The following is a 104,773-nucleotide window of genomic DNA, read 5'->3' as shown; positions in this document are numbered from 1 at the left end:
AGGAAGGCAACCCGGGGAACTGAAACATCTAAGTACCCGGAGGAAGAGAAAGCAAATGCGATTTCCTGAGTAGCGGCGAGCGAAACGGAAACAGCCCAAACCAGAAGGCTTGCCTTCTGGGGTTGTAGGACACTCCACACGGAGTTACAAAGAAACAAGGTAAATGAAGCGGTCTGGAAAGGCCAGCCGAAGAAGGTAACAGCCCTGTAGTTGAAACCTTGTTTCCTCCGGAGTGTATCCTGAGTACGGCGGAACACGTGAAATTCCGTCGGAATCCGGGAGGACCATCTCCCAAGGCTAAATACTACCTAGTGACCGATAGTGAACCAGTACCGTGAGGGAAAGGTGAAAAGCACCCCGGAAGGGGAGTGAAAGAGAACCTGAAACCGTGTGCTTACAAGTAGTCGGAGCGCGTTAATGCGTGACGGCGTGCCTTTTGTAGAATGAACCGGCGAGTTACGATCCCATGCAAGGTTAAGTGGAAGACACGGAGCCATAGCGAAAGCGAGTCTGAACAGGGCGATTATAGTATGTGGTCGTAGACCCGAAACCGTGTGATCTACCCATGTCCAGGGTGAAGGTAAGGTAACACTTACTGGAGGCCCGAACCCACGCACGTTGAAAAGTGCGGGGATGAGGTGTGGGTAGCGGTGAAATGCCAATCGAACACGGAGATAGCTGGTTCTCTCCGAAATAGCTTTAGGGCTAGCCTCAAGTATTCGAGTCTTGGAGGTAGAGCACTGATTGGACTAGGGGCCCTCATCGGGTTACCGAATTCAGTCAAACTCCGAATGCCAATGACTTAGACTTGGGAGTCAGACTGCGGGTGATAAGGTTCGTAGTCGAGAGGGAAACAGCCCAGACCGCCAGCTAAGGTCCCAAAGTATACGTTAAGTGGAAAAGGATGTGGAGTTGCCCAGACAACCAGGATGTTGGCTTAGAAGCAGCCACCATTTAAAGAGTGCGTAATAGCTCACTGGTCGAGTGACTCTGCGCCGAAAATGTACCGGGGCTAAACGTATCACCGAAGCTGCGGATTGTACCGTAGGTACAATGGTAGGAGAGCGTTCTAAGTGCAGTGAAGTCAGATCGTAAGAACTGGTGGAGCGCTTAGAAGTGAGAATGCCGGTATGAGTAGCGAAAGACAAGTGAGAATCTTGTCCACCGAAAGCCTAAGGTTTCCTGAGGAAGGCTCGTCCGCTCAGGGTTAGTCGGGACCTAAGCCGAGGCCGAAAGGCGTAGGCGATGGATAACAGGTTGATATTCCTGTACCACCTTTCATCTGTTTGAGCAATGGGGTGACGCAGTAGGATAAGGAAAGCGTGCGACTGGAAGTGCACGTCTAAGCAGTGAGAGTGGTGTGTAGGCAAATCCGCACACCGTGAAGCTCAAGCTGTGATGGGGAGGTCAAATGCGACCGAAGTTCCTGATTTCACACTGCCAAGAAAAGCCTCTAGTTAGGGTGAAGGTGCCCGTACCGTAAACCGACACAGGTAGGCGAGGAGAGAATCCTAAGGTGAGCGGGATAACTCTCGTTAAGGAACTCGGCAAAATGACCCCGTAACTTCGGGAGAAGGGGTGCTCGTTCATAGTAATGGATGAGCCGCAGTGAAAAGGCCCAAGCGACTGTTTATCAAAAACACAGGTCTCTGCGAAGCCGTAAGGCGAAGTATAGGGGCTGACACCTGCCCGGTGCTGGAAGGTTAAGGGGATGGGTTAGCACTTCGGTGCGAAGCTTTGAACCGAAGCCCCAGTAAACGGCGGCCGTAACTATAACGGTCCTAAGGTAGCGAAATTCCTTGTCGGGTAAGTTCCGACCCGCACGAAAGGTGCAACGACTTGGGCACTGTCTCAACGAGAGACCCGGTGAAATTATACTATGCGTGAAGATGCGCATTACCCGCGACAGGACGGAAAGACCCCGTGGAGCTTTACTGCAACCTGATATTGAATGTTGGTACAGCTTGTACAGGATAGGTGGGAGCCTTGGATGCGTGAGCGCTAGCTTACGTGGAGGCATCGGTGGGATACCACCCTGGCTGTACGGACATTCTAACCCTGGACCGTAATCCGGTTCGGAGACAGTGTCAGGTGGGCAGTTTGACTGGGGCGGTCGCCTCCTAAAGAGTAACGGAGGCGCCCAAAGGTTCCCTCAGAATGGTTGGAAATCATTCGTAGAGTGTAAAGGCAGAAGGGAGCTTGACTGCGAGACCTACAAGTCGAGCAGGGACGAAAGTCGGGCTTAGTGATCCGGCGGTGCCGTATGGAAGGGCCGTCGCTCAACGGATAAAAGCTACCCCGGGGATAACAGGCTTATCTCCCCCAAGAGTCCACATCGACGGGGAGGTTTGGCACCTCGATGTCGGCTCATCGCATCCTGGGGCTGTAGTCGGTCCCAAGGGTTGGGCTGTTCGCCCATTAAAGCGGTACGCGAGCTGGGTTCAGAACGTCGTGAGACAGTTCGGTCCCTATCCGTCGTGGGCGTTGGAAATTTGAGAGGAGCTGTCCTTAGTACGAGAGGACCGGGATGGACACACCGCTGGTGTACCAGTTGTTCCGCCAGGGGCATAGCTGGGTAGCTACGTGTGGAAGGGATAAGTGCTGAAAGCATCTAAGCATGAAGCCCCCCTCAAGATGAGATTTCCCATCATTTTAAATGAGTAAGATTCCTCAGAGACGATGAGGTAGATAGGTCCGAGGTGGAAGCATGGTGACATGTGCAGCTGACGGATACTAATCAATCGAGGACTTAACTAAATTTTTAAATCATGCTGATTCTTAATCTTATCTAGTTTTGAAGGTGTTATTTCAAAAAACACTTGATTTTTTATAAAAACAAGATATAATATTTCTTGTCACTGAATTTTTAAGCAAGCTGGTCTAGTGGTGATGGCGAAGAGGTCACACCTGTTCCCATTCCGAACACAGAAGTTAAGCTCTTCAGCGCCGATGGTAGTTGGGGTGTTTCCCCTGCGAGAGTAGGACATCGCTAGGCTAGTAAGTTATCACTCCAGCTCAGTGTGGTATGGTATTATTATTATTCCACCGTAGCTCAGTGGTAGAGCAATCGGCTGTTAACCGATCGGTCGTAGGTTCGAATCCTACCGGTGGAGCCATTGGAGAGCTGTCCGAGTGGTCGAAGGAGCACGATTGGAAATCGTGTAGGCTGCTACAGCGGTCTCGAGGGTTCGAATCCCTCGCTCTCCGCCATTATCTTACTTATATTGGCCCGTTGGTCAAGTGGTTAAGACACCGCCCTTTCACGGCGGTAACACGGGTTCGAATCCCGTACGGGTCACCACTATTTCTTACATGGTTTAATGAAATTCCCAGGAGGATTAGCTCAGCTGGGAGAGCACCTGCCTTACAAGCAGGGGGTCGGCGGTTCGAGCCCGTCATCCTCCACCATATTTAACTTCATATAGCATTGGCTAAAAGTAGCTTAATGTATTATCGCGGGGTGGAGCAGTCTGGTAGCTCGTCGGGCTCATAACCCGAAGGTCGCAGGTTCAAATCCTGCCCCCGCAACCAAAATTATTACCGCACTACGTTGAACTACTCCGTAGGAAGGTAATATAAGAAGTGCTTTAGTGCAACCAAAATTATTTGGTCCGGTAGTTCAGTTGGTTAGAATGCCTGCCTGTCACGCAGGAGGTCGCGGGTTCGAGTCCCGTCCGGACCGCCATTTACAATTACATACTTAATATGAGAGAAAGTTTGATCATATTACATAGTGGCTCGGTAGCTCAGTCGGTAGAGCAACGGACTGAAAATCCGTGTGTCGGCGGTTCGATTCCGTCCCGAGCCACCATTTTTGCCGGTCTAGCTCAATTGGTAGAGCAACTGACTTGTAATCAGTAGGTTGGGGGTTCAAGTCCTCTGGCCGGCACCATTGCTTTTTATGGAGGGGTAGCGAAGTGGCTAAACGCGGCGGACTGTAAATCCGCTCCCTCAGGGTTCGGCGGTTCGAATCCGTCCCCCTCCACCATCTAAATATTGTAGTAGGGGTATAGTTTAATGGTAAAACGAAGGTCTCCAAAACCTTTGATGTGGGTTCGATTCCTACTACCCCTGCCATTTTCTATTTAAAGAAAATTTTATGGCGGTTGTGGCGAAGGGGTTAACGCACCGGATTGTGGCTCCGGCACTCGTGGGTTCGATTCCCATCAATCGCCCTTCTCTTATTGGGCCATAGCCAAGCGGTAAGGCAACGGGTTTTGGTCTCGTGATGCCTAGGTTCGAATCCTAGTGGCCCAGCCAATTATCGCGGAAGTAGTTCAGTGGTAGAACACCACCTTGCCAAGGTGGGGGTCGCGGGTTCGAATCCCGTCTTCCGCTCCAGAATATAATATTAGTAAGAACGGCGCCATAGCCAAGTGGTAAGGCAGAGGTCTGCAAAACCTTTATCACCGGTTCGAATCCGGTTGGCGCCTCCATGATTATTTGCCGGTGTGGCGGAATTGGCAGACGCGCACGACTCAAAATCGTGTTCCGTGAGGAGTGTCGGTTCGAACCCGACCACCGGTATTTCAAAGACTAAAGAATCCTATTAAATCAATGCTTAGAGCAATTTTCTGAGTATTGATTTTTTTTACTTTATTGGAATAAAGTGAATTGCTAATCGTGTGGACAACAACATTCGGTTTTTAGTGCCTAAATATACTTCTTAAAGGAGATAACAGAATTATGGCACCAAGAAAAAAACGGATTGTAACAGAGGACCCAGAAGAAAAAACAGTAAAAGAATTATATGATGACTTTCAGCTTGAAAACAAAATAAAAAATTTATCGGAGATGACAATAAGGTTTTACGATCAAAATTTAATTCATTTATTTAGATACTTTAAAGATGAAAGTATTGAGTTAGTTAAGGACATAGATAAAAAGGTCGTTGAGCATTACATCATTTTCCTCGGTAATAAGGAATTAAAAGATAATACAATTAATACTTATTTAAGAGCAGCAAGGTCATTCCTTTATTTTGGAATGAGAGAACATTATATTGATAAGTTCGATATCCAGTTAATTAAAGCAAATAAGCAGCAAAAAGAACCATATACTGAGGAAGAAATTAAAAAATTAATTAAGAAGCCTAACTTGCGTAGCTGTGGTTTTATTGAGCATCGCAGTTGGGTAATGGTTAATTATTTACTAGAAACAGGGAATCGATTAAATACAATATTGAACCTATACGTAAGGGATATTGATCTTGAAAACGGTATGGTAATACTAAATACAACTAAAAATCGAAAAGCACAATTCAATCCCATTAGTGAAAATCTTGTTAAGATATTAACTGAATATATCCGAATGTATGATCTAAAAGAAAATGAATATCTTTTCATAAATGAATATGGGGAGCAATTAACCAGGAACTCTGTTCAACATGCTATAGCACGTTATAACAAAAAAAGAGGAGTAGAAAAAACATCTATTCATGCTTTTAGGCATACCTTTGCAAAACACTATGTTACTAGTGGTGGTGACGCTTTTAAGCTACAGCGATTACTAGGTCACTCGTCTTTAGATGTAACATTAAATTATGTTAATTTGTATGGTAAGGATTTAAAGGAAGGCTTTGACAAACATAGTATTTTAGCTTGTTTTACAGAGAAGCCAAGAAAGAATAGAGGTAAAAGGAATTTATAATATTAAGAAGGACTTGGATTAGACCAAGTCCTTTAATTTACCATTTTATAAAAAAATATTTTAATTATTAGACTATTATTGGGTATATTTTGATAATAAATAATTAAATTGTATTTTTACATTTATATTGAAGGTATTTAAAACATGCACAACAAATTAATATACATAGTTAGTTCTTATTATATTGAGATATATTTTGAAAAGAAATAGTGGGAGGGATATATTCACTCATGTCCAATAGTGATATTGAAAAAATACAAAGTATACATCTAAGTGCCATGGATAAAAAATGGAGAGATCAATTAGATAATGGTTGGTTAGGGCTACCTATCGGTTTGGAAGGTATTGATGATGTATTTTGGGCTAGGAATTATTATTTTTTAGCTTTTAAATATTATGTTCCAAGAGCAATTATGGATTTAGAAAAGCTGCTTACAACTTACTCAGAACTTTTAGATGAAATGAGAAAAAAGGGGGTACTACCAGTTAATAAATATGTCTGGAATCTACTAGAGATACACTTGTATTTTAAAAAACATAGCTCTTTAATTACTAGGAGTTTTCTGGACGATTTATCAACATGGTGTTTAAAATATAATTTTGATTTAGAAAAAGAAAAATGGATAATAGACGAAATACCAAAGGTTCTATCAAGTTGGCTTAAAAATAGCGAACATAGAGCAAACAAAACTTTTATGTATAAGGCAAATTATGGGTTTGATAAGATAGAGATAGAATCGAAAATTTATAATGAATTCAAACTAGAAACTGCATTTACGCCCAAACTACCGATTACCCACTATACGTTAGAACAATATCTAGATTTGGCCACTAAGCATTATAAAATGGTAATAGGTAAGATGATGAATAATGGATATAAAATCGTAAGAAACAAAATTAATTTTGAACATTTTATTTGGTTAGTATTATACAAAAATAAGAAGTACAGTTATAAAGATGTTGCGTATGCATGTAATGTTGCTCTTAATGAGAATAGTGCAGCCAATATTATTGGTAGGCCAATAAAGAAATTATCAAAAACAACGGGATTAATAATAAATAAAGCTTCCAGAGGAAGACCAAGTAACACATAATATAATTTTAGAATTGGACACTTTCAAAGTTGTTGAAAGTGTCCTTTTTATTATTTTTAATGAGAATTATTATGTTTATAGGAGGTGATTTTAGTATGAAAAAACTACTCAATCCAGAGCAAGTTGCAAACGTATTAGGTATACCAATTCAAAGGTTTTATTATCTAGCACGTGAAGAGTTAATTCCTGTTGTTCGAATAGGTAAATTGATTCGAGTTGATGAAGATGAGCTTAAAAAGTGGATCATGGAAGGAGGTAAGCGAGTTGGAGAATTTCCAAAGAAAAAATAATGAGGAATTGTATTATGCATATTTGAAATTAAATCTAAAATTCGACGAATTAATTGCAAAAGGTAGAGCCATTGATTTTAGAAATGAGAGTAAGGAAAATAAGTACGATAAGATAATAAAGGCACATAATGAAGCTTACATTGAGAAATCATTACTAAATTCGAAAATTTCGACGGTGTTTCGAAATTACGTGACATGAAAAAACATTGATTTATCAGTTATTTCAACTAGAAAATTCGAAAATTCGAAAATTCGAACGTTGAAATAACATAATTAAGATAGAAAGGAGATACGTGTGAAATATAACCTTGATGACATTAAACGTACCTTAAACATTTGTACTCTTGAACACCAGGTATATGAATTACGTCTATTTAGTGTAAAAGGTAAAGGAACGATCTCCGGATATTTTGACAATATGGACAAGCTTGCAGAAGTTTGTGCCTATTGGAGTGGAAAATGTCCTGGTGTATATATCACGTTAAATCCTGTTAACCCTGCTTTACTAGGAAGGGCTAACAACAAGATTATACATTTTGCAAAAAGTACAACTAATGATAATGAAATATTATCTCTTGAGTGGTTATATATCGACATTGACCCAGTACGTCCATCCGGAATTAGTTCTAGCAATGAAGAAAAAGAAATGGCATACACGAGAGCAAGACAAGTTTACAAGTATCTTAAAGATATTGGTTTCCCAGATTGCATTGTTGCAGATAGTGGAAATGGTTATCACCTTAAATACAGAATTAAGTTACCAAATGATACCGAATCAAGACAATTACTAAATAGGTTCCTTAGTGCTTTAGATTTGAAATTTAGTAATGAAGCGGTCGAAATAGATACTACAACCTCTAACCCTTCAAGGATATCTAAAGTATACGGCACTATGTCTTGTAAGGGAGATCACACAAAAGAAAGACCCCATCGCTTAAATAAAATTTTACATGTGCCTGAAGAGTTTATAGGTGTAGATAGGGAGCTTATAGAATCAGTCGCTAACCTATTACCTCGACAAGCTCCACACAAGTATGAATCTAGCCATAAAGCTTCATATACAATTAATGATGTAGGAGAATGGCTAAATCAAAAAGGAATCAAGGTAAAGTCAGTAGGGCAATGGCAAGGTGGTAGGAAGTACTTGCTTGATCAGTGTGTTTGGGACCCTTCTCACACGGATAATTCAGCTATTGTTGTCCAGTTTCCAGATGGAAAGATTATCGCTATGTGTCAGCATAATTCATGTAAAGGTAAGGGATTTAAGGACTTTAGAGACACTGTAGAACCAGGTTGGAGAGAACATGCAAGGAAATCTATTAACCTACCTGATGACAGTGAAGAAGCAACGTTTGTGTATAGTTATCCAGAACCATTAGAAGAATATGCTTTCCATGGTCTAGCGGGTGACATAGTTAAGGCAATTGAACCACACACTGAAGGTGATATAGCTGCTTTATTAGTAAACTTCCTTACCTTATTTGGAAATATTATTGGGAACCAAGCACATAAGCTTGTAGAAGCAAATGAGCACCCTGGACGGCTATTTGCAGTACTAGTTGGAGATTCATCTGTTGGGCGTAAAGGAACGTCATGGGGGCACATAAAACGCCTATTTGAAATGGCTGATATGGGATACGTGAAGAATAACGTCAAATCCGGTTTATCAAGTGGAGAAGGGCTTGTTTATCACGTTCGTGATCCAATTTATAAATACAAGGAAAAGACAAAAGAAGATGGTGAAGTAATTGGTGAAGAAGTCCTTGAAGATGAAGGTGTGAAAGATAAGCGTTTGTTAGTAGTTGAATCAGAATTTGCTTCTATATTGAAGGTAGCTAAACGAGAAGGTAATACTATAACAGAAGTCATTCGGCAAATGTGGGACAACGGTTCCGTACAAACATTAACAAAGAACAGCCCGGTCAAAACAACAAATGCTCATGTAAGTATTTTAGGTCATATAACAAAACATGAGCTTACCAAAAACTTAAAAAGTACAGAAATGGCTAATGGATTTGCAAATAGATTTCTTTTTATATGTACCAGAAGATCGAAGCTATTAGCTTTTGGCGGTAATATTGAACAAGTAGATTTTAGTCCATTGATAATCCAATTAAATGAAGCGATTTCCTTTGGAAGAACTGTAGGAAGAATTGAATTTGATGATGAATCAAAAAAAATATGGGTTAATGTATATGAACCTCTAACATCACCCAATAACATATCACCTTTAATTAATAATATCATAAGCAGAATGGCACCTCAAGTACTACGAATAGCACTAATCTACGCAATTTTGGATTGTTCAACTAAGATAAAACAACCTCATTTAATGGCAGCACTTTCCATAGCTAAATACAGCATAGCTTCGTGTGAATACATTTTCGGTAATAATGTTGACGAAAGCATAAGTGACAAAGTATATCGACATATCAAACAACATAGAAAAGAAGGTTTAACACGTTCCGAGCTTTATGACTTGTTTGGTAGAAAGGTAAAAAGCGAAGAATTAAATCCAGCCCTCGCTTCTCTAATAGAAAAGGGGGTGGTGTATGAACATAAAGAGGGTAAGAAGAAAACCTATTACCCTGTTAAGTAGCGAATTTTCGAATTTGCGAATTTAGTAGGTTAGTAGTTATAGCACCAGGGGTTCACCATGATTTACAAATTCGAACCCCTTGCGAATTTTTCGAATTTAGAGGTGATAGAATTGAACCTCATTGAGCTTGCATTACAAGGGGTAGAACAAAATGAGTCACAAAGAAAACCTAAGCCTTTGGTAAAAAGTAAAGGTAACCAATCTAATGTTTCTAAGGGAGGGTTAAGCTTCGGAAATGAAAAGGATAACTTAGCCTATCAATCAGGTTGGCTGGTTGGCTTATCAGGAGAAATATATGAAATACCAATCAGCCGTTTCACATCATTGTATATTTTTAAAAACGATGAAGATAGATTTGATGTTGTCCGTTTAAAATGGAAAAAAGAGGGGACTTCCCCATTTCTGGAAATATACCGAGCTGAAAATGTACATTTTGAAAAAGCATTAGATATAGGAAACAATTATTTGCAGTGGATTAAATCCAATAAACGATGAAAGGATGAAAATAATGCCAGAAATTTATGCAGAATATTTATTTAATAAACATCAAGAACAAGATTATGAAAAGAAGAAAAGGTACCGTAATTTGATTCAAGAAGATCCAAGAGCCTTGATTACTCTATTTTACATGGAAAAAATTCACGAACAAGAGGACGATCAATCATTATTAGGGATGTATGGGCCACCTCGGGACTCAGCAAAAGAGATTTTTGATTTTTATAAGGAGAATATGAAATGTGGGTATAGCCTTAAGGAATATGAATTATATAGCAATGACCACCCAAACTATGATATAGAAATTGATAGAATATATCAGTTGTGGAAGTCACAAATAAAAGGTGACGAGGCTTTAGATGAAAAGATAGAAATGTTAGAGAAATGCTTTATGTATATTCAACACAATGATAATAGCTTCTTGGATGATAAAAGAATTCGAATAAATTTCAGAAATAGTAAGAGGGCTGAAATTGTGCAGCTTAATTACCCATTAATGAAAGAAGCTGAAATTTTGGCAAAAGAAAGAGATGCTTATGAGGAAAAGTATTTTAAAGAAGACCCTAAGGCTTTAATTACACTATTTATTATGGATATGTTATATAGTGAGAAAATTATGTTTCCGTCACCATATCCACATATTAGCCTAGCTGGACCACCATATAAATCAGTTGAAGAGATAGAGGTATTCTATGAAACTCATAAAAAGAACGGTGGCACAAATTTCGATGATGAAATTGAACAAATTTACGCATTATGGAAATCAAGACTATCCGACCATGAGACTTATAAAAGTGGGGGGCAATTAGATCTTTTATGGTCGATTGAAGAAGTTCTATTTCCTAAACCACCTATGATAGAAGACAACCCATTTTAAGTAAAGGTGATGATGTTTATGGATGATTTAACACCTAAACAAGAAGTTTTTGTCTTTGAATATTTGAAAGATTTCAATGCTACACAAGCGGCTATTCGTGCAGGGTATAGGGAAAATTCTGCACGTATAACAGCTTCAAGGTTGCTATCAAATGCTAACATCCGGGAGGAAATTAATGAACAACGTAAGAAAATGGCAGAGGAACTACGGCACTTGTTCCTGTATGACGCAATCGTAGCTCGACAAGTGATGGTTGATGTACTTAATGACCCTGAAGCTTCGAATCGAGATAAAATAACGGCAGCGAAAGATCTACTGGATAGAGCTGGTTTTGCACCTATTGATAAAAAGGAATTGAGTGGTCCTGATAAAAGACCTATCGAAATAGTGTTCACACCAACAGAACAAAGTAACGAATAAGAAAAGCCTTCCGATTAGGGAAGGCTTTTTATTATTTTCACTTTGAACGTATTCATAAAAAAAACCAGAGGCTCCACTAAAAATATTTATTTAAAATTGATAGGAGCAAACTACTATTTAACTTTTTTCGACAAATTTTATTATTTAGAAGGAGATAATATCAATCTTATTGTATTAAAGTTATATTATGTAAAAATTTTCACTGGAGGTATATTGATGAATAATCGTTTAAGGTGTCCCATTTGTAAAATGCATTATAAAGCAACTGATAGGGTTGTTCTTGATATTTTAAATACAGTTATTCACCAAAGATGCTATAACTCAAGCTCTTTAGAAATACTAGACAAAGGTACATATAAGTATATTTTAGATAAGTACTCTTTTCTTAATGGAGTAAGTGTTGCAGAGGTACAGAGTCCAGTAGGTAATGTTATTCCTTTTCCAAATAGAAATAATTAAAAATTAATAAGAAGTGTAGTGGCATTATTGCTACTTCAGGAAAGCTCATCAAAACTGATGGGCTTTCCTGAAGTTCCATTTCATCAAGGGTTTCATCTATCTATCTATCTATCTATCTATCTATCTCCTTTGGCAGCGGTATTTAAAATCATTCAGCATGTTTTCCAACTAAACACTTTAAAAAAGTCACTACTTGTTCATCTTTTATATTAATGTTCTCTACGTTTTGTAAGTCAATAGCAATCGTTTTGAAAGTCTTATCTACTAAATCTAATACTGGTCCTTCTTCATTACAGACTTTTATCCAATCAAGATCAATACTATTTTGACTTGAATAAGCAATCCATTCGTCGTTAAGTTGATACGCTTTTTTATAAATAGTGTATCTACCACCCTTAACATCATCTTGGGCAATAAAAGTTACAGTAACTTCTTTCATTTTTCTACTCTCCTTTTTTCGATGGATTTACCTATTATATAGTAATATTTCGCTAATGGTAGTGGTTACACTTCAATGCATAATTTTCTATATTTCCTCTTGTTATTTTAAATGTAAGGGTTATAATAACAGTAAAAGTTTAGATACAACATTTAACGTAGAGAAAGTGTTGTATCTGTTAAGGGGATGTTTTTACTGAGTAATTTAATAACCGTATCAGAAGCAGCAGAGAAGTATGCTAAACATGAAGAAACGATACGTCGCTGGATAAGAGAAGAAAGATTAATTCCTGTCAAACGTGCTTCAAAAGGCATGTATTTAGTGAACGAGGATGAAGTTGAGTATCTGGTTAGAAATGAATCTAAGCGTTCCGATAACTTAATTCTAAGTCAACTTTTAAGTATGAATATTGCTTCATCAAATGCTTATAAGATATCGGTAGGGGATAAATTTACATATAAAGAGTTTACGGAAGTCATTAATAATCGTGGCGTTAAAGGGATTCGCTATCGTACAGGAGATCCAAATGTTTCAATAATAACTACTATTAGTGGAAAACATGACAATCCATATGAAGATCGTTTTATTAATGACACACTATATTACACTGGTGAAGGAAGAAATGGTGACCAAGAATTAAAGTTTGGTAATTTACGATTATATGAATGTCAAATTGAAAAGACACCCGTACATGTTTTCCAAAAAGTAAAAGACAATCATTATATGTTCTTAGGCATGTTTCGAGTGATGGACTATCATATTGAATCACAGCCAGATGATAATGGAAAGATTAGAAGTGTATATACATTTGAAATGAAACCCATTATCAATGAAAAATATGATGATTACAAGGATTCGTTTAAAAGGATAAAAGGTAGATTTAATGAGCAATCCCTAATTGATGAAGTTATGAATATCCAGGGCGATCTCCAAAAAGTAAAAATAAGTAATACGAATATTACCAAGCGATATAACAGAAGTAGAAAATTAGTTGAGAATCTAAAGAAGTTATATCTCTATGAGTGCCAATTGTGTGATCCTAGCAACCCTATACCAAAAATAGAAATGCAGAATGGCAAGAAATATGTTGAAGTACATCACATTGAAGGCTTTAGTGAAGTGTTAAATAAAACTTCTGAGGAACAAGACAGTGGAGACTTTGTTGTAGATCACGTTAGCAATGTTGTCGTTGTTTGTCCTCAGCACCATAAAATGTTTCATCACTATAAATCTCCATTTAGGTACATTAATGAGAAAAATGCATTTGTTTCAGAGGATGGTTCGAAAGTGCTACAGCTTTATCATAAACATGAATGGCATAATATTGGTGGAAGGAATTAGGCTATATGATATTAAAAAAAAAGAAACTAAAGGGAGAAAATTTTGTAGATCTTACTGTATGTAAGGATTGTAATAAAAAATTAAAAAGAAAACGGCATAAGTTGCATAATGATAATAATTTATTTATAGGGTATAGATGCTCAAAATGCTATAAAAAGTATTCTAATATTGTATTAGCTTTTGCAAAATCAGCTAGAAACCCAGATTTGGAAGGTTTTAAGGAATATTGTCGTAAGCATAATGAACAAAAGGATAGAGTATAAAGGAGATGACTGATTATAAGTAAAGAAAACAGTAGAGAAGAGAATATAAAAATCGAGTTTGGCAAATTTAAGTTTGAACTTAATGGTGATGTTGTAAGAGATAATGGTAAAATATTTGCTTATGGTGCAGCAGCATGTGGTGTAATTGTCGTTGCAGGAATAACATATGGAACGGTTTATGCATTAACTATAAATGGGGACGTAGCTAAACAGCTGTCAAGGACTATTGTAAGCTCCATAACAAAAGCTTAAATTACGGATATTGTATAATTTTTTAGGAAGGGGAACTATTCGTGGATATGGATTTTACAGATTTAATTAGAAGGGATTTAATAAAACAAGGTTTTAAGGATAGAGAACTAGATTGTGAGGTTAAACGAATACAGGCTAAAGTACCTGAAGCCATGAAAAGAATGTTTGAAGATTACTCAAAGGATATGGTTCAGGTTAAAGGTAATTTAGATGAATGGTTAGACGATATAATAGAACGCGATGAGCGTTCAAATCGTATACGAGAATCATACAATAAAGCTGTTAATCAGAATGAAGAGGCACTAAGAAAGTTTGGCAATAACCCTGACGAAAAAAGTAGATGATTAGTTATAGGTCTAGTGTTTATAAAAAATTTTAAAACATGCGGGAATTAAGATACTTAATTGTCTTCATCAATAGGGTAACAACGTTAGCAGATTTTATTAATGAATTATATGAAAATATTATAGGAGAGCATAAAATGAAAAAGAAAATGAACTATTTAATCTTAGTTATAGTGACTATATTTTTGGTTGGTTGTACCAGCGTAAAAGTTACACCTAAAACAGTTGAGCAAACCAATCCACCAGAAGTCACAACGGTTGAGCCAAATACAAAAGAAGAACAAAAAGAGGAAGAACCTACCTCTCCGGTTGTGGAAGATCCGATCGTAGAGGATCCTGTTACGGAAGAACCAGTTGTTAAGGAACCACCTAAACAATCAAATGATGAACGATTTCCAGGATACGAACTGATTGAAGTCGATGGTGGTGATTTGTCTGGTTATCGTGAACCTAATGTTGTCGTTGACATTGGTTATGGGGACCGTGAATATTGGGCATTTACGAATGAACACGGCCAACTGGTACGTGTAATTGCTGACGAAATCATTCTTCAAGATGACGAGAATGAACCAGTACTATCATCTGGCAGGTATTATTCTGATGAAGCAAAGGTACCCGGAGTGGAAAGCGACAGTTTAGATGAAGGTCATGTGATTGCCGATTCTCTCGGTGGGGTATCGAATGCTTATAATATTACACCACAAGATAGTACACTGAACCGTCATGGTGATCAAGCGTATATGGAAAAAGTAATTCGTGATGCCGGTGGAGCTACGAATTTTGAAGCCATTATCACCTATCCTGATACGAAAACGCAGATTCCTTCAAGTTATCAATATTCCTACACTATAATGGGTAACGAAATTGTTGATACATTTGACAATGTGAACCCTGATGAAGTAAACGAATCCCAAGGTTTAACCGAAAATAATCCTTCGGAGCCAACAAGTCCAACCACAAACGGTGATATTTCTAGTGTTGATACAAATGGTAATGGAAAAGTTACGATTAAAGAAGCAAAAGCAGCAGGTTTCAGTATGCCGATAACGAGCGACCATTGGTTGTATCCATATATGGACGATCGTGATGGTGATGGTATGGTAGGTGAGTAAGACCCAGTACTTTGTGGCCAAATCAAAGAGCGAATAAACTTGGTTTTAATTTAATAAAGCGACTACCGATTAGGCAGTCGCTTTAATTTTTAATTGGTTTTTTGATTTAATAAATGGCAGGGAATTTTTTAACTAAAAGGAGGTATAAAGAAATGATTACAGAAGAAAGTTTTGAAAATTTAATTGGAAAATCAATTAGGGAAGCTATTGATAAAGATATGTTATCAGTGGATGAACTAACTTGGATACGACATGTTTTAGAAGATAACGAACCTAATGAAATCTCACCTTTATATTTTCACATAATAAAAACTAAGCAAGACTGGCTTAATAATAAAGACAAGGTTAAGAAAGAATTAGACAAATTAAGAGGGGCAATGTTAAAAGTTACACCACAAGAGTTACTTAAACTGAAAAATAAGAGTGAAAGAGAGCGTCAGTCGATAAAAAATTTTTCTGGTATTTATATCATACATAATTATGTACAAGACAAATATTATATTGGTCAAGCAGAAAAAGTATTTGATAGGGCCTATATGCACTTTGTTTTAAATTCAGGAAATATTGGAGTATACGAGGATTTTAACTTAGGAGATGATTTTTGTATAAGTTTAATACCTTTGGAAAATACAAGATTTTCATCCTTAAATGAATTAGAAGGCTATGCAATAATTGCTTATAACTCATTATTTCCGAATGGATATAATAAGGTGATCGGTAATATATTGGACAAGCCCATTTTCAAAAACAGCGAATATGCAATAGCTGCTGATTTATTGCTTAGTAGGATAATAAAAACAAAGGGCAAAGATTTTTTATTAACCTTAACAAATGGACGAAAGAGAATGGTTTACACAAGTAAATTATTCTCGGAGCTTGGGTTACCACTTAATCTAAATTTCCACAAAGGATTTCGTACAATGATTAAAGAATATAAAAACAATAACAATAAAAGTAAGAGATAGTCTAACACAAATTTCTTTAATTCGAAGGGGGTTTGTTGTAATAAACCTATAAAGCGACTAACCATTTGTGTAGTCGCAAGGATTTTTTTACTAAATTTTCAATTTCGCATATATAGTAGAACGAGGAACACCTGTCATTTTCACTATGTCGTTTACACTAAGGCCATTTTGTTCTCGTTCTGCATAGAGCTTTATAGCTTTCCGAATGTCTTTTTCGTCTTTCCCCTTACGTCCCATATGCTTTCCTTGCTTCTTCGCTCTTTCCCTTCCTTCTCTAGTACGTTCATTAATTAAATCACGTTCAAACTCAGCGATTGCACCTAACAAGGTAAACATTAGCTTTCCGGCTGGTGTAGTGAAATCAATCTGCTCTTTAATAAACACCAAACCTATATTACGGTCCTGTAGCTCTCTAGCGATTTTATGTAAATCAAATGTGCTACGAGCTAGGCGATCAATCTTATATACGACTAACTTATCCCCTGGTCGTAAATAGTTCAACGCCTTTTCTAATTCAATTCTATCGGATTTTGCCCCACTTTGTTTTTCCATGAAAATCTTCTCGCATCCATATTCCTCAAGCTTTTCTTTCTGTAATTCTAAGTCTTGTCCAATGGTACTTACTCTAGCATATCCAATAATAGCCATGATGTTATCTCCTTTGTTGTCATCTAAAAGTCTTATAACTTCTGTACATTCAATTCTAGACTAACTTTTAGACGGAATCAACAACAATAATAAAAACAATTTAGTTTTAGAAGAGATGTGTCTAGAAGTTGTAAGTTTAAGACATAAAGTTTAAGAATTAATTACAAAAGGAGCTAATTATTTGGTAGGATAATACTATATAGTTAAAATTTACTATAAAGGTTAAGTTTTACATAATAATTTTTTAAATAGAGGGGGATGAGTTTGAATAAATTTATTCATGGATTATCGCTAGAACAACAACAACCTTTATTACGATCAAGTAGAAATGCATCTATCTTAGCGGCAGCAGGATCAGGTAAAACCCGTACTTTAGTTCAAATGCTTATTTCGGATTTAATTGAAGGCATACCTGCTTCGGAGATAGTTGCTTTTACATTCACGGAAAAGGCAGCTGAAGAATTATTAATTAGAGTACATAATATTGTGAGTGAAGTAGCCCCAGAAATAGACCTTACTGGGATTTACATTGGTACTATCCATGGTTGGTGTTTACAATACCTTTCAAATCAGAGCACATTTTATAACTTTTCCCCTATAGATGAGCTACACTTAAAAACTTTGGTGAGTAGACTTTATGATGAACTAAATCTAGCTGAAATATATGGAAAGGTATATCCGTTTGGAGTAGAAGATTATATATCTGATCTCGAAGTTTTCTATAACGAAAACCTGACTTTGAATGAATTACCATCAAATATAAAAAATAGTATTGCTAGATTTGTAAATATTGTGCAGAAAAACAAAATGATGACTTTCGGAGATATGATTAGATATTCCACAAACTTGTTAAAAGAGCATGGTCCTATAGGTAAATTGAAGTCGCTTTATGTAGATGAATATCAAGATGTAAATCCAGCTCAGGTAGAATTAATAAAATTAATGGCACCTGACTTAGCAAATATAATTGTTGTAGGTGATGATTTACAATCAATTTACAACTGGAGAGGGAGCGATGTTGAAAGAATTTTAAATTTCCCAAAGGAATTTAATGATGTTACAGTTCATCGCTTAACTAGTAATTACCGGTCTAGACCAGAAATTGTTCGTTTAGCAAATGCTGTTGCGGAAAACATTGCTTTAAGAGATAGAGAAAAAATAATGATTCCTGGGAGAGAAGAAGTAGATTGTGATGAGGTAAATTGGTTAAGCCTTTCTTCTGAATCAGAGCAAGTTGACACTGTTGTAGAAATTTTGATGGAACATTACAGAAATGGTGTACCTTGGAATAAAATGGCCATTCTTTTAAGATCGGTAACAGGTGCAGGCGTACCATTTATGGAAACATTAAGATCACATGGGATACCAGTTTATTGTCCAGTGTTAAGTCGAAGTACACAATTTATTAATGAATTTTTATTACCTATATTTAACTGGCTTCGTAAAGAGCATGTTGAACCGAGAAATGAGATTGAGGAAAAACAAATAGAAGGGGAAGCGCTTGCTCTCTGGAACAGTGTTTCAATATGGTTGGATATCGAAGAAGCAGAAGATGTCTTTTGGGATAGCCTAAATGACTGGTTAGATGCGATAGAGAATCTATCAAATGCAACTTACGATGTAAGAGGAATGTTATATGATTTTTTAGACAAGTGCGGAATTGGGCTTAAGCAAGATGATCCAGAACTATTAGCGGCACTTGGAATCGCAACACAAATTATTAGAAGTGTAGAGGAAATACATAGGAGAAGAATACCTGGTAGTCCCAGACGAACCCCTAGAGGAGTAATTTCTGAGATTTATTATGCTTTAATCCGGAATCAAGAAGATTTCGGTGAAAGTCTGCCTATTAAAGAAAATATAAATGGTGTTCTTATTTCAACTGTCCATCAATCAAAGGGACTTGAATGGCCAATAGTCTTAATACCAATGTTATCATCCAAAAGGTTCCCATTATCCCCACGTGGTCATGGTACAAGTTTTCCTGATGAAATAGCAGGAAGATATGGAACTACTACAGAGGATGAAAGAAGGCTTTTTTATGTTGCTGTTACACGAGCAAAAGAACGTCTCTACTTATTGGATCCAAACAATAGAACAGAGAAAAAACGATCGATCTTTTTGAAAGAGTTGGCAAAAAAGGGGCTAATCACTAAAAAGAATTCAATTAAAGAAATAGATAAAACTATTTGGGCAATAGCACCTGAAGATTTATCGGAGGAGGAGACTTCTCCAATAATGATTGGATTATCTGATTTATTACTCCATTTAGAATGTGGTTTCCAATTTGGAGTGCGTCGTGTTGCTGGTGTTCAACCTGCTGTTGGCGATGAGCTTGGTTTCGGTAAAGGATTGCATGAGCTAATACAGAGACGTCTTGAGGACAATAGAGAATGGTCGTTGGAGGAAATTAAGCGGCAAGTGGACCTGTATGTTCATCTTCCTTATGTGACTGAGGAGAGAGAGCAAAAACATAAGAGGGCAATAATTAAGAGAATACAATTCCTCCAAAGTATAGGTGCTTTAAAGAGTAATGTTGAATCAGAAGTTAAAATAGAGTTGCCTTTAGAAAAAGGAGTGATATATGGAATTATCGATAGTATCGAGTTGGAAAATGAAGATTCATACAGAATAAGAGATTGGAAATCAAATATTCATGAGCATTTACTCCCGAGATATGAGAGACAGCTTCAATTCTATAATTACGTATTAGAGCGTATGGGTAAAAAAGTGAAAAATACAGACATTGTAAATGTTGGGGAATCATTCAAACAACAGAAATTGATCTCACAAGAAGTGAATGTAAATAAGGATGAAATTGATGATTTAATTAGTGACTTGGACCAATCAATGCGAAAGATATCAGAGGGGTATTTTATGCCAAATCCAAGTAAAAAATCATGCGCTGCTTGTGACTTAATCAAAATATGTTTGGAAAGGTGGAAAGATGATGCAAATGATTAGTAATCAGAGTCAAATTTGGGAATTAAAGCCTGAATTAGAGGATTTACAGAGAGGAGCCGACTATGCTTCGATAACGTTACCATGGACATTTAATAGAATGATGTTAAATACAGGCTCAAAAGGTCAGCAATCAAGGGCTTTAAACATAGCAAAAGGTATTACAGCACAGGAAATGCTAAGTAGGGCATTTAGAGAGAAAGGGTTAGAAGTAGAACTTGAACGGAAAAGTCATAGAGCGGACGATTTGTTTGATTTTCGGGTCGATATATATGGAGAGAAAAAAAAGTTAGATCTTAAAACTGTAAATTATTTTTCTGATTATAACTCTTTAGGAAGAGCTCCGCTTACTCCACAGTTAATTATAGATAATGCTGATTATCCAGGACCTGATTGGAGAACATTTTTTCCAATGTTAGTTCCTCATACACAAATTGAACAAGGTAAGGAAGGCTATTGTTTTGCTATCGCTAGCAGCATAGATTTTAGAAACAATATTGAAAAAAACAGGGAAGACTATATCCTTACTGCATTTCCATTTGGCCCTGCTTTGCCTTTCCTTTGCTCTAAAAAATTGTGTCTTGAGAGAGAAGAATCAGGAAAGGGGTTCTATATCAGCATTGTATATAAAGGAGAATCGTTATTTGTTGAAGATATAGAATTTACTGTTATCGGTGAATGGATGGATGAAGTCCATAGAATCCCAGTACAATTAGAGAATGGGGTCGAGATTGAAGTTGGACCATTCTCATGTGTTTCTTCTTTTCAGGTAACCAAGAATTCTTATGATAGTTGGTCTGATGGGGAAATTTATATCGATGTTTCTATGAATAATTTTAAAAAAAGAGTATTAAATTCTGCTAGACGGAATATTAACACTCCTCCAAAAGAAAGTCTAGTAATAAAAAGAGATGACTTCTGTAATCTGATGCTCCCTTCTGATTATACACTTTATGTTGTAGGATGGACGACTAAGGATGAATTTATAGAAAATACAAAGAAGTATACAGGTTGGGTTTGGCCGAAAGATTCGATAAATAAATTTGAAAATCAACTGTGGGCACAGATAACAGAAAAAGATATGCAACATTTGAGTCGAGCAGGGTTTAAAGACTGTATTGAAAGAATGCCATCCAAAATAAATGCAGGTTGGTTAAAAACGAATGGTCGTGGTGGGGGAGCCTGTTGTTATTATTATCCTAACATTGGGATGAATGGGGGAGTTAAAGAAACAAATTTATATGTATTACCTAAAGATTTATATTCTATGGATTCACTTTTAGACTAGGGGGATAAAAATGGTTACAGTAAATGATTTTGTTCCGATAAGAGTAACTACTAGTATGCAAGATGCAGCTATTGAATATGCTGGAAGATCACTGAACTATACTTATAATCGTATGAATTATTCACAAGCAAGACAAAGGTTAAGAAGGATTGCCGTAGGAATTATTATGGAAAAAGCATTTGAAACGTATTTAATAAATTCTGGCATTCCATTTACAACACAAGGACGAACACATTGGAGGAATCCAGATGTAGCGGAATTTTATATAAATAATAGAATAGTTGATATAAAAGGATATCATGTATATCCGAATCAAAATAGAAATTTTCCGCATTGGTTCCTTAACGTAGAAGGTTTAGTTCCTTATGGTCAACTAAAAAAAATAAATGGGCCGGATACTTTTGTTCAAGCCTTTCTTGTTTCACCATATGCAAACAATTCTAACCAGAAGAGATTTATAGTTACTCTACCTAAAAATTGGACAGATAGATGGAAGAATGTTAGTAATGTAGGGATTCAAACACAACCTGGAAACTTCCAAGGAATAACTTTGACTATGCATGGTGAAGATGCTAACATTGTAGGGACTAATGCAAATGACTTATCAGAGTCATTCATTTTAGGTAACGGACAAAAACAATACTTAAGCACCAATGTATTTTCATCACTTCAATATTTAAATACAGATGCACGACCCACTCATGATATAATTCTAAGTGTAAATGGATTAAAACATGTTGTTAAATGTGACCATTGGTTTGATATGTGGTTAGAAAAACCAGAAGTTACTTTTGCTTCTTGGGGAGACAGGTCGACATATTTAAGCGGAACATATCTACCAGATGGTACTATTACGCAGGTGTATACAAATGGTACTAGGACTAAAAATATGTCTGTTATCGTAAATGCTCTAAATCCAATCAGAGAACTATAAGATTATTTAAAATAGGAGGAAGTTATGGCTAAACTTGTAGAAGCTATCAAAGAAAATAAATCGAAGAGAAGTGGTCCTCCTAATAGAATGAACGATCTTAATTATAGTACCTGGATGAAGTTTCAAAAAAGCTTTTTTAGGTTTGAAAGTATTCAAACATTAATTGAAGAATATGTTCACTTTTTTACGAAGGCTACATGGCCAGAGGGGGACCACTCTAATACTTTAATCATTGGATTTGATCAATTTAATGTTTCAGAAATACAGGCTCCAAGAAATTTAGTTCACTACAATAATGTTTCTGAAATGTCAGAAGTGCTTGATGCTCTAAAAAAAGAGAGTGAAAAATTAAATTACTATGACCTTGTCTTAATTGATATGTTTAATTGTTTAATAGATATGAAAGATCTGGAAATTTTCTTAGATGAATACTCAGATGAAGTTTTTACTATAATGAAAAATATTCTAAAACCAGAAAGATATTGTTCTATTTTTGTGAATATGGAAGGGATAGGAGGAGGAGGTTTTCCAATCCCGTGGGCTGTTGCGAAGGCTAGCAGAAGTTACTTACGCCTTCGAGATGAGAAGGTGGGACTTAGAGAACTAGAAAATACTATATTTTACTGCCTTATAATGCAACAAAAAGAAGATGAGGATCAAGGACATAAAATTAATACTAAAAATATTAAAATATGTAATGATACAGCAGTTCCGGGATGGACAATACCTACAGCTCCACCTAGAAAAAAGAACGAAATTTTACACCCTGCAAAGTATCCTGAAACATTAGTAAAAGAATTTATAGAATTATTTACTGAACAGGGTGACAACGTTCTAGACCCTATGGTGGGTACAGGGAGTACAGTTGTAGCATCTATTGAAACAGAGCGTAATGGGTATGGTATAGAATTAAATAAAAAATATGCTGATATTGCTCTTAAACGAGTTGAAGAAAAATATGAACCAACTTTGTTTGAAGAGTATCTCCCACAAGTTGAAGGAATAATTATTAATGGTGATGCAAGCAATTTAAATGAAATAGATGAACTTAAGGGCCAACTTTTCAATTACTGTATCACTAGCCCTCCATATTGGTCAATGTTATCAAATAAAGGTAGTGAAAACCAAAGAAAACGTCGTAAACAAAAGCTTGATATTGTTTACTCAGAAGATGAAAATGATTTAGGTAATATTAGTAATTATGAGGATTTTCTTAATAAGCTTGTAGAAATTTATAATAATATTAGTGAGTATTTGGTAGAAGGTTCATATATGACTATCGTAGTAAAAAATATAAAGCGTGATCATATTGTTTATCCATTCGCATGGGACTTAGTATCTGAATTATGTGGGACTGATGGAAAATATAGTTATGCAGGGACTACATTATGGTGTCAAGACAACATTGGTTTAAAACCTTTTGCGGTTGGTACTCATTGGGTAAGTAATACTCTTCATAATTATTGTCTTCATTTAAAGAAAAGATAAATAATTAATTATATTGCTCCCTCCTAACAACAGAAATAGGAGGGTTTATTTCTTATGAGCAGCATTTGTGAAAAGCTTTAGATGCTTCATATTGAACTTATATCTACCAAGTTTACCTTATTGTGGAGCTTTAATTCTGTATTTTTATAGTATGTTATAATATAAAAATAACTTTAATTATAGATTAAGAGGAGGAATACACCATGCGCAATGCTATCAATTCCCCTTTTAGGTATGCTGGTGGAAAGTATTATGCTCGCAAATTGATTTTAGAACATATACTTCCTCACAACTATTATATAGAACCATTTGTGGGTGGGGGTTCAATCTTTTTCGCAAAAGAGAAGGTTCAAAATAGTTGGTTGAATGATCTAGATGAGGACTTAATTAATACTTATATTCATATAAGAGATTACCCAGAGGAATTAATTAATTTTTTAAAAGGTAAGCCTGCATTGAAAGAATTACATGCATATTATAAAAATGATTACGTCCCACAAAGTGATTTAGAACGTGCTGGAAGATGGTATTACCTAAATAGAACATCATTCTCCGGTATTATGAATAAACAAAATTGTTACTGGGGGTATGATGATAAATATAGTAAGAGGCCTGAAAACTGGCCAAAAGCAATAAGAAGTGCTTCGGAAAAGCTTCAGGGTGTAAAAATTACTAAATTGGATTTTGAAGAAGTTATATCGAATGTGCCAGATAACTCATTTCTGTTTATTGATCCACCATACTATAATGCTGATCAAGAAAAATTTTATACTTGTGGTTTTAATAAAATAGATCACTTAAGATTAGAAAAGGTATTAAGAAAACATAGTGGGAGAATTAAGTTTTTACTTACTTATGATAATACTTCTGAAGTAAAAGAATTATATCATTGGTGTTATGAGCCATTAGAGCGTGAATGGAACTATAAAATAAATAGGACAGACAATCAAAAAAAGTGTGTAGGAAAAGAAACCACCGTAATAACCAAGGGTAAAAGGTATAAAGGTAAGGAAATTTTTATAACTAATTTTGAAACTTTTGATGAATTAGCTATAAATAATAATTAATTAATAAAAGGAAAAATAAGCGGTGATTATTTCATCGCTTATTTTTCTTAAACAGTGGAGAAGAATTAGTTAGAAATTTTATCTCGTGCAAACTTACTTAAAATTGTCGAACTTGGATGGTTTGACAATGATACAAGTTTATTAACTAGTGCAATAGGAATTAAACCATTTTCATACATATCACATTTTAGTAACTCAATATTTTGTAATATTGTTTTTGCATTTTTAAAGTCCCCAAAATTCGGATTCAAAACTACATCTGATCTTTCTGTAGGTAATGTAATTACATATACTCTTCCATCTATAGCTTTAAAAATTAATTTAGAACTATAATAAGAAGTTGAGCCGTAAGGTTTAGCATCATTTGCTTTTCCTGGTGTTATGTATTTATATATATAATCATTATCTAAAAGTAATGCTTCTCTTTCTCCTAACTTATTAGAAATTTCGTGTGCGTGTTCTACAAAAAGTCCACTTTTTTCTAGACCAGCTAAATTAAGTGCATAATTTTTGTGAAGATAGTTAATGAGAGTTCTCATAGGTTTATGGAGATTAGCTGTTTGTCCAAAAAAAGCTAATGGACCGTCTTTTAAGAATAAAGTTTCTTCTAATAAAGAGTTTTTAATCTTGAGCATTATACGTATTAGGTGAATAAGTATAAACTGTTCTAAAAGTGATGTTAAATAACCCAAAATTCCAGAGGCACCTAACTCATTATCAATTGCTTCGTGTAATCTAAAAACATCTGTTAGAAATATTTTTGATTTACATTCATCATTTGGGCAAATATACGTATAATTATAATCCATTTTGCTTTTTTCAAGTTTAATATTTCTATGTCCACATTTTGGACAACTTGCTAAACTCCAGGCGTCTTTTTGCTCACTATTATACTCTTCAAAGATAAACCACTTTAATGTTTTTATAAATCTATCATTTTTATCATTAAATGGTTCATTTACAAAAAAGTCATATAGACTTTTTCTAACTGAATCTATCAAGTCTAATTCTGTTTCAAGCGTTATATTCTTAGTAGGTAATGTGAATTTAAACCGCTGTATATTCTTCAGCTTAGATATGTCTTGTGGGTCAATAAATGACTTATTGGATATTTCATTTAAGTCTTCTGTATTAAAAATAAGTGCTCCAAATTGAAAAAAACTTATTGTAGAAGATGGGAACTCGGTTTTTACTTTTAACTCTGTATATCCCCCATCAATAGCAACTATATTTTTTATTTTGTTTTCTTCAGGCATTTGTAATTTAATTAATTTATGTTTACTTAAGCTAATATCCTTTGCGCCTTTAGGAAGGCTACAACCTTCTAAAAAACTTTTTACAGATAATTCGTTAATTATATTACTATGAGATGTTTTACTAGCGTATTCATTTGGTCTTCTACCTGCTCGACTCATATAACCCATTATTCATACTCCTTAGAGGCACTGAATCTATCAATTTGCACAGGTACTACAAATGGATTAGAGTATGTTTTCATCCTTATAAAGCCTTTGTCACTTTCTGAACTGAATTTTAATAAACTATCAGTAAAATCCCTAAAATCATAATACTTCCTTAATTCTTTTAACTCATCTTCATTATTTAAATGTGCTATAAACCAATTTTGTGTATTTTTTAATATATTTGTGCTTATTGAACTAACTTCTTGTGTAGCATAAATCATACCAAGATTCAATTTTGCACCTTCTTTTGCAATACGGTTATATATTTGACTTAAGTCTTTATCATCCTTTTTTGGGAATAGATTGTGAGCTTCTTCATAGTAGAATTGCACAAAATTATTAGGTTTGTTATCAATAAATCTGTTCATCGAGTCTGAAAAAATATTTTTACAAATTCTTTCAGAATATAGATTTTGAATATGAGGATCCCCCTGAGATAAATCAATTATTACAATTTTTCCATTTCTTAATGACTCTGTTATTTCTACTTGAAATGGCTTATCGACAGTATCAGTATGTAGTTTTCTAATGTTGTTTAATTTTCTATAACCACTAATCGTTGGAGCTTTTCCAGGAGTCTTTGTCCTAGTCAGAAATATTAATAAAGCTTTCAAATCTTCATCGGCCCATTCATGCCCTTTTTCTTTTTTATAGTTTGTAAAGTAGTCATCATTATAATTGTCCCAAATTGTTGAGAACCAATTAGATGCGTCTTCTAAAGAAATACCTCTGTCTGGATTTATCTTCCCATCTTTTTGAACCATTTTATTTAAAGCATCATTACCTTTAAATTTTATTTTGTGATTTTTTGGTGGTTTGAACCCAGCTCTATATAAACAACATAGGTAAGCAGCTTTTTTTCTTTCATATCTAGTAACTGCACTAAAATCTGATTTATCGTCTGGTTCATTAAGATCAACAGCCTTAAAGCTATTTACATAGTCACTACTATCAGTATCAAGATGCGAAATAACTAATTCAAATCCAGGTAATATATCTTGATAGAAATTTACTTTCATAACTTTAAAATTAGGTTTATTTAAGACACTGTATCTTACGACTTTTTCTTTATACAACTCAAAAATTGCTGTACCTTCATCTTGCATATTTGCATTGGCATATTCACCATTTATATCAAAAATTAACTGGCCTGCAGGATATTTAGGACTTCCATCTTCGCAAAAAGGATCAAGTACGTTATCCCCTTCCTCTAGGGATTCTTCTAATTTATAAGGTGCATAATTACTAATTTCAACAGTTGCCTGAATAATCTTTTTAACTGTATTAGATTTTCCTGTTCGGGTCATTCCAAACAATGCAGTTCTTTTTCCGAGAAAGTCTTTAGGTGTAACATATACAGCAGCATCTTCTAAATTTTCCTGAAATCTCGAGCTAGAACTAAAACGCACCTTGCCGATTTTTACATCAGATGCCCCACCAGGGACGCTATTGCCATCGCGAATATTAGCTATTACTTCTAAAACATTTTTACTAGGCTTATAAATACTATAGTTATGTGAACTATAAAAATTTTCTAAATCGGCACCAAATTTTATATTACCTAGATTATCTTTATAAAAAGTACCTAGTATACTACATTCAATTCCAGAAAAACTAAACTCATATCTAGTAAAATCGTCTAATTGTGTATCTTTTCCACTTGTTTTTAAGTTGTCCTTATAATACTCGATCATAGAACTAATTACATCGTTATCGGTCGGTAATTTTGTTGGTTTTAACACGCGTAATAGAATGGCTTCCTGAACATCAGGTTCATTTTCATAAAATGCTAACAAGAATGTACCTTGTGGTATGCCGTTAACTCGTTGTTTCCAGGAATCGGCGACTAGCAGAAATGCTTTATCATAATCTAGATAGAAAGGTCTCCCAACAAAATACTCAGATTTCTTTGCTTCTTTAAAAATATCAACGTTAGCAATATTCTTAATTGTATTCTCTATGCTTACCATCGTTCACACTCCTTTAAATAAATTGTCAAGATTTTAATTTTAATGCATAACATTTCAGAAATTCCTATTCATAACTTCTCCTTTCTATCTAAATATAAGGGTATTTATTTTACCAAATTATAACACTTTAAAGATATTAATGGAATATTGAGAAAATAATGTATGCTTTGAAATTTATAAGGATCATTATCTTAATGTTAGTCAAGAATTAAAAAATAAAACTTATAAGGGGTTATAAAATGGCTAGTATACAAAAAAGAGGCAACACATATCAATACACTGTGAGTCGTATGGTTAATGGGAAATCTAAACCTATCCGTAAAGGTGGATTTAAAACTAAAAGGGAAGCTAAAATAGCAGCTGCTGAAATTGAGTTGCAATTAGGTAAAGGTTTAATAACTCATTTAAAACCTATCCCTATTGATGAGTATTTTGATAAATGGGTCAAGCTTTATAAATCAAATTTACAAAATACTACCAAACGTCACTATGCTTATACATCCAAAGCGATAAAGGATTTTTTTGGTAGTACTCCTATACAAAATATAAAACGCCACGATTATCAAATGTTCCTGAATGAATTTGGTTCTAATAAAGCAAAAGAGACTGTTGGAAAGGTGAATTCACATATTCGGGCTTGTGTGAAGGACGCAATTGAAGAAGGAATAATAAAGCATGATTTTACGAGAAAGGCCACTTTAATATGGACAGTACCAGCAAAAAGACCTAGTGAAAAACACTTAAACTATATGGAAAGCCAACAATTAATTAAAGAAATACACAATAGACTATTACTAAATTTAGGATACTATTTATTATTACTAGGCCTAACATCCGGTATGAGATTTGCTGAAATGATAGGGTTAACAAGAAAAGATTTTGATTTTATGAGTAACACGATAACAGTAAATAAAACTTGGGGTTATATGAAACGGTCCTCACATAATTTTAATCTGACTAAGAATGATCAATCGATTCGCAAAATTAAAATAGACATGGCAACTATGAATTTATTTAAACGGCTTTTTGAAATTCAACAAAGTAATGAATATGGCTTAGTTTTTTATGTAGAAAAATCCAAATACAAGGTAATTAGTAATACAAACGCTAATAAACTTCTCAAAAATACATTAATCGATCTTGAGATAGAACCAATTACTATACATGGATTAAGGCATACGCATGCGAGTATCCTGCTATATAAAAATGTTTCTATTTATTATGTAAGTGAAAGGTTGGGACATAAAGATATTGAAACTACTTATAAGTATTATGCCCATATTATTAAAGAATTGCGGAAAGAGGATGAACTAAAAACTATAAACACTTTTGAAGGAAAGCTTGTGTAAAACATGTGTAAATTTATTTTAAATTTTAAAAAGGTTGATACAACAATATTTGAAACGAAAAACAGTTTATCCTACATTAATTTTCCATTGTAACTTTATACAAATAGTTATAAATTATAAATATAGGCAACTATAAATCGTGTGGACCAATACATAATTAGCATTGATTAAATATATAAGAAATCCTTTAGTATCAGCCGGTGTGGCGGAATTGGCAGACGCGCACGACTCAAAATCGTGTTCCGTGAGGAGTGTCGGTTCGAACCCGACCACCAGTATCTTCGAATTGAATATAAGAAATAAAAGAATTATTAAGACGCCAAAGCGTAGTGAAATTAACGTTTTGACGTCCTTTTTTACGTGTAGTGACATCAAGATTAATCGATACTTTTATATACTTTTTTACAGTTATTATTTAACGTTCGACAATACTTGGTTAGGAAAGAAAGTCGTTCACAACTTATTATGAAGTCAGTATCCAGCCGGACTCATACCAATCAGTCTTGTTACAACTTGAAATGCGCGTATTTTATTGGATTATTGCAGATGAATTGAGCCACATATGCGGAGTTTTGGGCCACTGAATGCGGATATGATAACCTTTATGTAATGGGCGACTTATTATGAAGGAGACGGGGCAGACGGAAAAGATGGAAGTTATTGTTTCAAAGCATCGGAATGGGGCAGCTGGGGCGGTGTATTTGGAGTTTGTTTAAAGAAAAAATTTGTGTGTTATACTCTATGTATAGAACAGTACATATAATGGGGTTAAATAATGGGGAAATTTATTGGAAGAGATATGCTTTTAGATCATCTTGATCAGGTATCAAGGATTACTAAGAATGAAATGAAGGGTCTACAAGGTGAAATTGCCGTTGGAGATCTTCTAACAAAATACTTACCAGATGATACTTATATTATTGCACAACCAGTTATTGGAAAATATGAGCCGGATTTTCTGGTGATTTCGCCACGTTACGGATTTAGGTTAATAGAAGTGAAGAATTGGTCAATAAATTCTATAAATAACATTACTTCAAATGGAAATTTTAGTATTGCAAGTGATAAACAAACTCCCTTAAGCCAATTGAGGAAACATGTTGATAATTTGAAAAGTTATTTAAATGACAACTTTCCACACTTAGGGAATTATCATACGTATATAGGTTATGTAAATATCCAATATGGATTTACTAAAAGGGAAATAGACGAATTCACTAATGAATGGAGTGCAGTGGGTAAAAGTGACTTTTTAAAGTACCACATTTTTAGTGATGAGCTAAACGGTCAATTGGATGAAAGGTTAAAAAATGCAACTAAGTTTAAATCTAGTAAAATCCCTATAAAACATATAGAGGATATAGTTAAAAGTGTTAGGATATCCAATAGAGTTCTTACAGAGAGTGACATAAAAATACTAATACAATCTGAACAGATAGAACAAAATGTAAAAGAATTAAAAGAGATGAACGAGCAGACTAAAAAACTATTGAAAGAAATTCAGTCAAATAATGACGAATTTTATTCTCATGGTTCGAATAAAAATACAAACACTAGAAACGCACCAAAAAAAGGTAAACCTTGGTTGTGGGTTATTGGAATTATTGTTTTTGTAATTTTGATTGCTGGTTTTAGTATATTCTACTTTAATGATAAACACGAAGCTAGAGGTAATAGTTCTATAGATTCTAGCTATTATAATGATGGGATATATACAGATCCTCGAAAAGCGCTTAAAAATAAGGATAATGCACTCAAAGTAGAGGCTAAAGTAAAATCTTTCTATTATGATGAATCAAGTGGTAATAAATTTCTTAAGTTAGAGTCGAATGGATTTACTTATGCTGCTATTATATATAAAGGAACAAAAACTCCTTACATCAATGAAGGAGATACGTATATATTTTATGGTTTGACGCAGGAATATAATGGTGAAATGGAGCTTAGAATAAACAATATTGAATAAAATGTATAAATTATCGATATTGTAAAATAGGTGTCAGGTACTAAAAGTAGACCAATGTCTCTTTCAGGTTCCTGACACCTTTTCTTATCCTTTCTAGATTTATCATCTAATATATGTAAGAGAGCCAAAATTCAAGTAAATCCATTTTTAAAGTATTACAGTGTTATAATTTAATGTAATAAGTTCTTTTTTGGAGGTGCGCTATGAATGATATTGTGAATACTCAAAAAGAAAAATATAAAGCATGGGTTACGGAAAATCTAGGTGAAAAAACAGGTATATGGTACACGCCATATCTTGAAAAACTTGGCCAACTATTAGAAAAGTTTGGATTGGCTAGTGGTTATAATGTAAATTTCTTTGATTATCAATCATATTCGGAATTTAAAAATATATATCAACAAATGACAGAACAAAGTGATGAAGCTATTGAGAGATTAATAACGGGTAAAAGTACTCCTAGATATCCAGAAAAATTTGGTGCGACTAGAATTCATTTTCGGAAAAAATATGCGGAAGAAGAATATAATCGCGGTGTAAGAAGTAAGCCTGATAATATAGGTGGGATACCTGACTGGGGCGTTTTAATGCGTTCATATTTAATTTTCTTATATTATGATGAAAATCCTACACTAACTTATCCTAAAAAAGAGAAAAAAATTGCAAATCATGAAGATGAAATTGATAGCAGTATTAATTATTGGGTAATTTCACCAGGTGAATCATCGAGATTATGGGATCAGTTCCACGCAGAAAGTATGATAGCGCTTGGTTGGGACTATTTAGGGGATTTAAAACACTATGATTCAAAGGAAGCAGTCGAACGAAAAATAGCTGAGCAAAGAGCGGATGGGGTGCGCCCAGTCAATGATACAAAGGCTGTGTGGGATTTCTATCGTGAAATTCAAACTGGGGACGTAGTATATGTGAAAGAAGGAATTAAGAAAATCCTAGCACGCGGAGTTGTTACGGGAGATTATTACTTCGATGATGAAGCATCAGAGTATAAACATAGAAGAAAAGTAGATTGGCTTCAAGCTGGAAAGTGGGAACTACATCAGACTTTTGCTCAAAAAACGTTAACATGTCTAAATCCCTATCCAAGTTTTATAAAAGAAATTGATCAAGTAATGAATGAAGATTTTATTGATCAAAAAAATGCTGAAGTAAATGAATTTCGAAACTGGTTATCCAATCAAGTTACCGATACAGGAGTTAGTTTGAATGATAAAACAGTTACGCAAAAAGTAAATGCGTTAAAGGATATGGAGAGCCATTTTGATGCCCTAATTTTTGGTGAAACAGATATTGAGCAATTAAAACGGTTTAAAGATGTTGTTAAATCTGCTGAAACATACAAGAGGTATAAAGGCGTATCGGCTAGTTCCATTGACTACTATATTCGTTTTATTGAATCTAAACCTACAGTACAAGAAAACGAATCCTTTACGATGGATGATTTTCTTTCGGATGTTTTTATTGAGAAGAAGGAGCTTATACGTCTAATTTCTCTACTTGAAAATAAGAAGAATCTTATTTTGAAAGGTGCACCAGGAGTAGGTAAAACGTTTATTGCCAAACGTTTAGCGTATGTAATGATGGAAGAAAAAGATGAAACGCGTATTCAAATGGTTCAGTTCCACCAAAGCTATAGTTATGAGGACTTCATTGAAGGGTTCCGTCCAAAAGCTGAAGGCGATGGATTTGAGCTGAAACAAGGTCCATTTGTGAAATTTGCTAGAAAAGCAGCACGAGATCCTGAGCGAGACTACTTCTTTATAATTGATGAAATTAATCGTGGGAATATGAGTAAAATATTTGGGGAATTAATGATGCTTGTCGAAGCGGATAAGCGAGGGGAGCAAATCAATCTACTTTATTCTAATGATAAGTTTTCTGTGCCATCGAATTTATACATTATTGGAATGATGAATACGGCTGATAGAAGCTTAGCTTTATTAGACTATGCTCTTAGAAGAAGGTTTTCTTTTTTTGAAATAAAACCAGCGTTCCACAATGAGACATTTAAGTCGTATGTAAAAGAATTAAACAATCCAGAAGCTTTAAATCGTATCATTGATGAAATTCAAAACTTAAATATTCAAATTGTTGAAGAGCTTGGGACAGGCTTTCAAATTGGGCATAGCTACTTTGTAGGTGATGCTTATAAAGTAAATACTGCAAATCGTGTAGAGGAAGTAATCGAATATGAAATTATTCCACAGCTATTCGAGTATTGGTTTGATGATGAACAGAAAGCAAACCATTGGGCTGACCGACTAAGAGGTTGTTACGATGGAGAGAAATAATAAAATTCCTATTCGTAATATATACTATATGCTTTCTTACGCATATCAAACGCTAAATATTTCCGAGTATAAGCAAATCGGAACGGAAAGGTTTGAGAACGTCAAAGAACTTTACGCAAAAATTTTATCCATTGGTATACCTGTTTTGATTCGCGGAGGATTAAGTAAGGATTATATTAGTGTTGAAGAAACTTCCAATGTTATGAAAGGTAAAATTAATATCAATTCTACAATAAAGCAAAATTCATTAGTACATAAGAAAATGGCAGTAATTTATGATGAGTTTTCTGAAAATATAATGTTAAATCAAATTATTAAAGCGACACTCGTTTATCTTTCGCGCTCCAATAATTTAAGTAAAAAAATGCGTAGACTATTTTACAGTTTGTTGCCTTATTTTTCGGAGGTATCCGATGTAGAGCTAGATTTGAAACTTTGGAAAAACGTTAAGTATAACCGCCAAAACGTTCGCTATCAATTTATTATAGACGTGTGTAGATATCTTTATGAGCAGTTATTATTTGATGAAAGCTCTACATCTCAAATGATGAAAGAGGTTCAAGAAGAACAAAGATTATCCTCTTTATATGAAAAGTTCATCTATGCCTTTTTTAAACGTGAAACGAAATATATTGTAGCCCATCCACAAATTCAGTGGGGTGTTGATGATGGATTCACTGATGCACTACCGATTATGCAAACAGACCTTGTACTTCAAAAAGATAAAAAAACATTAATTGTAGATGCGAAATTTTATTCTGAAAATATGGCAAGAAGGTTTGAAGGTGGAGCTGCAAAACAAAAATCTGGTAACCTCTATCAAATATTTACATACATAAATAATTGGAAAAAAGAGAGGGATGAAACGGTTGCAGGTATGTTACTTTATGCGAAAACAAACGCATTAAATCAACCCAACCATATTTATCACATAAAAGGTAATCAGATTTTTGTTGTATCTCTTGATTTACGACAAGATTTTAGCGGCATAAAGAAAAATTTATTAGAATATGCGAATAAATATTTTGGATCTTGATCTTACTGTATAAAGTTTTAATAATGCGAAAACTACTCATTACTAATCGTGAAACACGATTTGCTTCGGGGATGGCCTGTGTTCATGTGGAAGTACATTTGTAAAACGCAATGGCAAATATCGTACTCGTCAACGCTATTTATGTAAGGATTGCAATAAGTCATTCAATGATATCAGGAATACTCCATTCGCAGATTAACGATACCCTAAAAATATATCGAACTAATGATGGATTCCCTCAAAACAGTGAGGTTAATTGTTTAAAGAGATGTCGGAATACTTTTCATATTTTTGCTTTTCAATGTTTAGTTCATATACTCTAATAAAATTCACTTCAAAATTGGGATATGGTGTCAATTCTTTGTCCGCTAATTTTTCCATTTCTTTTAGTTCCTTTTTAGAGAGTCCAGTAGAAATGTTTCCACCGTATTGTTCTTTCCCGAGAGTTAAGTGAGGTACAAATGCATCAAGTTCAAAATACTTTTTTATTAAGTCATCTGACGGTGAAATCTCTTGCACTATTTCTTGGTGCAATTTTGTTAAATTGTTTGAGTTAACACTCACATATAAAATGTTATTACCAAAATACTTTGGCTTATCTAATGACACTTGAAAAGGTTTGAAAGTGTCACAGACTTTCTGCACTTTGTCTATCCATTTTTTATCTGGAGTTAGTCCCCCTTGTGCTTTCAAAGTTATGTGAGGTTCTACACCCGATTGTTTAATCCAATTACTTTGAAAATGCTCAATTCGTTCTAAATATTCTTCTGGTGGGACAATTCCTATAAAATACTCCACTTTCATTCTTTTTCACTCCTATTATTGACAGTTTTAATAATTCTACCAGAAAATTCTAAACACACAAATATATTATGTGAGAAACAATAATCTTTGAGAAAACAGCCTATCTTTATACGAAAAATCCCTCAAATCATCTCTCGGGGGATTTTTTCTGCTGAAATTTCTAATAATGATCTCTTCATCTATTTCCTTAAAAACAAAGAAAAGAAACTAACACACCAAAAAAACTGATGCAATTAATAAATTCCATCAGTTTTTTCTTTTACTCCATTCTAATTAAAATAATAAAAAATAAAACCATTCCACTATTTTATATAAGTAAACTTTACTTTTATTAAAATCCAGTTTATAATCTAATCCAAGAGGTGATTATCATGAAAAAAGATTTTGGTGATTCGATATCAAATAAGGTTTATGAATATCGTGTACTTGCGAGATTATCTCAAAAGGAACTAGCAGAGAAGGTCGGGGTTTCCAAACAAACAATCTTCGTAATGGAAAAAGGAAATTATGTACCGACTCTGCTGTTAGCTTATCGAATTGCCGAGTTTTTTAATGTTGATGTGAACGATATTTTTACTTATGAGAAAGGTAGTGATGCAAATGACAATTAATTTCACGGAAATCTCGAATACAATTTTTAACCCGTTAAAGTCTTGGGCTGAACAATCTCAGGGAAATTGGAATGTACTAATTGTTAGTGGTTTCATATTAGTATTTGTTGGAGTCATCCTAACCCTTGTATTACAGAAAAAAATGGGGAAAGCGGACGAAAGAACAAAGCATATATCATTAAATAGTGCAATGATTGTGTTATATGTAGTGATTTTATGCGACTTGATTTTTCCGAAAGAATATATGTGGCAAGTTTTCTTCTTATTTAAATATGCTTTTGCATTCCTCGCTTCCGCAATCTATCTCGCTGTTCGGTACAAAAAAGACTTCTTTTAACGAAACAGGAGGTTCGAGCAATGCTTGTAAACTCAGTTACGAAGAAATATAGTAGCTCCGTGATTTTAAACAATCTCTCTTTCGAATTGAACCAAGGAGATATCATTGGTCTGGTCGGAAGAAACGGTGCTGGAAAAAGTACCCTAATGAAAATGATCGCGCAAACGATTCAAGCCTATGATGGATCTATTTCGGACAATGATCAAGTAGGGTACTTGATTGAGGAACCTAAGCTAATACCTAATAAAACGGGGCTATTCCACTTAACTTATTTTTCGAATATTTATGGAAACACGTTTAAACTCCATGAATACGAAGGGCTTTTGCGAAAACTGCAATTATTCGATGTGTTGAATAAAAAGGTGAAGGAATATTCGTTAGGCATGCGTCAGAAGTTAGGAATTGTCATGAGTCTATTGAATAATCCGAGATACATTGTATTAGATGAGCCTACGAACGGTATGGATGTGGAAACAACTTTTGAGGTTTTGCAGGAATTGAGAAGATTGGCTGAAGAGCGTAATGTTGGTATTTTGATATCGAGCCATAAGCTCGAGGATGTTGAAGCAATTTGTGATCGAGTTTTATTTTTAGAAAATGGGGCGATTGCGGATGAACAGCAACTTCGTAATAATAAGCAACGAATTCTTACACTTGTCTTTGAAGATTCTACTGCCTTAGCTACATTTGTTAAGATGCAGCAATTCGGGAGCATAATCCACTCCGGTGACAAAGAGATCCAGATTGAAACAGTGGTGGAAAACGCTGATATTTTCAAGATGTTAAATCGTTTAGACCTTAGATTAATTGATTTCACTGCGGAGAAGAAAACGTTACGCAGGGTCTATATGAATAAATTCAGAGGTGAATAGGATGACACTTCGAATTAACAAATATGTGATTTTCAACCTGACAGAACTCGTGAAAAATGGTTCTCTTATAGTGGGGATGTTGGCTGCTTGTGTACCGGCGATCACCATGACTTACTTTATCTTAAATGGGTCCACAACCTTTACGATCAAACATGTCTCAAACTTTTATTGTATGCTGGGTATGCTGGCTGCAGTGTTATTGCCTCTTTCCTTCATCAATCGAGACTACTCGACCAAAACCATTTCTTTGATGAATAACACCATTCAGAATAGAAGAAACTATTATTTCGCTAATTGCATCATCGCACTTTCGGTAAGTTTACTCTATGCGATGACAGGTATCGTATTACTTCTCGTTGCGAAAACACTAGGTGTCCCTGGTGACTTAGATCCCTCTCTCTTTGTAGCATTTTCTGTGAATGTTCTTCTTCTAGTGATGACTTATTACTTATTTGGATATCTTCTATTCCTATATAACGTTCGAAGCGGCACTGTTTACGGGATCTTGACAGCTATGTTGTTGTTTTTGCCAAATGCATTGTTTAATATCCAAGGGCTTATTCATAACGATATTCTTTTGGATTGGATTGAGAATTTTCCTGGGTATTTCTATCCAATTATGGTTGGGTCCGATTCGTTTAGTCCTCTACAATATTCTATTGGCGTGTTTACACTGAGTGTTTTGTTTGTGGTTATTTTAAAGAAAAGTGAGAAAATGGAAGTTTAGAATTTTCATTTGTTGATACAATTACTCTTCCTTTCAAGCATGTTCTTCTTTCCCTGTTAAATTAGTAAAAGTCTGTCAGTCACTTTTTCTTAGTATAAAGGTGACTGACTTTTTATTTTCCACAGTCTAAAAAATATTCTTCATCAATGTTCAAAAAAAAAAACGCCATTAATAAAAGGTATAGTCATAACGGAATAACTTAACAAGTATTAAATCACGGCTAGACTTAAAAAATAAAAATTGAACGAAGCTTGGAAAGGAGAACGATAACATGAAAAAGAAATACTTATTTTTATTGTTCACTTTTGTCTTAGTTCTTTTTGTAGCTGCGGCTTGTGGAGATGATGGGGACCAAGAGGAAACCGAGAATACGAATAATGAATCTGCTGAACCTGAAACAGGGGATGAAAACGCAGAGAAAAATAATGGAAGTGAAAGTGAAAACGCAAATGAGAACGAAGATATCACAGAAAATAAAGAAGAAGAAGCAGATGAAGAAACAAATGAACAAAGTGAGCTCTATTTTAAAGATAATGTGGCAAAACTAAGAGATTTAAAAATAGAAATAACAGATACGAAGGTAATTCCAGTCGGTGAAACTGGTAATGAATATGGTGATCAACCTGTCTTGGCGATTTGGTATAAAACAACGAACTTAAGCGAGAAGGACATTAATCCGACTACTGCTTGGCTAGCTGTATTTGAAGCAGTACAAGATAATGATCCGAATGCTGTGAATACACTAGATGTTGGCTCCCTTCCGGATTCTCAATTTCGTGATAGTCAATTGCAAACCATCAAGCAAGATGGAACAGTTGAAAATGCCGTCGCATATAAACTAGATGATTTAGAAACGCCTGTAACGCTAATTGCTACACAAGGTATTATGGGTGAAAAGTTAGGGGAGCAGGTTATTGAAATAAAGTAATATTTAAATGTTATCTATTGTAGTTCATTGAAGTATTCTTTAGGGACTCCCGGTTCATAATTACCAGGAGCCCCTCTAAGATATTCATCCTCAAGCTTCAGCATTCCGATTCCCCAAGAACCTTAAAAGGAAAAACTGAATAATTACCCCTATTAATAGCAGGATAAATCCATTTCCGATAATGGAGTACATCAAATATAAAAATGCTGCAATTCCAGCAGGTACGAGGGCGTATGGTATTTGAGTATTAACGTGGGCAATGTGGTCTGCTTCAGAGAAGATCGATGCCATAACGGTAGTATCCGAGATTGGTGACACATGATCGCCAAAGATAGCTCCTGCGAAAATTGCTCCGATCACAATTGGAATGAGTTCTTCGCCACCGAATGTATAGGCTAATGGAATAGCAATTGGGGTTAGAATAGACATGGTTCCCCAAGAAGTCCCTGTTGCAAAGGATATAAACATCGCAATAAGGAAAATCAGAAATGGAAGCAGTGCTGCTGTCATCCAGCCTTCTGTTGCTTGAACGACAAATTCGGCGGTACCAAGCTCTGCTGTTACTGTACCAATGGACCATGCTAGCACGATGATGATGAGAGCTGGCAGCATCGTACGTATTCCACCAAGTAAGGTCTCTTCACATTCCTTTAGTTTCATTCCTTGGAAAAGGGCAATAATCATTCCGACTGCCGTCATCGCAAATGCACCCCAGGTTAGGGCTATGGAAACATCCGTATCTGCCAGTGCATCCATGATCGATTTTCCTGCTGGTCCACCACCTGTATACCATAATCCCCAAAGGCTAACTGAAATCAAGGCAATGAGAGGCAAAAAGAAGTTCCAGACACTTCCCTCTTTTTTGAAGGGCTCCCCTAAATCCTGGTCCACGGATGATAGTGGGGTAGCTCCATCTGGATTTAACTTTCCTGTTGTTTGCGCCCTTTTTTCTGCTTTCGCCATTGGTCCAAAATCCTTCCCCAAAATAATCATTGGGACTGCTAACAAACAGAGAATCGCATAGAAGTTCCATGGAATCGATTGTAAAAAGGCAAAATACGGCTCTAATCCGACAAGACTAATACTAGCAAATGCCGCAGCAATCAAGGACACCTGGAAACCAATCCAATCCGACACAGGACCAATGGTCGCAATAGGTGCGGAAGTGGAGTCAATAATATAGGATAATTTCTCTCTTGATACCTTTTCCTTCGCTGTCACATCCTTGGAAGCATTTCCGACAATCACTGAGTTCACATAATCATTAAAGAAGATGATGAGACCTAGGAAATAGGGGAGTAATTGCACTCGTTTCCTCGAATTTAATTTTTTTCCTAGCGCATGAATTAATCCAATCGAACCTCCTGTCTTATACATGAAGGCTGCACCTGTACCAAGCAATGCGGTCATTACTAGAAATCGTGCATTCCAAGGATCAATCATCACATCCTTCATCCACGTGAACGTTACCCCAACGGCTTCCAGCGGATTTCCCCCGGCATAAATGACACCACCGACCAAGATACTAATAAACAGAGAAATTAGCACTCTTTTCGTAATGATTGCAAGCGCAACCGCAACAATCGGTGGCAATATGGATAAAAAGTCCAACGTTCCTACCTCCTTTTTCTCGTTTTCTTTGAAAATATTATGAAAATACTTGTTATCATTATATTCATGTGAACATGCTGTATGAGGGAAATATATGTTGGGATGTGGGATGGTTATGGAATGGCTGTGGGTTTTAGTTGATGAAGGTGGGGAACATAGTCTTTTTTAAGGAGCGATTGGAAGCAGTTATATAGATTAGGAGAGTTAAGCTAGCATTAGGGACAAACTATTGGGGGAATAGAGAGGTCAGGTTTTTGGGATTTATGTATGTGGGTTTCTTAAGATTCACTCTGAATTTATTGTCAGGTGTGCCAGGCCCTCAGCAAAAAATGAACCGAGGTACCCGCCCCCTTGTGATCCAACGTGAAAGAATTCACTGATTAATACTCCAACACCCGTTTTAAAAATTGCTTGGTTCTTTCCTTTTTAGGTGCGTTTAATACTTCTTCTGGTGGTCCTTGTTCGATAATGTGTCCACCATCAATAAAGAGGATTTCGTCTGATATTTCATAAGCGAATTTGAGTTCGTGGGTGACAATTACCATGGTCCACCCTTCATTGGCTAAATCCTTAATGACCTTTAACACTTCCCCAACCAATTCGGGGTCTAATGCTGAGGTAGGCTCATCAAATAACATGAGCTTTGGTTGAATGGCTAATGCTCTTGCAATCCCCACTCTTTGTTGCTGTCCACCTGAAAGCTGATGGGGATAGAGGTCCATTTTATCCTCGAGCCCAACCTTCGTAAGCAGACTTTTGGCCAATTCAAGCACTTCTTTTTTTGGTCGCTTTTGAACAATAAGTGGTCCTTCTGTTACATTTTCTAAAGCCGTTTTATGTGGAAATAAATTGTATGATTGAAAAACCATTCCCGACTTTCGGCGTAATGCTATGGTTTCTTTAGTGGTGAGCTTTTTGCTAAAGTCCACCGTCATTCCGTCATCGAAGGAGAATATACCTTGATCCGGTGTCTCCAATGCATTAAAACAACGAAGTAAGGTCGTTTTCCCAGAACCAGAAGGACCAATTATGGTAACGATTTTTCCTTTTTCGATATCGAGATTAATATTTTTCAAAACGGTTAAATCACCGAATGACTTAGTTAGATCTTTTACAGATAAAAACACGGATGCTCCCCCTTTCTATTTCGCGACATATCGTTCTAACCGACTTTCCACTCGATCCTGAATAATCGAAAGGATAAAGCATATCACCCAGTAAAGTAAAGCGGCTTCGAGATAAAGCAGCATAAAATCATACGTTACAGCAGCTATTTCCTGTGCTTTCCGGAATAATTCCGTAACCAATATCAAGGAAGCTAAGGACGTATCCTTAACTAAACTAATGAAGGTGTTTGAAAGCGGTGGGATCGACACTCTTGCCGCTTGTGGAAGAACAATCCGTCTTAAAGCTTTTGGATACCCCATCCCAATAGTATAAGCTGCCTCCCATTGTCCTTTTGGTATGGACAAAATAGAAGCACGAATAATTTCAGAAGCATAAGCCCCTACGTTTAACGTGAATGCAATGATCGCACTAGGAAAAGGGTCAATGACTAATCCAAGGCTCGGTAAACCATAGAAAACAATCGAAAGTTGAACGAGTAATGGTGTTCCCCGAATCGCAGACACGATAGCTCTTGCTGGAAATGTAAAATAAAACCGATTCGAAAGGCGCATGACAGCAAGCAGTAAAGCGACAATTAAGCCAAGTGCAAAGGAAATTAAAGTAAGAGGAATCGTATATTTGATTCCTCCTTGGATCATGGGCCAGAGGGAGTTTTTGAATAACTCCCATCCGTCCATGTTCGCTGTTATGTTTAGTAAAAAATTATTTAGAAACATCTTCACCAAACCACTTTTCAGAGATTTCTGCTAAGGTACCGTCTTCTTTCATTTCTTTAATGGCAGCACTAGCAGCTTCCACTAGTTCTTCATTCCCTTTTCTAAATGCTAATGCTGTTTCAGAAGCATCATCGGAACGAACAGCAATTTTTATCTTTGCATCTGGTTGTTGGTTCATGTAATCAAGTACCGCAAGTCGGTCATTTACTGTAACATCCACACGTCCTTGCTTGATTAACTCGATGGATTGCGCAAGTCCTTCTACTCCTACAAGCTCAGCTCCATTTTCCTTCGCGATCGCACCAAAATTACTTGTTAAGGATTGTGCAGACTTTTTGCCTTCTAAATCCTCAAATGATGTAATATCCGTATTATCTTCTGGTACAACGATGACTGCAGCAGAAACAGTGTAAGGTTCTGAGAAGTCATAGTTTTCTAAGCGGTCTGGATTGATTCCTACTTGGTTTGCAACAACATCAAAACGTTCTTGGTTTAGTCCAGCAAACATGGAATCCCATTGCGTTTCCTTAAATTCAACCTCCACGCCCATGCGTTTTGCCACTTCACGCATCACTTCTACATCATAACCAGTTAACTCATCATCTTCATTATGGAAGGAGTAAGGTGCGTATGTGCCCTCTGTACCAACTGTAATAACACCTTTTTCCATAATTTGATCATAAAGATTTGCAGAGTCAGCTGAATCTTTATTGTTATCCTCATCAGCAGATCCACATGCTGCTAAAGTCAAAATAAGTCCTAAAAATAATACCCATAATCCTTTTTTCATGTTTAAACCCCCAGTAAGTTTATCGGAATAATTTGATTCCAGAATGTATTATAACGCTGAAAGGAAATCTTGTAAAAGAAATAAACTTAGGATGGTGCGGATTTTTTTGTATTTTAGGTTGCCCGAGTTTTTTGTTTCTTATGATGAGATGGATGTAACAGTGTTTACTTACGAGATCCCTCGAAAAGGATTAGGTAAATAATAAATAAACCCAGCTAATCATAAGAAGATTAGCTGGGTTTATTAAGTTCGTGTTTTCATGTTATTTTACCGAGTTAATAACTGCATCGTCATCGGTTATGTTCACTGTAGAGCGGTCCGACTGAGCAGCGATGAAAATGGGTTCGCGGTCACGTGACCAACAGAGGGCAATGTTGTTATCTATATTAAATAGATTCCCTTTTAATAGTCTCCTTTAATGACAAAAAACGAACCCCGAATGGTTCCAGCTAATTTCGACTTCTGCCTAGCAAACTTAAACTTATCTTCTAACTCCTTTGGTACCTCCATTCCTTCTGAAAGCTTAAAGCCAACTGCTCGCTTCGGCTTCGGACCGTCAATGGTATACAGGACATTAACTTCCAGACCGTCTTCATAAAAGACAAACGCCCAATTAATATTCTCCACTTGAAAATGGGACGTTTCAAGAGGTTTAGCAGCAAATTCAATATCACGTTCTTCTTTTAAAATTCGGTTCACATAGTCAAGAGTCTCTTTACTTTCATTAGCTGGTACCACTGTAAATTCATGCTTGTATTTGTTCATAAAGTAGCGGGCTTCATTAGCTCGTAAACCAGCTAACGCTTCTTTTACAGGTGAAGACTCTAATCCCACTGTAGACACATTTTTAAAATCAACGATATAGGACATTTCCACTCCTCCTTTTATTTTTTAACAACAGGAATCCACATTTCTCCAAATACGAAGCCGTTTCGTTCTCCCATCTCAACTGTTGCATTTGGCCCACCAACATAGGCGACATTTGATACTTCTGGTAAGACTTGACCAAAGGCGATCCCAGTGAGCATATTACTCAACATATCAGCATTTTCGGCTTCCCCTTTCACTACTAGATATTCGCCTTTAGGAAATTGAATTACTCTTGATGCTTCTGGTAAAGTCTCTTCTGTCATGACCCCAGCATAGTACATCATCTTGTTATTTACAGCTTCATTCACAGCAAAAATATAGTCATTTGTAGCGATAGCTTTTAAAGCATCAAGCCTTCCATCTTGTTTGACGGTCTGCCAAAAGTCTACTTTTTCTTTGTTTATGCCAGCATAGTCTGTGTAATCGCTCTTCAGTTCTGTTCCAATCCCTAAAACGGTAAAGCTCTCTTTTTCTTCTAAAGTATAATTTGTCATTTCAAACATCCTCCTTTTTTTAATGAAACAGATGATTTATTTATTTGATAACTTTATAATAGCTTTAAAACGTGTCAAAAAATGAAACTGTTTAGGGGGGCACCTATGAAAAAAATTGAACGGATTAATACAATTATGCGATATATCAACAATCGTGGCCACTTTACGATTTCTGAAATCATGCAGGAATTTAACATCTCTCGTTCTACCGCTATTCGGGATATCAGAGAAATTGAATCCATGGGCATGCCACTTGTAGCTGAGGTTGGAAGGGATGGGGGCTATTCGGTTATGAATAATTCCGTTTTGCCCACCATTCGCTTTACTAATAATGAGATCAAAGCGCTTTTTATAGCCTTTATGGCCACAAGAAATCAACAACTCCCGTATTTAAAAAGTCGTCAGTCTTTAGCTGAAAAATTATTAGGACTCCTTTCAGAAAACCAGCAGGATGACCTCGTCTTATTAAATCAAGTCTTGTTATTTGAGGGAACCAACCCTAATAATCCAGATTTGCTTGAGCTGTCCGACCTCCCACATCCTATGCTAGAAAAACTTATACAACTTCTTCTTTTAGATAGCTATTTATTAATTACTAGTAAAGATGGGAAGGAAGAAAAAGCTTATCCCATTTATCTCTTACACCTCTATCATGAAAACGGTTTTTGGCTGATTGAAGGCTATGATTTAAAGGAAAAGGAATTCCGGATTTTTCCCGTAGATAACCTCACAAGTGTAGAGCCGTACACCGCGAAAAATAGAGTGAGTAAGAAAAAGATTTTAGAAAAACGAAATAAGCAGGAAGCGTTCATGAACCTTGTCCTTGAACTAGGCCCAAAGGCGATTGCCCAGTTTAAAAAATATCATCCTTTTAAAGTATCCTTATCCTATACGAATCCTTACCAAACCACAGCCATTCTAAAAACCTTTATCAATGTTGAAAATTCAGAAGAGCTAACGGAAATGACAAACTGGCTCCTTTTCTTAGGTGAAGATATCAATGTCAGGGAAATGCCAGAAGAAGTGTTGGAAGGTTTACAGGAGAGATTGGGTTTATTTTATCCGTAAATGGTGCAGTTGAAACCAATTAAGGTTGGGCTGGTGTCCAATTGCCTTACGATGGAATGTGAGGTAGTGTACATATAACTACAAATAGAAAGGGCATCGTGCATATTTATTTAAGAGTGTAAAAGAGAAGGTAGATACACAATTTAGGGGTTATTCCACTAGATTCAAAAGTGAATATTCTATTAGTTTTTGGAATGGAATTTTATCGATCGAGAACAACAAGTTAAGATTCCTTGGATAATCAGTTTATTCCTTGAGCCTCACTATGTAAAGTCGCACCAAAAATTCATTTTACTATTGACCGAACGTTCAACCAATAATAAAATAAAGATGAATAAATAAAAAACAGGAGGGATTCCAATGGATTTGTATTATGAGGTACAAGGTGATGGGCATCCAGTTGTACTCATTCATAGTGGTGGTGCTGATTCACGAGATTGGACGTATGTTGCCCCGCTTTTAGCCAATGACTACAAGGTAATTACGTATGACGGCCGTGGTGCTGGTAAATCTCCTACCCCAACAGGAGATGTCCATTGCGTGGAGGATTTGAAGCAAGTACTAGACCATTTAAAAATTTCACATGCAACAATTATTGGCCATTCCATGGGTGGACAGATTGCAACCGATTTTGCTCTAGAATACCCTGAATTGGTTTCGGAACTAATTTTGATAGCTCCATCTTTAACGGGCTTTCCTTACTCACAAGAATTTTCAAATTATATGAATGAGATTACTGCGGCTTTTCCGGATATTGATAAAATGATCAAGATCTCCCAAAGCGCACCTCTATACCGTATTGTCCAATCTAGTCCACATCGTACGTTAGCTGAAAAAATGCTTCGACACCATATTCTCCGTACATTTGATTGGCCAGCTTTTGAACTGATTTGGCCAGAGCCACATGCTGCTGAACGATTAGAAGAATTGAATCCCAAAACATTATTACTAATTGGTACAGAAGAAATTCCTGATAACATACGAGTAGCTGAATACTTTCAGGAACACGCTAATGCTAGAATTGTAAAAATTCCAGATGCGGACCATATGATGACACTTACACACCCAAATATTCTATATAACCACATTACGAATTTTATGGAGGAATAATATACGATGCCAAGAACGCCAGAAGAGAACGAGCGCATACGCCAAGAAGCGAAAGCCAAAATACTGACCAGTGCGATGGAGTTGTTTATGAAACAGGGATATCACACAACATCCATCAATGATATCGCCAAGCAAGCAGGGGTATCCAAGGGGTTGCTGTACAATTATTTCAAAGGGAAAGAGGAGCTCCTTGCGAAAATGGTTGAGGAGAGAATTGCACAAGTAGCCGATGTTATGGAAGGTGAAACTGCTCTGAAAAGCCCGATGGAGCAGCTGGAATTTATCGTGGATCAAGCAATAAATAATGTTTACGAACATCCAAAAGTATTCCGTTTTTATTTACACCTACAAACCCTACCAGAGGCAGATGAAGAATTGAACAAATACGGCCGGATGATTATTGAAGAGAGCGCAAGACAGTTTGAGTTTCAATGCGAAATATTTGAGAGACTTGGGGTGAAGGAGCCGCGGAAACGGTCCTTGTACTTTTCGTCTGCGCTTCAGGGGATTATGCTAATGATATCAACCTATCCACAGCAGTTTCCAGTTGAGGAAATTAAAGCTCAGATAATTGGGGAGTTTTGTGATTGAGTGATGGGTGCTTAATTTTAGCAGAATGTCCGAGTTAACTTAGACAGACTCAGCACCTGCGTGTCGCAGTGCTTTTTGCTTGGATAAATATCCAGAGCATCCTAAAAAATAAAGCGGACATACCAAATCGCAATATTCGACAAATACCGGGCCGTGCCAGGCACCACCACCCCCTCCCGCGTGTTTCGACAAATTTCGGGTGGTGCCAGGCACCCAAAAACCAAAACCCTCATGCATATTTTTCCACTTTCTTGGGAAACAAAAGGTAAGAATATCTTTTAAGGGGAATGCCATGAAACTGAGGTTTAGGAGTTCTAATGATAAAAAGGAAAAGAAGCAATCTGCGAAATCGACCAATACAAAAGATAAAGATAACGAATTGGATAAAAATAATTTCAACAATGAAATCACGAAAAGTCTAAATGAAAATGTAAGCAATATTAAAACCATGCTGGGTGAGCCTAGTGATCTTACTGTTAGGGAATTAACGGGTAAAACTTCGACGCAAAAATGTGCCATTCTTTATATTGGTGGATTAGTGGATGAGCAGCTGGTTCAGAACAATATTATTAAAACCATTCAAGAAAACCTCCAAAAATCAGATGACCCTACTATTGATCATATTTATGAAGCGGTTATTGCAATCGCGGGAACGAAGAAGGCACAGACCCTGGATGAGGTATCCTATGCTTTGTTATCTGGAAGCACGATTTTGTATTTAGATGGATACGAAACGGCCCTTCTTATCAGTGCTAAAGGTGGAGAAAAGAGATCCATTGACGAGCCTCCGTCAGAAGCATTGATACGTGGTCCTAGAGAAGGTTTCATAGAAGATATACATACGAATATAGCAATGGTTAGAAGGATTTTAAAGGATCCGAATCTTAGAATCAAAACGTATGAAACTGGAAAAAGGTCAAAACAGAAAATTGCTGTTATCTATGTTGCTGGCATAACGAATGAAAAAATAGTGGATGAGGTGAACCGTCGGCTTAAAAGCATGGACACCGATTATGCATTAAGTGCTGGACATGTGGAGCAATGGATTCAAGATAGTTTTCTATCTCCGTTTCCACAGCTGTTAGAAACAGAGCGTCCGGATCGAATTGCCAGCTCTGTTTTACAGGGGAAGGTAGGTATTTTAGTCGAAGGGACACCTGTAGCGTTATTAGCACCGATTGTTTTTGCGGATACCCTAAAATCCCTAGGAGATTATAGTCAACGCTGGATGACGGCTACGATTTGGAGATTAATTCGTTATTTGTCAGCTTTTATCGCAATGTTTGCTCCGGCACTTTATATTGCCTTAGTATCCTATCATCCAGAAATGCTCCCAACAAAGCTTGTTTTTTCCATTCAAGCAAGTAGGGAAGGTGTACCGTTTCCTGCCGTTATAGAAGCATTTTTAATGGCAATCACCTTTGACATTTTGCACGAAGCAGGAGTTCGTCTACCGAAATTGATTGGTTCTACGATTGGTATTGTTGGAGGACTTGTTATTGGAGAATCTGCAGTTAGTGCTGGAATCGTTAGTCCAATTATGGTTATTGTGACAGCCCTAACAGCCATTGCATCCTTTACAACACCTCAATATAGTGTTGCGATTTCGTTTCGTAACTTGCGGTATTCCTTTATGTTTGCTGCAGCAATACTTGGCTTATTCGGTATTGTATTAGTTTATATTATGATCAATATTCACATGGTAAATTTAAAAAGCTTTGGAACCCCTTATACCACACCATTTGCACCTGTTTACTTTAGTGATTGGAAGGATTTATTCATTCGATCACCACTAACGATGCTAGGGAAACGTCCAAGCTTTTACAAAACAAAAGATAAGAAAAAACTGTCAACGAGCAAAGGAAGGAATGATAAATGAAAAAGTCCGAATATGGTAAAGAGAGCATTCGTGACCGAGACATCATGCTCGTTATTCCCGGAATGTCTATTGCGATTGGTGTTTTATATTTACCGAGAAGAATTGCGGAACATACAATTGGACTGGATGGGCTTCTATCAATCACGGTTGGTTTCCTTTTTACACTTGCTTTTACGGTGATGATTATGAAAGTAGCAACTAATTTTCCGAATACATCGTTTATGGAATATGCACCAAAACTTGTAACAAAACCAATAGCCATTCTGTTCAGTGTGTTATTTGGGATACATGGTCTATTGCTTACTGCGTTTGAAGTAAGAGGGATTTCGGAAATTGCCCACCTCCATTTATTTGTTAAAACGCCTCTTGTTTTTATCGCCTTAGTTTTTTTTCTCGTTGTCATTTATGGCGTTTCTGGTTCGAGGATTTCTTTTATAACGCAATGAATACGGAAAAGGGTAAAAAGAGCTCATTCAAGCGTAATTTTGTAGCACTATTATCTATTGGAATGACGAATAAAAATAATATGCTACCCATTATGCAAACCGATGGAAACGGTTTTCTTCATTCTTTCCTAATAGGGTCAATCGCGTTAACGGGATTTGGTGTATTGGGCTATTTATTATTCTATGGTTCATTGATAAAGAAACCAGAAAAGCCAGTTCGTAAAGCAATGATGGGTGTGGGACTATTATATTTTATTCATCTTATCTTTTATCTAGCTTGTATTGTTGTATTTGGAGTTCAAGTAACCTCAAATTTAATGTTTCCAGTAATTGATTTAGCGAGAGCTGTAGAAATTCCTGGGGGTTTTTTTACAAGGTTTGAATCTTTATTTTTTGTCATCTGGATTATGACCATTTTCATTACAAGCATTATTTCATTTGATATGGCAATTATGGGCTTCCAGTCAATTTTTAAAAATACTAGTAGGATGGGAATGATTTTTGCTTTATCGCCCATCATCTTTTTTCTTGCCGGTATACCAGAAAGCTTACCGGAAACAGGTGAATTTGGCAGGGTTGTTAGCTATTATGGTTTTGGATTAACGATTATCGCAACGGTTCTATTCTTTTTCATCTTAAAAATAAAGGGCGTGAAAAAGAATGGCTAAATTCGTCAAAGTCATCATGATTGTTGTGTTATGTACTGTTCTTTCTAGCTGCTGGGATAGCATTGAATTAGAGGATAGGGCGTTTACCTATGGCATTGCCATTGACTTAGTGAATAAGGGAGCGGATGATAATGTAGAAATTATGTTAACGAATCAAGTTATTGCTCCAAGTGGTTTTTCCACTATTGGTGGTGGGGGTGGTGGGAGTGAAGAAGCTTTTCGTAATATATCCAGAACAGGGAAAAGTCTATTTCAGATTAATCAAGACTTTTCCAAACAAACGAATCGGACTGTAAATGCACAACATTTACAAGTCATTCTAATCTCAGAAGAATTATTGAGAGAACCGAAGATATTAAATAAACTATTTGATACATTTATCCGTGGTCATGAGATGCGAAGAGGGATAAAAGTAGCCACAACAAATGGGCAGGCTAAGGAATTATTTACTATTAAACCAGAGCATATAAAAGTTCCTGTAGATTATATTGCAAGACTATTAGAAGTACAGAGTTTTTCTGAAACCATTTACCCGATACGCATAGGAGATATACAGGAAGATTTAATAACTAATATGAGTTTCCCTATTCCCCATTTGAAAATATTAGATGAGAAAAACATTGAATATGATGGTGTATCTGTATTTAATAGTACCAATAAAAATATTGTTGGTAATTTAACTTCTGAGGAAACGAAAGGATTTAATTTTTTAACAGGTAGAGTGAAAAGCGGAACTGTTATATTTCAGTATAAAGGGAACCAGCTTGTTGCGAGAGATATAAGGGGTAAGGCTAAAATCAAGCTCAAAAATAAGGATAAACAAAATCTTTCCTTTGCTATTGATATATCTTTGTTTGCAAACCTTGGAGAGAACTATGGGCCGTATAATACCTACCATATTAGGCAATATGGAAAACCCTTAGAAGATGAGATCAAACGAATCGTGGAGAGTACCATTAATAAACTACAGCAGGAATTAAATACGGATATAATCGGATTAAATAAATATTTACGAGGGAGACATTATTCGCTTTGGCAAAGTATCAAGGATGATTGGGAGCAAGGGGAAAACTATTTTCAAAAAAGTAAAATCAAAGTGAATGTAAACGTCAGTATGAAAAATGAAGGAAATGCGATAAATACTTCAGAAGATAGGAAGGGACCTTAAATGTGGCAATCTATTTTAATAAGAATTCCAGATCCACTCGAAACCTTTGCGATCATAAGCTCCTTTGCTATTCCATTTCTTGTGTATAAAATAAACCAAAAACTGCATGAGAGTGGAGACCCGCCTTGGAAGAAGTAGATGGTTAAGGGGTCAACAATGTTTCATCGTAATGGAAGGCCACAGCGATAATGCTGAGGTCTTTTCTTTTTGATTTAATATTATAACGTACCTATCTAGGTCTTTGCGCTCATTTGACGAACACGAACTAAGCCTCTTTCGCGTGTAATATGGCACGATATACCCTATAAATGCTTTGGCGCTTAACTTATAATAATACTAGTTTAAATCCATTAGTACCAAAATTTGGTATAGATGTAGGATGCCTTGTGTATAATCTATTGGTTTTTACTATATTCAAGAGGTGATATATATGTATATGGGCCCATATCGAGATGACGCTGCAGCGCACAATGTAATACCTGCTGCCTCATTTCCAATTATCATAATGCTATGTTACATACTCTATCCAGATACAAGCATGATAGCTTTGATTGTTTCGTTTCCTTTCTTTTTACTAATGGTAGGTTTATTAGCGTTTACGAAAATAAAAAAGTGGCAATATTATGTGGGCTGGCGACTTGGGGTATTAGCGGTGCTTTTAGATATAAGCATGGTGTTTATGACATTTATTATCTCAAGATTATACGATAACGCGATCGCCTCTATTCTATTACTCTTTTTCCTTGTTGTAACGATTTTCCTTGGTCATCGATTTGCGAATCGGATACGTATCGAAATGCAGTCACCATCTACATGGATAGGAAAAATGATTGTAGCCCTAGGACTACTCGGAAGTGGGGTAGGCTCTTTAATCGGGTATTGGTCGGCGAACTTATTTGGTTTTCAGATTGTCATGCCAATTCTTTATTTCACATTGCTTATTGTGATTGCGATTGTACACGCCTATTTCCATTCCGTGGCTTTTAAAGGGGAAACCGATTGGTAAATTATTAGAACAAAAATCATAACAATTCCATTACATGTATTACAGGAGCGCATGGTTTATTACAAAAAATAAACCTGCAAACATGCTGTCAATACTCTTTTCCTGGTAATCCTTTTCTGTACTTGAAGATTAACCCAAATCTCTATAATCTATCATTTTTCGTTCATGGAAGATTGAGTCGGGAATGTCGAGCGTTTTTGGATTGAATGAGAAGCCTTAAGCCTCTTATTGGAAAATCCCCCCTGAATTATTACAAAAATTCCATGCTATGATGTGGATGTAAGTTAATTTGGCTACAAAGGAGAGGGATTTTCCATGTTTAAGAAAATAGCAATGGTAACAGCAATATCATCAGCATTTATTTTTGGCTCTGCTTTCGATCGAGTAGATGCCGAATCTAACTATTCAACAAACCATAAAGTCTACTATTCCTTCAATGGGGAAAGCGGTAGTTTATTAGGAGAAGAAGCACAAACCAAGTTTTATCATCTATTAAAACAATGGACAGAAAAATATAATATAGATTGGCAAGATTTCTATAATCAGGATGAGCAAAAAGCAGAGCCTGAACATAAGGAAGAACCTGCTGAAAAACAAGAAACAACTCCAAAAGAGGAGCAAGTGCAAGAGGAAGAGCCTGCTCAAGAAGAAACACATAAGGAACAGCCGGTAAAAGAACCCGTTGTGGAGGCACCAACTACTAATGAGCAAGCGCAGGAAGCGACACCAGAACAAGCTAAAGAATCGGATACCAAGGAAACACAAAGTTCGGAGCTTAGTCAATTCGAACAGGAAGTAGTGGAATTAACAAACGAAGAAAGACAAAAGAACGGTTTAGCTCCACTGCAAATTGATACAGCGTTAAGTAAAGTAGCAAGAGAAAAATCACGCGACATGGCAACAAACAACTACTTTTCTCACAACAGTCCAACTTATGGCTCACCATTTGATATGATGAATAGCTTTGGAATCACGTACCGTACGGCGGGTGAGAACATTGCGAAGGGTCAACGCACTCCTGAAGAGGTTGTGAATGCATGGATGAACAGTGCAGGCCATCGTGCCAATATTTTAAATGAAAACTTCACTCACATTGGTGTTGGATATGTGGAAAATGGTAACGTTTGGACACAGCAATTTATAGGGAAGTAATGGAGAAAGGGCTAGCTTAGATGCTAGTCTTTTTTTGGATTCATTCAAGGAACAAGGCTGCAGCCAACTTTTGGTGTGCAGCCTTTTCTATATGTAGCAATATTATTATTTGTTTTCTCGCTTCGCATCCTTAGCCAATTCCTCAAAAGAAGGAACTTTACCGTGGGGAGGATTTTGGGATTGTTTTCGATCCTTCCATTCCCGTTCCCGTTGTCCTTTTGATGTAGACATAAATATCATAACCCCTTTCCGCTTAGTCGATAAAATCGGTATTTACAGTCTTTGATTTTCGCGCTTTCTTTGCTTTCTCTTTATGGGCCCGATTTGCATTCGCACTGCCAAATTCATTTGCAAATTCAGAATCCTTTTTGCTGGAATCAAAACCTTGTTTATTTTTTTGCTGCGGATCGTTTTTCTTCGTTCTTTTCGCCATGAATTTCCCTCCTTTTTGCTTTAGTATGTTGAAAGGAAGGGGAATTATGCAGTGGGAAGGTTAAGCAAATGCCATTCTAATGACCAGTAAAATTTTTATGTATTAAAAAATGATTAAGTATATACATTTGGAATTTAAAAAGGAAATTGGTTGATTAGTGTTATTCCGTTCAAATAAAGGGAATTTCTCTTAGAATATAGAAGTCCTAAGTAAAGCCTATATAAGGAGGAGTCTTGATGAAGCTAGGAGCTTTTTCTGTAAGCTTAAGTGTAAAAGACATTCATCAATCAAAAGCATTTTACGAAAAGTTGGGATTTAAAACTTTAAGTGGAGATATCAATCAAAATTGGCTTATTATGAAGAATGAACAGACGGTAATAGGTCTTTTCCAAGGGATGTTTGAGAAAAATATTTTAACATTTAATCCAGGATGGAATAGCAATGCGGAAAATCTAGAGGAATTTACGGATGTACGCGAGATTCAAAAGGAATTGAAGGAAAAGGGTGTTACCTTAATTCAAGAAGCGGACGAATCAACAGAAGGACCAGCACACATTACATTGGAAGACCCAGATGGAAATCAGATTTTAATGGATCAACATCGTTAATGGAGAGATTAAGTAATGAGGAGGTTTACATCATGAGTATTACTTTTAAGGTAAAACAAACGCTTCACGTGCCACAACAAGTAGCTTACAAGAGCCTACTAGACCTTGAGGCTGCGAAGCATTGGATGCAAGGACTTGTTCGTATGGAGCGGTTGGATGATGGACCAATGAAAGTGGGAAGCGAGTGGAAGGAAACGAGAAAAATGTTTGGCAAAGAGGCAACCGAGCATTTTGAGGTAATGGAGCTTCAGGAACCAGAAAAAGTTGTTCTTCGCTGTGATGGAACGAAAGGTACAACAGGCAAAGGAGAATTTTTGTTTACATATGAAATCACTTCCTCAGGAGAGTCCACAGAAGTGACCCTTCACGGGGAGATTAATGGGCTAACTGGCATAGCGAAATTATTTGGGAAGATGATGGCAGGGACCTTTAAGGAAGCCTGCGCAAAGGATTTGGATGCATTAAAGCGTTATTTGGAAAGGCTAGAACAAGAGTAGTAGAACAAGATGACAATTCTAGATAAAGGAAAGCATACAAATACAACAGTTTGGTTGCGCTAAATCTACCAAGTGACTACGACTTGTTCATGGTTACAAAACAACTTTATCGAAAGAACATGATGCTATTTTTATTTTTGTAGGAACTCTCGCTGAAATGGCGCAACAGACTATGCGTATCATTCAGGAGGGGCAACTGCTAGAGAATGGCGAAACTCCAGAAGCAGGAGCTAAACGAGAAGCCTTTGAGGAATTAGGAGTAGATGTAACAGTCAATGATTGCATTTTACAAGTAGAATTCAATGGAACTCAATACTTCTTCTTTCAGTCTGAAATAATTTCTGGAACTTTAGGTACTGGACAAGGGACAGAATATAAAGACGAAAATAGAAATAGAGAAACCTATTTACCAATGTGGGTTGATAGAGAAAGTTTATCATCTATTGATGTAAGACCGATTGAAGTTGCTTTTAAGCTTCAATCTCTATTAAATTGATACACTCTCAAAAGTAAGGGAACTCCAAGAGATTGGGGTTCCCTTTTACTATTTCCATTGACATTTCAATAATTCTACCCCGGTTCTTTATGAATAGATCCCAATCATTTCAATTTACTTGGCTTTAATCTAATGGTGTAGCTAACTTGGATGAGTAATATCAATAAACCAATACCAATAATACTAACTAATTGCGAGTCGTCGGTGAAGATGGAATAAAACATTAGGGCAAATGCCAAAAGCACAAGACCCCATGTAACAAGTGAATATAGTTTATACAACGCCTTTAGCATTACATATTTTTCACCATCATCAAATTGATTCATATATTCTTGTTCGTAGTTTTTGGATTGAGGATCGGGAAATTTAAAATTTGGATTCGTAATTCGGATTATTTTTTCGCTTGGAACCAAACTTGCGAACGAAACGATTAATAATAAACTACTCCATAGCGCAATACCTGGTTCGGAGTCTCTTAGCAGTAAAAATCCGATAATCATTGCTGTAAAGGAAAGGGAAAGTGCGATTTGGATATAAGTCACAGCAGTATAAGCGAGTCTTTCTAATCGGACTTGATGCGTATCTTCTAGTACGAAATCGACTTTTATTAAGCTACCTTTCTCTGCTTTATGTACTTGATAGCGTGCGAATAGTAAGCAAAGAATCACTACTAAATTGGTAATCATTAATAGATTTGCTTCGAGGATTTGATCCTAAAAACTTGAAAACAACTCATATACCCCATATAAAAATAAGAGAATATACACAATCAACAGCTTCATGATAATTCCTCCTCACTAAATAGAAATACTTTTTCAATTGGTTCTTGGAATACATTTGCAATTCTTACCGCAATAAGTAGGGATGGCATGTATTCATTTCGCTCAATTAAACTAACCGTTTGTCGCGAAATTCTTGCTCTTTTTGCTAATTCCGTTTGATTAAGACCATCTCTTGAACGTAATTCCTTGAGCCGATTTTTCATTTTATCACCTCGGTTATATTGTAAATCTTTGTCATTTTGACAAGTATAATGGTCAAAATGACAAAGATGATGTGCGTATGGTTCGGGAATAACTGACGCGGAGTGTAAGCGTCGGTAAAATGTTGCAACAAAATAAAAACAAAATCGTCTTAAGTAATAAAGGGGGGATATGTGTGAAAAAGAGTATAGGGGGCGGAGTTGTTTTCGGAATTATAATTTTGTACGTATTTGTTTTAATGCTCACTAACGACTTTGTCAATATCACAAGGGTCGAATATCAAAAGTATAATCATCCTGAAGAGAAGTATGGGGAAGTAGCAGTTTTAGAGGACGAGGATAGCCTTAGCCAGTTAACAAAAATTTTAAATAAAGCAGATCACGAGCGCACGGACTATGAAAAAGCAGATCACGAAGACGTTAAACTAACGCTATTCTATAAAGAGGGGACGTCTGAAATGATTAGGATTTGGAAGGATTTTGGTCAAGATTACGACCTATTAGAAAGGGGAACAAAGGAAGTGGTTTATAAATTGAAAGACAAGCAGGCGAGGAAAATGTTAAATGAAATGTTAAGTGAAATTACTTTGCAAAAACAATGAATGAATTACGAATCGAGCCATACATAGCACAAGCCGAAAGTGGAAAATAGCTTCCCATTTCGGCTCGTAAAATCATTACTTTTGAACAAAATACTTCTCCCCAAGCAGTTCCTTTTCCTCAATTGTGCCCGGAGCTAATTCGCTTTCCGCAAATGCTGGCAGCTCCGTCGCTTTCAAATCATACATAACTTCAATTTCCTTGGCGAACAGCAGCTTTTCCTGTGCCAGCAGCTTTGAAAGTGGCGGCTGTTGTTTCGGTTTTACTTCTTCACCATTTAAAATTTTAGTTAATCCGGAAACATAATACTCCAAGGAGCGACTACCCACAATTTTGACACCTTTATTATCTTCATTCACCATAATAATTGTCGGGAAGCCTCTTGCCCCAAGCTTTGCAGTTAGAGCGAAGTCTTCCTGTAATAATTGTTGTCCAATTTGACTTTCTGCTTCCTTAACAATGCTCTCTCCATTAAGACCAAGCTCATTCACAATGTCAATCATGACCGATGTCTCGCCGATGTTTTGATTAAATGCAAAGAGTGCTTCCCTCGCACGGCGTAAATAGGTAAATGCATTTTCGTCGCCATGATGCTTTTGGATCACCTTAAATACGCGAGATGGAGGGAAGGAGGACTGGACTGGGTTGTTAATCATTAGGGAGCCATCAATTGGCATGCGATAATGTTCCCCGACTTCTCTCCAATGCCCAGCTACATCCTGAGGTCCAAAAATTCCATTCGCAGGATCAACCGGTCCACCACCCCACTTTTCTAGTAAACCTCCCATTACAGTATGGATATTAATATAATGTCCATATTGCTGTAAGAAGCGGCGAAGGGTAGGCTCCAATGCCCAGCAATGTGAGCAAATCGGATCTGTCACATAATATAAATCAATCGTTTTCTTCGGAGTTAAATTAATGACCTCCATTCCTTCTTCTCCAGATACAGCGCACACACCAGTTTCTAAATCGCAAATTAGGTTATTATTTGTCATGTTTTATTCTCCTTTTTTATGGATATTTAAATGAATCTTGCAGTTCATGAGGTTAATTCTTGGAAGTGAGAGGGTGAATTATGCAGTTCAGGGTGTTAATTCCTTGATGATTGGGGGGAATCATGCAGTTTCATGCGCGAATCCCTTAATAGGTGAGGATAATCATTCAAGTAAACCTAATAATTCATCAAAATATGGAGGTAATCATTCAATTAACCCTATTAATTTATGAATCAGTAAGAATTATCAGGCTGAGCCCATTAATTCCCCATAAAATTAAATTAATCATTCAAGTAAACTCAATAATCCTCCAACAAGAATAAAGAATCCCTCAATAAAACCTATTAATTATCCAAAAAGCATGAAGAATCTATCAATTTACCCAATTCATCCCTCAATACAAATGTAAAATTCCTCCTCTATTATCATGTGAAACCTTTTTTTAAAGGCTTCGAATTGTTTATAGGCTCATTTTAGTCCATAATAGAAAGCAATAATACCAATAGAAAAGCGGATATGTTGTTTATCCAACACATTGGAAAAATTGTTGGAAAACGAAGGAGGGAATACGGTGAGTGTGACGAAGACGGATCCAAGAATTTTACGAACGCGTAAGCTGATCATGAACGCTTTTATTGAGCTTTCCGGAAAGAAGGAGTTTAAGGATATTACGATCAAAGACATTACAACAGAGGCAATGATTAATCGTGCAACCTTCTATTATCACTTTGAGGATATCTATGATTTGTTGGAGAAGGTGTTATCGGAGGAATTGTTAATTAACTTAGATTGTAATCTCTATGAAAAAAGTGACTTAAATGAAGATGTGCTCGTTCGTATTTTTAAAGCAATCACAGATTTTCAATTGTCTCTGTCCAATCGCTGCCATCGTGGGTATGAAGATACGATTGCTCGTATTATTCGAGACCAATTGGAGGTTATTTTTAATAGGATGCTAGCGAAACAACACGGAGTCGAAGCGGAGCAGGAGTTGAAGGTAGCAGCTGCTATGTTGAGCTGGGGTCTTTATGGGGCGTCGGTAGAATGGAGAAGATGCAGCGGAGAGGTTACGCCAGAAGATTATGTAAAAGGAGTCATTCCGTATATTTTGCATGGGATTCATTAAAAAACACCTTTCTTTTTACCAGTGTTAAAAGAATAGGAAACACAACGAAAGCCTAATTTTTCCCTTTGGTTCAGGAAAATTAGGCTTTCACTAGTTTAAGCGTGGATGATATTTTTAATTTGCTTATAATGGTGACGATCGTGTTTCGCTAATCCATTAAAATATTCATATAAGGATAGTTGAGATTTTCCGATATGGAACTGCTTCTGCCATAATTCATCTGGTATTTGTAAAATGTGATCATAAAGCTCTTTTCTTATTGAGATAAAATTAGTTAATGTCTCTTTTTTACTCTCTTTTCTACTGATAGATGATGATTCAGAGTTTACTTTTTCAGCATCTGGTCCTTTTGGAAGCTCCACATCCGAGAAAAGAAAAGGTAAACGTTTTTTAATCACAAACTCATCCCAAGGTTTGAAATGCCCCATTATCTCAGCAATTGTCCATTTTCCTTCTTCTATCTGTGTTCTCCATTGGTTTTCGCTTAAAGAATACAAGGATTCCGCAAATTTTATAAAGTTTAATTGATGCTCTAAAATTTCTTTCTTATACTTATTCAAAATGCACCCCCGTTTCGTGTCCATTCCACGTATTACGTGCTACATAGGTAATCTGATTGTATCATAATTATCTGGATATTTTCGTTAAATCCCTTTTCATAAGTAAGCTGTTCCTAGTGGCTGGCTTCTAGTATTTGGTTGAAATGTTTTCTACTACAAAGGAATTTTCCTATAAAAAAGCCATCCAATGGACATACTAAAGTATATTTTATGCGAGAGGGTGTTTCGATGGGTGCGAAAAATAAAGGGTTATCTGTATTTGCCCTTGGAGGCTTACATGAAATCGGTAAAAATATGTATGCCATTGAATATGGGGATAGCATTGTATTGATTGACTGCGGGAATAAGTTTCCGGATGAAAGCTTATTAGGTATTGATTTGATTATTCCGGATATTTCCTATCTAATCGAAAATCAGGATAAGGTTCAAGCGTTATTGGTTACGCATGGTCATGAGGATCATATTGGTGGTATCCCTTACTTTTTGAAGAAAATTAATGTGCCTGTTTATGGGACAAGGTTTACCATTGGATTAATTAAACACAAGTTAAAAGAGCACCGATTTTTAAGAGAAAGCGAGCTGTATGAAATCCATGCAGACTCTAATCTTTCAATCGGGGATCTAAGCATTCGATTTTTTCAAGTGAACCATAGTATTCCGGATTGTCTTGGAATTGTTTTTGATACTCCTGAGGGAACCGTTGTACATACTGGGGATTTTAAATTTGATTTGACTCCTGCAAATGCCGAGCGGCCGGATATTCATAAAATGGCGGAGATTGGCAATAAAGGGGTATTGCTTCTTTTATCGGAAAGCACGAATGCAGAGAGAAAAGGCTTTACCCCATCGGAGCAGATGGTTGGAGAAAATTTAGAAAGTATTTTTCGAAAAGCAACTCGTAAAGTAATTGTTTCTACCTTCGCCTCCAATATTAGTCGAATTCAGCAGGTGGTTCATGCTTCTGAGGTCACAAACCGAAAGCTCGCATTGCTCGGACGCTCCATGGTGAATGTCGTTAAGATAGCAATGGATCTTGGTTATTTATCGGTACCGAAAGATATGCTGATTGATGCGGTGGAAATCAATGATTATCCGCCAGAGCGAGTGACCATTTTATGTACAGGTAGTCAAGGGGAACCGATGGCTGCGCTTAGTCGACTTTCGACGGGAAATTTTCGTGATGTAGACATTTTAGCCGAGGATACCGTCATTTTAGCGGCCGGACCTATCCCTGGGAATGAAAAGAATGTTTCTACAATCGTTGACAATCTTTTTCAACTAGGCGCTCATGTTATTTATGGTTCAGGGAGCAGTTCGGGCATGCATGTTTCAGGTCATGGCTATCAAGAGGATTTAAAATTAATGCTTACGCTTATGAAGCCGACGTATTTTGTCCCTATCCACGGGGAATATCGTATGCTGCACCATCATCGTTTGCTCGCCGAATCGGTTGGGGTCAAGCCAGGAAATACGTTTATTTTAAACAATGGCGATGTTGTGGATATTGAAAATTCTGTTGCTCGCCACACTAGAAAAATACCAGCTGGCAGCACGTATGTGGATGGATTGGATGTTGGCGATATGGAATTCGTCTTACGGGATCGCAAGAAAATCTCCGAGGAAGGGATGCTTATGATTATTTTGCCAATGAGCAAACCAGACGGAAAGCTGCTATCCAATCCAGAAATCATCTCTCGGGGGTTTGTAGATAATCAATTCTCCGAGCTGCGTAAAGGTATGAATCGAATTATTGTCGATACAATAAACGAACTTCATGAAGCAGATCGATATTCTTGGAATGTGAAAAAGAAGCAAATTAAGAAATTAGTGGGACAGTATATAAAAGATCGTGCAAGGAAGGAACCGATGATTGTTCCGATTTTGATTGAGGTTTAACTAGTAGTGCAAAAAGACCATTCGTGAGCTGAAAAAATTCACCTTACGAATGGTCTTCTTAGTTGCTATCTGGAAACCACCTTTTCCCCTTGCACCCAAACCTCCGCTATATTCACAGGCTTCACATGATACATGATTTTTTGGAATATATCATAGAGATCTTCGTTGGCATCAAAAATAGGTAGTTTATTTTCCTTTGCCTTTGTATCGACAATTTGCACATCCCAAGCATAGTCCTTTTCTAAGCGGCCAACAGGTAAGCTTAAGCTTTCTCCTCCACCAGCTGTTGCATAATAAAAGGCTTCGTTCATGGTAAGACGAGAGTCGGCCACTCCTCGCTTATCTGGAGGTAGGGTTGTATCGACACCGTCCTCTAGCATTCTAGAAGAAATAACTGCTTGTTTAGCATTGTCATAAAGGCTTGGCGTTGCACCAGCGGAAATGTCTGTGCCTAAACCAATCTCTACGCCATTTTTGGAAAATCGGGAAATAGGGATGACACCATTTGCAAAATACGCATTGGATAATGGGCAATGTCCTATAGCTGTTCCAGTTTTCGCAAACAAATCTACATCGTCATCCTCTAAAAAGTTGCAATGTGCCATTACCGACTTTTCCTGCAATAGGCCGAAACCATGCAATGCAAAAGCGTCGTTTTTATGGAATCGTTCCTTTACATAGCTGTGCTCCCAATCGCTTTCACTGCAATGAGATTGGATATGCGTATCATATTTTGCAGCCAACTCTCCTAATCCTTGTAATGCTTCGTCAGAGCAGCTCGGAATAAATCTCGGTGTAACTACTGGATATACACCTTGCTTCGTTGCTTTCGCTAATTCTTTTACAGCCACAATAAATTCTTCCGTTTCGGCTAATGCCGTTTTCGTGTCGGGGTCACGATAATAGGCTGGATTTTGCTCTGGATCATCTGCTACCACTTTGCCTACTAGTCCACGCTGGCCTTTCTTTGCGCATATTTCTGCTAAAAGAAAGCTTGCTTCTTTATGAATGGTAGCGAAATATAGTGCTGTTGTTGTTCCGTTTGCTAGTAGTGTCGCAACAAGGTCGGAATAGACTTCTTCAGCGAAATTTATATCGGAAAATCTAGACTCCAGCGGAAAGGTATACGTATGTAACCAGTCGTTAAGTGGGAGGTCCAATGCTGTTCCAGACTGAGCCCATTGAGGTGCATGTATGTGTAAATCTACAAACCCTGGTAGAATGTATTGCCCTTTCTTTAAACGGTGGAAACGCTCTTTACCTTCCTGTTCCTGAATAATGGTGTCATAAAGGTCATCTTCTGGCGCTACAACGTTTTGGATCATCCCTTTTTCATCTACACAGAAAAGGTGGTCTTTTAAGATTATGACTTCTTTTTCTTCCCCACTTGTAAAAGCCGTTCCGTGAAATATTTGCGAATAATTATCCATATTATCACCTTATCGTTCGTATTTTTGTAATATGCTAAACATTATAATAGATTCGAAATAAGAAGTCCAATTAAGTAAAATAGGACTTATAAAATTGGTTAAACCTAATACTGGTAAGGGTTTTGGTAAAAGATGCTAAGGGCTTGCTATATACTTTTACAGTCAAAATACTTGTAAAAGGAAAAATAGATGATATACTAAATACAAACTTAATCATGTTTTTCATATAATCGCAGGAATAGGGCCTGCAAGTTTCTACCAGTTTACCGTAAATAAACTGACTATGGAAAGTGTACGGATGATATCTAGTTACTAGATGTCTACCTTATTTCGAATCTGTTTAGCTCGGAATGCATGCTTTTACATAGTGGCATGTGTTTCGAGCTTTTTTCTGTAGGGTTATATGGGAAACAAATATATCAACTTAGATTATGAGGAGGAAAAACGATGAAAAATCGTAAATTTTTACTTAGTATGATTGTTTTATCACTAGGATTGTTCCTGGCAGCATGTGGTGGGGGAACAAGTGAAGAGAAGGACAAGGCGAGTGGTACTGCATCAACAGATTATAAGGTTGCTATGGTTACCGATGAAGGTGGTATCGATGATAAATCCTTTAACCAATCTGCTTGGGAAGGTATTGAAGCTTGGGGAAAAGAGAACGATTTAACAGAGGGTGAAGGCTATCATTATGCACAGTCCAATGATAAATCAGAATATATGCCGAACCTAACTGGCTTCGTTCGGGACAAGTATGACCTTATATTTGGAATTGGCTATAAATTAAAAGAAGATTTGGAAACAGCTGCAGGTCAGTTTCCAGATACAAACTTTGCAATAGTAGATGAAGTGGTGGATGCGCCAAATGTTGCTAGTATTAAATTTAAAGAGCATGAGGGATCCTTTTTAGTTGGAGTAGTGGCTGCTATGAAGACGAAAACAAATAAAGTTGGATTTGTTGGTGGGATTGACTCCCCGTTAATTAATAAGTTTGAAGCTGGTTTTATCGCAGGTGTTAAATCTATTAATCCTGACATTGAAGTGACGGTGCAATATGCGGAATCGTTCACAGATCCTGCGAAAGGGAAACTAATCGCAACGAATATGTATAGCAGAGATGTGGATATTATTTATCATGCATCTGGTGGAACAGGTAATGGTGTATTTAACGAGGCAAAAGACATCAAGCAAAATGATGCAGAGCGAGAAATTTGGGTAATTGGTGTAGACCGTGATCAGTACGATGAAGGTCAAATTGGTGAGCATAACGTAACGTTAACATCCATGGTGAAACGAGTTGACGTTGCTGTTCAGGATGTTATCAACAAAGGAATGAATGGAGAATTCCCAGGTGGCGAACAGCTAGAATACGGTATAAAAGAAAATGGAATCGCGATTTCGACAGCAAATGAAGAAGCGATGACAGAAGAAATCGTTTCTGCTGTTGAAGCTTGGCAAGAAAAAATTCTGAATGGGGAAGTGGAAGTACCACAAACAAAAGAGGAATTAGAGAAGTTTGTGGACTCCTTATAAGTAACAAGGGAAGGCTTTACATGGGCCTTCCCTGTTTCGTCTAATTAATTACTCTATCGATAAAAATATTGTTATGCGATTAATATAATCGAATATTTATAATTTAAATTAAAATATTATTCGTTTTTTAATGATTTCGGCAACGTTATGCTTAAGAGGATGAAAAGGTGTTTTGGTGCGAATTTATATTTTTTTTATTTGTATAAACCTTTGTGAAATAAGGGTTTTGACCGCACTTTGGACAATGATAAATTTATTTTTTTCAAAAAAGATACTTGTAATGTGAAAAAACGGTGGTATACTAAATACAAACTTAATCAAGTTTTTCATATAATCGCGGGGATATGGCCTGCAAGTTTCTACCAGTTTACCGTAAATAAACTGACTATGGAAAGCGAGTACGGATAGCCTCTATTTTTGATAGATGCTTTTCTTGTTTCGAACTTTTAGAGCTCGAAGTACATGCTTTTACATAGTAAGCATGTATTTCGAGCTTTTTTCTGTAGGATTATATGGAGAACGACAAATATCCAAAAAGTGGGAGGAGTTCGAAAATGAGTACGACTAGAAACATAGATTCTGAGTTAAAGAGTGAAGAGCAAAATAGTAAACAAGAGAATGTCTCCGTCGGGAAATCCATATTTGTTGGCCTTCAACATGTGTTAGCAATGGATCTCTTTATTCCTCCAATCATTTTGGCTGGGTTATTATCGTTTTCTGTTGCGGATAGTGCATTACTTATCCAAATGACCTTTATTGCCTGTGGAATTGCGACCCTTATCCAAGCTGGGTTTGCGATGAAGCTTCCTGTTATGCAAGGACCTTCCTTTGTGCCGCTTAGTGCACTAGCAGCAATTGGTACAACTTCAGGAGTTGGGGCCATGATTGGTAGTTTAATACCAGGGGCGCTTTTAATTGCATTGTTAGGACGTCCATTGAAGGTGTTTAGTAAGGTGGTAAAGAAGTTTATACCGCCAATTGTTGCGGGTACGGTTATTGTGGTAGTGGGAATTTCACTGATGCCTAGTGCAATCAACTCCATTTATACGGCATCTGGCAGCTATAACGTTAACATGCTCATTGCCTTTGTTACAGCGGGAGTACTTATCGTTTGTATGTATATTGGGGAAAAGGTAAAGAACAGATTTAAGTTTGTGAAGGTAGCATCTGTTATTTTAGCTTTAGGAACTGGCACGATCGTTGCTTCTTTCTTTGGATTAGTAGATTTTTCATCGGTTCAGGATGCATCTTGGTTTGCTTTACCTAGCCTCTTTGCATTTGGAACACCAACCTTTGAATTAGATGCCATCTTAATCATGCTGGCAATTTATTTCATTATTGTTATTGAAACAACTGGAACATGGTTTACTGTTGGTGAAGTTACTGGCGAAAAGCTAGATGAGAAGCGTTTGAATGGTGGCGCATTCGGGGAAGGCTTAGGCTGCTTTGCTGGCTCTTTCTTTGGTGGAACACCGGTTACAGGATATTCCTCTAACGCTGGTATCATTGCGATTACAGGGGTGAAAAGTCGTAAACCAATAATTGCTGGTGGTTTGATTCTAGTGCTTTTAGGAATGATGCCGAAGTTCATGAATGTGATTGCTAGTATTCCAGCTGTTGTAATTAATGGGGTTTTTGCAATACTTTGTGTTGTGATTATGATGAATGGCTTTAAGGTAATCAAAAATGAACCATTTACGGAAAGAAATATGATTGTCATTGGTGTTCCAATCATGCTCGCGTTGTTTGCTGTAATGATTCCTGCAGAAATAATGAATAGCCTACCAAACATTGTGACGTACTTCGTTTCTTCAGGAACAGCAGTAGGAGCAATCGGTGCATTGCTATTAAATGTTGTCCTTCCAGAAAAATCGGAGGACAGTAAGGTTGCTCCGAATGGGGGTGAAATCCATTATGCAACAAGATAAACTTTGGAACGATTGGCATCCAGTATGTAAGGCCGAGGAATTAAAGGACGATCCGAAACAAGTCCATGTTCTTGGAGAAAGAGTCGTTATCTTTCGCAATCAGAAAGGTGTTCATGCTTTTAAGGATTTATGTATTCATAGAGGAGCGGCCCTTTCATTAGGGAAGGTCGTTGATGGTAAGCTCGTTTGTGCGTATCATGCTTGGGAATACGATGAAAAAGGAACATGTGTTAAAATCCCAGCATTACCTTGTAAGCGACCAATTCCTAAAAAGGCGAGAGCAACGGTGTATCATTGCAAAGAGTATTTGGGGCTTATTTGGGTAAACCTTGGGGACGAACCAGCACCTTTGATTTCATACCCGGAATATGACAAGGAAGGCTTCCATACAATCATTTGTGGACCATATGATGTAAAAGCCAATGCACCTAGAATTATTGAAAACTTTTTAGATGTATCCCATCTTATGTTCGTTCATGAAGGTATGTTAGGTGATGCGGACCACGCAGAAGTAGTAGATTATGATGTGAACTTTATCGATGGTCGCTTTATTACGAGTAAAATCCCAGTTTATCAGCCAAATTCCGATGGTCGTTCTAAGGGTGGCTATACAGATTATGTGTATGAAATTTTAAGTCCAACGATAGCGCGCTTCACGAAAACAACAGAAGGCTCGGATGAAGAATTTACGATTTTAGTAGCGGTTAATCAAGAGGACCATGAACAAACGAGTGTTTTTATGCTGCTAACGAGAAATTATGATTTGGATGCACCAGATGAGCCATTCCGTGAATTTCAGGATACGATATTCTATCAGGACTTAGATATAGTAGAAAGTCAGAAGCCCGAATTACTTCCTCTAGACTTACAAGCAGAAATGCATTTGAAATCCGACGCCCTAACAATTGCGTATCGCCGATGGTTGGATGAATTAGGAATTGAAAATGGCACTATGCCGATAGATGAGGCAAAGCGGAACAAATTAAAGAAAAATTCGAAGACAGAAGAATTACAACCGTCCTAACAGGATAAAACACACTCACAAATGTAGAGGCTTGTGAGTGTGTTTTACATTATAATCTCGTATCCACAAAATCTATTAATTCCTTCGCTAACGTATCAAAGCCTTCCCGGGTTATGGCGCTTTTCGAGGTGCCTGCTCCGCCATGCCGATCAACGGTTCCGTCCGAAAATTGAATCCATATATCAAAGCTTATCCCATCTTCATAAGTGGAAGGGTCTTCAAATGTGTAATCTTCCTTCCATTTTTGGACGTTATATTTTTCTATAATTTTCAAAACCTCTCTCGCATCCTCCACGAAAACAGGATCCTCAAAAGATTCAATCCCATTCCGTGTAGAGTGTGGGTCTTTAAATATTTCCCTATTTTCTACATCTATCGCAATTACCGTGCTACCTTCCATGCTCCATTCGGAAAAGTAGATTTTGATAACGTCATCTATTGGGTGCTCTTCATCTGCATCAGGGGCTTTTTTGATGTAGGAAAAATCGTAAATATCATATTTTGTATCTACCGATTGAATAGCTTTTGTTGGCTCATCTGACACATCCTTACATCCAGTAACAACTAGAAACATGCCAAAACAGAAACAAAAAAATTTCTTCACTTCTTCACACCTCTAAGAAAACCATTATTTGGTATTACGTTACGTTTCATCATAACAAGGGGAATAAAAGGGAACAAGGTCCTTTGGATTCATGTTCCTTCAATCAGACTAGCATACAATATCCTTGTCTATACATCTAAGGTCTTAGAAAAGATTACATACCGAGACCATTGGAGGTATAACACGCATACCTTATTGTAATAAATAATGACAATGAGGTAGGTTTAGTCACAAGTAATGCATAAAAGATGAAACTTTCAGGTCTACTAAATCGTAAATAGAATAGATGTTGAGATAGGAGTCGATAGATGATGTACAAGTTTCTATCAGCAATCGTTCGATTAATGATAGCATTTCCGGTTATGCTTATTACAGGGCTGGTTAGTTTTTTTGCTTTTGATCAGCCATTCTTGAGGTCCATTATACTATCATTGGTTGGTGCAGCTTTAACATATGGTATTCTTACGGTCTATTTGCGTTTTCGTTTTTTGAAAAAGCATCACTTATCCATGAAGGAATATCGTTATATTCGAAAGCATTTAGATGAAGCAAAACAAAAAGTCCGTCGAATGCATAAAGCGCTTTTTTCCATTCGGCAAATGTCCTCGATAAAAGATATTATGGAGCTATTGCGAATCATTCGGAAAATTTATAGTGTCACCAAAAAAGAACCAAAACGCTTTTTTAAAGGGGAGAAGTTTTACTATTCCCATTTAGACTCTGCCGTTCAATTAATAGAAAAGTATGCATTTCTTTCTTCCCAGCCAATGAAAAATGGCGAGGTAGAAGTGGCGCTGCTGGAAACGCGACGGACGATAAAGGAGCTTATACGAATAGTCGAAAACGATCTATATCAAATCCTTTCTGATGATATTGATCAACTTCACTTCGAAATAGATGTTGCAAAATTATCCGCAAACTCGGTTAAGAAATCATAAATAGTAAGAGGAAAGGAAGTGTTTGGATGAGCAACAATGATGCGATGCAATTGAATAAGGATGGCAATTTAATGGATGACTTATTAGCAAATCCATTTGAGCATACTCCAAAAGAAGAAGGCGCAGAAATAAGCGAAGAAAAACCACGGAAGTTAATCGATGTGATACCAGAGGAAGACCAGGAAAAAGCGATAGAGCTTGCAAAGCAAATTGATCCAGCTAATACCCAATCGATTATTTCCTATGGTACTCAGGCTCAAACAAAGCTATTGTCTTTTTCCCACTCTATGCTGGAGCATGTTCAAAAGAAGGATGTTGGTGAGGTTGGGGAAATCATTAGTAGTTTAATGAAGAAATTTAATGAGATGGACCCAGATGAATTGAAGCCAGAGAAGAAAAGTGTATGGAAGCGAATGTTTGGCAAGCTATCGAGCTCCGTGCAAGAGCTACTATCGAAATATCAAAAAACAAGCGCTCAAATTGATCGAATCACCGTGAAGCTAGAGCGCAATAAAGATGTTTTATTATCAGATGTAGAGATGTTAGAAAAGCTTTATGAACACAATAAAGAATATTTTAAGGCTTTAAATGTGTACATTGCTGCAGGGGAACTGAAGCTAGAAGAATTGCAAAAGACAGAAATACCGCAGATAAGAAAAGCGGCCGAAGCAACAAACGACCAAATGAAGTTCCAGGAAGTAAATGATTTAATTCAGTTTGCAGACCGTTTGGAAAAGCGAATTCATGATTTGAAATTAAGCAGACAAATTACCATCCAAAGTGCACCGCAAATACGATTAATTCAAAATACAAATCAAGTACTTGTGGAAAAAATACAATCATCTATTTTGACAGCAATTCCACTTTGGAAAAATCAGATCGCCATCGCCCTTGCCATGTTTCGTCAACATCATGCTGTGCAAGCACAAAAACAAGTTACCCAAACAACAAATGACCTTCTCTTAAAAAATGCTGAAATGTTAAAAACAAATACCATTGAAACAGCAAAATTAAATGAGCAAGGACTTGTTGAAATTGATACCCTAAAGAAAACACAGGAAAGCTTAATTTCCACACTAGAAGAAACCTTGAAAATACAAGATGAAGGCAGGAGAAAACGATTAGAAGCCGAGCATGAGTTAAGTGCAATGGAAAGTGACTTGAAGCATAAGCTGTTGCAGTTGAAGGAAGGATAAAACGCCCAAAGGTTGTCGAGAAACCCTCGATAGCCTTTTTTTATTTTCTAGTAGAACAATCTGTATAGAAAATGACATGGAGAACTTCGTCAATGATGTCGGTCGGGGACTAATCTTACTAATAGAATTATCTATTCCTTAATGCTAAAAGGCTCATTATCTAAGACTTTCCTCCTGTTTCTTTCTGCTTCCTCCTTTAAATCTGGGTAATTTGTTTTGATTTTTATTGAGGATATTATGTTAATAATAGTCTTATGCTAATATTTAATTAGGAAATTTTTAACATTTGGAGGTTTTGTGTTTTCAATGAAAAAAATAATAATATTTGGCATAACTTTATTGTTATTTATAGGAGGATGCAGCGGCATGGATAAAGAGAAGGAAGCCGAAAAGGTAAAACCAGAAAAGTTACCGAATACCAATGCATTTCAGGATGAATTTACTCGTAACTTTATGGCATCCACAGAAGAAATGGAAAATGGGTATTATCTGTTTGAGTCAGGAATTGAGGCCTTCACGTTAAATTTCCCCAAAAATGCGAATATGGATAAAGTGTATTATCAAAGTGATGGTGGAAAGTATGAGAAGTTTAACTTTGGAGAAACAAGTGTAGAAAAAAATATAGATTATGTTGTAGTTGGTACTTTAAGAGATGAAGAAAGTACGAAGTGGGTTGATTCATATCTAAACTCATTATCAAAAACAAATGGATATGAAGGAGAATTTCGAAAGTATACTCAAAAAAATAATGATATTTATTATGCAGAATTCATTGACAAAGTTAGTGAAGAGAAGAACGGATTTTATTATGTGTTTTTAGCATATATCATGTCTTCTAATAGTAATAAAGCGCTGAGTATGTCGTATAGTTCTAAATGCTATAGCAGTACTCAGGATTGCCTGCTAAATTTAGATATAGAAAGGGAAAAGGCTAAAAAAGTATTTCATTCTGTTAGATTTAAGCCTTAGGGGGAATTGGCGGTGATTGAATGAATATTAATGAAGTTTTGTTTACTGATGAGCTTAGGGCAAGGATAATGGATTTAGAATATGATAGTTTATCAGAAGAAGAAATTAAAAAAATATATATGGAGGAAACAGGTAGTGATCTAAGAGCGCAGATTAAGATATATCATTCTGCAGATTATATGGAAGAACTTAATATTGGTCATAATGGATTTGATGGTACAATTATTCACTTTTATGATGATGCTGCTGGAATAAATCAAGTATATTCTATTTCACGAGGAAGTGAGAAAACAGAAGATGAAAATTGGCGTCCGGAAGATTGGATGTATAATCTATTTGGGATTTTTGTTGGTCAAAATGATAAACAATATGAAGATGCACAGATTTTTGAACAAAAAATAACAGAAATTATACTACGTAAAACAAACTCTAGTGAATCAAATTTATTAAAAATTGCTCTAGGTCATTCACTTGGAGGGAATACAGTACAAGTACTACAGTTAGTTGACAGATTATTTGATAAAGTATACGTCATTAATGATGCGCCACCATCAACATACCAATTAGGATATATTGACGAACAGTTTTATAGGGCTTTATCTAATGAATTTGGTATTAATGCCAGAAACTATTCAGAAATTTATTCAATCGATCCTTCATCCCTTAAAAAATTCACGGAAAAATATTACAAAGATGCCGGGGAAAACATAATCCACTTAGTTGCGGATGAGGACTTATTATACGCAGTAAGTCAATCTATCCGTGGTTTTATAGAAATTGGTGAATATAAATTTGTGGATTCGATTCCAAACATGAAGAATATTACTCCTTTACTAGAAAAAATTCCTGATGAAGACATTCAGGCAGTTCAAGCATATTTAGCTTTATACGGTAATGTTTATAATTCAAAAGGATTCGATGCAGTCATCTATGAAATGACTGGTGCCAATGCTGGCTTAGTAAAGTATGTTATGGAATTAAAAGGATTGGACTACGTAAAACTACTTCCTAAAATAGATGAGTTATTACCTATGGTTGAGGAAATGAGTGTTCGAGTCCCAGAATTACTTGAGAAGTTAAAGATTGTCCATAGAAACCTAGAACCAATTATAGAGGAAATTGTAAACTTAGGTTATTTAACAAATAAAGAAAAGGAGATAGTACTAAAGGAAATTAAAGGTGTTATACATGACTTGGAGGAAATTGTCACATACACAGATCGAATAATGAATTCGGCACCAGGATTTGTTTCTAAAGTGACAAACCCATTTATATTGTCACTTACTATTAGAAATGTATTCAAAATTGTAGATAGTGTAAGTAGTCTAAAAAATAGATTTAGTGTTACCAAAGATAATTTATCCAAAATCATAGATTTATTTGAGAAAAGTGCAAATGCACACTCAATTTTTTATGTTGTTAAGGCATTAGGAAAAGCAAATGGTATAGAGTATACAACATCGGGTGATTTAATTATGTATACTAAACAAAATGATCAAGTAATAAAAGTGAACATTTCATTACCGGTTCGAATTTATCAAAAAGGTCAGTCTATCTATGATGAGAAGGAATATGTTTTAAATAAAATGAAGCAAAGATATAATATTGTCTATTTAGATGATTATGAACAAAGAAAGAAAATCTTAATTTTAAAAATTGGTGAAATGGAAGGCTCTCCTTTTCTGTTTCAAGATATACTTGGGAGATTTACATATGATACACAATATTACTATTTGTTAAAGAAAATTAATGTTCACGAAGACATACCTCCATTGAGTTATAATTTTAAAGGTGCTTTTGAAAGCATGTTTTCCTATTATGAACAGGAAATTAATAGAGGCAGAGAGCTTTTGTATAAATTGAAATTCTCAATAGAGTGTTTATTTGATAAGGATGAGGAGATAGCAAACAAAATTATCAATTAAAAATTATGTTGGATAGGAAGGTGGGAATACCCTTTGGTATGGAAACAAATGACCATCGAAAAAACTTTCGATAATCATGAGGATTTAAATGATAATGAGGTTGGTTTTCTAAATGATATCAATCAATTATCTGAATTGGGATATGAATTAGAAAACTTTATTCATCAAGAAACTTCGGATAGTGATGGAGAAATTATTAATGAAATAGTTCAGTTAATCACTGAGCATGAAAATATGAATCGGAACTATCACGAAGCTTATAAAATAATTATGAGAAATAAAGCTAAAGATTATGAACTCTTAATTATGGATATGAATAATCAAAAAGTCACTTTGCATTATCAAGTAATTAAAATGAATGAATCTTAATTTTAAAATTATAATAGATTCAAGATCGTGTTGTATCCTATACAACACATTTTTTATTTTATGCCCCTTATTGAAAACATACGTCGGAATTAATCTAACTGTTATAATAATGATAATAATCTTATAAAAGGTGGAGAAGAGATTGAGTACAAAAGAAGGATATATCAATGTAACCGGAGGAAAGGTATGGTATCAAGTCCATAACGAGGGAGCAGATAACACGCCAGTTATCATTCTGCATGGTGGTCCAGGTTCTTCTCATTGGTCCATGCAAAAATTAAGTGCATTGGCTGTAGACCGCCCTGTTATTTTCTATGATCAATTGGGGTGTGGTAGATCAGATCGTCCAGCAGATCCGTCGTTATGGCATATTGATCGTTTTGTTGAAGAATTGCACCAAGTGACGGAAGCGTTGCATTTCGATAGCTTTCATATACTTGGTCATTCTTGGGGTACTACACTTGCTGCTGCCTTTTATTTAAGGCATTCAAAGGGTATCAAGAGTATGATTTTGTCTAGTCCTTGCTTAAGTGCGCCAATATGGGCAAAGGATCAAGACCGAAATCGCGAAAAGTTACCATTAGATGTACAGAAGACATTGAAGGAATGTGAAGCGAATGGAACGACCGATTCTGAAGCATATAAAGAAGCAACGAAGGTATTCGGAAGCTATTTTATTTCTAGGCTTCACGATTTTCCGGATTGGTTAAAAGAGGGCCGACATTATAAAAACGCAGAGATTTATAACATCATGTGGGGACCAACTGAGTTTCATGTAACAGGGAATTTAAAAAACTTCGACTGCACAGAAAAGCTCGGAAGCATTGATATTCCAACCCTTTTTACGTGCGGGCGGTATGATGAGGCGACACCTGAATCAACGAAGTATTTTAGCAGTCTTACACCAAATAGTCACTTTCACGTTTTTGAAAATAGTGCCCACATGGCTTATCTAGAAGAGCAAGAGGAGTATGTGCAAGTAATGAAGGACTTTCTTAATGGGATAGATGAGTCGATCTAACAAAACTGGAACAGTAAAAGGTTTATTTGTTCCCCAATGCTAGTAGAATCACCGTTTTACTTCTATTATAACTTTCCTCCCCATTTTCAGTTATAATAGAAGTAATATTACAAGCATCTGGAAATTACACGATCAGGGAGGATGTCATAGCTTGAATACAAAATTCTTAGAATTGCTGGCAGAAAAGTATAATAGTGAAGAAGAAGTCGTTACGGAAATTATTAATCTTGATGCCATCCTTAATCTTCCAAAAGGGACAGAGCACTTTGTTAGTGATTTACATGGGGAATATCATGCCTTTCAACACGTATTAAGAAGTGGTTCAGGAAAGGTAAAAGAGAAAATAAGGGATCTTTTTACAAATGTATTGTCTGAAGAGGAGATTAATGAATTTGCCACATTGGTTTATTATCCAGAGGAAAAAATTCAGCTAATCAAGAAGACGTTTGATAATAAACAGGATTTATATAAATGGTACAACGAGATAATTAGTTATTTAATTCAGCTCATTAAATATGCTTCCTCTAAATACACGCGTTCGAAATTACGTAAGGCGCTGCCTAGTCAGTTTGTATATATAGTGGAAGAATTGCTGTACAAAACAGACGAGTTTACGAATAAAAAGCATTATTATGAGAGAATTGTGCAAAAGACGATTTCCTTGGGACAAGCGGACAAGCTGATTATTGGTCTTGCTCATACGACGCAAAGATTGGTTGTGGACCATCTCCATGTTGTTGGGGATATATATGATCGAGGACCAGAGCCAGATAAAATAATGGATACGTTAATCAATTATCACTCTGTTGATGTGCAATGGGGAAACCATGATGTGCTTTGGATTGGTGCTTTTTCTGGGTCTAAGGTTTGTCTTGCGAATATTTTACGGATTTGTGCACGCTATGATAATTTAGACATTATTGAAGATGTGTATGGGATTAATCTTCGTCCACTGCTTAATCTTGCGGAGAAATACTATGGAGATAATCCGGCATTTCGACCGAAGCGGCAGTCCGATAAGCATTTATCCAAAGAAGAAGAATTACAAATTACGAAGATTCATCAAGCGATTGCGATGATTCAGTTTAAACTGGAAATGCCAATCATTAAGCGACGTCCATTCTTTAATATGTCGAAAAGGCTTCTACTGGAGCAAATCGATTATGACAATAATAAGATTACCATTAACGGTAAAACGTATCCTTTAGAAAATACTTGCTTTGCAACCGTAAATCCAAAACAGCCAGATCAGCTACTAGAGGAAGAAGAACAAGTAATGAACAAGCTATTATTTGCTGTTCAGCATTCAGAAAAACTGGCGAGACATATGAATTTTCTAATGAAAAAAGGAAGTCTCTATTTGCGATATAACGGAAACCTATTAATTCATGGCTGTATTCCTGTAGATGATAATGGAAACATGGAAAAAATGGTCATCGACAAGAAAGAGTATGCGGGTCGGGAACTATTAGATACGTTCGAGCATTATTTGCGTCATGCATTCGCACATCCAGAGGAGACAGATGATCTAGCAACCGATATGGTCTGGTATTTATGGACAGGTGAGCACTCTTCTCTATTTGGAAAAAGAGAAATGACTACGTTTGAGCGTTATTTCATTCGGGATAAGGAAACGCACAAGGAACGGAAAAATCCTTACTATTATTTACGAGAACAAGAAGATATTTGTCGTAAAATTTTAAAGGAGTTTGATCTAAATCCAGAGCATGGTCATATTATCAATGGTCATACTCCTGTAAAAGAAATTGATGGGGAGGACCCGATTAAAGCAAATGGTAAGATGGTTGTTATTGATGGCGGATTCTCCAAAGCCTATCAATCCACAACAGGAATCGCAGGATACACATTACTTTATAATTCCTATGGGATGCAGCTAGTTGCTCATAAACACTTTAATTCCAAAGAGGACGTTCTGAAAAATGGGACAGATGTTTTATCGGTTAAACGACTGGTAGACAAAGAGCTAGAACGGAAAAAGGTGTTAGAAACCAATGTTGGAGAGGAATTAATTCAGCAAATTGCGATGTTGAATAGCTTGCTGGAATATCGTTATATGAAGTAATGATTAAAATTTCCAAGTTTATGGTGATATAAAAGATAGCAATTTAGTATCCGTAATCACAAAAGCATGAGTATACAAAATCAAAGAATAACGTCATATACAGAAAGTCATGGAGAGCTTTTCTCCATGACTTTGTTTAGTTGTCTTTCCACAAGCTTACTTCACTTTTGCTACACCTAATGCATAGTGGCTAAATAAAATGTTCTCAACAAGCTCACCTTGAGACTCCTCACAATCTACAATTACAATAATTTCAGAATGGAATCCCTTTAGAAGTCTTCGCTTCTTTTTAATGACCTTTTCATTAAAGAGACGGATTGCAAAGCCTACAATGAACCCAACAAATGCACCTATTAGACCCCAATAAATAGGTCCTAATGCTAGCTTAAAGCCTATACTTGCGCCAATTACGGAAAATGCTGTCGCTAGCGCTGCTCCAATATCAATTAAGGAAGTTCCATCTGAACGGTGTATGTTATCTAAAACGTTATGATCTTCTCTTCGGTTATCAAGAGGAACAATAAATATCTTTTCTTTAATTAATACCCTTTTTCTCTAAAGTAACAACAGCCATCTCTAGATTTATACTATGTTCAAAGGTTGAAAATAGTTGCATGGATCATTCCACCTTTTTTCCTTTCCATACGTTAAAGTGTTGAGACTGATAATGCTCTTGAAAATATTTCCGTTGTTCTTTATCGTATAATTTATTGTTTTCGATTGTGTTCATATAGGAGTCGTAAACAGAGAAACCATATAGAGATGGAAAAAATAACAGCCATTCGGGATTTAAAACGGATGTTGCCTGTTCTATTTCGCCTAAAAACAAAAGTGAAATAGCTTCAAGGCCATGGGAATAATAAAAAAATACTACACACCAAATGATGACGAAAAAAGCGGTCACTATCCTATGTATATAAAGCTGACCTAATCCTGGTATAAATAATGACCAAATAATAGCCATTGCAGGATTCCTTTTATCTAAATAATTTATTTCGAGTGCGCCTATGCTAAAGGTATTAAATCTATGTTCCTCGCGTTCAGCCAAAACAAAAACCTTGTTCAAATCTACTGTTGTTCGATAACTATCCCATATTCCGAATAGATAAACCGGAATATAGATTAATAACCAACGTGTATCTAAAATTTCCTTCGCTTGCTCAATCTCACCTAGAAATGAATAAATCATAGCTAAGTTAACATTCGCTTTTATATTAACGATAACTTCCCAAATAAATAAGACAAACCCCCTGAGGTACTTGGATAAGAGAAGATGTCCAAACCCTGGGAACGCCGCACTCCACCACGCAATAATGTAGGGATTTCTAAGGTGAATTTGTGTTGTTCCTAAAATGCTAACATGTGCACGATATCTTCTTGCGGAGTTGTCATTCGTATAATTGTTCATTTTTAGCAACCTTATTTATGTGTTTTTTATCATTTATTTCCAAACAAGTCCTCCATTATACGAATCTGAACTGGTCTGGAACGGAAACCAGTTTCCAAAATCTCCAAAATAAACACCACTATGAATTGCTTTATAAATATTGGAGGACTGTGGATTTGTTGGGATTACACCAGTAAATTCTGATGCTAATTAAAGGTCACCTTGTAAATTGTGGTAAGATAACAATAAATGTTAATGGAGTATACGTGGATCTGATCTTAAATGAACGGAGAAGGATTTTATAATAAGGGGGGGAATTATGGGAAAGAGCATTTTATTATTTATAATTTTATCCTTATTGATTACAGGCTGCAGCAGAGAAAAGATTGACCTTACATATATATTAGAAAGTGATGAGATTATAATTGAAGCTAGTACCTTTCGAGATGGTAAGAAATTTTCTGATATAGGAAAAAAAGGGATTATATCTAATAAGAAAGACATCGAAACATTTTATAACTTTGTGAGTGAAATTAACTTTGTAAAAATTTCTTCTAAAAAAGCAGCGGAAATATATAGAAAAAATGAACAATCTAATTCACTATTAGTCATTCCTACGATTACGGATAACTCCAAGGAAGAAATCTATCCAATGTTCAACGTACACGAAGATGGAACAATGATATGGATAGAATTTGAAAAAGGTATAGGAAAGCATTTATATAAAGCAAAAGATAAATCCTTATATAAAGAGGTGTATTCTTACTATGAAAAAAATCTAGTAGACACTTTACAGATAAAGTAATTCCGATATTTTTTTCAAGTAATGGGGGCAATAGTAAATAAGAGATTATTTCATAATGGTTGTTTTTTTGTATAGAGTCTAGTTGGCTGAACTTGAATTTTTTTTATTTTAAAAAGTCTACCGTCATCTGAACGATTAAAAGAATTGTTACTAATCTAAGAAGTGGTTTTATATGTTCGTTTTTTAATTTACGTGCTAGTTTTACTCCGAACTGCGCACCCACGATAGCTCCTAGCATTAATGCTAAAGTGAGGGGCCAAATGATTTTACCAGCTGTGATATAGGTGATGGCAGATCCAAAGCAACTCGCAAAAACCCCAATTCTTGCTAAGCCAACAGCTCGAATATAAGCTATTTTTTGACTTGCATATAAGTACAAGGCAATTGTGCTGCTTCCTGGCCCAAACATTCCGTCGTACATACCTATACCAATCAGTGCAGGTCCTGATTTATTCGTAACCTTAAACTGTTCAGTACCATCAAAATTACCTTTACTCAGGAAAGAAGTTACAAATGCAAGGCTTAATAAAATTATTGCAATGATTGTCAGTATATTTCCACTTAAAAAGGATGCAATAAGCCCGCCTAATATCCCTCCGCCTAGACAGAACACTACGACTGAAATTGCTTCTTTCATGGAAACTTCTTTACTCTTAAAAATGACAAGAAAGCTTGAGAGTGAACTGACCGTATTGGATACCTTGTTCGCACCGATTGCGGAATGCACTGGTATTCCCATAAGTAGCATAATCGGTAAACTAATCAGTCCAGCCCCTCCTACCAACGTACCAACTATATTACCTGCAAATCCAACTAAAAAAAACATAAAAAATTCCATCACATGGCCTTCTTCCCAACGTTCTATCTTATCTTTAGCATACCACAGATTACGGGGCTGGTTAGTCGAAAAAGAAGGGGAAATATTTACGATTGTCGAACTATGTTTAGAAAAAATGGAGTCATTTTAGGAGGGGAATATGGGGTATATAGAAGATTTACGCAAAGTAGTTGGAAACCAGCCATTAATATTAGTTGGAGTTGCAGTAGCTGTAATAAATGAAGAAGGTGAATTCTTATTACAAAAACGCAGGGACGGAATTTGGGGAGTTCCAGGTGGATTTTTAGAATTAGGTGAATCCACGGAAGAAGCCGGAAGAAGAGAAGTATTTGAGGAAACTGGCATTAAAGTAGGTAAACTGGATTTGGTGGGAGTTTTTTCCGGAAAACAGCATTTTGTTAAATTACCAAACGGGGATGAATTCTATCCTGTTACAGTTGCGTATAGTACAAAGGAAATAAAAGGTGGGGTTCTTAAAGCAGACAATCAAGAAACTACGGATGTAAAGTTTTTTAAAGCTAATGAGTTACCAGAAGGACTAAATCCATTAATTCAAAACCTCATTAAACAATATTCACTGTCATTATAATAATGATTAACAACAAGATGTGAAGAAGTCTACATAAAGAAATGGGTGCGTCAGTTAAAGTAGCGACAAGATTGGAGCTAATACTAAAGTGCCCCCAACAGTTAAACATGATATTTTATTAGGCAGCTTGTTGGGCATGAGTGCGGTATTGAGCCGGATTCATGCCTTTTAATTTTACTTGAGAAAATGAGTTTCAATTTCCTTAGATAATTGTGACTTCCTCTTTGATTTTCCACGTCGAACTCCAAAGCGAATTCGATAGAATCTTCCATACCTTTTACTAATAAGATTTCCTATTCAGCAGGAGCCACCAATTCTACTTTTATTCGATCTGGGTCTTCGAAAAAGACAGCATAATATTGCTCTCCTCCTGCAAAGGGATGCTTCTCTGGATACAGAATGTTCATCCCTTTTTCCCTTAACGTAGCAGTCATCTCATCAACATGTTGCCGTGAACTTGCGTGAAAGGCTAGATGATTAAGTCCCACTCGGCGTCGATGATAGGGAACATCTAAAAATCTGTCCTCTGCTTGGACAAAAACCATGTATGTATCCCCTAATTTCCAGCTTTGTCCACTATCCCATTTTTGAAAAGGAGTGTATCCTAACTCACCAAGAAACCAGCCCCAAAAATCTACAGTTCTTTGTAAATCGGATACATAGATTTCAATATGATGAAGCAATCCCTTCGACAACGGAAATTCCCCTTTCTTAATCCTAACTTTGTAACTAACTATAGCATAATTGTTTGAACCATTCGTTAAATAGTACTGTCATTCTTAAAATAAAGATTCAATAAAAAAGGTGTTGAAAAACAACCATTTCAACACCTTTTTACAATGTTACTGTAATTCAACTTGTATCGATTTCATTTTAATAGGTTCTTCATTCGCACTCAGTGTTCCGAATGGTACAACTAGTGAATAATCCCGATAATTAAATGATTCATCATTTTTTAATTCAAAAGTGGATTGATAATGTAGACTGCCATCCTCTAGTATCTTTGCTTCGTTACTGTGAGTTTGTAGTTCTAGCATTTGATTCATATCCAATTCCCCATTATTATCTTTTGTAATTTGGTCAGTCTTAATTATCGTAATGTAGTCAGCAAAGTTTTGGATAATATCCTCTTTGATGGAACCTGTTTCGATATTCTGGATATGATAATCCAGTACTAGTTGATTTCCTTTCTGCTGTATACGATTTACTTGTATAGCATAGTCAAATCTACTACTTTCAATGACAAAAGGAGTGGTTTGATCAAGAGAACTTACAATATCTTGATCCCATTTTACGATTTCAGGCTGGATTGTTAAATAGGATGCATCTTCACTAATTTTACTACTGAATAGTTCCTGATTTTCTTTTATAACAGATGTTCCTTTTACGTCTGTTGTTAGAACATTCGGATGGAACTTTACGAGTCGATTTCCTTTATCGTCAAAAACTGTAATTCTAATCCTATCGTTTTTGCCCTCACGTGGTAGAATCGTTTCATAATTTACTATTGTTGTTGCGTTTCCTTTTATAATCGACTCCATTTTTAGTGAATAGCCTTGATCTTGGAGTTTCGTTTCAGCTTCTGAATAAATCGTTTCAGAAGGGATTTTTTCGACTGGGACGTCAAAATTCCACAGACCTTTAACACCTGTAATGTTTGTAAAGGTTAAGGGTAAGGTATCGTTATTCGAGATAGCCGTATTCGGGTTGTAAAATTCTATCGAAGCTATGTATCCATCTTCTGTTTCCTTTAATTCTGTCATTGTGGAAGCCCATTGATTTTGCTCCTTTCCATCAAATAGATGAAAGCTATATCCAGCTTCTGGTCCATGTTCACCTACACGATCTATGGATACTTTGTCACCTTTAGCATGAAAGGTAAGTCCAATAATATTTCCATCGTAATAAGCGCTGGTTATCGTAATATCGACGCCATTACTTGTAGCCTTTTGATTAAGCTCGGTCACCAAATCACTTTCTAATAACTCATACCCGATTTGCAATCCAACCTTATCGTAAATGGAACCCAATAGTGGAATGGTAGATAAAGCATAGGAAATCGGTGCAAAAATGAAACCTGCAGCTAAAAATGTGGCTACGGCAATGGATGAAACAGCAGTAAATAATTTCCGTTTCGACTTTCTCTTCGGAACTTTTTCTTTCCGTCCTTTTGCCAACCCTTTATCGATGGCAGTAAATAGTTCATGCTTTGGAACATCTATTTCATTTATTTCTTCAAGAAAACGCTCTTTGTTCATTGTCATTTACTCCTCCAATCCTATTTTTTAGCTCCAATTTTGCTCTTCTTAAATATGTTTTAATTGTGTTTTCTGGTATGCTCATTGTTTCAGCAATTTGATGAATGGATAAGTCATGGTAGTAAAATAAGATAATAACCGTTTGATAATTTTTGCTTAATCCTGATATTGCATTGATTACGTCCATCTTTCCTTCCACATCTTGATTGCTAACGTTTGAAATGTTGGTTAAAAGTTTATCATCAAAAACGATTTTCTTTCTTTTTCGTAAGACATCATAAGCTGTGCGAATTAATATCTTTGTTAACCATGTATTAAAAAACTCGGGCTGATTGATTTGTTGAATAGATATGTAGGCTTTATAGATTGTTTCCTGAACTACATCCAAAGCATCTTCTTTATTCCGGACATAAAGAAAAGCAGTTTTATATAGTTTCTCACTTTCGCTTTTCACAAGTGCTTCAAAGGCTTCTTCGTTTCCCTTTATTGCTTTTTTTACTAGAGATAAATGTTCCAAGGTTTAACCTCCTTTCACCAGTTAGAGCAAGTAACGGATGAAAAAGTTTCAAAAAAATGAGCTAGAAGAAAATGATTTTCTCCTAGCTTTTACTTTTCTTTTAAGTTAAGAGTAGTCATAAGGGAGAGTAATATGTTCTTCATTTCGTATCTTTGTGATGTAATCGTATCATAATTTTGCGCAGCTTTTATGAAAAAGATAAATTGAAAAAAACCTAGTATATGAACTGTCCGTAGCTTAAAGTGTGCCTTCATAAAAGTTCTAACTATGTCGGTGAAAAATTCCATAACAGGAAATGAACACAAAGATTTGGTACACTTTACGATAAGAAACTGTTAAGGGGTCCTTTTTTATGATTAAATTTGAAAATGTCACAAAGAAATATGATGATGGTACCGTTGCTGTGGATTCGTTAAATGTAGAGATTCGACAAGGTGAATTTTTTGTCTTTATTGGGCCTAGTGGAAGCGGGAAAACCACATCCTTGAAAATGATCAACCAGCTTGTCCCCCAATCAGATGGGATGATTTACATTAACGGAAAAGAGGTAAGTGGATATAACATTTATGAATTAAGATGGGAAATTGGGTATGTTTTGCAGCAAATTGCTCTTTTTCCTCATATGACCATTGAAGAAAACATTACGATTGTTCCAGAAATGAAAAAGTGGCCAAAGGAGAAGATGAAGCTAAGGGCACACGAACTGTTGGAAATGGTCGGTTTGGATCCAGAGGTTTATGCGAAGCGGAAACCGAGTCAACTATCAGGCGGAGAGCAGCAAAGAGTAGGGGTCATACGAGCGCTTGCAGCGGATTCCGAAATTATTTTAATGGATGAGCCCTTTAGTGCCTTGGATCCAATAAGTCGGGAAAAGCTTCAGGATGACTTGCTTGCATTAAAGAAAAAGCTGAAAAAGACGACTGTGTTTGTCACCCATGATATGCAAGAGGCACTAAAGCTTGCGGACCGGATTTGCATCATGAAGGATGGGAAAGTCGTTCAGGTTGGTACCCCAGAGGAGCTTATTCATCATCCAGTAAATGCGTTTGTAAAACAATTTGTAGGGGATACGGCAAGACACGGCTTTGAAGACTTTTATTTAGAAGAGCTTCTCCTTCCCGTTGAGGATGAAGGAAGCCTGGAAACTGGGGCAGTTGTATCGTATTCTTCATCACTTGATGAACTATTGGAAAAGCTCTCCGAACATGAACAGGTAACAGTAGAAAAGGATGGGGAAGCAATAGGTGTGGTAAATCGTCAAATGATAATCCAGCATCTGTCCACAAGGCTACAAGAAAGAGGTATTTCCAATGAATAATTTCATCCAAGTCTTTCAAGAAAGAAAAGTAGAGCTTTGGGATTCGTTACTGGAGCACATTCAAATTTCCTTCATTGCATTAGTTCTAGCAAGTATAATCGCAATCCCTTTAGGTATTTATTTAACGAAAAAGGAAAAGATTTCCGAGGGAATTATTGGAATAACAGCAGTATTGCAAACCATTCCCTCCTTAGCATTGTTAGGTATTCTGATTCCATTGTTTGGAATTGGGAAGGTTCCAGCTATTATCGCGTTAGTGGCCTATGCGTTGCTTCCTATCTTGAGGAACACCTATACAGGTATAAAGGAAGTTGATCCATCGTTAATCGAGGCAGCTCGGGCGATGGGGATGAACAATCGAAAACGACTCATTAAAGTTGAAATGCCTTTAGCAATGCCTGTCATTATGGCAGGAATTCGAACTGCAATGGTTTTAATTGTTGGGACGGCAACATTGGCAGCATTAATTGGTGCTGGAGGATTAGGGGATATTATTTTACTTGGTATTGACCGGAATGATACGTATCTTATTTTACTAGGAGCCATTCCAGCGGCATTATTGGCTTTATTGTTTGATTTTCTATTGAAAAGGCTGGAGCGTCTATCCTTTAAAAAGTCACTCCTAACACTGGGAAGTATTGTTGTCATAGCACTTGTCATTGTATTGGCACCATTATTTGCTAATCAAAATAAAGAAATTGTCATCGCAGGAAAGCTTGGGGCGGAGCCGGAAATATTAATCAACATGTATAAGCTGTTAATAGAAGAGGAAACAGATTTGCAGGTAGAATTGAAGCCTGGATTAGGTAAAACATCCTTTGTATTTAATGCGCTGACTTCTGAGAGTATTGACATTTATCCGGAATTTACGGGAACGGCCATTTCTGAGTTTTTAAAAGAAACGGCGAACAGTACGGATAGAGAAGCGGTTTACCAGCAAGCGAAAGAGGGACTTTACGAAAAATTCAACCTCGTTATGCTAGAGCCAATGCAATATAACAATACATATGCTTTAGCTGTAACAAAGGAGCTAGCAGAGCAATATAATCTAGAAACGATTTCAGATTTAAAGGCGATTGAAGACGAGGTGAGAGCAGGCTTTACACTGGAGTTTTCGGATCGTGAAGATGGTTACCGAGGGATTCAATCGTTGTACGGTATAGCGTTTCCGAATTTGGTTACGATGGAGCCAAAGCTACGCTACGTTGCAGTGGAATCTGGTGATATTAATTTAGTAGATGCGTATTCGACCGATAGCGAGCTGCAGCAATATGACTTAAGTGTTTTACAGGATGATCAGGACTTATTTCCACCATACCAAGGTGCCCCATTATTAAGAAAAGAAACAGCTGATGAATATCCAGAGGTAGTGAATGCGCTAAACAAATTGGCTGGAAAAATTACGGATGACGAGATGCGGGAAATGAATTATGAAGTAAATGTAGAAGGTAAACGTCCGTTTGAAGTAGCGAAGGAATTTTTAGCTGCTGAAGGTTTATTAAAGTAAAGTACTTTATTTTTGATACGTTATGGTTGAGACACTCACAAACATGGAAAATGTTTGCGAGTGTCTTTTGCTTAAGGTATTTGGAAATTGGCACATTAATGGAAAGTTATATTTAAGTAGGAAGTTGTGATTTAAAGTGGTGCCTTAACATTAATAGACAAATTATACCGTATTTGAATTAATATCGTGCTACTCCTCTTTCAAATGCTGCTAAATGGTTCATAGATGCATTTCTTAATTGTGTGAAAACAGCACTTACGTCTGCTGGAAGATTAAAAGTAAGAAACCTATTATACATGCTAATGTTTTCAATTTCTCCTTGTACGCCTACTGCAAAGGCATTTTTAATCGTTTCTGGAGTTGTAATAAATGTTCTAGATATATCCTCTGGTACAGCTACATTATATTGCTCAAAAAGGGGTAGTAACACACGGATAGGACGTAATTCTGCTTCTTGCCTGAACCAATCTCAACGTATGAACACCTTCCATTTCACAAAAACTACCTTCATCGATACGCATAGGCTGGTGTTCATAATGATACTTAGATTCGGTTATGTCTCAACGGCATTAAATTTATGGGAGGCCTCACCCTCTCGAACCCTAACGTTTACGAATTGGAAGAAGCTTGACCAAGAAAAGAGAAAGGAAAAGCTTCTCTATCTTACCGAACAAAATCTAAAGCATACGATCCGAACGCTTCATTATAATATTGGACAGGAAATAGAGCTTTACCGCATGTCTTCATCAATCGTACCACTTGCCACACATCCTGAGGTGAAATGGGATTTTGTAACGCCTTTTCAAAAGCTTTTCAAAGAAATAGGTAGTCTCGTTCGACAGCATCAATTACGAGTTAGCTTTCATCCGAACCAATTCACATTATTTACAAGTCCACAAAAGCATGTAACGGAAAATGCAATCATTGATATGACCTATCATTATACGATGCTGGAGGCAATGGGATTACATGAGGATGCGAACATCAATATTCATGTTGGTGGGGCATATGGAGACAAGGAGAAGACACTAAAAAGATTTCATAAAAATTTTGTATCGCTGAATCCAGACATTCGCATGCAAACCACGCTTGAAAATGATGATAAAACATACACAGCAGAAGAAACCTTACAAGTTTGTGAAAAGCATGGGATTCCCTTTGTGTTTGATTATCATCATCACTGGGCTAATCCATGTCAGGAAGCATATGAGGAGCTACTTCCACGTATTTTTGCGAGCTGGGAGCGGACGCTGAAGGTGCCTAAATTTCACTTATCCTCACCAAAATCTGAAAAATTAATTCGTGCACATGCGGATTATGTAGATTTAGATTTTGCACTTCCTTTTATCAAAGCGCTAAAGGAACATGGTAAATCTGCGGATATTATGGTTGAGGCAAAAGCGAAGGATAAAGCAGCATTGCAGCTCGTTGAGGATATAAGTAAACTACGTGGATTTAAGCGAATCGCTGGGGGCGCAATTGAGATATAAGTGAATATTAAGAGGACAGCTATTCGATTCATTACTGTCCTCCACCTCTTTACATATTCGATAGTCCTTTATGAACAAATTTATTAATGAGCTCTGCCATTTCCTTCGGGGATTTATCCATGTCGTTGTACATCCACATTTTGATTGCTTGGATACCACCACTAACAATAAAGGAGCTCAAATATTCGGATACGGCGTCATCCAGCTCGTACATATTTATCCAGTTTTTCAGGATGAATCGTTGGGTAACCTTCATTACTTTTTGCTGAAAGGAAGACTCGCTATGCTCGCTCAAGAGTGTTTTACATTCGTCTAGCTTAGAAGCAAAGTATTCCAGTAACTTTTCTGTCATTTTAATCGCTTCCGCTTCATGTTCGAACCGATAGGTAGTCAAATACGTATTCATATCTTCTATTATTTCGTCTTCTATTTGTGTGAGCAGGTCATACTGGTCAGCATAATGGGCATAAAATGTGGAGCGATTAATATCAGCTAGCTCACATATTTCTTTAACGGTAATGGTGGAGAGCTGTTTTTTTCGTAATAAGGTCAAAAAACTTTCCTTTAACACCATTCGAGTATATTTCTTTCGTCGATCTAGATTTTTAGAAATTCGAATTCCCTCCCAAAAAGTTTGCGTTTTCCAACAGTTTTACGACTAGTGTTGGATTCTAAACGGAAGCAGTTAAACTGTCTGTTGTATAAACAACACCGTGTTTTATATAATTGTAAAGTGTATTTTGGGTGAACGCAAGAAAGGGTGAATCGTTATAGGTATTGCAGCTCGGATTATAAAACATAAAAAACCCATCGTCATTACTTTTTTCATTATTTCCATTATAAGCATTGTGGCACAGTTTGCTGTTTCGGTTAACTACAATATGGTAGATTACTTGCCTGAGGATGCTCGTTCTACACAAGCTATGGAGCTGATGGAGCAAGAATTCGAAGGAACAGTTCCGAATACAAGCGTGATGATGAAGGATGTATCCATACAAGAGGCTCTTGCCTTTAAGGAAAAACTTGCCGCAATTGACGGCGTGTCGGGTGTTATGTGGTTAGATGATGCCATTGATATAAAGACCCCAATTGAAATGGCAGATGGAGATACGGTTGAATCCTATTATAAGGACAACAATGCCTTATTTTCCTTCCATATCGCTTCTGGAAAAGAAGTTGAAGCAACCAATGCCGTTTATGAACTTATTGGGGATGAGGATGCGATGGCTGGGGAAGCGTTAAATACTGCTACTCAGCAAAAAATGGCTGTTTCGGAAACAATGGCAGCAGCGGCTTTATTAGTTCCGATTATTATCATTATTCTAGTAATATCCACAAATTCATGGATTGAGCCTGTATTCTTCCTAACCGCAATAGGTGTTTCCGTATTAATTAACTTAGGTACGAACATTTTTATTGGTGAAATATCGTTCATTACGCAATCGGTAGCACCAATATTACAGTTAGCGGTTTCTCTTGATTACGCTATATTCTTACTTCATAGTTTTTCAGACTATCGAGGGAAGGGCTTAGGACCGAAGGAAGCGATGCATCAGGCAATGAAGCGGTCCTTTCCTGCAATTGCAGCAAGTGCATCTACGACCTTCTTTGGTTTTATTGCGCTGACCTTTATGAACTTCGAGATTGGCGCAGACTTAGGCTTCAACCTTGTAAAAGGAATTTTATTAAGCTTCATTAGTGTTATGGTCTTTTTACCAGCTTTAACACTCATGTTTTATAAATGGATTGATAAAACAGAACATAAACCGATTATCCCTGCCTTCAAAGGTGTTGGGCGGCGGGTAATGAAATGTAAAATTCCTAGTTTAATTCTAGTATTTCTATTAATTGTTCCAGCATTTTTAGCACAAGGACAAAATAATTTCACCTATGGATTTGGGGAACAACCAGAATCCACTCGAGTTGGAAGTGACATTGCAAAAATCAATGAGGAATTTGGCAAGAATACACAAATGGTGTTACTCGTGCCAAAAGGAGAACCAGCAAAAGAAGTGGAGCTCGTGCACGATCTAGAAGGGATGGATCGTGTGAAGAGTGTGCTCGCTTACGTGAATACGGTTAGTCCAGTGATTCCACCTGAATATTTGGATGAATCGGTTACCGAGCAATTTTATTCGGAACATTACAGTCGCATCATTTTACAAACGGATACCGAGGTTGAGGGAGATGTCACATTTGGATTGATAGAGGATATCCAAAAGACTGCCGCCAGCTATTATGGTGATGAGGCATATGCGCTTGGTGAAAGTGTCACACTCTATGACATGAAAAAAACGGTGCAAAAGGATAATACGGTAGTCAATATGCTTACGGTAATAACAATTGCCATTGTATTGCTCGTTACTTTTAAATCGATTTCCTATCCGGTCGTTCTTTTATTAACGATTCAGTCGGCGGTGTGGATTAATTTAGCAGTTCCATATTTCCAAAATGCTTCACTGGTTTATATAGGCTATTTAATCATTAGTACGGTGCAGCTTGCCGCCACGGTGGATTACGCTATTTTACTAACAGAAGCATATAAGGAGAATCGAAAGGCAATGCCAGCACGCCTAGCAATTAAACAGACCTTGGATGAGAAAATATTCTCTATTGCTGTTTCTGCTTCTATTTTATCTAGTGTTGGCTTTATTTTATCGGCTACGTCGTCCAATCCAATTGTCGGTGCAATTGGTTTATTACTCGGGCGTGGAGCGTTACTCGCCTTTATTATGGTAGTGTTTTTCCTGCCAGCCATATTATTGGTGTTTGATAAGGTGATCGAAAAAACGACATGGAAAGCAAATTATAATAAGGAGAAATGATGATGAGGAGATTTAAATGGATATTGCCAGTTTTCGCTACATTCATCCTTGTGTTGCCGTCATTTCTTATAACTGCTACTACAAATGACAAGGAACTTGAGGAAAAGCATGAGGCTATTCAGGAGAATGGGGAGTTTTCCTCCAAGGATGAGGTAGTTTACGCCAAGCTTGATGCATCTGGTGAACGACAAGAGATTTATGTCGTGAACACCTTGGAAATAGAAAAGCCAGGGAGCATAACGGATATCGGGGCGTATTCCAGTGTGAAGAATTTAACCAATCTATCTGAAATGAAACAAATCAATAATACTGTTCAGCTCACGGCTGAAGAAGAAGGGAAATTTTATTACCAGGGGACACTGGATCAGGCAGCTTTACCGTGGGATATCGAGGTTACCTATTTCTTAAATGGAGAGGAAATTGTCCCAGAGAAGCTTGCGGGTAAAGAGGGGCGTGTGCAAATTCGAATTAAGACCTCTAAAAATGAGGATGTAGACTCGGTCTTTTTTGAAAACTATATGCTACAAATCTCTCTTGCGCTTAACACAGGAATCTTCAGTAACATTCAGGCGGAAGACGGTATGATTGCATCGGCAGGTAAAAACAAGCAAGTAACCTTTACGTTGATGCCGGAGGATGAAGAAGCATTTGTAGTAGAAGCAGATGCTGTTGGTTTTGAACTCGATGGTATTGATATCTCAGGAGTTCCGATGTCGATGCCAATGGATACACCTAAAATGGACGAAATGACAGAGGATATGGAATCCCTATCGGACGCCATCTCGGAGATTAATCGTGGTGTAGGAGAACTAAATAAAGGGGTTTCCGAGTTACATGATGGTGTAGTGAGGCTACAAGACGGCTCCTTAGAATACAAGAATGGCATTACAGAGCTTGATAAAGGTTCTGCTGGTATAGTAAATGGTTCAAGTGATATTCAGGCAGCACTGTCAGCCTTGAATTCTTCTCTTAATGAGATGGAAGGAATGGACCTAAGTGGTTTGATGGAATTGGGAGCAGGACTTGACCAAATGTCTGCCGGTTTAAGTACAACTGTGGAAAATTTGAAAGCATTAAAAACTAGCTATTCTGTAGCATATATGGAGTTAGATGAAGCAATCAACGCAATCCCAGCAGTTGAGCTTTCACAGACAGAAGAACAAGCATTATATGATAGTAATGCCAATGAGGCGGTCGTTGATCAATTACTAGAAACATATGAAGCTGCACAAAAGGTAAAGGACACATATGTTGAGAATAAACCTATATTCGGCAAGGTTGTCGGTTCAATAGATGATGTCATTGTCGCCCTTAATGAAATGATTAGCAATTTAGATGCGATGGCAACAGAGCTTTCGGAATTAAACGATACTAGTGGTGCAGAGGACTTTGTTCAATTGCAGAAAGGGATTGCTGCCATAGCTTCCAACTATGATGCTTTTCATGCAGGACTTGTGAAATATACTGGTGGAGTAAGTCAACTATCTGATTCTTATTCAGAATTGCACACTGGCATTTCCGATTTAACTGGTGGAACGGCGGAATTAGCAAGCGGAGTCGGTGAATTGCACAGTGGAACGACTGAATTAGAAGAGTCCACAAGGGATATGCCAGGTGAAATGCATGAAGAAATCGATAAGATGATGGCAGAATATGATAAATCAGATTTCGAACCGGTTTCCTTTGTTTCGAAGGAAAACGAAAAGATTAATTCGGTTCAGTTTGTTTTAAAAACAGATAGCATTCAATATGAGGAGCCTGATATAACAGAAGAACCGAGAGAAGAAGATAAAGGATTTTTTGATAAGCTATTTGATTTGTTTCGCTAAGTAGGAAGAGGTGTCATCTAAGGGGGATGACACCTCTTTTCGTATGGGGAGCGGTTGTTTGAGAGAGTGAAAGGATAAGTTATATAGTATGATATTTCGCTAATTGGTGAATAAAGGAAATAAGCAGTAGTTCCGCGAAATAAGATGAAGTAAGGCGATATCTAAAGTAAAAAGACAAGAGGAGGAATGTTCATGAATCAAAAAATTGTTCCCCATCTATGGTTCAATACGGAAGCAAAGGAGGCGGCCCAGTTTTATACATCTATTTTCCCAGATTCCACAATCGATAAAATGGTCACCATTCGCAACACGCCGTCTGGAGATAGCGATCAGGTGATATTTACACTTGCGGGGTATTCCTTTATGGCCATTAATGGTGGGCCGCATTTCAAGTTTAACCCATCCATTTCCTTCTTTGTGAATTTTGATCCTTCTAGAGATGAAAAGGCAAGGGAGAATTTAGATCAGCTTTGGGAAGCACTTTCCGAGGGCGGGACACCATTAATGCCGCTTCAGGAATATCCGTTCAGTAAGCGATACGGATGGATACAGGATAAGTATGGCTTAACATGGCAGCTTATTCTCACAAATCCAGACGGTGAGGAACGCCCATTTATAATACCTTCGATTCTGTATGTAGGAGACGTGTGCGGAAAGGCAGAAGAAGCTACAGATTTTTATCTTTCTGTATTCCAACATTCCAAACGAGGAGAACTCGCTCGATATCCTGCAGGCATGGAACCAGATAAGGAAGGTACGGTAATGTTTACGGACTTTATGATTGAGAACGAGTGGTTTTCTGCAATGGACAGTGCTCATTCACATAATTTCACCTTTACGGAAGCGATTTCCCTTTTGGTTCGATGTGAGGATCAAGATGAAATTGACTACTTCTGGGAAAAGCTTTCCGCAGATCCAAAAGCAGAACAATGTGGGTGGTTAAAGGATAAGTTTGGTGTCTCTTGGCAGATATGGCCAGAGGTGATGGAAGAAATGATGGGAAATGCGAACGGAGAACAAATGGAGCGACTAACGCAAGCCTTTCTGAAAATGAAAAAGTTTGATATCGAGAAATTAAAGGAAGCGTATGAAGGGAAGTAAACGTAAGCTAGTGTACTAGTTGAGGTTGGATTTTTATGTCTAAGTTATGTGAAATAACAGAAAATTTTTTCAGTTTAGTGGTTGTGGAAACGGATGAAACTTAATTTCGATACTTAGAAAAGGGAAGCCGCATAGAGGAGGAGCCCGTAAACAAGGCGGTCCTTCTTCACAACGAGGTTACGCAAAGAACAAGCCTTTGTACAAGTGGCAAGAGACCGCTAAAAGGCAACATATTCAAAATGTGATTCGTTATCATAGTTGTTAGGAGGGCTGGATTATTGGGCTAAATGGCATGACTACATAATACCTCTACCAATATTTGAGTTGGTTTCAATATCTGGACCAATTTAAGAATCAAAATGACTATACAACCATTAGAGAGACGTATGTTGAAAGCAGTTTGTTCTCAACGGATGCCCACGTATGATAAACTGTTACTATCTGAATTTTTAGAATAGGTGACATCGGAGGTAATGGAGAAAGTGCATTTAAACTATCAAAGATTAATTTCATATGTAGAAGAAATAAAGGCACTTAATCAAAGCAGTGCTTCTGCATTGGTTGTAATAAAGGATAATGAAATCGTTTTAGAACACTACGGCGGCTACCATTCAAATTTAGTTCCTTCAGTACCCATTACCGAAGCCTCTAAATTTAACGTAGCATCTGCAAGAAAAAGTTATTTAGGACTAGCGGTAGCTTTTGCTTTGTATGAAAAGAAAATTAAAAGCATAGATGACTATGCAGTAGATTACTTTGATGGATATGATAAAGAAATACTTGCAGACACAACTATTAGGCACTTAGTTACACATTCTCACGGATTACATCAGAAAGATGATGGCACTCTTTTTAGAGAGTTTGATGCAGGTAAAAGGTGGGCCTACAGAGGAATTAACATATTTATGATGACGGAATTAATAAACAAGCTATATGGAATGAGTTTTCCCGAATTACTAAGAGTAAGAGTATTCCAACCGTTAGGATTAAATGAAACATCATGGTATACAAACACTAATGATGAACTAGTAAAAGTGATTGATAATCCAAACGAATCTGCTAACTTCAAAATAGGAAGTACAAACGATGGACGTGACTCAAACCTTCATACAACAGCACGTGAATTTGCATTATGGGGTAATCTCCATTTGAACGAAGGGTTATTGAATGGTAAACAAATAGTGCCGAAAGAAGTAATACAATTAGCTACCAAAGTACAAAGCCCAAATTCCGATGACAAAGAGACACCACATAACGGCTTGTTTTGGTATGTTCAAGATATGCCTTCTCTTAAAAGTGAAATTGGGGAAAGAGTACCTAAAGGCTCTTATCAAATATTAGGAATAACTGGTCCAACTTTGTTAGTGATACCAAAGTATAATCTAGTCGTAGCAAAAATGTATAATAAGCGATATAACTATGGTGGAGACAATTATCTTCATTATCTAAGGGAATTTAGTAATATAGTTGCAGATACATTTAAATAGTTTTATACAATTATATGCCTGGTTACTTACTGCCCTTCACCATATAAAGTGCTTTTCACCTAGAATGGAAGCCCAAACCCTAATGGAGTTCCATTTCATTATATAAAAAGTCAACATTAACCTTTGACATATCTTATTTTAAAAAAGTTATTATAAAGGATCAATTTGGGTAAGAAAGGGCTTGGATTCGTCCCAAGCCCTTTGATTTCTTAACATCTTACATATTTTCGTTTAAAGCCAATTCGTCCTTTATCTACTTCTTTTTGAATGCTTTCCAAAGGATTTAGGAGACTGTTCTTTTTCTTCTCTCGTTTAACTTCTACGATACCGACTTCCCTTGCGATATCCATCGCCTTTTCATGTAAAGGAAAATAAGAAATTCCCACGGTATATAGAAAATTATTCATAGAGGCCTTTGTCCGCTCCGGTGAATCATGGATTGTTTCCTTCACCAAATCAAGCATTTTCGAAATCTTGCTTTCGGAAAATTCATAGTCTTTGCGATTACCTAAAAGCCAGCAATAGCAGCTCCAGCCCCCTGACATTCTAAGCTCCTCACCACTTGCGATCCATTTATCGGCTACATCCTGTGCAATATCTGATTCGGACAAGGTCACGGCCACCACATAATCGGAAAGCATATAAAAATAAGCTGCATCCATCCAACGATTATAATCCGATTCGGTCATCGCATTCGGATCTGCGATAATTCCGGCAAAGTACATGGCATCATAGTTTCCTGTCGCATAAAGTTCCTCTGCTAACGGTTGATCGATTTTTATTTTCTTTGCCATTGGTTTCATTGCCCCTGTAGCAACACCGAAAAGGGGCTCGTGTGCGCCATTGGATATGTATATTTTTTTCGTTCTTTCCTTACCTAGTGCTTCAAGCTCCTGCATGACTGTATCGAAATCCAATGGTTTCACTTCCTTTCTTTGTATGAGAATTTTTTTCATTGTTACCATTTCTATACTTGTCTATTTTACCATGAATCTTTTGTGGGATTGCAATGGGAACGTTAAAGAAGCCGGATGCATGTAGATGTTGCAAATCAGAATCGGCCCCCAAACTAAAACAAAACTAGCCCTTCAAAAGAAGTGGCTAGTTATCTAGTTTACTTCGTTAACCCATCGATAATGGTTTGAATATTCCACTCCATCATGGAAATGTAGGTATCCCCATCCTCACCAGGCTCTCCTAATGAATCGGTAAACACTTTCCCCATGATTGGTACATCTGTCTCAGCAGATACGGCTTCCATGCTTCGTGGGTCAATACTCGTTTCTAAGAATAAGCCTTTGATCTGCTTCTCCCTTATAATATCTACAATTCTAGTAGTTTGCTCTGGTGTTCCTTGGTTTTCTTGGTTAATTTCCCATATATACTCAGCTTGGAATCCATATGCCTCACTGAAATATTTAAACGCACCCTCACTTGTTACGAGTATCCGTTCCTCTTCAGGGATCTTTTTAAATTGATCGATTGCCTCTTGATGTAATGCTTCCAGCTTCGCAATATATTCTTCTGCATTTTTCTTATATACATCCGCATTATCTGGGTCTATTTCGATTAAACCGTCTCGAGCATTTTCTGCATATTGGATTCCATTTTGTACGTTTAACCATGCATGAGGGTCTTCTTCACCCTCATTCCCCTCTGTCGTTAAGTACATTGGTTCTACTCCTTCGCTCATAAGAAAGACAGGAGCGTCTTCACCATCTTTCCCCGCGGTCTCCATTAACCGATCAAACCATGAATTACCTGCTTCTAAGTTTAATCCGTTGTAAAATACTGCATCGGCATCCGTTGCTTTTTGAACATCCTCAGGTAGTGGGTCATATTCGTGTGGATTGGAGCCGATAGGTGCTAAACTATGAATTTCAACGAGATCACCACCAACATTTTTGACAATGTCATACACAATGGAATAAGTGGTGACAACCTGAACTTTTCCATTCTCACTGGAACTACTGCTTTCTTCATCATTACTACAAGCAGAAAGTAATAGAAAGACCGAAATCATAGGGAACAATACTAGTAAATGCTTCTTCAACATTTCATCATCCTCCTTTAATGAAAAATTTATGTTAAATTAATGAAGCCCTTTTTCGTCGTGCCTTCAAAGATTTCCAAACTAATCCATGCTTTGGCGATAGGAAGAAAACAAGAATAAAGATAGCGGTTGCTGCGATTACAATGGTTGCACCTGATGCGAGGTTGTAGGTGAAGCTAAAGTATAGACCAACAATAGAGGAAATCACTCCAATTCCAGCAGCAAGAAAAATCATCACCCATAGTCGATCTGTTAGCAAATAAGCGGTTGCTGCGGGAGTTATTAACATGGCAACAACTAATACAATTCCAACTGTTTGTAGAGAAGCAACAGTAACCATAGTTAACAAGGTCATTAAAAAATAGTGAATCAAGCGAACAGGGAGGCCGTAAGCTGCAGCCATCGTTTCATCAAAGGACGTTACTAATAATTCCTTATAAAAAAGATAAACAGCAAATATGACGAATAATCCAATACCTAATGTAATCCACATGTCAGAAGCCCTTACTGCTAGCACATTCCCAAATAAAATGTGGTATAAATCTGTACTACTTTTCAGCATCGTAATGATGATAATTCCAGATGCAAAAGCGGCCGTAAACATAATACCTATCGACGTATCGTGTTTAATTCGACTATTTTGACTGACAAACCCTATTGCAATAGCAGTAAGGATACCAGTGAACACAGCGCCGAAAAAGAAATTTATTCCTAGCATATACGAGATTGCGACACCAGGTAGCACGGCATGCGAAATGGCATCTCCCATTAATGCCATGCCTCTAAGAATGATAAAACAGCCGACAACACCACAAATGATTCCCACCATAATGGAAGTTAACAATGCTTTTTGCAAAAATTCATATTGCATGATTGCTTCAATAAAGTCCATTACATAGTCACCCCAATCTCGTTCCTTAATGTAAATGGACTTTTATAGGCTTTTTCCATTACATCTGGCTTGAAGACTTCTGACACTGGACCGAATCCAATCAATTCCTTATTCAACAAAATCAATTGATCGAAATACTCCGTAGCCTTACTTAAGTCATGATGGACGACCATAACGGTTTTTCCTTCTCGACAGAGCTCCTTTAAGATGTTCACGATTGTTTTTTCACTAGCAGCATCGACACCGACAAATGGTTCATCAAGAAAGAACAAATCTGCATTTTGTGCCAATGCTCGTGCTAGAAAGACCCGTTGCTGCTGACCACCAGAAAGCTTTCCAATTTGTCTTTTCTTAAAGTCTTGCATACCGACGCGTTCCAAGCATTGAAGCGCCCATTCTTTATCCTTTTTCTTAGGACGTTTAAACCATTTCAGATGTGGAAACGTACCAAGTAACACGGTATCCAGTACGGTAATTGGAAAGTCCCAATCGATATCGTTTCGCTGCGGTACATAGGCGATTTTTTTGCGGGCATTTTTAATGGAGTTACCGAGTACAGTAACAGCCCCTTTATCTCTAGGAATTAAGTGTAAAACAGCCTTTAAAAAGGTCGATTTACCAGCCCCATTCGGACCAATAATTCCAACCAAATTTCCAGGATCAACTGTTAAGCTGATTCCTTTCACAGCCTCATTTCCATGATAGGAAACGTGAAGATTTTCAATGGAAATCGCATGATTCATCACAAGTGCTCTCCTCCTTGTAGAAAAGTTTTAAATAGCGAAGCAGCATTTCTGCCTCATCTTTGTTTAATTTATGAAATTACGCTAATTTTGTTACCTAGTACAAGAAGTATTCATTATATAAATAGTTTTGCCTTGATGCAAATTATATAACACTCAGAAACATTGTCAACGAAAATTATTTGAAATTATTAAACTTTTTTTGTGGATAGGCAATGACTTCTAGTGGAGAGGGATTGAATAAGATATGTGGAGGCTGAATAAAATCGAACGCTGGGGTTAGGATAATACTGCCAAGATTGTACTAAACTTCAACGGAGGGAATCCCATGGTTAAAGATTCATATGCACCGAAGGAAAAGAGAAACGAAAGTCATCCTAACATCCCGGATGAACAAAAACGAGGAAAAGCAAAATCAAACACACGTGGTGGTAGAAAAATTCGATAATTTAGAGATAGTATGTTAATCAAAGAAAAAAATCCAAACCATTATACAATGTCTTAAATATGTATTGGTTTGGATTTTCTATTTTATTTTTGCATATATAAAGAGGTCACGTCCCCGGCTCGTATAATGGAAGACGAGTGCTAGTCAACGCTATGCACTTTTCCTTAGAGAACGGCGGCATCAGCCTAGCTCCCTATAAATGAAATATCTACTTAATGAAACCGCCCGGATCAATATTCTTTAAATCTGCTTCTGTAAAGTCCACATACTTGTCATCTGTAATATGATAGCTTGCTTGCTTTACTTGGCTATGGGCATAGTACGTATACTCAACATACGGTTCATTCTGGAATACTACAATCACATACCGCGGGGGAAGGCTACCTACTGTTCCCCGTTCCTCTAATAACGTTATATCCGCTTCCTTGTATCCTTGTTCCTCTAATAGATATTGGATTACCTTGTTTTCATAAAAGGTAGGCTCTTGGTCGTTATTTTCGAGCAAAAAGAAGAGGAGAAGGGAAATAGAAATAATGCATGTACTAAAAAGGCCCCAATAGAATAGCTTTTTTGATTTTGACTTCTTGTTAAACCATGCATCTAACAATTGCTCATCTATCATCGTAGCCCCTCTTTTCTAAAGTCCTTCTGCATTAGAAATTCAACACAAATACCCAAATCACCTCTCTCGTATTAATAAAAAACAATCCAATTCTAAACAATTGGATTGTTGAAAGCTACTCTTTTACTACAAATGTTTCTTGTACATGCTCGTGGAGCTCTTCCCCTTTCGTTACATGTACTTTCACAACATAGGCTCCTGGAGAGGGGAAGATATATTGTGCTTGATAGGTTCCATTCTTGTGCTCGGTTGCGTCGATGTACTCATGCTTTTCCGCGTCTTCTTTCCAAATTTCAAAACGGACCGTGGCATCTGTTAGTGCTTCTTTATCGTTTTGAATGATGGTAGAGAGCGTTGTATCTTCATTGGCTTTCATTTCTTTATTTTCGATTTCGATGGAAACATTACTGTGCTCATGGTGGTGAACTTCTTCAACAGATGCTTCTTGTTCATTTCCAGTTGTTGTATCTGGTGATCCAACAACAAACTCTTTCTTCGGCATGATATGCATGTCTCTTGCAGTCACATGGGATACGACGTAATAGGTTCCGTCTTCTGTAAAGGTTTGATGCACGGCATACACCCCATCGCCTTGGTGTTCCCCTTCCAACATGTCATGCTCATCTTCACCGGATTTCCAAATTTCAAACTTAACCTCACTTGCATCCTCGACGTTCTCATCCCCTTGAGTAACGTGGGCTTCGATTGTCACTTCTTCATTTTTAGCAATTGTTTCTGGAGTTGTTAAGGCTACCTCTATCATTTCAGGAACAGTATCTGTATGATTCTTGCTGTCTTCTTTATTGGTTGAACATCCTGCTAAAATGACCAACAATATCGTAATAAAAAAAAGAAATCTTTTCATATTTTCACCTCTTCGTATACTATGAGTGCTTATGTACATTTGTACACCCATTCTTAGTCCATAGCTTGCATTATACCTTTTCTTACACTGTATGACTATGTCAAAATACTGAACTTTCATCTAGCTATAGTAGAACAGTTTTGGTCCTGTAGAGGAAGTGTATACATTTACCAATTTTTCACCATAATGTAGGAGATATGGTTATTTAATAGAATACATAGTAGATTTGAAAAAAATAATTAGGAGGTTACTATGGGTAGATTAATTCATTTCGAAATTCATGTGGTTGATATGGACCGGGCAAAGCAGTTTTATGGAGAGGTATTTGGGTGGACTTTTCAGGATTGGAGCGAATATGCAGGTATGCCCTATTTCGGTGCTGTAACAGGTGAGGACAAGGAGCTTGGAATTAATGGTGCTTTAATGCAACGACATGGCCCGGCACCAGAGCAAGGTCACCCCTTAAACGGCTTTGCATGTACGATAGGTGTCGAGGATTACGATTTTGCAGAAGCAAAAATTCTAAGAAATGGTGGCAAGGTGGCATTGCCAAAGTATGCTTTACCAGGAATGGCGTGGCAGGGTTATTATATCGATACAGAAGGTAATATCTTTGGCATTCATCAAGCGGATGAGCATGCGAAATAACGTGATTTAACCAAAAATTGGAAGGAAAGAACATACGTTAATAGTAGTAAGCGAATCCTATTATCGGTGTTTTCTTTCCTTTTTTCTTTTATACGAATAGTTCTTCATGGGCTTGCCTGGGCGTTAATTCGTTGATTTTGGAAACTAAGTTTTCGAAATATGGTTTGACAATAAAGTCTTTTGCTCCAGATTTAATCGCTTCGATCACATATTGCTGTGTTCCCATTGCAGAACACATAATGACTTGAGCATGTGGATCAAAACTGCGAATAGCCTTTAATGCTGTTAGTCCGTTCACATGCTCCATTGTAATATCCATTAAAACAACATCTGGTTTATGGGACACATATTTGCTAACAGCATCTTCTCCATTACTTGCCTCTGCAACAACCTTGCAAGTATTATCCTGTTCAATCAAATTTTTAATATAGCCACGCATAAAAGTAGAATCATCAGCTAATAATATTCTTTTCATTTGTGATAGCTCCTTTTTCGTCTAATGGGCGTCGTCGAAACCGATTTATGTAATATCTGAATTATACATAGCCATTATTCATTACGTATATAGGACTCCTATTCCTATTCTTAAAATAGGAATACCTTCTCGTATGTTTTTCATTCGTTCTATAGTATCCTTTTTTTAGTTTAGAAGCAGACTATTGAAAATAAAGGGAATAAAGGTGAAAGAATGAAGAAAGTGAAACTCCTGTTGTTGGTCATTTTTCTTAGTTTCATTATGTTCGTATATTTTGGGATTACGGATAAGAATTGGATACAGGTTAGCTTAAGCATTATCCTCATCCTGATATTGGGATATGTGCACATGCTTTTACAAAAAGAGCAAGGACAATGGAAAGTAAGGCAGGATCAATGGCAACAAGATAAAAGTAAATTAGAAAAAGACCTAGCAAATATGAAGAATCGGTTTGAAGAATATGATTACCTATTTAATATATTCGATGGTACTACTCTATACATTCATGATGTAGTTAGTGAGAAAATCAAATTCTCTAAAGGGATTGAAAACTTATTGGGACGAACTCAAAAGGAGATTAATGCTCATTCAAAGCTATGGAAGGCGAGTGTTCATCGAGACGATTTAGGACTCGTTGAAGAGGCAGAGCTACAACTATTACAAGGTTTTCCGATTCATAAGGAGTTTCGTTTGTTACATTCGGAACAAGGTGTGAAACGAATTCTTCATGTAGCGAAGCCGATAAAGAATGAAGAGGGACAAGTTACCACAATCATCGGTAACTTTATGGATAATACGAAACAAAAGAAATTAGAAGCAGAGCTCAAACAAATGGCCTTTTTTGACGATTTAACAGAGGTACCGAATCGAAAAATGCTTGATCGACATATTCAAAAGGCAATTGCGCGTTCAAGACGACATCAATATAATTTAACATTGATGTTTATCGACTTGGATGATTTCAAAATTGTCAATGATACGCTTGGTCACGAAGCGGGAGATCAGTTATTAGTGGAAGTAGTGGAACGATTAACCGAATGTACGAGAGAAGAGGATCTCATTTCGAGATTAGGCGGAGATGAGTTCATCATCGTATTTGAAGAGACGAGTAAGGAAGAAATCGAAGACATTGCAAATCGAATTATTAAAAGCGTGTCATTGCCGTATGATATTGATGGAAACGAAGCAAACATTTCATTAAGCATCGGAATAAGTATGTTCCCTGATGATGGTGAGGATAAGGATACGTTGATTCAAAATGCGGATAAAGCGATGTATTTCGCGAAGAACAACGGGAAGAATAGATATGAAATCTATACGAAAGATTTGGAAGAGATGGAAGTTGATGAAGGTGGCATTTTCAAAAAATGGATGACGAAATTATTTGGATAAGGTGATTGATTCAATATCAGCGTTTGAATAGGATATATCCACGATTGTTCGTGGAATTTAAGGGGAGTAGGTAACATGCCAGAAAAGAAAGTAAAGAAGCTTATCGAAGAACAATATTTTTATCATGTATTTCAGCCCATTTATAAATTGGATAGTAAAGAGTTATTTGGTTATGAGGCTCTATTTCGTACCGAATTATTCGATAATCCTGAATTGGCTTTCCGAGCAGCTAAACAGACGGATATGCTGTTTTCTTTAGAGTTTAATTCCCTTCAGAAGGCGATTGTAACCTTTGCGAAGGCAAGTCCTAAACACAAGGAAGGAAAACTGTTCCTAAATGTATTTCCATCAACGCTGGCAGATGAGTCCTTTTCTAACTTCTTAAGTAAACTACTCCTAGATAATAAAATAGATAAGAACCAAATCGTACTCGAAATTAATGAAGCTGAAGTTATTCATGATACGATCTCGTTAAAATCAAGCATATTAGAGTTAAAGCAGCAAGGATACGCTATTGCGATAGATGATGTAGGAAAGGGTGCCGCATCTTTAGTAGCCATCATTGAATTAGATCCGGACATTATTAAAATGGATTGTTACTTTTCCAAGGATCTATCTTTATCAGAGCCAAAACAAGAAATGATCAAATCGGTGCTAACCTATTGTAACAATACTGAGATTGCCCTCATTTTAGAGGGAATAGAAGAATCTCAAGATTATGAGCTTGCGAAACAATTAGAAGTTCCGAATGCACAGGGCTACTATTTAGGCAAACCAAGTGCATTATCCGAAATTGATTTTACTTTATAAAATAGATAGGAAGTAAGATTCTTTTCCCTGGAAATAATTTGGAAAAGAATCTTTTTATCTTTATTCTCCATCAACATACTTCACAGCTTTCATATGGGTCCTTGCCAAATCAATAACCTCATGAATAAAATCTGCTTGCGACTCCTTAAAGCCTGTTTGAATCCAATTGGAAATAAGCCCATAAAAGCCATATGCTGTGTACCTTGTAAAATAATCCATGTTTACAGGAATGTTGTTAATGGTTTCAAAGAGAAATTTTTCTTGATAAATTTTTAAGATCCGTTGCGGAAATTTTGTGTCTTGGAAAAGCTGAAGAAATGGCAAAAGCAGTTTTATTCTTAGCGAGTGATGATTCTACATTTATGACAGGAAACAGTCTGATTGTAGATGGTGGGTTTACAGCACAATAAAAGTCAATTACTAAAATTTAAAAACAAAGGGGCGTTTACATATGTTATTTAAAGACAAGGTCGTTTTAATTACAGGTGCAGCTGGTGGTATCGGGATTGCTGCTGCAAAGGCATTTGCAAGTGAAGGTGCAAAATTAGCATTAGTAGATTTAAAAAGAGAACCACTAGAAAAAGCAGCGGAACAAGTAGAGGCA

At 36.6% G+C, this 104,773-nt stretch carries 101 protein-coding genes, 16 tRNA genes, 2 rRNA genes, 3 pseudogenes and 2 riboswitches (1 of these 124 running past the window's edge); of the genes and pseudogenes, 87 read left to right on the top strand and 35 right to left on the bottom strand.

The window, feature by feature from the left end:
* The 25 genes from C1A05_RS15745 to C1A05_RS15620 all read left to right on the top strand — a co-directional run.
* Positions 1-2,757 (top strand): 23S ribosomal RNA (locus C1A05_RS15745); the annotation flags it as partial.
* A 122-nt stretch (positions 2,758-2,879) separates the two neighbouring features.
* Positions 2,880-2,995: ribosomal RNA gene (gene rrf, locus C1A05_RS15740) — 5S ribosomal RNA — on the top strand.
* A gap of 46 nt (positions 2,996-3,041) precedes the next feature.
* Positions 3,042-3,116 (top strand) — tRNA-Asn (locus C1A05_RS15735).
* A 2-nt stretch (positions 3,117-3,118) separates the two neighbouring features.
* Positions 3,119-3,210, top strand: a tRNA-Ser gene (locus C1A05_RS15730).
* Positions 3,211-3,226: 16 nt separating this feature from the next.
* Positions 3,227-3,301: transfer RNA gene (locus C1A05_RS15725), tRNA-Glu, on the top strand.
* A gap of 31 nt (positions 3,302-3,332) precedes the next feature.
* Positions 3,333-3,408, top strand: a tRNA-Val gene (locus tag C1A05_RS15720).
* A gap of 46 nt (positions 3,409-3,454) precedes the next feature.
* A tRNA-Met gene (locus tag C1A05_RS15715) sits at positions 3,455-3,531 on the top strand.
* A gap of 77 nt (positions 3,532-3,608) precedes the next feature.
* A tRNA-Asp gene (locus C1A05_RS15710) sits at positions 3,609-3,685 on the top strand.
* A 50-nt stretch (positions 3,686-3,735) separates the two neighbouring features.
* Positions 3,736-3,811: transfer RNA gene (locus C1A05_RS15705), tRNA-Phe, on the top strand.
* A 5-nt stretch (positions 3,812-3,816) separates the two neighbouring features.
* A tRNA-Thr gene (locus C1A05_RS15700) sits at positions 3,817-3,892 on the top strand.
* A gap of 11 nt (positions 3,893-3,903) precedes the next feature.
* Positions 3,904-3,988: transfer RNA gene (locus C1A05_RS15695), tRNA-Tyr, on the top strand.
* A 15-nt stretch (positions 3,989-4,003) separates the two neighbouring features.
* Positions 4,004-4,077, top strand: a tRNA-Trp gene (locus tag C1A05_RS15690).
* Between the two features lie 25 nt (positions 4,078-4,102).
* Positions 4,103-4,175: transfer RNA gene (locus tag C1A05_RS15685), tRNA-His, on the top strand.
* A gap of 10 nt (positions 4,176-4,185) precedes the next feature.
* Positions 4,186-4,260 (top strand) — tRNA-Gln (locus C1A05_RS15680).
* 6 nt (positions 4,261-4,266) lie between these two features.
* Positions 4,267-4,341: transfer RNA gene (locus C1A05_RS15675), tRNA-Gly, on the top strand.
* Positions 4,342-4,362: 21 nt separating this feature from the next.
* Positions 4,363-4,436 (top strand) — tRNA-Cys (locus tag C1A05_RS15670).
* A 9-nt stretch (positions 4,437-4,445) separates the two neighbouring features.
* A tRNA-Leu gene (locus C1A05_RS15665) sits at positions 4,446-4,527 on the top strand.
* Between the two features lie 159 nt (positions 4,528-4,686).
* Positions 4,687-5,649 (top strand): tyrosine-type recombinase/integrase, encoded by a 963-nt coding sequence (locus C1A05_RS15660; RefSeq protein ID WP_102029190.1) that lies wholly within the window; start codon positions 4,687-4,689, stop codon positions 5,647-5,649.
* A gap of 230 nt (positions 5,650-5,879) precedes the next feature.
* Positions 5,880-6,743, top strand: a complete 864-nt coding sequence (locus C1A05_RS15655; RefSeq protein ID WP_102029189.1) for a hypothetical protein — start codon at positions 5,880-5,882, stop codon at positions 6,741-6,743.
* A gap of 95 nt (positions 6,744-6,838) precedes the next feature.
* Positions 6,839-7,033 (top strand): helix-turn-helix domain-containing protein, encoded by a 195-nt coding sequence (locus tag C1A05_RS15650; protein ID WP_102029188.1) that lies wholly within the window; start codon positions 6,839-6,841, stop codon positions 7,031-7,033.
* 295 nt (positions 7,034-7,328) lie between these two features.
* Positions 7,329-9,632, top strand: a complete 2,304-nt coding sequence (locus tag C1A05_RS15640) for a DUF3987 domain-containing protein (RefSeq protein WP_102029186.1) — start codon at positions 7,329-7,331, stop codon at positions 9,630-9,632.
* 111 nt (positions 9,633-9,743) lie between these two features.
* Complete coding sequence (locus tag C1A05_RS15635; protein WP_145997325.1) at positions 9,744-10,127, top strand: hypothetical protein; 384 nt, start codon at positions 9,744-9,746, stop codon at positions 10,125-10,127.
* 13 nt (positions 10,128-10,140) lie between these two features.
* Entirely contained in the window at positions 10,141-11,004 is an 864-nt protein-coding gene (locus C1A05_RS15630; RefSeq protein ID WP_102029184.1) for a hypothetical protein, read from the top strand.
* An 18-nt stretch (positions 11,005-11,022) separates the two neighbouring features.
* On the top strand, positions 11,023-11,424 hold the full coding sequence (locus tag C1A05_RS15625; RefSeq protein WP_102029182.1) for a terminase small subunit: 402 nt from the start codon (positions 11,023-11,025) through the stop codon (positions 11,422-11,424).
* A 216-nt stretch (positions 11,425-11,640) separates the two neighbouring features.
* Positions 11,641-11,883, top strand: coding sequence for a hypothetical protein (locus C1A05_RS15620; RefSeq protein WP_102029180.1), 243 nt, complete (start codon positions 11,641-11,643; stop codon positions 11,881-11,883).
* A gap of 148 nt (positions 11,884-12,031) precedes the next feature.
* On the opposite strand, the gene C1A05_RS15615 is transcribed toward C1A05_RS15620, so the two are convergent.
* A complete protein-coding gene (locus C1A05_RS15615) occupies positions 12,032-12,322 on the bottom strand; it encodes a hypothetical protein (RefSeq protein WP_102029178.1) in 291 nt (96 codons plus the stop codon).
* 186 nt (positions 12,323-12,508) lie between these two features.
* On the opposite strand from C1A05_RS15615, the gene C1A05_RS15610 reads away from it, so the two are divergent.
* The 5 genes from C1A05_RS15610 to C1A05_RS15590 all read left to right on the top strand — a co-directional run bounded on the left by C1A05_RS15610 (position 12,509) and on the right by C1A05_RS15590 (position 16,599).
* On the top strand, positions 12,509-13,663 hold the full coding sequence (locus tag C1A05_RS15610; protein ID WP_102029175.1) for a YDG/SRA domain-containing protein: 1,155 nt from the start codon (positions 12,509-12,511) through the stop codon (positions 13,661-13,663).
* Between the two features lie 5 nt (positions 13,664-13,668).
* Positions 13,669-13,926 carry a hypothetical protein gene (locus C1A05_RS15605; protein ID WP_102029173.1) on the top strand — a complete coding sequence of 86 codons (258 nt, stop codon included), beginning with the start codon at positions 13,669-13,671 and terminating at the stop codon, positions 13,924-13,926.
* Positions 13,927-14,219: 293 nt separating this feature from the next.
* Positions 14,220-14,522 carry a hypothetical protein gene (locus C1A05_RS15600; protein ID WP_102029171.1) on the top strand — a complete coding sequence of 101 codons (303 nt, stop codon included), beginning with the start codon at positions 14,220-14,222 and terminating at the stop codon, positions 14,520-14,522.
* Positions 14,523-14,659: 137 nt separating this feature from the next.
* Positions 14,660-15,634, top strand: coding sequence for a DNA/RNA non-specific endonuclease (locus tag C1A05_RS15595; RefSeq protein WP_102029170.1), 975 nt, complete (start codon positions 14,660-14,662; stop codon positions 15,632-15,634).
* 152 nt (positions 15,635-15,786) lie between these two features.
* Positions 15,787-16,599: an excinuclease ABC subunit C gene (locus C1A05_RS15590; RefSeq protein ID WP_234998598.1), complete on the top strand. Its 813-nt coding sequence runs from the start codon at positions 15,787-15,789 to the stop codon at positions 16,597-16,599.
* Positions 16,600-16,689: 90 nt separating this feature from the next.
* Here the strand turns inward: C1A05_RS15590 and C1A05_RS15585 are convergent, their stop codons facing one another.
* Positions 16,690-17,247 carry a recombinase family protein gene (locus tag C1A05_RS15585; RefSeq protein ID WP_102029168.1) on the bottom strand — a complete coding sequence of 186 codons (558 nt, stop codon included), beginning with the start codon at positions 17,245-17,247 and terminating at the stop codon, positions 16,690-16,692.
* Positions 17,248-17,511: 264 nt separating this feature from the next.
* Between C1A05_RS15585 and C1A05_RS15580 the strand changes: the two genes are divergently transcribed.
* From C1A05_RS15580 to C1A05_RS15560, 5 genes are all read left to right on the top strand, one after another.
* Positions 17,512-20,211, top strand: a complete 2,700-nt coding sequence (locus C1A05_RS15580; protein WP_159462099.1) for an ATP-dependent DNA helicase — start codon at positions 17,512-17,514, stop codon at positions 20,209-20,211.
* On the top strand, positions 20,198-21,496 hold the full coding sequence (locus tag C1A05_RS15575; RefSeq protein WP_102029166.1) for a hypothetical protein: 1,299 nt from the start codon (positions 20,198-20,200) through the stop codon (positions 21,494-21,496). Before C1A05_RS15580 ends, C1A05_RS15575 begins: the two co-directional genes overlap by 14 nt.
* 10 nt (positions 21,497-21,506) lie before the next feature.
* Entirely contained in the window at positions 21,507-22,430 is a 924-nt protein-coding gene (locus C1A05_RS15570; protein ID WP_102029165.1) for a hypothetical protein, read from the top strand.
* Positions 22,431-22,454: 24 nt separating this feature from the next.
* On the top strand, positions 22,455-23,918 hold the full coding sequence (locus C1A05_RS15565; protein ID WP_102029164.1) for a DNA methyltransferase: 1,464 nt from the start codon (positions 22,455-22,457) through the stop codon (positions 23,916-23,918).
* 203 nt (positions 23,919-24,121) lie between these two features.
* Positions 24,122-24,985 carry a DNA adenine methylase gene (locus C1A05_RS15560; protein ID WP_102029163.1) on the top strand — a complete coding sequence of 288 codons (864 nt, stop codon included), beginning with the start codon at positions 24,122-24,124 and terminating at the stop codon, positions 24,983-24,985.
* 65 nt (positions 24,986-25,050) lie between these two features.
* Here the strand turns inward: C1A05_RS15560 and C1A05_RS15555 are convergent, their stop codons facing one another.
* Together C1A05_RS15555 and C1A05_RS15550 are read right to left on the bottom strand one after the other, a co-directional pair.
* Positions 25,051-26,409: a DNA double-strand break repair nuclease NurA gene (locus C1A05_RS15555; RefSeq protein ID WP_102029162.1), complete on the bottom strand. Its 1,359-nt coding sequence runs from the start codon at positions 26,407-26,409 to the stop codon at positions 25,051-25,053.
* The gene (locus tag C1A05_RS15550; RefSeq protein ID WP_102029161.1) at positions 26,409-28,418 is read right to left on the bottom strand and encodes an ATP-binding protein; all 2,010 of its coding nucleotides are present in this window, start codon (positions 28,416-28,418) and stop codon (positions 26,409-26,411) included. Before C1A05_RS15550 ends, C1A05_RS15555 begins: the two co-directional genes overlap by 1 nt.
* Positions 28,419-28,657: 239 nt before the next feature.
* On the opposite strand from C1A05_RS15550, the gene C1A05_RS15545 reads away from it, so the two are divergent.
* The 7 genes and pseudogenes from C1A05_RS15545 to C1A05_RS15520 form a co-directional block, all read left to right on the top strand.
* Positions 28,658-29,767: a site-specific integrase gene (locus C1A05_RS15545; protein WP_102029160.1), complete on the top strand. Its 1,110-nt coding sequence runs from the start codon at positions 28,658-28,660 to the stop codon at positions 29,765-29,767.
* Positions 29,768-29,963: 196 nt separating this feature from the next.
* Positions 29,964-30,045, top strand: a tRNA-Leu gene (locus C1A05_RS15540).
* Positions 30,046-30,390: 345 nt separating this feature from the next.
* A complete protein-coding gene (locus tag C1A05_RS18370; protein WP_234998593.1) occupies positions 30,391-30,483 on the top strand; it encodes a DnaB helicase C-terminal domain-containing protein in 93 nt (30 codons plus the stop codon).
* A 59-nt stretch (positions 30,484-30,542) separates the two neighbouring features.
* Positions 30,543-31,733, top strand: a complete 1,191-nt coding sequence (locus C1A05_RS15535) for a nuclease-related domain-containing protein (RefSeq protein WP_102029159.1) — start codon at positions 30,543-30,545, stop codon at positions 31,731-31,733.
* A 203-nt stretch (positions 31,734-31,936) separates the two neighbouring features.
* A complete protein-coding gene (locus C1A05_RS18215) occupies positions 31,937-34,042 on the top strand; it encodes an AAA family ATPase (protein ID WP_200816512.1) in 2,106 nt (701 codons plus the stop codon).
* Positions 34,029-35,078, top strand: a complete 1,050-nt coding sequence (locus C1A05_RS15525; RefSeq protein WP_102029158.1) for a 5-methylcytosine restriction system specificity protein McrC — start codon at positions 34,029-34,031, stop codon at positions 35,076-35,078. Before C1A05_RS18215 ends, C1A05_RS15525 begins: the two co-directional genes overlap by 14 nt.
* A 41-nt stretch (positions 35,079-35,119) precedes the next feature.
* Positions 35,120-35,271 (top strand): annotated as a pseudogene (locus C1A05_RS15520) (transposase); the annotation flags it as partial.
* 59 nt (positions 35,272-35,330) lie between these two features.
* Here C1A05_RS15520 and C1A05_RS15515 read toward each other — a convergent pair.
* The gene (locus C1A05_RS15515; RefSeq protein WP_102029157.1) at positions 35,331-35,882 is read right to left on the bottom strand and encodes a 2'-5' RNA ligase family protein; all 552 of its coding nucleotides are present in this window, start codon (positions 35,880-35,882) and stop codon (positions 35,331-35,333) included.
* 371 nt (positions 35,883-36,253) lie between these two features.
* On the opposite strand from C1A05_RS15515, the gene C1A05_RS15510 reads away from it, so the two are divergent.
* From C1A05_RS15510 to C1A05_RS15490, 5 genes are all read left to right on the top strand, one after another.
* Positions 36,254-36,493, top strand: a complete 240-nt coding sequence (locus C1A05_RS15510; protein WP_102029156.1) for a helix-turn-helix transcriptional regulator — start codon at positions 36,254-36,256, stop codon at positions 36,491-36,493.
* Positions 36,483-36,830 carry a DUF2178 domain-containing protein gene (locus C1A05_RS15505; protein WP_102029155.1) on the top strand — a complete coding sequence of 116 codons (348 nt, stop codon included), beginning with the start codon at positions 36,483-36,485 and terminating at the stop codon, positions 36,828-36,830. Before C1A05_RS15510 ends, C1A05_RS15505 begins: the two co-directional genes overlap by 11 nt.
* 20 nt (positions 36,831-36,850) lie before the next feature.
* Positions 36,851-37,702, top strand: a complete 852-nt coding sequence (locus C1A05_RS15500) for an ABC transporter ATP-binding protein (RefSeq protein ID WP_102029154.1) — start codon at positions 36,851-36,853, stop codon at positions 37,700-37,702.
* Between the two features lies 1 nt (position 37,703).
* The gene (locus C1A05_RS15495) at positions 37,704-38,429 is read left to right on the top strand and encodes an ABC transporter permease (RefSeq protein ID WP_102029153.1); all 726 of its coding nucleotides are present in this window, start codon (positions 37,704-37,706) and stop codon (positions 38,427-38,429) included.
* A gap of 271 nt (positions 38,430-38,700) precedes the next feature.
* Positions 38,701-39,357 carry a DUF5067 domain-containing protein gene (locus C1A05_RS15490; RefSeq protein ID WP_102029152.1) on the top strand — a complete coding sequence of 219 codons (657 nt, stop codon included), beginning with the start codon at positions 38,701-38,703 and terminating at the stop codon, positions 39,355-39,357.
* A 90-nt stretch (positions 39,358-39,447) separates the two neighbouring features.
* Here the strand turns inward: C1A05_RS15490 and C1A05_RS15485 are convergent, their stop codons facing one another.
* The 6 genes from C1A05_RS15485 to C1A05_RS15460 form a co-directional block, all read right to left on the bottom strand.
* Positions 39,448-40,968 (bottom strand): Na+/H+ antiporter NhaC family protein, encoded by a 1,521-nt coding sequence (locus tag C1A05_RS15485; RefSeq protein ID WP_102029151.1) that lies wholly within the window; start codon positions 40,966-40,968, stop codon positions 39,448-39,450.
* Positions 40,969-41,348: 380 nt separating this feature from the next.
* Positions 41,349-42,095, bottom strand: a complete 747-nt coding sequence (locus C1A05_RS15480; RefSeq protein WP_102029150.1) for an amino acid ABC transporter ATP-binding protein — start codon at positions 42,093-42,095, stop codon at positions 41,349-41,351.
* 15 nt (positions 42,096-42,110) lie between these two features.
* On the bottom strand, positions 42,111-42,812 hold the full coding sequence (locus C1A05_RS15475; protein WP_102029149.1) for an amino acid ABC transporter permease: 702 nt from the start codon (positions 42,810-42,812) through the stop codon (positions 42,111-42,113).
* Positions 42,799-43,602, bottom strand: coding sequence for an amino acid ABC transporter substrate-binding protein (locus C1A05_RS15470; protein ID WP_102029148.1), 804 nt, complete (start codon positions 43,600-43,602; stop codon positions 42,799-42,801). The genes C1A05_RS15475 and C1A05_RS15470 overlap by 14 nt, the downstream gene beginning before the upstream one ends.
* 402 nt (positions 43,603-44,004) lie before the next feature.
* A complete protein-coding gene (locus tag C1A05_RS15465) occupies positions 44,005-44,472 on the bottom strand; it encodes a phage tail protein (RefSeq protein ID WP_102029147.1) in 468 nt (155 codons plus the stop codon).
* A 14-nt stretch (positions 44,473-44,486) separates the two neighbouring features.
* Entirely contained in the window at positions 44,487-44,966 is a 480-nt protein-coding gene (locus C1A05_RS15460; RefSeq protein ID WP_102029146.1) for a GyrI-like domain-containing protein, read from the bottom strand.
* Positions 44,967-45,071: 105 nt separating this feature from the next.
* Between C1A05_RS15460 and C1A05_RS15455 the strand changes: the two genes are divergently transcribed.
* The 10 genes from C1A05_RS15455 to C1A05_RS15410 all read left to right on the top strand — a co-directional run bounded on the left by C1A05_RS15455 (position 45,072) and on the right by C1A05_RS15410 (position 54,054).
* On the top strand, positions 45,072-46,034 hold the full coding sequence (locus C1A05_RS15455; protein ID WP_102029145.1) for a helix-turn-helix transcriptional regulator: 963 nt from the start codon (positions 45,072-45,074) through the stop codon (positions 46,032-46,034).
* Positions 46,035-46,394: 360 nt separating this feature from the next.
* Positions 46,395-47,144: an alpha/beta fold hydrolase gene (locus C1A05_RS15450; protein ID WP_102029144.1), complete on the top strand. Its 750-nt coding sequence runs from the start codon at positions 46,395-46,397 to the stop codon at positions 47,142-47,144.
* Between the two features lie 6 nt (positions 47,145-47,150).
* Positions 47,151-47,735 carry a TetR/AcrR family transcriptional regulator gene (locus C1A05_RS15445; RefSeq protein WP_102029143.1) on the top strand — a complete coding sequence of 195 codons (585 nt, stop codon included), beginning with the start codon at positions 47,151-47,153 and terminating at the stop codon, positions 47,733-47,735.
* A gap of 292 nt (positions 47,736-48,027) precedes the next feature.
* Positions 48,028-49,614, top strand: coding sequence for a spore germination protein (locus C1A05_RS15435; protein ID WP_102029141.1), 1,587 nt, complete (start codon positions 48,028-48,030; stop codon positions 49,612-49,614).
* Positions 49,611-50,060, top strand: a complete 450-nt coding sequence (locus C1A05_RS18455) for a GerAB/ArcD/ProY family transporter (protein ID WP_102029140.1) — start codon at positions 49,611-49,613, stop codon at positions 50,058-50,060. The genes C1A05_RS15435 and C1A05_RS18455 overlap by 4 nt, the downstream gene beginning before the upstream one ends.
* Complete coding sequence (locus C1A05_RS18450) at positions 50,057-50,728, top strand: GerAB/ArcD/ProY family transporter (protein WP_102029139.1); 672 nt, start codon at positions 50,057-50,059, stop codon at positions 50,726-50,728. The genes C1A05_RS18455 and C1A05_RS18450 overlap by 4 nt, the downstream gene beginning before the upstream one ends.
* Complete coding sequence (locus tag C1A05_RS15420) at positions 50,721-51,896, top strand: Ger(x)C family spore germination protein (protein WP_102029138.1); 1,176 nt, start codon at positions 50,721-50,723, stop codon at positions 51,894-51,896. Before C1A05_RS18450 ends, C1A05_RS15420 begins: the two co-directional genes overlap by 8 nt.
* Entirely contained in the window at positions 51,897-52,034 is a 138-nt protein-coding gene (locus tag C1A05_RS18210) for a hypothetical protein (RefSeq protein WP_200816511.1), read from the top strand.
* 292 nt (positions 52,035-52,326) lie between these two features.
* Positions 52,327-52,902, top strand: a complete 576-nt coding sequence (locus C1A05_RS15415) for a hypothetical protein (protein WP_102029137.1) — start codon at positions 52,327-52,329, stop codon at positions 52,900-52,902.
* A 315-nt stretch (positions 52,903-53,217) separates the two neighbouring features.
* Positions 53,218-54,054 carry a CAP domain-containing protein gene (locus C1A05_RS15410; RefSeq protein ID WP_102029136.1) on the top strand — a complete coding sequence of 279 codons (837 nt, stop codon included), beginning with the start codon at positions 53,218-53,220 and terminating at the stop codon, positions 54,052-54,054.
* Positions 54,055-54,159: 105 nt separating this feature from the next.
* On the opposite strand, the gene C1A05_RS18360 is transcribed toward C1A05_RS15410, so the two are convergent.
* Together C1A05_RS18360 and C1A05_RS15405 are read right to left on the bottom strand one after the other, a co-directional pair.
* Entirely contained in the window at positions 54,160-54,285 is a 126-nt protein-coding gene (locus tag C1A05_RS18360) for a DUF6254 family protein (RefSeq protein ID WP_234998591.1), read from the bottom strand.
* Positions 54,286-54,307: 22 nt separating this feature from the next.
* Positions 54,308-54,487: a hypothetical protein gene (locus C1A05_RS15405; RefSeq protein WP_102029135.1), complete on the bottom strand. Its 180-nt coding sequence runs from the start codon at positions 54,485-54,487 to the stop codon at positions 54,308-54,310.
* A 236-nt stretch (positions 54,488-54,723) separates the two neighbouring features.
* Between C1A05_RS15405 and C1A05_RS15400 the strand changes: the two genes are divergently transcribed.
* From C1A05_RS15400 to C1A05_RS15390, 3 genes are all read left to right on the top strand, one after another.
* Positions 54,724-55,095, top strand: a complete 372-nt coding sequence (locus tag C1A05_RS15400) for a VOC family protein (protein ID WP_102029134.1) — start codon at positions 54,724-54,726, stop codon at positions 55,093-55,095.
* Positions 55,096-55,127: 32 nt separating this feature from the next.
* Entirely contained in the window at positions 55,128-55,592 is a 465-nt protein-coding gene (locus C1A05_RS15395) for an SRPBCC family protein (RefSeq protein WP_102029133.1), read from the top strand.
* Between the two features lie 157 nt (positions 55,593-55,749).
* A complete protein-coding gene (locus C1A05_RS15390) occupies positions 55,750-56,088 on the top strand; it encodes an NUDIX domain-containing protein (protein ID WP_159462098.1) in 339 nt (112 codons plus the stop codon).
* Between the two features lie 104 nt (positions 56,089-56,192).
* Here C1A05_RS15390 and C1A05_RS15385 read toward each other — a convergent pair whose 3' ends face one another.
* On the bottom strand, positions 56,193-56,774 hold the full coding sequence (locus C1A05_RS15385; RefSeq protein WP_102029132.1) for a DUF3169 family protein: 582 nt from the start codon (positions 56,772-56,774) through the stop codon (positions 56,193-56,195).
* A 92-nt stretch (positions 56,775-56,866) separates the two neighbouring features.
* Positions 56,867-57,073, bottom strand: coding sequence for a helix-turn-helix transcriptional regulator (locus C1A05_RS15380; RefSeq protein WP_102029131.1), 207 nt, complete (start codon positions 57,071-57,073; stop codon positions 56,867-56,869).
* A gap of 173 nt (positions 57,074-57,246) precedes the next feature.
* On the opposite strand from C1A05_RS15380, the gene C1A05_RS15375 reads away from it, so the two are divergent.
* Complete coding sequence (locus C1A05_RS15375; protein ID WP_102029130.1) at positions 57,247-57,672, top strand: hypothetical protein; 426 nt, start codon at positions 57,247-57,249, stop codon at positions 57,670-57,672.
* Between the two features lie 75 nt (positions 57,673-57,747).
* Here C1A05_RS15375 and C1A05_RS15370 read toward each other — a convergent pair whose 3' ends face one another.
* Positions 57,748-58,668 (bottom strand): DsbA family protein, encoded by a 921-nt coding sequence (locus tag C1A05_RS15370; protein ID WP_102029129.1) that lies wholly within the window; start codon positions 58,666-58,668, stop codon positions 57,748-57,750.
* 571 nt (positions 58,669-59,239) lie between these two features.
* Between C1A05_RS15370 and C1A05_RS15365 the strand changes: the two genes are divergently transcribed.
* A complete protein-coding gene (locus tag C1A05_RS15365) occupies positions 59,240-59,794 on the top strand; it encodes a TetR/AcrR family transcriptional regulator (protein WP_102029128.1) in 555 nt (184 codons plus the stop codon).
* A gap of 95 nt (positions 59,795-59,889) precedes the next feature.
* Here C1A05_RS15365 and C1A05_RS15360 read toward each other — a convergent pair whose 3' ends face one another.
* A complete protein-coding gene (locus tag C1A05_RS15360) occupies positions 59,890-60,354 on the bottom strand; it encodes a DinB family protein (RefSeq protein WP_159462097.1) in 465 nt (154 codons plus the stop codon).
* 228 nt (positions 60,355-60,582) lie between these two features.
* Here C1A05_RS15360 and C1A05_RS15355 point away from each other — a divergent pair, with 228 nt between their 5' ends.
* Entirely contained in the window at positions 60,583-62,250 is a 1,668-nt protein-coding gene (locus C1A05_RS15355; protein ID WP_102029126.1) for a ribonuclease J, read from the top strand.
* Positions 62,251-62,315: 65 nt separating this feature from the next.
* Here the strand turns inward: C1A05_RS15355 and guaD are convergent, their stop codons facing one another.
* On the bottom strand, positions 62,316-63,680 hold the full coding sequence (guaD, locus tag C1A05_RS15350) for a guanine deaminase (RefSeq protein WP_102029125.1): 1,365 nt from the start codon (positions 63,678-63,680) through the stop codon (positions 62,316-62,318).
* A gap of 202 nt (positions 63,681-63,882) precedes the next feature.
* A riboswitch (purine riboswitch) is annotated at positions 63,883-63,984 on the top strand.
* A 143-nt stretch (positions 63,985-64,127) separates the two neighbouring features.
* Between guaD and C1A05_RS15345 the strand changes: the two genes are divergently transcribed.
* The 3 genes from C1A05_RS15345 (at position 64,128) to C1A05_RS15335 (ending at position 68,165) form a co-directional block, all read left to right on the top strand.
* Positions 64,128-65,213 carry a BMP family lipoprotein gene (locus C1A05_RS15345; RefSeq protein WP_102029124.1) on the top strand — a complete coding sequence of 362 codons (1,086 nt, stop codon included), beginning with the start codon at positions 64,128-64,130 and terminating at the stop codon, positions 65,211-65,213.
* A gap of 306 nt (positions 65,214-65,519) precedes the next feature.
* Positions 65,520-65,621, top strand: a riboswitch (purine riboswitch).
* A 146-nt stretch (positions 65,622-65,767) separates the two neighbouring features.
* Positions 65,768-67,141 (top strand): nucleobase:cation symporter-2 family protein, encoded by a 1,374-nt coding sequence (locus C1A05_RS15340; RefSeq protein ID WP_102029123.1) that lies wholly within the window; start codon positions 65,768-65,770, stop codon positions 67,139-67,141.
* Positions 67,128-68,165, top strand: a complete 1,038-nt coding sequence (locus C1A05_RS15335) for an aromatic ring-hydroxylating dioxygenase subunit alpha (RefSeq protein WP_102029122.1) — start codon at positions 67,128-67,130, stop codon at positions 68,163-68,165. The genes C1A05_RS15340 and C1A05_RS15335 overlap by 14 nt, the downstream gene beginning before the upstream one ends.
* A 49-nt stretch (positions 68,166-68,214) precedes the next feature.
* Here the strand turns inward: C1A05_RS15335 and C1A05_RS15330 are convergent, their stop codons facing one another.
* The gene (locus C1A05_RS15330; RefSeq protein ID WP_102029121.1) at positions 68,215-68,769 is read right to left on the bottom strand and encodes a hypothetical protein; all 555 of its coding nucleotides are present in this window, start codon (positions 68,767-68,769) and stop codon (positions 68,215-68,217) included.
* Positions 68,770-69,077: 308 nt separating this feature from the next.
* Here C1A05_RS15330 and C1A05_RS15325 point away from each other — a divergent pair, with 308 nt between their 5' ends.
* The 7 genes from C1A05_RS15325 to C1A05_RS15295 all read left to right on the top strand — a co-directional run bounded on the left by C1A05_RS15325 (position 69,078) and on the right by C1A05_RS15295 (position 77,270).
* The gene (locus C1A05_RS15325) at positions 69,078-69,707 is read left to right on the top strand and encodes a 5-bromo-4-chloroindolyl phosphate hydrolysis family protein (protein WP_234998590.1); all 630 of its coding nucleotides are present in this window, start codon (positions 69,078-69,080) and stop codon (positions 69,705-69,707) included.
* Between the two features lie 26 nt (positions 69,708-69,733).
* Entirely contained in the window at positions 69,734-70,903 is a 1,170-nt protein-coding gene (locus C1A05_RS15320; protein ID WP_102029120.1) for a toxic anion resistance protein, read from the top strand.
* A gap of 366 nt (positions 70,904-71,269) precedes the next feature.
* Positions 71,270-71,872 carry a hypothetical protein gene (locus C1A05_RS15315; protein ID WP_102029119.1) on the top strand — a complete coding sequence of 201 codons (603 nt, stop codon included), beginning with the start codon at positions 71,270-71,272 and terminating at the stop codon, positions 71,870-71,872.
* A 20-nt stretch (positions 71,873-71,892) separates the two neighbouring features.
* A complete protein-coding gene (locus tag C1A05_RS15310) occupies positions 71,893-73,797 on the top strand; it encodes a DUF6792 domain-containing protein (RefSeq protein ID WP_102029118.1) in 1,905 nt (634 codons plus the stop codon).
* A gap of 33 nt (positions 73,798-73,830) precedes the next feature.
* The gene (locus tag C1A05_RS15305; protein ID WP_102029117.1) at positions 73,831-74,166 is read left to right on the top strand and encodes a hypothetical protein; all 336 of its coding nucleotides are present in this window, start codon (positions 73,831-73,833) and stop codon (positions 74,164-74,166) included.
* 142 nt (positions 74,167-74,308) lie between these two features.
* Entirely contained in the window at positions 74,309-75,187 is an 879-nt protein-coding gene (locus tag C1A05_RS15300; RefSeq protein ID WP_102029116.1) for a proline iminopeptidase-family hydrolase, read from the top strand.
* A gap of 151 nt (positions 75,188-75,338) precedes the next feature.
* Positions 75,339-77,270 carry a fructose-1,6-bisphosphatase gene (locus C1A05_RS15295; RefSeq protein WP_102029115.1) on the top strand — a complete coding sequence of 644 codons (1,932 nt, stop codon included), beginning with the start codon at positions 75,339-75,341 and terminating at the stop codon, positions 77,268-77,270.
* 156 nt (positions 77,271-77,426) lie between these two features.
* Here the strand turns inward: C1A05_RS15295 and C1A05_RS18355 are convergent.
* Together C1A05_RS18355 and C1A05_RS15285 are read right to left on the bottom strand one after the other, a co-directional pair.
* Positions 77,427-77,886 (bottom strand): annotated as a pseudogene (locus C1A05_RS18355) (hypothetical protein).
* Positions 77,887-77,889: 3 nt separating this feature from the next.
* Positions 77,890-78,678 carry a hypothetical protein gene (locus C1A05_RS15285; RefSeq protein WP_102029114.1) on the bottom strand — a complete coding sequence of 263 codons (789 nt, stop codon included), beginning with the start codon at positions 78,676-78,678 and terminating at the stop codon, positions 77,890-77,892.
* 298 nt (positions 78,679-78,976) lie between these two features.
* Between C1A05_RS15285 and C1A05_RS15280 the strand changes: the two genes are divergently transcribed.
* The gene (locus C1A05_RS15280; protein ID WP_102029113.1) at positions 78,977-79,462 is read left to right on the top strand and encodes a hypothetical protein; all 486 of its coding nucleotides are present in this window, start codon (positions 78,977-78,979) and stop codon (positions 79,460-79,462) included.
* 103 nt (positions 79,463-79,565) lie between these two features.
* Here C1A05_RS15280 and C1A05_RS15275 read toward each other — a convergent pair whose 3' ends face one another.
* Positions 79,566-80,300, bottom strand: coding sequence for a sulfite exporter TauE/SafE family protein (locus C1A05_RS15275; RefSeq protein WP_102029112.1), 735 nt, complete (start codon positions 80,298-80,300; stop codon positions 79,566-79,568).
* Between the two features lie 139 nt (positions 80,301-80,439).
* Between C1A05_RS15275 and C1A05_RS15270 the strand changes: the two genes are divergently transcribed.
* Positions 80,440-80,889 (top strand): NUDIX hydrolase, encoded by a 450-nt coding sequence (locus tag C1A05_RS15270; RefSeq protein WP_102029111.1) that lies wholly within the window; start codon positions 80,440-80,442, stop codon positions 80,887-80,889.
* A gap of 293 nt (positions 80,890-81,182) precedes the next feature.
* Here C1A05_RS15270 and C1A05_RS15265 read toward each other — a convergent pair whose 3' ends face one another.
* The 3 genes from C1A05_RS15265 to C1A05_RS15255 form a co-directional block, all read right to left on the bottom strand.
* Positions 81,183-81,584, bottom strand: coding sequence for a VOC family protein (locus tag C1A05_RS15265; RefSeq protein ID WP_102029110.1), 402 nt, complete (start codon positions 81,582-81,584; stop codon positions 81,183-81,185).
* 147 nt (positions 81,585-81,731) lie between these two features.
* On the bottom strand, positions 81,732-83,147 hold the full coding sequence (locus C1A05_RS15260; RefSeq protein WP_159462096.1) for a DUF4179 domain-containing protein: 1,416 nt from the start codon (positions 83,145-83,147) through the stop codon (positions 81,732-81,734).
* Positions 83,125-83,664: a sigma-70 family RNA polymerase sigma factor gene (locus C1A05_RS15255; RefSeq protein WP_102029108.1), complete on the bottom strand. Its 540-nt coding sequence runs from the start codon at positions 83,662-83,664 to the stop codon at positions 83,125-83,127. Before C1A05_RS15255 ends, C1A05_RS15260 begins: the two co-directional genes overlap by 23 nt.
* Before the next feature lie 352 nt (positions 83,665-84,016).
* Here C1A05_RS15255 and C1A05_RS15250 point away from each other — a divergent pair, with 352 nt between their 5' ends.
* Together C1A05_RS15250 and opuFB are read left to right on the top strand one after the other, a co-directional pair.
* Positions 84,017-84,982 carry an ABC transporter ATP-binding protein gene (locus tag C1A05_RS15250; RefSeq protein ID WP_102029107.1) on the top strand — a complete coding sequence of 322 codons (966 nt, stop codon included), beginning with the start codon at positions 84,017-84,019 and terminating at the stop codon, positions 84,980-84,982.
* Positions 84,975-86,489: an osmoprotectant update ABC transporter permease/substrate-binding subunit OpuFB gene (opuFB, locus tag C1A05_RS15245; RefSeq protein ID WP_102029106.1), complete on the top strand. Its 1,515-nt coding sequence runs from the start codon at positions 84,975-84,977 to the stop codon at positions 86,487-86,489. The genes C1A05_RS15250 and opuFB overlap by 8 nt, the downstream gene beginning before the upstream one ends.
* A gap of 178 nt (positions 86,490-86,667) precedes the next feature.
* Here opuFB and C1A05_RS15240 read toward each other — a convergent pair whose 3' ends face one another.
* Positions 86,668-86,919: a hypothetical protein gene (locus C1A05_RS15240; RefSeq protein ID WP_200816510.1), complete on the bottom strand. Its 252-nt coding sequence runs from the start codon at positions 86,917-86,919 to the stop codon at positions 86,668-86,670.
* Between the two features lie 106 nt (positions 86,920-87,025).
* On the opposite strand from C1A05_RS15240, the gene uvsE reads away from it, so the two are divergent.
* Positions 87,026-87,979: a UV DNA damage repair endonuclease UvsE gene (gene uvsE, locus C1A05_RS15235; protein ID WP_102029105.1), complete on the top strand. Its 954-nt coding sequence runs from the start codon at positions 87,026-87,028 to the stop codon at positions 87,977-87,979.
* A 49-nt stretch (positions 87,980-88,028) separates the two neighbouring features.
* Here the strand turns inward: uvsE and C1A05_RS15230 are convergent, their stop codons facing one another.
* Entirely contained in the window at positions 88,029-88,532 is a 504-nt protein-coding gene (locus C1A05_RS15230) for a TetR/AcrR family transcriptional regulator (RefSeq protein ID WP_306373273.1), read from the bottom strand.
* Between the two features lie 328 nt (positions 88,533-88,860).
* Here C1A05_RS15230 and C1A05_RS15225 point away from each other — a divergent pair, with 328 nt between their 5' ends.
* The 4 genes from C1A05_RS15225 (at position 88,861) to C1A05_RS15210 (ending at position 95,221) form a co-directional block, all read left to right on the top strand.
* Positions 88,861-90,804, top strand: a complete 1,944-nt coding sequence (locus C1A05_RS15225; RefSeq protein ID WP_234998589.1) for an efflux RND transporter permease subunit — start codon at positions 88,861-88,863, stop codon at positions 90,802-90,804.
* Between the two features lie 2 nt (positions 90,805-90,806).
* Positions 90,807-92,633: a hypothetical protein gene (locus tag C1A05_RS15220; protein ID WP_102029102.1), complete on the top strand. Its 1,827-nt coding sequence runs from the start codon at positions 90,807-90,809 to the stop codon at positions 92,631-92,633.
* 192 nt (positions 92,634-92,825) lie between these two features.
* Entirely contained in the window at positions 92,826-93,734 is a 909-nt protein-coding gene (locus C1A05_RS15215; RefSeq protein WP_102029101.1) for a VOC family protein, read from the top strand.
* 473 nt (positions 93,735-94,207) lie between these two features.
* A complete protein-coding gene (locus C1A05_RS15210; protein ID WP_102029100.1) occupies positions 94,208-95,221 on the top strand; it encodes a serine hydrolase domain-containing protein in 1,014 nt (337 codons plus the stop codon).
* 209 nt (positions 95,222-95,430) lie between these two features.
* Here C1A05_RS15210 and C1A05_RS15205 read toward each other — a convergent pair whose 3' ends face one another.
* From C1A05_RS15205 to C1A05_RS15180, 6 genes are all read right to left on the bottom strand, one after another.
* The gene (locus tag C1A05_RS15205) at positions 95,431-96,138 is read right to left on the bottom strand and encodes a DNA alkylation repair protein (RefSeq protein ID WP_102029099.1); all 708 of its coding nucleotides are present in this window, start codon (positions 96,136-96,138) and stop codon (positions 95,431-95,433) included.
* Between the two features lie 197 nt (positions 96,139-96,335).
* Complete coding sequence (locus tag C1A05_RS15200; protein WP_102029098.1) at positions 96,336-97,277, bottom strand: metal ABC transporter solute-binding protein, Zn/Mn family; 942 nt, start codon at positions 97,275-97,277, stop codon at positions 96,336-96,338.
* Between the two features lie 31 nt (positions 97,278-97,308).
* A complete protein-coding gene (locus tag C1A05_RS15195) occupies positions 97,309-98,166 on the bottom strand; it encodes a metal ABC transporter permease (RefSeq protein ID WP_102029097.1) in 858 nt (285 codons plus the stop codon).
* Entirely contained in the window at positions 98,166-98,909 is a 744-nt protein-coding gene (locus C1A05_RS15190) for a metal ABC transporter ATP-binding protein (protein WP_102029198.1), read from the bottom strand. The genes C1A05_RS15195 and C1A05_RS15190 overlap by 1 nt, the downstream gene beginning before the upstream one ends.
* A gap of 656 nt (positions 98,910-99,565) precedes the next feature.
* Entirely contained in the window at positions 99,566-99,979 is a 414-nt protein-coding gene (locus C1A05_RS15185; protein WP_102029096.1) for a DUF3139 domain-containing protein, read from the bottom strand.
* A gap of 115 nt (positions 99,980-100,094) precedes the next feature.
* Positions 100,095-100,844 carry a FixH family protein gene (locus C1A05_RS15180; RefSeq protein ID WP_159462095.1) on the bottom strand — a complete coding sequence of 250 codons (750 nt, stop codon included), beginning with the start codon at positions 100,842-100,844 and terminating at the stop codon, positions 100,095-100,097.
* Positions 100,845-101,096: 252 nt separating this feature from the next.
* On the opposite strand from C1A05_RS15180, the gene C1A05_RS15175 reads away from it, so the two are divergent.
* Positions 101,097-101,492 (top strand): VOC family protein, encoded by a 396-nt coding sequence (locus tag C1A05_RS15175; RefSeq protein WP_102029094.1) that lies wholly within the window; start codon positions 101,097-101,099, stop codon positions 101,490-101,492.
* Between the two features lie 88 nt (positions 101,493-101,580).
* Here the strand turns inward: C1A05_RS15175 and C1A05_RS15170 are convergent, their stop codons facing one another.
* Positions 101,581-101,967, bottom strand: coding sequence for a response regulator (locus C1A05_RS15170; protein WP_102029093.1), 387 nt, complete (start codon positions 101,965-101,967; stop codon positions 101,581-101,583).
* 348 nt (positions 101,968-102,315) lie between these two features.
* Between C1A05_RS15170 and C1A05_RS15165 the strand changes: the two genes are divergently transcribed.
* Both C1A05_RS15165 and C1A05_RS15160 read left to right on the top strand, forming a co-directional pair.
* A complete protein-coding gene (locus C1A05_RS15165) occupies positions 102,316-103,359 on the top strand; it encodes a sensor domain-containing diguanylate cyclase (RefSeq protein WP_159462094.1) in 1,044 nt (347 codons plus the stop codon).
* A gap of 75 nt (positions 103,360-103,434) precedes the next feature.
* Entirely contained in the window at positions 103,435-104,169 is a 735-nt protein-coding gene (locus tag C1A05_RS15160; protein WP_102029091.1) for an EAL domain-containing protein, read from the top strand.
* 60 nt (positions 104,170-104,229) lie between these two features.
* On the opposite strand, the gene C1A05_RS15155 is transcribed toward C1A05_RS15160, so the two are convergent.
* Positions 104,230-104,493, bottom strand: a complete 264-nt coding sequence (locus C1A05_RS15155) for a TetR-like C-terminal domain-containing protein (RefSeq protein ID WP_234998588.1) — start codon at positions 104,491-104,493, stop codon at positions 104,230-104,232.
* Here C1A05_RS15155 and C1A05_RS15150 point away from each other — a divergent pair.
* Positions 104,469-104,579: pseudogene (locus C1A05_RS15150) on the top strand (SDR family oxidoreductase); the annotation flags it as partial. The gene C1A05_RS15155 and the pseudogene C1A05_RS15150 sit on opposite strands and share 25 nt — an antisense overlap.
* A 41-nt stretch (positions 104,580-104,620) precedes the next feature.
* Positions 104,621-104,773, top strand: partial view of an SDR family NAD(P)-dependent oxidoreductase gene (locus C1A05_RS15145; protein WP_102029089.1) — the beginning only. 618 nt of this gene lie beyond the right edge of the window; only the first 153 of its 771 coding nucleotides appear in the window; the start codon lies at positions 104,621-104,623; its stop codon lies beyond the right edge, outside the window.

The organism is Salirhabdus sp. Marseille-P4669 (assembly GCF_900240405.1).
Classification (GTDB): Bacteria; Bacillota; Bacilli; order Bacillales; family Alkalibacillaceae; genus OEQK01.
This window is presented reverse-complemented; position numbering and strand designations above follow the sequence as displayed.

Excerpts from the sequence above, each read along its gene's own strand:
- C1A05_RS15355 (WP_102029126.1), top strand. The coding sequence starts at position 60,583 with ATGGGTGCGAAAAATAAAGGGTTATCTGTATTTGCCCTTGGAGGCTTA.
- C1A05_RS15595 (WP_102029170.1), top strand. The coding sequence starts at position 14,660 with ATGAAAAAGAAAATGAACTATTTAATCTTAGTTATAGTGACTATATTT.
- C1A05_RS18370 (WP_234998593.1), top strand. The coding sequence starts at position 30,391 with ATGAAGGAGACGGGGCAGACGGAAAAGATGGAAGTTATTGTTTCAAAG.
- C1A05_RS15625 (WP_102029182.1), top strand. The coding sequence starts at position 11,023 with ATGGATGATTTAACACCTAAACAAGAAGTTTTTGTCTTTGAATATTTG.
- C1A05_RS15285 (WP_102029114.1), bottom strand. The coding sequence starts at position 78,678 with ATGAACAATTATACGAATGACAACTCCGCAAGAAGATATCGTGCACAT.
- C1A05_RS15225 (WP_234998589.1), top strand. The coding sequence starts at position 88,861 with ATGGTAGATTACTTGCCTGAGGATGCTCGTTCTACACAAGCTATGGAG.
- C1A05_RS15165 (WP_159462094.1), top strand. The coding sequence starts at position 102,316 with ATGCTTTTACAAAAAGAGCAAGGACAATGGAAAGTAAGGCAGGATCAA.
- uvsE (WP_102029105.1), top strand. The coding sequence starts at position 87,026 with ATGATACTTAGATTCGGTTATGTCTCAACGGCATTAAATTTATGGGAG.
- C1A05_RS15555 (WP_102029162.1), bottom strand. The coding sequence starts at position 26,409 with ATGGGTTATATGAGTCGAGCAGGTAGAAGACCAAATGAATACGCTAGT.
- C1A05_RS15655 (WP_102029189.1), top strand. The coding sequence starts at position 5,880 with ATGTCCAATAGTGATATTGAAAAAATACAAAGTATACATCTAAGTGCC.
- C1A05_RS15630 (WP_102029184.1), top strand. The coding sequence starts at position 10,141 with ATGCCAGAAATTTATGCAGAATATTTATTTAATAAACATCAAGAACAA.
- C1A05_RS15340 (WP_102029123.1), top strand. The coding sequence starts at position 65,768 with ATGAGTACGACTAGAAACATAGATTCTGAGTTAAAGAGTGAAGAGCAA.
- C1A05_RS15195 (WP_102029097.1), bottom strand. The coding sequence starts at position 98,166 with ATGGACTTTATTGAAGCAATCATGCAATATGAATTTTTGCAAAAAGCA.
- C1A05_RS15325 (WP_234998590.1), top strand. The coding sequence starts at position 69,078 with ATGATGTACAAGTTTCTATCAGCAATCGTTCGATTAATGATAGCATTT.
- C1A05_RS15500 (WP_102029154.1), top strand. The coding sequence starts at position 36,851 with ATGCTTGTAAACTCAGTTACGAAGAAATATAGTAGCTCCGTGATTTTA.
- C1A05_RS15380 (WP_102029131.1), bottom strand. The coding sequence starts at position 57,073 with ATGAAAAATCGGCTCAAGGAATTACGTTCAAGAGATGGTCTTAATCAA.
- C1A05_RS15650 (WP_102029188.1), top strand. The coding sequence starts at position 6,839 with ATGAAAAAACTACTCAATCCAGAGCAAGTTGCAAACGTATTAGGTATA.
- C1A05_RS15660 (WP_102029190.1), top strand. The coding sequence starts at position 4,687 with ATGGCACCAAGAAAAAAACGGATTGTAACAGAGGACCCAGAAGAAAAA.
- C1A05_RS15215 (WP_102029101.1), top strand. The coding sequence starts at position 92,826 with ATGAATCAAAAAATTGTTCCCCATCTATGGTTCAATACGGAAGCAAAG.
- C1A05_RS15420 (WP_102029138.1), top strand. The coding sequence starts at position 50,721 with ATGGCTAAATTCGTCAAAGTCATCATGATTGTTGTGTTATGTACTGTT.
- C1A05_RS15210 (WP_102029100.1), top strand. The coding sequence starts at position 94,208 with ATGGAGAAAGTGCATTTAAACTATCAAAGATTAATTTCATATGTAGAA.
- C1A05_RS15270 (WP_102029111.1), top strand. The coding sequence starts at position 80,440 with ATGGGGTATATAGAAGATTTACGCAAAGTAGTTGGAAACCAGCCATTA.
- C1A05_RS15470 (WP_102029148.1), bottom strand. The coding sequence starts at position 43,602 with ATGAAAAAAGGATTATGGGTATTATTTTTAGGACTTATTTTGACTTTA.
- C1A05_RS15450 (WP_102029144.1), top strand. The coding sequence starts at position 46,395 with ATGGATTTGTATTATGAGGTACAAGGTGATGGGCATCCAGTTGTACTC.
- C1A05_RS15280 (WP_102029113.1), top strand. The coding sequence starts at position 78,977 with ATGGGAAAGAGCATTTTATTATTTATAATTTTATCCTTATTGATTACA.
- C1A05_RS15490 (WP_102029152.1), top strand. The coding sequence starts at position 38,701 with ATGAAAAAGAAATACTTATTTTTATTGTTCACTTTTGTCTTAGTTCTT.
- C1A05_RS15185 (WP_102029096.1), bottom strand. The coding sequence starts at position 99,979 with ATGATAGATGAGCAATTGTTAGATGCATGGTTTAACAAGAAGTCAAAA.
- C1A05_RS15160 (WP_102029091.1), top strand. The coding sequence starts at position 103,435 with ATGCCAGAAAAGAAAGTAAAGAAGCTTATCGAAGAACAATATTTTTAT.
- C1A05_RS15190 (WP_102029198.1), bottom strand. The coding sequence starts at position 98,909 with ATGAATCATGCGATTTCCATTGAAAATCTTCACGTTTCCTATCATGGA.
- C1A05_RS15610 (WP_102029175.1), top strand. The coding sequence starts at position 12,509 with ATGTTTTTACTGAGTAATTTAATAACCGTATCAGAAGCAGCAGAGAAG.
- C1A05_RS15495 (WP_102029153.1), top strand. The coding sequence starts at position 37,704 with ATGACACTTCGAATTAACAAATATGTGATTTTCAACCTGACAGAACTC.
- C1A05_RS15575 (WP_102029166.1), top strand. The coding sequence starts at position 20,198 with ATGCAAATGATTAGTAATCAGAGTCAAATTTGGGAATTAAAGCCTGAA.
- C1A05_RS15435 (WP_102029141.1), top strand. The coding sequence starts at position 48,028 with ATGAAACTGAGGTTTAGGAGTTCTAATGATAAAAAGGAAAAGAAGCAA.
- C1A05_RS15415 (WP_102029137.1), top strand. The coding sequence starts at position 52,327 with ATGTATATGGGCCCATATCGAGATGACGCTGCAGCGCACAATGTAATA.
- C1A05_RS15275 (WP_102029112.1), bottom strand. The coding sequence starts at position 80,300 with ATGGAATTTTTTATGTTTTTTTTAGTTGGATTTGCAGGTAATATAGTT.
- C1A05_RS15545 (WP_102029160.1), top strand. The coding sequence starts at position 28,658 with ATGGCTAGTATACAAAAAAGAGGCAACACATATCAATACACTGTGAGT.
- C1A05_RS15220 (WP_102029102.1), top strand. The coding sequence starts at position 90,807 with ATGAGGAGATTTAAATGGATATTGCCAGTTTTCGCTACATTCATCCTT.
- C1A05_RS15550 (WP_102029161.1), bottom strand. The coding sequence starts at position 28,418 with ATGGTAAGCATAGAGAATACAATTAAGAATATTGCTAACGTTGATATT.
- C1A05_RS15345 (WP_102029124.1), top strand. The coding sequence starts at position 64,128 with ATGAAAAATCGTAAATTTTTACTTAGTATGATTGTTTTATCACTAGGA.
- C1A05_RS15260 (WP_159462096.1), bottom strand. The coding sequence starts at position 83,147 with ATGAACAAAGAGCGTTTTCTTGAAGAAATAAATGAAATAGATGTTCCA.
- C1A05_RS15400 (WP_102029134.1), top strand. The coding sequence starts at position 54,724 with ATGAAGCTAGGAGCTTTTTCTGTAAGCTTAAGTGTAAAAGACATTCAT.
- C1A05_RS15390 (WP_159462098.1), top strand. The coding sequence starts at position 55,750 with ATGGCGCAACAGACTATGCGTATCATTCAGGAGGGGCAACTGCTAGAG.
- C1A05_RS15560 (WP_102029163.1), top strand. The coding sequence starts at position 24,122 with ATGCGCAATGCTATCAATTCCCCTTTTAGGTATGCTGGTGGAAAGTAT.
- C1A05_RS15455 (WP_102029145.1), top strand. The coding sequence starts at position 45,072 with ATGAAAAAAATTGAACGGATTAATACAATTATGCGATATATCAACAAT.
- C1A05_RS15320 (WP_102029120.1), top strand. The coding sequence starts at position 69,734 with ATGAGCAACAATGATGCGATGCAATTGAATAAGGATGGCAATTTAATG.
- C1A05_RS18455 (WP_102029140.1), top strand. The coding sequence starts at position 49,611 with ATGAAAAAGTCCGAATATGGTAAAGAGAGCATTCGTGACCGAGACATC.
- C1A05_RS15535 (WP_102029159.1), top strand. The coding sequence starts at position 30,543 with ATGGGGAAATTTATTGGAAGAGATATGCTTTTAGATCATCTTGATCAG.
- C1A05_RS15505 (WP_102029155.1), top strand. The coding sequence starts at position 36,483 with ATGACAATTAATTTCACGGAAATCTCGAATACAATTTTTAACCCGTTA.
- C1A05_RS15315 (WP_102029119.1), top strand. The coding sequence starts at position 71,270 with ATGGATAAAGAGAAGGAAGCCGAAAAGGTAAAACCAGAAAAGTTACCG.
- C1A05_RS15620 (WP_102029180.1), top strand. The coding sequence starts at position 11,641 with ATGAATAATCGTTTAAGGTGTCCCATTTGTAAAATGCATTATAAAGCA.
- C1A05_RS15510 (WP_102029156.1), top strand. The coding sequence starts at position 36,254 with ATGAAAAAAGATTTTGGTGATTCGATATCAAATAAGGTTTATGAATAT.
- C1A05_RS15250 (WP_102029107.1), top strand. The coding sequence starts at position 84,017 with ATGATTAAATTTGAAAATGTCACAAAGAAATATGATGATGGTACCGTT.
- C1A05_RS15565 (WP_102029164.1), top strand. The coding sequence starts at position 22,455 with ATGGCTAAACTTGTAGAAGCTATCAAAGAAAATAAATCGAAGAGAAGT.
- C1A05_RS18450 (WP_102029139.1), top strand. The coding sequence starts at position 50,057 with ATGAATACGGAAAAGGGTAAAAAGAGCTCATTCAAGCGTAATTTTGTA.
- C1A05_RS15590 (WP_234998598.1), top strand. The coding sequence starts at position 15,787 with ATGATTACAGAAGAAAGTTTTGAAAATTTAATTGGAAAATCAATTAGG.
- C1A05_RS15460 (WP_102029146.1), bottom strand. The coding sequence starts at position 44,966 with ATGACAAATTATACTTTAGAAGAAAAAGAGAGCTTTACCGTTTTAGGG.
- C1A05_RS15465 (WP_102029147.1), bottom strand. The coding sequence starts at position 44,472 with ATGTCCTATATCGTTGATTTTAAAAATGTGTCTACAGTGGGATTAGAG.
- guaD (WP_102029125.1), bottom strand. The coding sequence starts at position 63,680 with ATGGATAATTATTCGCAAATATTTCACGGAACGGCTTTTACAAGTGGG.
- C1A05_RS15385 (WP_102029132.1), bottom strand. The coding sequence starts at position 56,774 with ATGATTACCAATTTAGTAGTGATTCTTTGCTTACTATTCGCACGCTAT.
- C1A05_RS15410 (WP_102029136.1), top strand. The coding sequence starts at position 53,218 with ATGTTTAAGAAAATAGCAATGGTAACAGCAATATCATCAGCATTTATT.
- C1A05_RS18215 (WP_200816512.1), top strand. The coding sequence starts at position 31,937 with ATGAATGATATTGTGAATACTCAAAAAGAAAAATATAAAGCATGGGTT.
- C1A05_RS15525 (WP_102029158.1), top strand. The coding sequence starts at position 34,029 with ATGGAGAGAAATAATAAAATTCCTATTCGTAATATATACTATATGCTT.
- C1A05_RS18210 (WP_200816511.1), top strand. The coding sequence starts at position 51,897 with ATGTGGCAATCTATTTTAATAAGAATTCCAGATCCACTCGAAACCTTT.
- C1A05_RS15615 (WP_102029178.1), bottom strand. The coding sequence starts at position 12,322 with ATGAAAGAAGTTACTGTAACTTTTATTGCCCAAGATGATGTTAAGGGT.
- C1A05_RS15170 (WP_102029093.1), bottom strand. The coding sequence starts at position 101,967 with ATGAAAAGAATATTATTAGCTGATGATTCTACTTTTATGCGTGGCTAT.
- C1A05_RS15180 (WP_159462095.1), bottom strand. The coding sequence starts at position 100,844 with ATGAAAAGATTTCTTTTTTTTATTACGATATTGTTGGTCATTTTAGCA.
- C1A05_RS15335 (WP_102029122.1), top strand. The coding sequence starts at position 67,128 with ATGCAACAAGATAAACTTTGGAACGATTGGCATCCAGTATGTAAGGCC.
- C1A05_RS15475 (WP_102029149.1), bottom strand. The coding sequence starts at position 42,812 with ATGTTTCTAAATAATTTTTTACTAAACATAACAGCGAACATGGACGGA.
- C1A05_RS15445 (WP_102029143.1), top strand. The coding sequence starts at position 47,151 with ATGCCAAGAACGCCAGAAGAGAACGAGCGCATACGCCAAGAAGCGAAA.
- C1A05_RS15585 (WP_102029168.1), bottom strand. The coding sequence starts at position 17,247 with ATGGCTATTATTGGATATGCTAGAGTAAGTACCATTGGACAAGACTTA.
- C1A05_RS15570 (WP_102029165.1), top strand. The coding sequence starts at position 21,507 with ATGGTTACAGTAAATGATTTTGTTCCGATAAGAGTAACTACTAGTATG.
- C1A05_RS18360 (WP_234998591.1), bottom strand. The coding sequence starts at position 54,285 with ATGTCTACATCAAAAGGACAACGGGAACGGGAATGGAAGGATCGAAAA.
- C1A05_RS15370 (WP_102029129.1), bottom strand. The coding sequence starts at position 58,668 with ATGACAAATAATAACCTAATTTGCGATTTAGAAACTGGTGTGTGCGCT.
- C1A05_RS15310 (WP_102029118.1), top strand. The coding sequence starts at position 71,893 with ATGAATATTAATGAAGTTTTGTTTACTGATGAGCTTAGGGCAAGGATA.
- C1A05_RS15175 (WP_102029094.1), top strand. The coding sequence starts at position 101,097 with ATGGGTAGATTAATTCATTTCGAAATTCATGTGGTTGATATGGACCGG.
- C1A05_RS15605 (WP_102029173.1), top strand. The coding sequence starts at position 13,669 with ATGATATTAAAAAAAAAGAAACTAAAGGGAGAAAATTTTGTAGATCTT.
- C1A05_RS15200 (WP_102029098.1), bottom strand. The coding sequence starts at position 97,277 with ATGTTGAAGAAGCATTTACTAGTATTGTTCCCTATGATTTCGGTCTTT.
- C1A05_RS15405 (WP_102029135.1), bottom strand. The coding sequence starts at position 54,487 with ATGGCGAAAAGAACGAAGAAAAACGATCCGCAGCAAAAAAATAAACAA.
- C1A05_RS15515 (WP_102029157.1), bottom strand. The coding sequence starts at position 35,882 with ATGAAAGTGGAGTATTTTATAGGAATTGTCCCACCAGAAGAATATTTA.
- C1A05_RS15395 (WP_102029133.1), top strand. The coding sequence starts at position 55,128 with ATGAGTATTACTTTTAAGGTAAAACAAACGCTTCACGTGCCACAACAA.
- opuFB (WP_102029106.1), top strand. The coding sequence starts at position 84,975 with ATGAATAATTTCATCCAAGTCTTTCAAGAAAGAAAAGTAGAGCTTTGG.